The sequence below is a fragment of the Lentibacillus halophilus genome, assembly GCF_055395055.1.
Window position 1 is genome coordinate 403,701 of the sequence record NZ_AP043750.1, and the last position, 115,343, is coordinate 519,043.

Annotated in this window: 115 protein-coding genes, 3 tRNA genes and 3 pseudogenes (2 of these 121 cut by a window edge); 36 read left to right on the forward strand and 85 right to left on the reverse strand. The window is 43.3% G+C overall.

Annotated features, from left to right (window positions below; all coding sequences use genetic code 11):
- On the reverse strand, positions 1–211 hold the start of the coding sequence (locus tag ACZ5Q7_RS01845) for an S-layer homology domain-containing protein (RefSeq protein WP_343752607.1). The gene continues 1,841 nt to the left of window position 1, outside the view; the window shows 211 of its 2,052 coding nt (coding positions 1–211); it begins with the start codon at positions 209–211; its stop codon lies off the left edge, out of view.
- Positions 212–344: 133 nt separating this feature from the next.
- On the opposite strand from ACZ5Q7_RS01845, the gene ACZ5Q7_RS01850 reads away from it, so the two are divergent.
- Positions 345–1,103, forward strand: coding sequence for a hypothetical protein (locus ACZ5Q7_RS01850; protein WP_343752606.1), 759 nt, complete (start codon positions 345–347; stop codon positions 1,101–1,103).
- 147 nt (positions 1,104–1,250) lie between these two features.
- Here ACZ5Q7_RS01850 and ltrA (ACZ5Q7_RS01855) read toward each other — a convergent pair whose 3' ends face one another.
- Entirely contained in the window at positions 1,251–2,705 is a 1,455-nt protein-coding gene (ltrA, locus tag ACZ5Q7_RS01855) for a group II intron reverse transcriptase/maturase (protein WP_464432767.1), read from the reverse strand.
- A gap of 792 nt (positions 2,706–3,497) precedes the next feature.
- On the opposite strand from ltrA (ACZ5Q7_RS01855), the gene ACZ5Q7_RS01860 reads away from it, so the two are divergent.
- Positions 3,498–4,631 (forward strand): PD-(D/E)XK nuclease family protein, encoded by a 1,134-nt coding sequence (locus ACZ5Q7_RS01860; RefSeq protein WP_343750345.1) that lies wholly within the window; start codon positions 3,498–3,500, stop codon positions 4,629–4,631.
- Between the two features lie 76 nt (positions 4,632–4,707).
- Here ACZ5Q7_RS01860 and ACZ5Q7_RS01865 read toward each other — a convergent pair whose 3' ends face one another.
- The 3 genes from ACZ5Q7_RS01865 to ACZ5Q7_RS01875 are packed head-to-tail and all read right to left on the reverse strand — an operon-like array spanning position 4,708 to position 5,421.
- Positions 4,708–5,160, reverse strand: coding sequence for a VanZ family protein (locus ACZ5Q7_RS01865; RefSeq protein WP_343750344.1), 453 nt, complete (start codon positions 5,158–5,160; stop codon positions 4,708–4,710).
- A 41-nt stretch (positions 5,161–5,201) separates the two neighbouring features.
- On the reverse strand, positions 5,202–5,333 hold the full coding sequence (locus tag ACZ5Q7_RS01870) for a hypothetical protein (RefSeq protein ID WP_343750347.1): 132 nt from the start codon (positions 5,331–5,333) through the stop codon (positions 5,202–5,204).
- Positions 5,281–5,421: an SDR family NAD(P)-dependent oxidoreductase gene (locus tag ACZ5Q7_RS01875; RefSeq protein ID WP_343750342.1), complete on the reverse strand. Its 141-nt coding sequence runs from the start codon at positions 5,419–5,421 to the stop codon at positions 5,281–5,283. The genes ACZ5Q7_RS01870 and ACZ5Q7_RS01875 overlap by 53 nt, the downstream gene beginning before the upstream one ends.
- Before the next feature lie 348 nt (positions 5,422–5,769).
- On the opposite strand from ACZ5Q7_RS01875, the gene ACZ5Q7_RS01880 reads away from it, so the two are divergent.
- Together ACZ5Q7_RS01880 and ACZ5Q7_RS01885 are read left to right on the forward strand one after the other, a co-directional pair.
- Positions 5,770–6,090, forward strand: a complete 321-nt coding sequence (locus tag ACZ5Q7_RS01880) for a transposase (protein WP_343750341.1) — start codon at positions 5,770–5,772, stop codon at positions 6,088–6,090.
- Positions 6,087–6,926: an IS3 family transposase gene (locus ACZ5Q7_RS01885; RefSeq protein ID WP_343750340.1), complete on the forward strand. Its 840-nt coding sequence runs from the start codon at positions 6,087–6,089 to the stop codon at positions 6,924–6,926. Before ACZ5Q7_RS01880 ends, ACZ5Q7_RS01885 begins: the two co-directional genes overlap by 4 nt.
- Positions 6,927–7,132: 206 nt before the next feature.
- On the opposite strand, the gene darG is transcribed toward ACZ5Q7_RS01885, so the two are convergent.
- From darG to ACZ5Q7_RS01910, 5 genes are all read right to left on the reverse strand, one after another.
- Complete coding sequence (gene darG, locus ACZ5Q7_RS01890) at positions 7,133–8,167, reverse strand: type II toxin-antitoxin system antitoxin DNA ADP-ribosyl glycohydrolase DarG (protein WP_343750338.1); 1,035 nt, start codon at positions 8,165–8,167, stop codon at positions 7,133–7,135.
- Positions 8,168–8,183: 16 nt separating this feature from the next.
- A complete protein-coding gene (darT, locus tag ACZ5Q7_RS01895; protein ID WP_343750337.1) occupies positions 8,184–8,804 on the reverse strand; it encodes a type II toxin-antitoxin system toxin DNA ADP-ribosyl transferase DarT in 621 nt (206 codons plus the stop codon).
- 429 nt (positions 8,805–9,233) lie between these two features.
- Positions 9,234–10,688 carry a group II intron reverse transcriptase/maturase gene (gene ltrA, locus ACZ5Q7_RS01900; RefSeq protein ID WP_464432767.1) on the reverse strand — a complete coding sequence of 485 codons (1,455 nt, stop codon included), beginning with the start codon at positions 10,686–10,688 and terminating at the stop codon, positions 9,234–9,236.
- A 399-nt stretch (positions 10,689–11,087) separates the two neighbouring features.
- Positions 11,088–12,335: a DnaD domain-containing protein gene (locus ACZ5Q7_RS01905; RefSeq protein WP_464433037.1), complete on the reverse strand. Its 1,248-nt coding sequence runs from the start codon at positions 12,333–12,335 to the stop codon at positions 11,088–11,090.
- Positions 12,336–12,535: 200 nt separating this feature from the next.
- Positions 12,536–12,895 carry a sigma factor gene (locus ACZ5Q7_RS01910; protein WP_343750526.1) on the reverse strand — a complete coding sequence of 120 codons (360 nt, stop codon included), beginning with the start codon at positions 12,893–12,895 and terminating at the stop codon, positions 12,536–12,538.
- A 376-nt stretch (positions 12,896–13,271) separates the two neighbouring features.
- Here ACZ5Q7_RS01910 and ACZ5Q7_RS01915 point away from each other — a divergent pair, with 376 nt between their 5' ends.
- The 5 genes from ACZ5Q7_RS01915 (at position 13,272) to ACZ5Q7_RS01935 (ending at position 16,787) form a co-directional block, all read left to right on the forward strand.
- Positions 13,272–13,520 (forward strand): helix-turn-helix domain-containing protein, encoded by a 249-nt coding sequence (locus tag ACZ5Q7_RS01915; RefSeq protein WP_343750527.1) that lies wholly within the window; start codon positions 13,272–13,274, stop codon positions 13,518–13,520.
- A gap of 94 nt (positions 13,521–13,614) precedes the next feature.
- A complete protein-coding gene (locus tag ACZ5Q7_RS01920; RefSeq protein WP_343750529.1) occupies positions 13,615–14,088 on the forward strand; it encodes a competence protein ComK in 474 nt (157 codons plus the stop codon).
- Positions 14,089–14,815: 727 nt separating this feature from the next.
- The gene (locus ACZ5Q7_RS01925; protein ID WP_343750530.1) at positions 14,816–15,895 is read left to right on the forward strand and encodes a hypothetical protein; all 1,080 of its coding nucleotides are present in this window, start codon (positions 14,816–14,818) and stop codon (positions 15,893–15,895) included.
- Positions 15,896–15,915: 20 nt separating this feature from the next.
- Entirely contained in the window at positions 15,916–16,320 is a 405-nt protein-coding gene (locus ACZ5Q7_RS01930) for an Rcat domain-containing protein (RefSeq protein WP_343750531.1), read from the forward strand.
- Positions 16,321–16,448: 128 nt separating this feature from the next.
- A complete protein-coding gene (locus tag ACZ5Q7_RS01935; protein WP_343750532.1) occupies positions 16,449–16,787 on the forward strand; it encodes a hypothetical protein in 339 nt (112 codons plus the stop codon).
- 242 nt (positions 16,788–17,029) lie between these two features.
- Here ACZ5Q7_RS01935 and ACZ5Q7_RS01940 read toward each other — a convergent pair whose 3' ends face one another.
- The 18 genes and pseudogenes from ACZ5Q7_RS01940 to ACZ5Q7_RS02025 form a co-directional block, all read right to left on the reverse strand.
- Complete coding sequence (locus tag ACZ5Q7_RS01940) at positions 17,030–18,196, reverse strand: nucleotide sugar dehydrogenase (RefSeq protein WP_343750533.1); 1,167 nt, start codon at positions 18,194–18,196, stop codon at positions 17,030–17,032.
- Positions 18,197–18,370: 174 nt separating this feature from the next.
- Positions 18,371–20,641 carry an nSTAND3 domain-containing NTPase gene (locus ACZ5Q7_RS01945; protein WP_343750534.1) on the reverse strand — a complete coding sequence of 757 codons (2,271 nt, stop codon included), beginning with the start codon at positions 20,639–20,641 and terminating at the stop codon, positions 18,371–18,373.
- A gap of 404 nt (positions 20,642–21,045) precedes the next feature.
- Positions 21,046–21,269 (reverse strand): annotated as a pseudogene (locus tag ACZ5Q7_RS01950) (NAD-dependent epimerase); the annotation flags it as partial.
- A gap of 37 nt (positions 21,270–21,306) precedes the next feature.
- Positions 21,307–22,293 carry a UDP-glucose 4-epimerase GalE gene (gene galE / locus ACZ5Q7_RS01955; protein WP_343750535.1) on the reverse strand — a complete coding sequence of 329 codons (987 nt, stop codon included), beginning with the start codon at positions 22,291–22,293 and terminating at the stop codon, positions 21,307–21,309.
- A gap of 90 nt (positions 22,294–22,383) precedes the next feature.
- Positions 22,384–23,406 (reverse strand): annotated as a pseudogene (locus tag ACZ5Q7_RS01960) (NAD-dependent epimerase/dehydratase family protein).
- A gap of 38 nt (positions 23,407–23,444) precedes the next feature.
- A complete protein-coding gene (locus ACZ5Q7_RS01965; RefSeq protein WP_343750536.1) occupies positions 23,445–24,725 on the reverse strand; it encodes a lipopolysaccharide biosynthesis protein in 1,281 nt (426 codons plus the stop codon).
- A gap of 35 nt (positions 24,726–24,760) precedes the next feature.
- Positions 24,761–24,901, reverse strand: coding sequence for a hypothetical protein (locus ACZ5Q7_RS01970; protein WP_343750537.1), 141 nt, complete (start codon positions 24,899–24,901; stop codon positions 24,761–24,763).
- 43 nt (positions 24,902–24,944) lie between these two features.
- A complete protein-coding gene (locus ACZ5Q7_RS01975) occupies positions 24,945–26,411 on the reverse strand; it encodes a transposase (RefSeq protein WP_464432927.1) in 1,467 nt (488 codons plus the stop codon).
- Between the two features lie 33 nt (positions 26,412–26,444).
- Positions 26,445–27,452: a polysaccharide pyruvyl transferase family protein gene (locus tag ACZ5Q7_RS01980; protein ID WP_343751475.1), complete on the reverse strand. Its 1,008-nt coding sequence runs from the start codon at positions 27,450–27,452 to the stop codon at positions 26,445–26,447.
- A gap of 17 nt (positions 27,453–27,469) precedes the next feature.
- The gene (gene pseI / locus ACZ5Q7_RS01985; RefSeq protein ID WP_343751476.1) at positions 27,470–28,504 is read right to left on the reverse strand and encodes a pseudaminic acid synthase; all 1,035 of its coding nucleotides are present in this window, start codon (positions 28,502–28,504) and stop codon (positions 27,470–27,472) included.
- A complete protein-coding gene (locus ACZ5Q7_RS01990) occupies positions 28,504–28,977 on the reverse strand; it encodes a GNAT family N-acetyltransferase (protein WP_343751478.1) in 474 nt (157 codons plus the stop codon). Before ACZ5Q7_RS01990 ends, pseI begins: the two co-directional genes overlap by 1 nt.
- Positions 28,970–29,965, reverse strand: coding sequence for a PseG/SpsG family protein (locus ACZ5Q7_RS01995; protein ID WP_343751480.1), 996 nt, complete (start codon positions 29,963–29,965; stop codon positions 28,970–28,972). Before ACZ5Q7_RS01995 ends, ACZ5Q7_RS01990 begins: the two co-directional genes overlap by 8 nt.
- 17 nt (positions 29,966–29,982) lie before the next feature.
- The gene (locus tag ACZ5Q7_RS02000; RefSeq protein ID WP_343751481.1) at positions 29,983–30,720 is read right to left on the reverse strand and encodes a glycosyltransferase family protein; all 738 of its coding nucleotides are present in this window, start codon (positions 30,718–30,720) and stop codon (positions 29,983–29,985) included.
- A gap of 8 nt (positions 30,721–30,728) precedes the next feature.
- Positions 30,729–31,901, reverse strand: coding sequence for a UDP-4-amino-4,6-dideoxy-N-acetyl-beta-L-altrosamine transaminase (gene pseC / locus ACZ5Q7_RS02005; RefSeq protein WP_343751482.1), 1,173 nt, complete (start codon positions 31,899–31,901; stop codon positions 30,729–30,731).
- Positions 31,902–31,933: 32 nt separating this feature from the next.
- Entirely contained in the window at positions 31,934–32,905 is a 972-nt protein-coding gene (pseB, locus tag ACZ5Q7_RS02010; protein WP_343751484.1) for a UDP-N-acetylglucosamine 4,6-dehydratase (inverting), read from the reverse strand.
- The gene (locus ACZ5Q7_RS02015) at positions 32,902–34,299 is read right to left on the reverse strand and encodes a hypothetical protein (RefSeq protein ID WP_343751485.1); all 1,398 of its coding nucleotides are present in this window, start codon (positions 34,297–34,299) and stop codon (positions 32,902–32,904) included. Before ACZ5Q7_RS02015 ends, pseB begins: the two co-directional genes overlap by 4 nt.
- A complete protein-coding gene (locus tag ACZ5Q7_RS02020; RefSeq protein ID WP_343751486.1) occupies positions 34,286–35,341 on the reverse strand; it encodes a hypothetical protein in 1,056 nt (351 codons plus the stop codon). The genes ACZ5Q7_RS02015 and ACZ5Q7_RS02020 overlap by 14 nt, the downstream gene beginning before the upstream one ends.
- A 268-nt stretch (positions 35,342–35,609) precedes the next feature.
- Positions 35,610–36,641: a glycosyltransferase family 2 protein gene (locus ACZ5Q7_RS02025; RefSeq protein WP_343751487.1), complete on the reverse strand. Its 1,032-nt coding sequence runs from the start codon at positions 36,639–36,641 to the stop codon at positions 35,610–35,612.
- A 150-nt stretch (positions 36,642–36,791) separates the two neighbouring features.
- On the opposite strand from ACZ5Q7_RS02025, the pseudogene ACZ5Q7_RS02030 reads away from it, so the two are divergent.
- Positions 36,792–38,302, forward strand: a pseudogene (locus ACZ5Q7_RS02030) (IS5 family transposase).
- Between the two features lie 148 nt (positions 38,303–38,450).
- On the opposite strand, the gene ACZ5Q7_RS02035 reads toward ACZ5Q7_RS02030, so the two are convergent.
- The 13 genes from ACZ5Q7_RS02035 to ACZ5Q7_RS02095 form a co-directional block, all read right to left on the reverse strand.
- The gene (locus ACZ5Q7_RS02035) at positions 38,451–39,254 is read right to left on the reverse strand and encodes a glycosyltransferase family A protein (RefSeq protein WP_343751490.1); all 804 of its coding nucleotides are present in this window, start codon (positions 39,252–39,254) and stop codon (positions 38,451–38,453) included.
- A gap of 122 nt (positions 39,255–39,376) precedes the next feature.
- Positions 39,377–40,543, reverse strand: a complete 1,167-nt coding sequence (locus tag ACZ5Q7_RS02040) for a glycosyltransferase family 2 protein (protein WP_343751491.1) — start codon at positions 40,541–40,543, stop codon at positions 39,377–39,379.
- A gap of 91 nt (positions 40,544–40,634) precedes the next feature.
- Positions 40,635–41,723 carry a glycosyltransferase family 4 protein gene (locus ACZ5Q7_RS02045; protein WP_343751492.1) on the reverse strand — a complete coding sequence of 363 codons (1,089 nt, stop codon included), beginning with the start codon at positions 41,721–41,723 and terminating at the stop codon, positions 40,635–40,637.
- The gene (locus ACZ5Q7_RS02050) at positions 41,723–42,406 is read right to left on the reverse strand and encodes an HAD family hydrolase (RefSeq protein ID WP_343751493.1); all 684 of its coding nucleotides are present in this window, start codon (positions 42,404–42,406) and stop codon (positions 41,723–41,725) included. The genes ACZ5Q7_RS02045 and ACZ5Q7_RS02050 overlap by 1 nt, the downstream gene beginning before the upstream one ends.
- A complete protein-coding gene (locus ACZ5Q7_RS02055; RefSeq protein ID WP_343751494.1) occupies positions 42,406–43,383 on the reverse strand; it encodes an ATP-grasp domain-containing protein in 978 nt (325 codons plus the stop codon). The genes ACZ5Q7_RS02050 and ACZ5Q7_RS02055 overlap by 1 nt, the downstream gene beginning before the upstream one ends.
- Complete coding sequence (locus ACZ5Q7_RS02060) at positions 43,376–44,020, reverse strand: sugar transferase (protein WP_343751495.1); 645 nt, start codon at positions 44,018–44,020, stop codon at positions 43,376–43,378. The genes ACZ5Q7_RS02055 and ACZ5Q7_RS02060 overlap by 8 nt, the downstream gene beginning before the upstream one ends.
- Positions 44,020–45,132 carry a DegT/DnrJ/EryC1/StrS family aminotransferase gene (locus ACZ5Q7_RS02065; protein ID WP_343751496.1) on the reverse strand — a complete coding sequence of 371 codons (1,113 nt, stop codon included), beginning with the start codon at positions 45,130–45,132 and terminating at the stop codon, positions 44,020–44,022. The genes ACZ5Q7_RS02060 and ACZ5Q7_RS02065 overlap by 1 nt, the downstream gene beginning before the upstream one ends.
- A 130-nt stretch (positions 45,133–45,262) precedes the next feature.
- A complete protein-coding gene (gene galU, locus ACZ5Q7_RS02070) occupies positions 45,263–46,144 on the reverse strand; it encodes a UTP--glucose-1-phosphate uridylyltransferase GalU (RefSeq protein ID WP_343751497.1) in 882 nt (293 codons plus the stop codon).
- A gap of 102 nt (positions 46,145–46,246) precedes the next feature.
- Positions 46,247–48,079, reverse strand: a complete 1,833-nt coding sequence (locus ACZ5Q7_RS02075; protein WP_343751498.1) for a polysaccharide biosynthesis protein — start codon at positions 48,077–48,079, stop codon at positions 46,247–46,249.
- An 84-nt stretch (positions 48,080–48,163) separates the two neighbouring features.
- A complete protein-coding gene (locus ACZ5Q7_RS02080; RefSeq protein ID WP_343751499.1) occupies positions 48,164–48,928 on the reverse strand; it encodes a tyrosine-protein phosphatase in 765 nt (254 codons plus the stop codon).
- Positions 48,929–49,113: 185 nt separating this feature from the next.
- A complete protein-coding gene (locus tag ACZ5Q7_RS02085) occupies positions 49,114–49,863 on the reverse strand; it encodes a tyrosine-protein phosphatase (RefSeq protein WP_343751500.1) in 750 nt (249 codons plus the stop codon).
- Between the two features lie 196 nt (positions 49,864–50,059).
- Positions 50,060–50,764 carry a CpsD/CapB family tyrosine-protein kinase gene (locus ACZ5Q7_RS02090; RefSeq protein WP_343751501.1) on the reverse strand — a complete coding sequence of 235 codons (705 nt, stop codon included), beginning with the start codon at positions 50,762–50,764 and terminating at the stop codon, positions 50,060–50,062.
- A complete protein-coding gene (locus ACZ5Q7_RS02095) occupies positions 50,730–51,494 on the reverse strand; it encodes a YveK family protein (protein WP_343751502.1) in 765 nt (254 codons plus the stop codon). The genes ACZ5Q7_RS02090 and ACZ5Q7_RS02095 overlap by 35 nt, the downstream gene beginning before the upstream one ends.
- Before the next feature lie 368 nt (positions 51,495–51,862).
- On the opposite strand from ACZ5Q7_RS02095, the gene ACZ5Q7_RS02100 reads away from it, so the two are divergent.
- Complete coding sequence (locus ACZ5Q7_RS02100; protein WP_343751503.1) at positions 51,863–52,120, forward strand: hypothetical protein; 258 nt, start codon at positions 51,863–51,865, stop codon at positions 52,118–52,120.
- Between the two features lie 79 nt (positions 52,121–52,199).
- Here the strand turns inward: ACZ5Q7_RS02100 and ACZ5Q7_RS02105 are convergent, their stop codons facing one another.
- The 3 genes from ACZ5Q7_RS02105 to ACZ5Q7_RS02115 form a co-directional block, all read right to left on the reverse strand.
- Positions 52,200–52,553, reverse strand: a complete 354-nt coding sequence (locus ACZ5Q7_RS02105) for a nucleotidyltransferase domain-containing protein (protein WP_343751504.1) — start codon at positions 52,551–52,553, stop codon at positions 52,200–52,202.
- 1 nt (position 52,554) lies between these two features.
- A complete protein-coding gene (locus ACZ5Q7_RS02110) occupies positions 52,555–52,956 on the reverse strand; it encodes a nucleotidyltransferase substrate binding protein (protein WP_343751505.1) in 402 nt (133 codons plus the stop codon).
- A gap of 298 nt (positions 52,957–53,254) precedes the next feature.
- Entirely contained in the window at positions 53,255–53,887 is a 633-nt protein-coding gene (locus ACZ5Q7_RS02115) for a hypothetical protein (RefSeq protein ID WP_464433044.1), read from the reverse strand.
- A 361-nt stretch (positions 53,888–54,248) separates the two neighbouring features.
- On the opposite strand from ACZ5Q7_RS02115, the gene ACZ5Q7_RS02120 reads away from it, so the two are divergent.
- From ACZ5Q7_RS02120 to ACZ5Q7_RS02140, 5 genes are all read left to right on the forward strand, one after another.
- Positions 54,249–54,614 carry a hypothetical protein gene (locus tag ACZ5Q7_RS02120; RefSeq protein ID WP_343751507.1) on the forward strand — a complete coding sequence of 122 codons (366 nt, stop codon included), beginning with the start codon at positions 54,249–54,251 and terminating at the stop codon, positions 54,612–54,614.
- Positions 54,615–54,986: 372 nt separating this feature from the next.
- Complete coding sequence (locus ACZ5Q7_RS02125; RefSeq protein WP_343751508.1) at positions 54,987–56,117, forward strand: Fic family protein; 1,131 nt, start codon at positions 54,987–54,989, stop codon at positions 56,115–56,117.
- 287 nt (positions 56,118–56,404) lie between these two features.
- A complete protein-coding gene (locus ACZ5Q7_RS02130; RefSeq protein ID WP_343751510.1) occupies positions 56,405–58,108 on the forward strand; it encodes an RNA-binding domain-containing protein in 1,704 nt (567 codons plus the stop codon).
- 878 nt (positions 58,109–58,986) lie between these two features.
- Complete coding sequence (gene cls, locus ACZ5Q7_RS02135) at positions 58,987–60,417, forward strand: cardiolipin synthase (RefSeq protein ID WP_343751511.1); 1,431 nt, start codon at positions 58,987–58,989, stop codon at positions 60,415–60,417.
- A gap of 46 nt (positions 60,418–60,463) precedes the next feature.
- Positions 60,464–60,598, forward strand: a complete 135-nt coding sequence (locus ACZ5Q7_RS02140; protein WP_343751512.1) for a hypothetical protein — start codon at positions 60,464–60,466, stop codon at positions 60,596–60,598.
- Here ACZ5Q7_RS02140 and ACZ5Q7_RS02145 read toward each other — a convergent pair.
- Positions 60,588–60,914 (reverse strand): hypothetical protein, encoded by a 327-nt coding sequence (locus ACZ5Q7_RS02145; RefSeq protein WP_343751514.1) that lies wholly within the window; start codon positions 60,912–60,914, stop codon positions 60,588–60,590. The two genes, ACZ5Q7_RS02140 and ACZ5Q7_RS02145, sit on opposite strands and share 11 nt — an antisense overlap.
- A gap of 199 nt (positions 60,915–61,113) precedes the next feature.
- Here ACZ5Q7_RS02145 and ACZ5Q7_RS02150 point away from each other — a divergent pair, with 199 nt between their 5' ends.
- The 3 genes from ACZ5Q7_RS02150 to ACZ5Q7_RS02160 all read left to right on the forward strand — a co-directional run bounded on the left by ACZ5Q7_RS02150 (position 61,114) and on the right by ACZ5Q7_RS02160 (position 64,276).
- Positions 61,114–62,490, forward strand: a complete 1,377-nt coding sequence (locus tag ACZ5Q7_RS02150) for a TcaA NTF2-like domain-containing protein (RefSeq protein WP_343751515.1) — start codon at positions 61,114–61,116, stop codon at positions 62,488–62,490.
- 18 nt (positions 62,491–62,508) lie between these two features.
- A complete protein-coding gene (locus ACZ5Q7_RS02155) occupies positions 62,509–63,294 on the forward strand; it encodes a zinc ribbon domain-containing protein (RefSeq protein WP_343751516.1) in 786 nt (261 codons plus the stop codon).
- A 415-nt stretch (positions 63,295–63,709) separates the two neighbouring features.
- Positions 63,710–64,276: a biotin transporter BioY gene (locus tag ACZ5Q7_RS02160; RefSeq protein ID WP_343751518.1), complete on the forward strand. Its 567-nt coding sequence runs from the start codon at positions 63,710–63,712 to the stop codon at positions 64,274–64,276.
- A gap of 446 nt (positions 64,277–64,722) precedes the next feature.
- Here ACZ5Q7_RS02160 and ACZ5Q7_RS02165 read toward each other — a convergent pair whose 3' ends face one another.
- Complete coding sequence (locus tag ACZ5Q7_RS02165; protein WP_343751519.1) at positions 64,723–65,655, reverse strand: RpnC/YadD family protein; 933 nt, start codon at positions 65,653–65,655, stop codon at positions 64,723–64,725.
- Positions 65,656–65,887: 232 nt separating this feature from the next.
- On the opposite strand from ACZ5Q7_RS02165, the gene ACZ5Q7_RS02170 reads away from it, so the two are divergent.
- A complete protein-coding gene (locus ACZ5Q7_RS02170; RefSeq protein WP_464433045.1) occupies positions 65,888–66,154 on the forward strand; it encodes a hypothetical protein in 267 nt (88 codons plus the stop codon).
- On the opposite strand, the gene hmpA is transcribed toward ACZ5Q7_RS02170, so the two are convergent.
- The 4 genes from hmpA to ACZ5Q7_RS02190 form a co-directional block, all read right to left on the reverse strand.
- Positions 66,151–67,377, reverse strand: coding sequence for an NO-inducible flavohemoprotein (hmpA, locus tag ACZ5Q7_RS02175; RefSeq protein ID WP_343751521.1), 1,227 nt, complete (start codon positions 67,375–67,377; stop codon positions 66,151–66,153). The two genes, ACZ5Q7_RS02170 and hmpA, sit on opposite strands and share 4 nt — an antisense overlap.
- Before the next feature lie 446 nt (positions 67,378–67,823).
- Positions 67,824–68,696, reverse strand: a complete 873-nt coding sequence (locus tag ACZ5Q7_RS02180; protein ID WP_464433047.1) for an IS3 family transposase — start codon at positions 68,694–68,696, stop codon at positions 67,824–67,826.
- The gene (locus ACZ5Q7_RS02185) at positions 68,693–68,989 is read right to left on the reverse strand and encodes a transposase (protein WP_464433048.1); all 297 of its coding nucleotides are present in this window, start codon (positions 68,987–68,989) and stop codon (positions 68,693–68,695) included. The genes ACZ5Q7_RS02180 and ACZ5Q7_RS02185 overlap by 4 nt, the downstream gene beginning before the upstream one ends.
- A gap of 572 nt (positions 68,990–69,561) precedes the next feature.
- Complete coding sequence (locus ACZ5Q7_RS02190) at positions 69,562–70,971, reverse strand: ISLre2 family transposase (protein ID WP_464433049.1); 1,410 nt, start codon at positions 70,969–70,971, stop codon at positions 69,562–69,564.
- Positions 70,972–71,145: 174 nt separating this feature from the next.
- On the opposite strand from ACZ5Q7_RS02190, the gene ACZ5Q7_RS02195 reads away from it, so the two are divergent.
- The 3 genes from ACZ5Q7_RS02195 to ACZ5Q7_RS02205 all read left to right on the forward strand — a co-directional run bounded on the left by ACZ5Q7_RS02195 (position 71,146) and on the right by ACZ5Q7_RS02205 (position 72,627).
- Positions 71,146–71,469, forward strand: a complete 324-nt coding sequence (locus ACZ5Q7_RS02195) for a hypothetical protein (protein WP_343752085.1) — start codon at positions 71,146–71,148, stop codon at positions 71,467–71,469.
- Positions 71,470–71,514: 45 nt separating this feature from the next.
- On the forward strand, positions 71,515–72,075 hold the full coding sequence (locus tag ACZ5Q7_RS02200; protein WP_464433051.1) for a hypothetical protein: 561 nt from the start codon (positions 71,515–71,517) through the stop codon (positions 72,073–72,075).
- 93 nt (positions 72,076–72,168) lie between these two features.
- Positions 72,169–72,627 (forward strand): CBO0543 family protein, encoded by a 459-nt coding sequence (locus ACZ5Q7_RS02205; protein WP_343752088.1) that lies wholly within the window; start codon positions 72,169–72,171, stop codon positions 72,625–72,627.
- A 174-nt stretch (positions 72,628–72,801) separates the two neighbouring features.
- Here ACZ5Q7_RS02205 and ACZ5Q7_RS02210 read toward each other — a convergent pair whose 3' ends face one another.
- The 8 genes from ACZ5Q7_RS02210 to ACZ5Q7_RS02245 form a co-directional block, all read right to left on the reverse strand.
- Positions 72,802–73,629, reverse strand: a complete 828-nt coding sequence (locus ACZ5Q7_RS02210) for a COG4315 family predicted lipoprotein (protein ID WP_343752090.1) — start codon at positions 73,627–73,629, stop codon at positions 72,802–72,804.
- Between the two features lie 220 nt (positions 73,630–73,849).
- A complete protein-coding gene (locus ACZ5Q7_RS02215) occupies positions 73,850–74,890 on the reverse strand; it encodes a YVTN family beta-propeller repeat protein (RefSeq protein WP_343752091.1) in 1,041 nt (346 codons plus the stop codon).
- Between the two features lie 430 nt (positions 74,891–75,320).
- Positions 75,321–75,773 carry an Hsp20/alpha crystallin family protein gene (locus ACZ5Q7_RS02220; RefSeq protein ID WP_343752092.1) on the reverse strand — a complete coding sequence of 151 codons (453 nt, stop codon included), beginning with the start codon at positions 75,771–75,773 and terminating at the stop codon, positions 75,321–75,323.
- 524 nt (positions 75,774–76,297) lie between these two features.
- Positions 76,298–76,861, reverse strand: coding sequence for an NAD(P)H-dependent oxidoreductase (locus ACZ5Q7_RS02225; RefSeq protein ID WP_464433055.1), 564 nt, complete (start codon positions 76,859–76,861; stop codon positions 76,298–76,300).
- A gap of 144 nt (positions 76,862–77,005) precedes the next feature.
- Positions 77,006–78,118 carry a hypothetical protein gene (locus tag ACZ5Q7_RS02230; protein ID WP_343752094.1) on the reverse strand — a complete coding sequence of 371 codons (1,113 nt, stop codon included), beginning with the start codon at positions 78,116–78,118 and terminating at the stop codon, positions 77,006–77,008.
- A 127-nt stretch (positions 78,119–78,245) separates the two neighbouring features.
- The gene (locus tag ACZ5Q7_RS02235; protein WP_343752095.1) at positions 78,246–78,560 is read right to left on the reverse strand and encodes a hypothetical protein; all 315 of its coding nucleotides are present in this window, start codon (positions 78,558–78,560) and stop codon (positions 78,246–78,248) included.
- Between the two features lie 45 nt (positions 78,561–78,605).
- Complete coding sequence (locus tag ACZ5Q7_RS02240; protein ID WP_464433057.1) at positions 78,606–78,824, reverse strand: hypothetical protein; 219 nt, start codon at positions 78,822–78,824, stop codon at positions 78,606–78,608.
- Positions 78,825–78,828: 4 nt separating this feature from the next.
- On the reverse strand, positions 78,829–79,506 hold the full coding sequence (locus ACZ5Q7_RS02245) for a plasmid pRiA4b ORF-3 family protein (RefSeq protein WP_343752097.1): 678 nt from the start codon (positions 79,504–79,506) through the stop codon (positions 78,829–78,831).
- A 294-nt stretch (positions 79,507–79,800) separates the two neighbouring features.
- Here ACZ5Q7_RS02245 and ACZ5Q7_RS02250 point away from each other — a divergent pair.
- The 3 genes from ACZ5Q7_RS02250 (at position 79,801) to ACZ5Q7_RS02260 (ending at position 80,065) form a co-directional block, all read left to right on the forward strand.
- A tRNA-Gly gene (locus ACZ5Q7_RS02250) sits at positions 79,801–79,876 on the forward strand.
- A 3-nt stretch (positions 79,877–79,879) separates the two neighbouring features.
- Positions 79,880–79,953, forward strand: a tRNA-Pro gene (locus ACZ5Q7_RS02255).
- A gap of 39 nt (positions 79,954–79,992) precedes the next feature.
- Positions 79,993–80,065, forward strand: a tRNA-Ala gene (locus ACZ5Q7_RS02260).
- A gap of 536 nt (positions 80,066–80,601) precedes the next feature.
- Here ACZ5Q7_RS02260 and ACZ5Q7_RS02265 read toward each other — a convergent pair.
- The 9 genes from ACZ5Q7_RS02265 to ACZ5Q7_RS02305 form a co-directional block, all read right to left on the reverse strand.
- Positions 80,602–80,721, reverse strand: a complete 120-nt coding sequence (locus ACZ5Q7_RS02265; RefSeq protein ID WP_425542362.1) for a putative holin-like toxin — start codon at positions 80,719–80,721, stop codon at positions 80,602–80,604.
- A 232-nt stretch (positions 80,722–80,953) separates the two neighbouring features.
- The gene (locus ACZ5Q7_RS02270) at positions 80,954–81,106 is read right to left on the reverse strand and encodes an aspartyl-phosphate phosphatase Spo0E family protein (RefSeq protein WP_343752098.1); all 153 of its coding nucleotides are present in this window, start codon (positions 81,104–81,106) and stop codon (positions 80,954–80,956) included.
- A gap of 35 nt (positions 81,107–81,141) precedes the next feature.
- Positions 81,142–82,518 carry an SLC13 family permease gene (locus tag ACZ5Q7_RS02275; RefSeq protein WP_343752099.1) on the reverse strand — a complete coding sequence of 459 codons (1,377 nt, stop codon included), beginning with the start codon at positions 82,516–82,518 and terminating at the stop codon, positions 81,142–81,144.
- A 14-nt stretch (positions 82,519–82,532) separates the two neighbouring features.
- Positions 82,533–84,044 (reverse strand): tripartite tricarboxylate transporter permease, encoded by a 1,512-nt coding sequence (locus tag ACZ5Q7_RS02280; RefSeq protein WP_343752100.1) that lies wholly within the window; start codon positions 84,042–84,044, stop codon positions 82,533–82,535.
- 15 nt (positions 84,045–84,059) lie between these two features.
- The gene (locus ACZ5Q7_RS02285; RefSeq protein WP_343752101.1) at positions 84,060–84,503 is read right to left on the reverse strand and encodes a tripartite tricarboxylate transporter TctB family protein; all 444 of its coding nucleotides are present in this window, start codon (positions 84,501–84,503) and stop codon (positions 84,060–84,062) included.
- Positions 84,504–84,581: 78 nt separating this feature from the next.
- Positions 84,582–85,595, reverse strand: a complete 1,014-nt coding sequence (locus ACZ5Q7_RS02290; RefSeq protein ID WP_343752102.1) for a tripartite tricarboxylate transporter substrate binding protein — start codon at positions 85,593–85,595, stop codon at positions 84,582–84,584.
- A gap of 113 nt (positions 85,596–85,708) precedes the next feature.
- Complete coding sequence (locus ACZ5Q7_RS02295; RefSeq protein ID WP_343752103.1) at positions 85,709–86,428, reverse strand: response regulator; 720 nt, start codon at positions 86,426–86,428, stop codon at positions 85,709–85,711.
- The gene (locus ACZ5Q7_RS02300) at positions 86,421–88,031 is read right to left on the reverse strand and encodes a sensor histidine kinase (RefSeq protein ID WP_343752104.1); all 1,611 of its coding nucleotides are present in this window, start codon (positions 88,029–88,031) and stop codon (positions 86,421–86,423) included. Before ACZ5Q7_RS02300 ends, ACZ5Q7_RS02295 begins: the two co-directional genes overlap by 8 nt.
- Before the next feature lie 31 nt (positions 88,032–88,062).
- Positions 88,063–88,482 (reverse strand): hypothetical protein, encoded by a 420-nt coding sequence (locus ACZ5Q7_RS02305; RefSeq protein ID WP_464433061.1) that lies wholly within the window; start codon positions 88,480–88,482, stop codon positions 88,063–88,065.
- 51 nt (positions 88,483–88,533) lie between these two features.
- Here ACZ5Q7_RS02305 and ACZ5Q7_RS02310 point away from each other — a divergent pair, with 51 nt between their 5' ends.
- Both ACZ5Q7_RS02310 and ACZ5Q7_RS02315 read left to right on the forward strand, forming a co-directional pair.
- Positions 88,534–88,842 (forward strand): transposase, encoded by a 309-nt coding sequence (locus ACZ5Q7_RS02310; protein ID WP_343752107.1) that lies wholly within the window; start codon positions 88,534–88,536, stop codon positions 88,840–88,842.
- The gene (locus tag ACZ5Q7_RS02315; RefSeq protein ID WP_343752108.1) at positions 88,839–89,750 is read left to right on the forward strand and encodes an IS3 family transposase; all 912 of its coding nucleotides are present in this window, start codon (positions 88,839–88,841) and stop codon (positions 89,748–89,750) included. The genes ACZ5Q7_RS02310 and ACZ5Q7_RS02315 overlap by 4 nt, the downstream gene beginning before the upstream one ends.
- 58 nt (positions 89,751–89,808) lie before the next feature.
- On the opposite strand, the gene ACZ5Q7_RS02320 is transcribed toward ACZ5Q7_RS02315, so the two are convergent.
- The 10 genes from ACZ5Q7_RS02320 to ACZ5Q7_RS02365 form a co-directional block, all read right to left on the reverse strand.
- The gene (locus tag ACZ5Q7_RS02320) at positions 89,809–90,165 is read right to left on the reverse strand and encodes a hypothetical protein (RefSeq protein WP_343752109.1); all 357 of its coding nucleotides are present in this window, start codon (positions 90,163–90,165) and stop codon (positions 89,809–89,811) included.
- On the reverse strand, positions 90,150–91,100 hold the full coding sequence (locus ACZ5Q7_RS02325) for an NERD domain-containing protein (protein ID WP_343752111.1): 951 nt from the start codon (positions 91,098–91,100) through the stop codon (positions 90,150–90,152). Before ACZ5Q7_RS02325 ends, ACZ5Q7_RS02320 begins: the two co-directional genes overlap by 16 nt.
- A gap of 797 nt (positions 91,101–91,897) precedes the next feature.
- Entirely contained in the window at positions 91,898–92,734 is an 837-nt protein-coding gene (locus tag ACZ5Q7_RS02330; protein ID WP_343752166.1) for a MurR/RpiR family transcriptional regulator, read from the reverse strand.
- Between the two features lie 74 nt (positions 92,735–92,808).
- A complete protein-coding gene (locus tag ACZ5Q7_RS02335; protein WP_343752112.1) occupies positions 92,809–93,711 on the reverse strand; it encodes an ROK family protein in 903 nt (300 codons plus the stop codon).
- A gap of 316 nt (positions 93,712–94,027) precedes the next feature.
- Positions 94,028–95,308, reverse strand: coding sequence for a TRAP transporter large permease (locus ACZ5Q7_RS02340; protein ID WP_343752114.1), 1,281 nt, complete (start codon positions 95,306–95,308; stop codon positions 94,028–94,030).
- A complete protein-coding gene (locus ACZ5Q7_RS02345) occupies positions 95,309–95,776 on the reverse strand; it encodes a TRAP transporter small permease (protein ID WP_343752116.1) in 468 nt (155 codons plus the stop codon). It abuts the gene before it with no gap.
- Positions 95,777–95,803: 27 nt separating this feature from the next.
- Entirely contained in the window at positions 95,804–96,844 is a 1,041-nt protein-coding gene (locus tag ACZ5Q7_RS02350) for a sialic acid TRAP transporter substrate-binding protein SiaP (RefSeq protein ID WP_343752118.1), read from the reverse strand.
- Between the two features lie 245 nt (positions 96,845–97,089).
- On the reverse strand, positions 97,090–97,959 hold the full coding sequence (locus ACZ5Q7_RS02355; RefSeq protein WP_343752120.1) for an N-acetylneuraminate lyase: 870 nt from the start codon (positions 97,957–97,959) through the stop codon (positions 97,090–97,092).
- Positions 97,956–98,654 (reverse strand): N-acetylmannosamine-6-phosphate 2-epimerase, encoded by a 699-nt coding sequence (locus tag ACZ5Q7_RS02360; protein WP_343752122.1) that lies wholly within the window; start codon positions 98,652–98,654, stop codon positions 97,956–97,958. The genes ACZ5Q7_RS02355 and ACZ5Q7_RS02360 overlap by 4 nt, the downstream gene beginning before the upstream one ends.
- A 518-nt stretch (positions 98,655–99,172) precedes the next feature.
- On the reverse strand, positions 99,173–99,793 hold the full coding sequence (locus tag ACZ5Q7_RS02365; RefSeq protein ID WP_343752123.1) for a TetR/AcrR family transcriptional regulator: 621 nt from the start codon (positions 99,791–99,793) through the stop codon (positions 99,173–99,175).
- A 132-nt stretch (positions 99,794–99,925) separates the two neighbouring features.
- Between ACZ5Q7_RS02365 and kynU the strand changes: the two genes are divergently transcribed.
- From kynU to ACZ5Q7_RS02385, 4 genes are all read left to right on the forward strand, one after another.
- Positions 99,926–101,200: a kynureninase gene (gene kynU, locus ACZ5Q7_RS02370; protein ID WP_343752125.1), complete on the forward strand. Its 1,275-nt coding sequence runs from the start codon at positions 99,926–99,928 to the stop codon at positions 101,198–101,200.
- Positions 101,194–101,853: an arylformamidase gene (gene kynB, locus ACZ5Q7_RS02375; RefSeq protein WP_343752167.1), complete on the forward strand. Its 660-nt coding sequence runs from the start codon at positions 101,194–101,196 to the stop codon at positions 101,851–101,853. The genes kynU and kynB overlap by 7 nt, the downstream gene beginning before the upstream one ends.
- The gene (gene kynA, locus ACZ5Q7_RS02380) at positions 101,837–102,679 is read left to right on the forward strand and encodes a tryptophan 2,3-dioxygenase (protein WP_343752127.1); all 843 of its coding nucleotides are present in this window, start codon (positions 101,837–101,839) and stop codon (positions 102,677–102,679) included. Before kynB ends, kynA begins: the two co-directional genes overlap by 17 nt.
- A gap of 217 nt (positions 102,680–102,896) precedes the next feature.
- Positions 102,897–104,240: a sodium-dependent transporter gene (locus ACZ5Q7_RS02385; RefSeq protein ID WP_343752128.1), complete on the forward strand. Its 1,344-nt coding sequence runs from the start codon at positions 102,897–102,899 to the stop codon at positions 104,238–104,240.
- Between the two features lie 179 nt (positions 104,241–104,419).
- On the opposite strand, the gene ACZ5Q7_RS02390 is transcribed toward ACZ5Q7_RS02385, so the two are convergent.
- Positions 104,420–104,860 carry a hypothetical protein gene (locus ACZ5Q7_RS02390; protein WP_343752130.1) on the reverse strand — a complete coding sequence of 147 codons (441 nt, stop codon included), beginning with the start codon at positions 104,858–104,860 and terminating at the stop codon, positions 104,420–104,422.
- A gap of 231 nt (positions 104,861–105,091) precedes the next feature.
- Between ACZ5Q7_RS02390 and ACZ5Q7_RS02395 the strand changes: the two genes are divergently transcribed.
- From ACZ5Q7_RS02395 to ACZ5Q7_RS02405, 3 genes are all read left to right on the forward strand, one after another.
- Complete coding sequence (locus ACZ5Q7_RS02395) at positions 105,092–105,586, forward strand: YcxB family protein (RefSeq protein ID WP_343752131.1); 495 nt, start codon at positions 105,092–105,094, stop codon at positions 105,584–105,586.
- Positions 105,587–105,700: 114 nt separating this feature from the next.
- Complete coding sequence (locus ACZ5Q7_RS02400) at positions 105,701–106,174, forward strand: DUF4367 domain-containing protein (RefSeq protein ID WP_343752132.1); 474 nt, start codon at positions 105,701–105,703, stop codon at positions 106,172–106,174.
- Between the two features lie 762 nt (positions 106,175–106,936).
- Entirely contained in the window at positions 106,937–107,902 is a 966-nt protein-coding gene (locus ACZ5Q7_RS02405) for a hypothetical protein (RefSeq protein WP_343752134.1), read from the forward strand.
- A gap of 116 nt (positions 107,903–108,018) precedes the next feature.
- On the opposite strand, the gene ACZ5Q7_RS02410 is transcribed toward ACZ5Q7_RS02405, so the two are convergent.
- The 7 genes from ACZ5Q7_RS02410 to ACZ5Q7_RS02440 form a co-directional block, all read right to left on the reverse strand.
- Complete coding sequence (locus ACZ5Q7_RS02410) at positions 108,019–109,590, reverse strand: FMN-binding glutamate synthase family protein (protein ID WP_343752135.1); 1,572 nt, start codon at positions 109,588–109,590, stop codon at positions 108,019–108,021.
- A 27-nt stretch (positions 109,591–109,617) separates the two neighbouring features.
- Positions 109,618–109,803 carry a hypothetical protein gene (locus tag ACZ5Q7_RS02415; RefSeq protein ID WP_343752137.1) on the reverse strand — a complete coding sequence of 62 codons (186 nt, stop codon included), beginning with the start codon at positions 109,801–109,803 and terminating at the stop codon, positions 109,618–109,620.
- Positions 109,800–110,456, reverse strand: a complete 657-nt coding sequence (locus tag ACZ5Q7_RS02420) for a cyclase family protein (protein ID WP_343752139.1) — start codon at positions 110,454–110,456, stop codon at positions 109,800–109,802. Before ACZ5Q7_RS02420 ends, ACZ5Q7_RS02415 begins: the two co-directional genes overlap by 4 nt.
- 167 nt (positions 110,457–110,623) lie before the next feature.
- Positions 110,624–111,616: an MBL fold metallo-hydrolase gene (locus tag ACZ5Q7_RS02425; protein WP_464433064.1), complete on the reverse strand. Its 993-nt coding sequence runs from the start codon at positions 111,614–111,616 to the stop codon at positions 110,624–110,626.
- A gap of 83 nt (positions 111,617–111,699) precedes the next feature.
- Entirely contained in the window at positions 111,700–112,995 is a 1,296-nt protein-coding gene (locus ACZ5Q7_RS02430) for a TRAP transporter large permease (protein ID WP_343752141.1), read from the reverse strand.
- Between the two features lie 12 nt (positions 112,996–113,007).
- The gene (locus ACZ5Q7_RS02435) at positions 113,008–113,514 is read right to left on the reverse strand and encodes a TRAP transporter small permease (RefSeq protein WP_343752143.1); all 507 of its coding nucleotides are present in this window, start codon (positions 113,512–113,514) and stop codon (positions 113,008–113,010) included.
- A gap of 72 nt (positions 113,515–113,586) precedes the next feature.
- The gene (locus ACZ5Q7_RS02440) at positions 113,587–114,675 is read right to left on the reverse strand and encodes a TRAP transporter substrate-binding protein (RefSeq protein ID WP_343752145.1); all 1,089 of its coding nucleotides are present in this window, start codon (positions 114,673–114,675) and stop codon (positions 113,587–113,589) included.
- 388 nt (positions 114,676–115,063) lie between these two features.
- On the opposite strand from ACZ5Q7_RS02440, the gene ACZ5Q7_RS02445 reads away from it, so the two are divergent.
- Positions 115,064–115,343, forward strand: the 5' end (the start) of a protein-coding gene (locus ACZ5Q7_RS02445) for a haloacid dehalogenase type II (protein WP_343752170.1). Its footprint extends 440 nt past the window's final position; the window shows 280 of its 720 coding nt (coding positions 1–280); it begins with the start codon at positions 115,064–115,066; its stop codon lies off the right edge, out of view.

The following is a 115,343-nucleotide window of genomic DNA, read 5'->3' on the forward strand; positions in this document are numbered from 1 at the left end:
ACAGCTTTCCTGTGGCCTCTCTAGCTGCTTCTACATCGTCCTTTTCCGTTTCGGTCATGTGATTGTATATGTCCTTGACGCGTTTAACCAGTGTATCTGTTGTTTCGTCTGCTTTTACTGTTAAAGGATTCACTGGTAGGATGGTAGACATAAGTATCAATAATACCGACATAAAGCTAACCATTATTTTTTTATTAACATTCTTTTTCATTAAATCGATCTCCTCCCCATAAGTTAATTTTACTGAAATATATTATTAATTATATTAAACCGTTTGTCTTATGGCAACCTAATTGGAAAAATTATGATAAAATTACTCTAACACTTTTTACTGGAGGACTTAGATGAAAAGGGCAATAAAATATGGGTTGTTAGGTGTTTTACTAGTTTTGATACTTGTTAGCGGATGGGTATATTATTTGTTTAACATTAAAACATATGACACGCAAGATGACAGGGTTAGTGAGATTACAGATTCAACCTATGCACTTGACATTCCTACGTTTACAAAGCAACAACCGGATACAACAAAGAGCCAAGATGCCACTGCCAATAATAATGAGGTCTCTTCACAGGTTAATAATGATAAAAATAATGAAGATCCTGAAATAAACGCTTCTAATGACCAAGAGAAAGCAAATGATCAAACTAATACGCCATCTACACCACAATCGAGTAAGGAGGATTCAGCCAATACGTCCGATTCAAACACAACGAAATCAACTTCAAATCATGGATCAGACAAACCTACACAAAAAGAAATAAAGCAGGGTTATCGTCCCGCCTTTAAAGGCCTTCAGGACCAGGCAACGGAGAAGCTGAATCGTTTATTATCGTTAGCATATAACGAGTATAAAGATAAGAAAAGTAATAATAGTGACATATCCTATTCCTATTTTTATCAAAAATACAAAACGGCCGGAGAAAAGTTAGAAGCTAATACAACGGAGGCTTTCCAACAATTGTACAGCGCGCTACAAGCAGATCTTAAGGCCCATGGTTATAGTGCAAGTGCCGCTTCTGAATTCAAAGAAGATTACGAGGAAGCAAAGGAAGCCCGCAAGAATGCAATTATTCAGAAAGCCAAAAGTATATTAAAATAGATATGAGCGACTACTGGCGAAATCCTCGAAATTCATTAACAAAGGGTCAAGTAGGAGTGAACCTCTCAGCCTAACGGCTGATTGTGTATCACTCCCCTCTCAGAACCATGCGAGCGGTTTTCCCGCACACGGCTCCACCTATCATCTTCACAGAATGTAACTAATATGATCTCTAAGTTGGTATATATTCACTTTCACAGTTGGTCTTGGAAGTGGAAATTTCTTTAGAAATAAAACGAATTTCTCCCATGTAAAAGACTTCTTCTGGCTTCTTCGATTGAGCCATTTAAAGAGTAACGTTCTTATATTGTCACGAAACAAATCAACCGTTGGCGAATTGTCTGTAATACAATAATAATTATAGTATCCTATAAGTGACTTTCGAATTCTATCCATGATAAATTCGGCACCTTCGGTTCTGTTTTCTTTTAGCCATTTCTTAGTTTGACGCAACTTCGCTCTCATCTTCTTGTTGTCAGTTTTCCGTTTAACTCTGAACTTGCCTTTCTGACTTTGGCTGCAGTAATGCGTGAAACCCAGAAAATTAAACGTCGGGGGTTTCCTATTTCCATTCCGCCTACTGTTCTTTTCCGCAAATCTGCCAAAGGGAATAATGTTCGTCTTGTCCTCTGCAACTTCAAGGTTAAATTTCGCCAATCTCTGTTTGAGGCCTTCAAAGAACTTATACGCGTCCTGCTGATATTGAAAACAGCACACAAAATCGTCCGCATAGCGGACGAGGTACGCTTGTCCTTTACATTCTTTACGTACTTTACGCTCAAACCATAAGTCCAGGACATAATGGAGATAAACATTTGCCAGAATAGGCGAGACAACACCACCCTGTGGTGTGCCAAACTCCTCCTTATATCGCTTGGTTTCCTCCATGTATCCGGCCTTTAAGAATCTGGCTACGAGCCTCAGTATACTGGGATCTTTAATTCGATGTTCCAGAAATGCCAGCATCCAATCATGATCCACATTGTCAAAGAATCCTTTAATATCTACATCTACAATGTAGTTCGTGTACCTCTGTTCAATGTAGACATTAAGAATCTTCAAGGCATCATGACAATTTCTTTTGGGTCTAAAGCCAAAGGAGCAGTCGAGGAAATCATTTTCATAGATTGTGTTAAGAATTTTAGCCAACCCCCGCTGCACGATTTTATCCTCGTGCTCCGGTATCCCCAATGGGCGTTTCTTCCTTGAACCAGCTTTATCAATATAGGTTCGTCTGACCGGTTGGGGGCGATAGCTTTTCTTCTTCATTCTATGAACGAGGTTCTCGACATTATCATTCAATTCTTCACCGTAGTCTTCCTTTGTAACCCCCATAATACCTGCAGCTTTATTGCCGGGTAATTCATAGTGGCATTGCTTTAAAGACTCCTCATCCAACAAATGCGCCAGTGATGTGAATTGCATCCTGGGGTGAGATCTAGCTAATTCCGCTATTCTCGATAGTTTTGTTTCCATTATAATTCCACCTCTGTGTGTAGATAATGTGTCCCTAATAAGAAATGATAGGGGGCTTACCTTTCCTCCACCGGAATTACCCGGCTTCAACGGTACTATGTAGCCCTCCGACTTCCTATCAGACATTTGGTTTCCTCACTTTGTATCGCTTGTACGCCATACTCCCTGCTTCCGCAGGAAGACCCGATAGGACCTCCCGGGTTGCCGTAACATATCCATGTCTAGCGTGCCGTGGTCACCGACCCCGGAAAGGTCTTAATAAGCTCGCCTATTTCACTTATCAAGATGTTGCATTCTGGACTGGCAAAACCATCTGCCCTTTCATTGAGTATTTCGGGGCTCAATCCCTTCAACCGTCGTTTACGGCCCACTAGCTAACAGTTTACGCTTAATGATGGAAGTTACCTTCCATCATCCAAAACTTGCTACGAGCGAGTGGCTAACTCTTACTCGGCGGGCATCCCACCCACTATATGTTACGACCTAAGCCCGGTCGCTCTGCCAGGCACTTTAACAATTCGCAATTTTCTCGGTGCCTGGCACTTGTGTTTACTCAAATCAAGTCACTCCAAAGCCATACTGGAGCTCCTCGCTTCTGAAAATCACTCAACTAACGACAACAGTTAGTTGAGTATAAATGATATAAGCAATTTGATTAGAAATACTAGCACCCAACGACACATTGAAGAACAGCTGCTTTCATATTTTTCAACATTACTCCCAGTTAGTTGAGTACATCATTACTGTCACATGGGACTAACAGATGAACACCAACGAGTTGTAAATTTGGCAGGATTTTGCCATGTCATGTCGAAATCGTTAAGTGGTAAGCAGTTCTTGCAATTCTTGAAGATAATCAAAGGAATAAGACAGAAATATCTATCATGATAAGCTGAGGGGGGATCTATAATAAAACAAATGGAAAACTTAGAGCAGCAGGTGGAAGACATAGAGCCTGCACTGCCAGAAATGACCTTCTTAAGCAGTCTGGGGCAAACCTATAATGAAAATCTAATCAGTGACTATCTAGCGTGTCTGCTGGATCCTTATCGGAATGGAAACGGCTGGGAGCCTTTGGAAAGGGTATTTCGAGCTGTCACTTGTGCTGAGATGCCGGACACCCAACATGTGACGATCACGCGGGAATATGGATTACAGGAAGACCGGCGACTGGATATTCTCTTAAGGATGGATGATTGTATCCTGGCGATTGAAAATAAAGTCCAGAGTCATGAATCGTTTAAACAAACTGAGCTCTACTGTCAGGATTTACACCAGCTATTTCGTTACGCGCAGGTTTCGTATTATTTTGCGTTTCTGACTCCTTCTGGTGACAAGGCCGGATGCTCTGCGTTTCAGCCATTGAGCTACCAAAAGCTGATAGATAAGTTGAAACAGGTGGACGTCACGCAAGCGGATATGCGGTCACGGATGCTGTATTTTGATTTTATTGACCATGTGGAGGGCTATATTGTGTCGGAAAAGAAAAAGCAGCAGGAAATGAGTGACATCTACCTGCAGCATTTTGAAACCATTGATGAACTTGAGGCTAAATATACGAAACACTTGGGAAATATTCTGAACCGGCTGGAAGCAAGTCTGCAGACATACTGGCCTAATGATAAGTGGCGTTATAACTTCTCCAGCGGCCGCCATTATCAGCAAATCAGATATAACAAATGGCCAGGCAATCCAGACATTCATATTGAATTCCATTTGCATAGGGAATGGTTAAAAGAGAACAAGATTCCAGTATTCATCGATATTGAAGGCCAAGGTGCACCTGCCATGCGTGAGCGTTGCCGGAGTATGCTTGAGAAACGTGAAGACAAACTGCTAACAGATTGCATGAAATGGCGGGACTTGGACCGCAATCTTGCTTTGCTTAAAAAAGAGTATCGACTGGAGAAAAATATTATGATTAAAGAACAAGAGGTAGCTGAAGAATTTGCAGGAATAGTATGGTCAGATTTTAAAGATGTTGTTTCAGCGGTTTTCGAGACAGCGATGAAGGAAGCACCTGCAGAATCCAGCCCTCTGCGAAATAATTAGTTGTAATATTGGGATTAGTCCCCCGCCTGTTTTGAATTTCCGTCCTAATGGGGACAGTCCCCGAATTTCACAGGATTCACGAAGCACGGGACCGTCGTGAAGTCTTCCTGATTCGGACGGCTAGCAGGTATATTACCAACCCAACACTTGCCCCAGCAGTATCAATCAGTACATCACTAACTTGAGGCCCTCTGCCAGCAACAAATAGCTGATGGATTTCATCGGATGTGGCATATAACACACAAATCGCAAGTGCCAAGGTGATGCTTGACCGTCCGTTTCGCCTCAAGGCATTAAATACAAGCACGGCAAGGATGAAATAAATAAAAAAATGCGCATTCTTTCTAACAATATGATTGAAGCTTGCCAAGTCAATATTTACATTGGAAGTGGTACCTTCCACTGTTTCAGCAATATGCGCCGCTACGCCTGTACTTATTTCGTCTGATACAACTTCTGGCTGATTTGATAAATAAAATATTAATGCCATCCAGAGAATCACAAGTGTCCACGAAATATTTTTATACATAAACAAATTTCCTTTTATTTAACGTTATAACACCCTACATATCAGTCCGCGAACTTCTGCAGACCCTCTTCAATCGGTGTCTCCGGCTTAAATCCGACAGCTTCCCGCAGTAAATCGGAGCTATGGGGACAGTCCCCGAATTTTTGCAGCTGCTTTTTGACCTGCTTCTTCATTTATATCTCCAATCATCACTGTCGCGCCTGCTTGGGCTAATGTTTCAGCAATACCCTTTCCAATTCCATTAGCTCCCCCGGTTACCATTGCAATTCTGGCTCGTTAAATCAAACATAATATCCCCTTTCTGACACGATAGGTCTCAAAAATTTTTAAATACTCCTACAATATTTATTCCCTATGGAATCAAAGAGAAAACATTTGAATATTACGTGTGAACTTGAACGAGTCTTCCACATAGACGATTTTCGGCAACTGCCGAAAATCAACCTTTGGAATCTTGTCCCTATATTTTAAAACGAGGTGCTGGTGCCTGACACCATGACTTCGACACCATTCGACAAAACCCGGGAAGTGACAGTAGTCCGTACCCCTTATACTGGACACAGAAATAATTCGACATTTACGCTGCAAGTATGAGGGGGAGATTTTAGCATGTCTGAATCACAAAAGAAACATCGCTACAGTAAGGAAACAAAATTAGAAGCGATTCGACGTGTCCTGGAAAACAACGAAGCTGTCCAGTCTGTCGTGGATGACCTTGGTATTCGTCATCGGGATAATATCTATGAATGGATCAAGAAATATCAAAAAAATGGTGAAGCTGCCTTTGACCGGTCTTTAGGACGTCCGAAGAAGGGTGAGACTTCTTCCACCACAGAGGAAAAGGTCGATCGCCTCCAAATAGAAGTTGATGCGTTAAAAAAGTATTTAGAAATATCACGCCAAAAGGAGGCGAAACAAAATTTCAAGTGATCGATCAGCTTCGAAGTGAAGCCTATCCTATCAATGCTTTATGCGAGGCATTGGGCGTTTCCCGAAGTGGTTATTATGCTTATCTCAAACGCTCCAACAAGGATGCCAATGCAGAAGAGCTTATTTCTTATATTTATCACCAATATAAAGGTGTTCTGGGCGTACGGGGGATCGAATCAAGGCTTCGCCAGGATTATTGCTGGGATATAAATCATAAAAAGGTACACCGGATCATGAAAAAGCTTGGCTTAACGGCGGTTATTCGCAGGAAAAACCACAAGAAGAAATATCATCAATCACCTACAGGAAGGGTTTACCATAATCTGCTGAACCGGGATTTTGAAGCCCGTAAACCCTTTGAGAAACTGGTGACAGATATCACGGAGTTTAAGGCAGGCAATCAAACGATTTATCTATCGGTCATCATGGACCTGTTTAATAACGAGATTATCGCCCATCAAGCAAGTCAGGAACACGATATTAAACTGGTCGAAAATACGATGAAGAAGGCATTTAAAAAGAAAGGAACGCATACTGATACCATCTTACACAGCGATCAAGGTATGCAGTATCGTTCCAACAGATACCATCAACTAACTAAAACATATAACCTAACACCAAGCATGTCAAGAAAAGGCACATGCCTGGATAACGCATGTGCAGAGGGTTTCTTTTCACATTTTAAATCCGAAGCCTTTATTCTATTTCCGTTCCAGTCCGTTCAGAGCGCTTATAGATCCATTTCCAAGTACATTGCTTATTATAATAAGCAACGCTATCAAAAAAGACTGCACAGGCTGTCTCCCAGTCAATATCTTCAATGGATGGCAGCCTAAAAGCACAAAGCAGATTATCGCATGAAGATTGCCGTTTAAGGTCAATCTGTCGAACACTTTCTTGTCCGAAAAATTGGGTATTGACCACAGGCACTATCCAAAAAAGCGCGGGGACGGTTCCCCTGCTTCCAAGAGGGCTTTGTTGGTAAAAGGGAAGCATGAGAACCGTCCCCATGCTTTCCGCCCATGCTTTGAGTTTCACATAGCTAGGAAGCCATGTTCATTTCATTAACCAAATAGTCTCTCACTTGTTCTATATCCTTGGATGAGAAAATCCTTTTCTTTCGAGGATTCCACGCTTGAACAGACTCAACAACAAAGTCACTGTCTTTTACTTTATCTGGATTCTCTTTAAGAATCCAATCAACCGTCGACAATAGCTCTAAATCGTAAGGTGTTTCAAAACCAAACATTAAATCAGACACTTGATGCAAATAGTCCTTTGCTTCGGCATGCTCATCAAGAAATTGTTTGGCTTCTTCTACCGCTTCATCAAACAGGTATATTTCCGCACCGCTCGTACGATCGCCATAGCCTCGAATAAAGTGACTTTCCATCCTTTGAAGAACATGGTTAAGTCCTTCCGAATATGGGCCATACAAATGTTTTTCGAACGTCATTTTAGGCAGAGCTCCTACTTCATGTAAGAGGTAAGCAATCTTTTGCACCTCCAGAAGAGACATGCGATATCCCAGACCAGCATACTGCTCCATCGCACCAAGCAGCAAAGCCCTTCCCATCGTCATCTCAGGACGACGCGTTCGTACAATCATTTGATCTAACGGTGGTGCTCCTGCGGGTTCGTATAAATGAACATCAATCGAAAACGGTTCAAATGCTTCAATAATAAGGGGACGGACAACTGACCAATCCAGTCCTCCATTCCCGCATCCAAGCGGCGGCATGGCAATCGAATTGACATTTAATCGTTGAATAACTTGAACCAGATCTTTGAGCCCTGTTTTAATATCTGAAAGCTTTGATGGGCTGCTCCAATGTTTTTTAGTAGGGAAATGAATAATATATTTAGGATTGATTAGCCCTTCAACGGGGACAACATGCATTTTTCCTATTTGTACTTGGCCAGCTTTACAATCCTTTGCATACTGCTTAAAAACATCTGGGAAAGCTTGCTTAAACTGCAAGGCAATACCTTTACCCATGACGCCGACTGTATTGACAGTATTCACAAAAACGTCTGCAGTATCTTCTAATAAATTCCCCTTCATGGCATAAATCATGAAAATCACCTCCTGACTAAAAATAAAATCCAGGGCGAACGCCAACTGGTAAGTCTACATCCACATCTGTTAGCATTTGTTCAACTTTTTCTTTCGTTTCTTTATCATATACAGCAAAACCCAGACAAGCTGATAGTGGAACATGACAATACACAAGAAATTCTGCTTGCCTTCTAGCTTTTCGACTCATATCCTCATTGGTATCGTTCCAGTAAGCCGACTTCATGACATCCCAGTCTATCTTATCTAAATTAGATAAATCTGTATAAACATTAGATAACCGCCTAATCGCATGAGCATCTGTAAAGACAAAAGGCAACTCATTATCAACGATGGTTTGAATATTAGTCATGAAGTAAATCATATCGTTTTGATTTACATTTGGTTTATACAACAAGGAATACAGCATCGGTGATCGTGATTCAAAATAAAATGGGATATAGTCATGCAGGCTACCACCCATACCACCTGAAATTTTTGTTTTTTTCCGACGGGATTGAACATCCAGATTCGCAACATCCTCATAGGGTAATTCATGCTGCTGAATGATTAAATGCGACTGTAATCTCCCTTGTTCTAGGATAGAGGGTAAGTTAGCAACATGTGTTATATGATATAGTAAGGGATTATTCTCCATGGTTGCACCCCCATCTTGAACCTACCTATATTAATTTTACCATAATGTTTCATAAACATGCACCGGAATGACTTACCTTGCATTTAAACTCTCAAAACAATGGCAGTCATGGGCATCATCATCTTATATAAAATAAAAGCGCGGGGACGGTTCCCGCGCTTCCGAGAGGGCTTTGCAAAGTCAACTGATAAATTTGAGCTCAAACCCCAAGCTCACATAAACGGGCGAATTGTATCTTGGTAAAAGGGAAACATGAGAACCGTCCCCTTGCTTTCCTGAATCTCGGGTACAAGTGCCTGGCACCGACACAATTCTGAATTGTTTATGGTCAAGTAGGAGTGAACCTCTCAGCCTAACGGCTGATTGTGTATCACTCCCCTCTCAGAACCATGCGAGCGGTTTTCCCGCACACGGCTCCACCTATCATCTTCACAGAATGTAACTAATATGATCTCTAAGTTGGTATATATTCACTTTCACAGTTGGTCTTGGAAGTGGAAATTTCTTTAGAAATAAAACGAATTTCTCCCATGTAAAAGACTTCTTCTGGCTTCTTCGATTGAGCCATTTAAAGAGTAACGTTCTTATATTGTCACGAAACAAATCAACCGTTGGCGAATTGTCTGTAATACAATAATAATTATAGTATCCTATAAGTGACTTTCGAATTCTATCCATGATAAATTCGGCACCTTCGGTTCTGTTTTCTTTTAGCCATTTCTTAGTTTGACGCAACTTCGCTCTCATCTTCTTGTTGTCAGTTTTCCGTTTAACTCTGAACTTGCCTTTCTGACTTTGGCTGCAGTAATGCGTGAAACCCAGAAAATTAAACGTCGGGGGTTTCCTATTTCCATTCCGCCTACTGTTCTTTTCCGCAAATCTGCCAAAGGGAATAATGTTCGTCTTGTCCTCTGCAACTTCAAGGTTAAATTTCGCCAATCTCTGTTTGAGGCCTTCAAAGAACTTATACGCGTCCTGCTGATATTGAAAACAGCACACAAAATCGTCCGCATAGCGGACGAGGTACGCTTGTCCTTTACATTCTTTACGTACTTTACGCTCAAACCATAAGTCCAGGACATAATGGAGATAAACATTTGCCAGAATAGGCGAGACAACACCACCCTGTGGTGTGCCAAACTCCTCCTTATATCGCTTGGTTTCCTCCATGTATCCGGCCTTTAAGAATCTGGCTACGAGCCTCAGTATACTGGGATCTTTAATTCGATGTTCCAGAAATGCCAGCATCCAATCATGATCCACATTGTCAAAGAATCCTTTAATATCTACATCTACAATGTAGTTCGTGTACCTCTGTTCAATGTAGACATTAAGAATCTTCAAGGCATCATGACAATTTCTTTTGGGTCTAAAGCCAAAGGAGCAGTCGAGGAAATCATTTTCATAGATTGTGTTAAGAATTTTAGCCAACCCCCGCTGCACGATTTTATCCTCGTGCTCCGGTATCCCCAATGGGCGTTTCTTCCTTGAACCAGCTTTATCAATATAGGTTCGTCTGACCGGTTGGGGGCGATAGCTTTTCTTCTTCATTCTATGAACGAGGTTCTCGACATTATCATTCAATTCTTCACCGTAGTCTTCCTTTGTAACCCCCATAATACCTGCAGCTTTATTGCCGGGTAATTCATAGTGGCATTGCTTTAAAGACTCCTCATCCAACAAATGCGCCAGTGATGTGAATTGCATCCTGGGGTGAGATCTAGCTAATTCCGCTATTCTCGATAGTTTTGTTTCCATTATAATTCCACCTCTGTGTGTAGATAATGTGTCCCTAATAAGAAATGATAGGGGGCTTACCTTTCCTCCACCGGAATTACCCGGCTTCAACGGTACTATGTAGCCCTCCGACTTCCTATCAGACATTTGGTTTCCTCACTTTGTATCGCTTGTACGCCATACTCCCTGCTTCCGCAGGAAGACCCGATAGGACCTCCCGGGTTGCCGTAACATATCCATGTCTAGCGTGCCGTGGTCACCGACCCCGGAAAGGTCTTAATAAGCTCGCCTATTTCACTTATCAAGATGTTGCATTCTGGACTGGCAAAACCATCTGCCCTTTCATTGAGTATTTCGGGGCTCAATCCCTTCAACCGTCGTTTACGGCCCACTAGCTAACAGTTTACGCTTAATGATGGAAGTTACCTTCCATCATCCAAAACTTGCTACGAGCGAGTGGCTAACTCTTACTCGGCGGGCATCCCACCCACTATATGTTACGACCTAAGCCCGGTCGCTCTGCCAGGCACCATCCAGAAACTGGTGCTATCCGAACTTTGCCAACAGCCGTTCGGTTTCTTCCCATTCGGCGGTTTTATCACGGGATTCGTCTTCTGCCTGGTCCCGCTCTTGATTTCGCTTCTCCTGGCGCTTTTGTTCCCGGAACCAATCCGGTATGACTTCTTCCGTCCGGGCGGCATACGACGGCCCGCCTCGCCCCTGCTGCCTGCGCCGATGAAAGGCCGCTTCTTCCGCCTTGGCGTCTTCAACCGTGGTGATGCCATTCTTCGCCCAGGCTTGCAAAATGGCCTTCACATAGCTCCAGTTGCTCTTGCCGCGTTCCACCGCTCGTTTCATCGCGTCCACGACGAGCGCTTCCCCGACGTCATCTACCCAATTCATCAGGGAATCAGACATAAATGGGCTAATGGGTCCGAAGTTGTTCTGGTAAAATACGAACGCGTCTGCGTCAGCTGCAGTTGTATTAGTTTGTTTGGTCTGGTTTGCTTTCGTTTCATATTGTTTAACTAATGGGGCCGTGTGGTGGTCCGTAGGGTGGTTCATTTCGTGGTCCGGCTGGTGGGTCATCAGGTGGGTCACATTGCGGTTCACGTTGTGGTTCACTTGCTCGTTCGCCAGGTGATCTACTTCCTGGTTTGATTCATGTCGTGTGGCAAAACTCTCCTTCGCTTGGAGCGTGTTGTCTGTTATGTATGAAAAATCGTCGCCCGAGTACACGGCGTTCTCGCTCGATCCGACTGCCCTGTCGCTCGAGTGCAAACCGTCCTCGCTCGAGTTAGCCGCTCTCTCGCTCGAGTGAACCCCACGCTCACTCGCTCCGACCGCCACATCACTCGACGCCACTCCGCTCTCGTTCGAGTTGACTGCCGCGCGACTGCAATCCCGGGACGTATGCGCCTCACCCGAATCAACCACTCCGTTCCCGCCCGAGCCGAGCGCCACGCCTCCCTCACTCAAGCACGCACCTCTCCCATAATCCACATCCCCCGACCAACTCAACCCAATCATCCGATACTCAGCCGCCTGATTCCGCCCGCGCGATTCATACGCCACATACCCCTTCTCGTGCAGCTCAGCGCGCGCCCGTTTGAAGGAACTCTCCTTCAATCCTGACTTCAGCCGCAAGACCGGCGCGGCGACCGTAAACGTCTTCCGCCACATGGCTTTATTATTAATATGCATGAGCGCGTGCCACAACGCCACAGCGGATCCAGATAAAGGATCGCGTTCGATGCAGTCGTAAAAGGCGTTAATCTCTTTTATGTAATTCATCTCAAATCTCCCTCTCAAATTGGCGCGCCTGCTGAAACCCACGCGGCAGGCGCCAGTCATTAGTGGTAAAACGTTTTCAAAACCTCGCCGTTGTCCCGCAGTTTCTGCCTCGCTGCTCGTCCCCAGCCTTTCACGGCATCAAGAGACACCCCTTCCTGCCGGGCTATTTCCGCAAGCGGCAAGCCATCCAAAATGTGAAACTACACCCATTTCCATTGGTTGAAAGTCAGTATGGAACGGACCCGCTCCCAGAATGCGTCATCCGCAGCGTCCTCTTTCAACCACATCACCGGCTGCGTGCGGCCCACGTCAACACTAAGCTGGCGGTTCTGTTTGCGGAGCTTATCCATAAGGCGGTGGCGGATAACATAGTTGAAATACGTGGCGAGCGCACCCTTATTCGGATCATATCGCCTATACGCCATCCACATGGCATAAATCCCTTCCACATAAAATTCCCCCTGCCTGTCGTGAATGCCGAGCTTGTGCATGTGGTAATGGATGCGTCGTTCATTTTGCCGGAAAATCTCCTCAAATGTTGGCTTGTCCGTCTCCTGCATAAAACCCTCCTCATCTATTTTCCTTAGCATAGGGGAAAAGCAGCCAACCGTCACATGCTGTAATTTCGTTTTTTCATCGCAAAATCCCATTTTCCACGACAAAAACCACCCGAAAAATGGCACACCTCCTCGAAAACCCCCTTTTCACCACCCCATTCAAAAATTAGCGGCAAAATCGATAAGGTGCCTGGCACTTTAACTATTCAGAATTGTCTCGGTGCCTGGCACTGAAACGATTCGCAATTGTTTTGGTGCCTGGCACTTGAGCGTGCAAATCCAGTATCAAAACATTTTAAAATTTTTCTCTCAATCTGCCCTTTAGGGCGTGTCCGGATTCGATTGCAAACAGGATAATAGACGTTGAGGGGAGATAGCGTTGGAGGAAATAGATCAATTTAAACAATTACTAGGAAAACAACTAAGGGAAAAAAGAAAACAAAAGGGCTTATCGATACAGAGAGTGGCAGAACATGCTCATACTGGAACCGATCACCTAGGACGAATTGAGCGTGGGGAAAAACAGCCAACCGCATACACGCTATCCAAATTGATCGATTACCTGAACATGGACCCCGGTGTAACCCTGGAAATTATGAACGAGTTGAAAAAACACCGACCTGACTAACAAAGGCTTGCTGACCTCTATCTTCCCATATCAACGACCTGCGACCCAAGATATCCTCCCCACATTACATTCTCACCCAAAAGGAGCTGCATTCATGACAACGATCCGGAACCATTATGTCATTAATGAAAACACCATGGCACTGCTGCCGGCAGCGCACATGGACTATGACACCATTGCCATCGAAAGAGATCAGGAACGATTCGTCCGGGAAACGCCACAACAAATCATCAGCCGTTCCTGCCTGCAGAATGGCTCAACCTACGAAGGACGACGAGCAGCCATCATGCATCATTTCGGGTTCAAGCGAAAAATCCCGATTCCGATCAATCCGAGAAACCGCCTCTTCACCTTCCCAACGAACGCACCAACCGATTTTGCCTGCAACTGGATCTTCTACCGCCATGTTCAGGCCATCCTGCCACCATCCGCATCATCCAATGGAAAAACAAGCCTTCTCTTCCACAATGGCCAACAGCTGCCAGTGGATGTGTCACGCTATGTTCTCGAAAAACAATTGGAAAGGGCCGGAATGTGCGCGGGGATGTTTGGTGGAGAGCGAGCCTAAGGCGCCAGGCACTTCATCAATAAAAAAAGACCCTTAATGAAATTTCTTTCATGCAGAGCCTTTCATTTTCATTACTGGAATTGGCTAAGTGTTTGACTTCAAGTGTACACTTAACACCAAGTATCACTTCATAGTCTTGAATGCGGATCGTTCTGTATGCATTGTTCCACAGCTGAGGCAGACATAATCTGAATGTGCACCATACATGTATTCTTTGCCTATACAAGAATGATTACATTTAGGTCTCCCTTGTTCAATCCACTTTTGGCGGATAGCATTCGTTTGCTCAGGTGTGAGATGTAATCCCATATTTCACCCCCTCATATAGTATATTTAGGCCAACCTTGCAAGGTCGATTTTCTCCTTTGTCAACCGCACAACCGAATCGATTATCAGAGTAGTAATGCAAGCATCAGATACACATTCACCCATTTCAATGTTTCCAATCATTTGTAATATAACATAAAATATTTTTTCATGTTTCTGGATAAAATCGGTGCCTGCTCTCATGTTCTTTAGAAAGGCCACAAGGTAATATCCTCATCATAAAAACAACTACCCCGCATGTCATATTATTGGGAAAGCATCAAAACGTCAGGGCTTCAATAAAGAATACTAAAATAAATTTATTCAAAAACTTTGTTTACTATGCAGGTAAATTATCCCTTTTTGTTGAATTAATACTTAGAACTTTAGAATTTTAAAAAATACAGAAAAGAGGTTTAAAATGAATACTATTTCAGAGATAATTTTTATACAGGATTTAATGAGCTTACCAAAGTCTGATCTTAAAGATATTTGCACAGATCTTAATCTCGAAGATTCTGGTTATAAGGGTGACTTAGCTGGACGGATTTATAGCAGTTTGAATCATAGTAAAAAAACAAAGAATGATGTCTTGGAAAATTATAAAAACAAAATTTTCGCAGGTAAGACTTCGCTCACGTGGTTTAAATTAAATAATATGCTTAGTAAAGAAGAATTTAAAAATTTGATTAGAGAAAATCATTCCTTTGATCCATTTGAAACAACCAGTATACCTCCACTACATGAAATAAGTACTGAACCTTTTCTAATTGGAGGATCTGATGGAAACAATAATAATGACGTTTTTCTAAGATTTATACATAAAAGCGGTGTTAATGAAGAACCTCACGTTACAGAAATTACCACAACTCCAAAAACATCGTTGTCAACAGTATATTACCATTCAGATTCAGGAATTTTAGAATTAAGAGGTGATTCTCGAAAGGGTGAGACCATTGCTAAAATAATTGCTCGTTTATTGAAACAGCAAGTTAGTTTGGAACGTATAGAAACACCTTTTTATCATAAAATAGATGATATAGCCAATAATCTAGGGGGAGCATTAATAGATGCAAAGTCAAAACCGGAAATGTTATTGGAAGATCTAGATGAAGATAAAATAAAAGCTGTTGCTAATGTATTAACGGCTTTGGATAATTACTTTAATACTGAGAATGCCGAGGAATTAGAAACTCAGCTTCAACAAGCCAATAATGCATTTGACGACTATAAATTTACTGTTCCTTTTTCCGCTTTAATTCTTTCAGGAATGGAGGAAGTTGGTTTAAGTGGTGAAAAAGAGATCAGAGGTTTACCACTATTCGATTATCTAAACCCTAACCTACAACATCAAAATGGTTACATTCGTTTTAATTTTGTTGAAGATGGATTCGAAAAGCCGTTTACTATACGGGTAGGTATGAAATCTCAAAGCATTTATTTTAGCACCCGAGCAAGTGAGCAGGTTATTGCATATGTTAGAGAACAAGTTATAATATAAGTACGGAGGAGGTGTTATGTATGGTTGCACAGTTTGAAATACGGGATAAAGTATTGGAATTTGTACAAATGGCGACTTTATCGCCTGTGAAGGGGTTTTATCCAACATCTGCAGCTAAATACGTGAACACTTCCGTACAAACCGTATTCCCTTATTTGATTGATTTGGTAAAAACAGAGGAATTGATTTTGGTTTGGGAACTAAGATGTCCTAATTTTGATTGTAATAAAACCATAAACGATAGTAAATTTGAATCAATTTCAATTGATGATGAAATGGAATGTCCTAAGTGCGGTTATGAATTTGAAGTGAGCAATAAGGACTTTTTTCCAAGATTTGATATAAGTTCTTCATATAAGGAATATTTAAATAAAAAGGACGACAATAGTGGTAAAAAAAAACGAGTTTTTTCACTTCAAACATGACAGGTGGCGATGGAGAAAAATTCAACAAAGATTGGTTTAAGAATTTAGATGAGGAACAAATAGCAGTTTTAACTAAAAATACACCATGCATTATTATAGGACAAATAATTAATCAAGGAGATACTATAATGGCTGATAATGTAAAGAAAACAGGCGATATAAGTGATAATCAATTTGGTTCAAATGTTAATATCCAAGGAGATAATGTGAGCCAAATTAATATAGAAAATGAGCCTGAAATTATGGAAGCTTTAGAAAAGATTAAAAATGAAATCGTACAAATAACTAATGAACATTCCAGAAATGACGCTGACATTTATTATGGATATTTAGAAAAAAGTATTAAAGAAAGAAACACTTCAAAAATTGAAACTTGTATTTCAAAGTTGAGAACATATATAGGTGACATTTCTAGTTTAATGACTATTGCTGAATTTTTTAGTTTAAGTATACCAGGACTTGGTTAATAGTTTTGTATACATAAAAATAGTATACAACCTCCATTTTAATTCCGGATTGGCGCAATAATTTTTTATTTTGGTGTCTATGAAAAAAACTCATTGAAGTATATTATTTGGTTTGGAATTATTAGTTCAAGAAGTTTTACAGTAAATAAGATTCATCCACACGGGTTTTATTTTTATACTGTAAGTGTTAAATAACCCCAAAAGGGCTGGCACCCCTACCGGGGTGCCGCAAAATCCTCCCATCAATCCCGACTAAACAAATCCCGTGTATACACTTTCTCCTCAACATCCTGCAAATCTTCCGTCATTCGGTTCGCCACAACGACATCCGATATCGTCTTGAATTCCTCAAAGTCATTCACGACGCGAGAGTTATAGAATTTCTCTTCCGTCAACGCCGGCTCATACACGATAACCTCAATACCTTTCGCCTTAATGCGCTTCATCACGCCCTGGATGGCCGATTGTCTAAAGTTATCGGAGTCGGTCTTCATCGTCAGGCGATAAATGCCGACGACATCCGGGTTGCGCTCAATGATCATATTCGCGACATGGTCCTTCCTTGTCCGATTCGCATCCACAATTGCCTGCATAATGTTATTCGGTACATCCTCGTAGTTGGCGAGGAGCTGCTTGGTGTCTTTCGGCAGGCAGTAGCCGCCATAGCCAAAGGACGGATTATTGTAATGGCTGCCGATACGGGGATCCAGGGCGACACCGTCGATAATCTGCTTCGTGTTGAGGCCGCGTACTTCTGCATAGGAATCTAGTTCATTGAAGAACGATACACGCATGGCCAGATAGGTATTCGCAAATAATTTAATAGCCTCGGCTTCGGTTGAATTGGTGAACAATACGTCGATATCTTCCTTCACAGCTCCCTGCACGAGCATATCGGCAAATGTTTGCGCGCGTTCGGATTGCTCGCCGACGATGACGCGCGACGGATACAGGTTGTCGTATAATGCCTGTCCTTCCCGTAGAAATTCGGGGGAAAAGATAATGTTGTCGGTGGCGAATGTGACACTGGTCTCTTTCGTATAGCCAACGGGGACGGTCGATTTAATCACCATGATGGCTTCCGGATTGACGTCCAGGACATTGCCGATAACCGTCTCCACGGTTGATGTATCAAAAAAGTTCTGATCCGGGTCATAGTTCGTCGGTGTGGAAATGACGACATAATCGGCGTCCGCAAATGCTTCCTCGCTGTCTGTGGTGGCGGTTAGATTTAAATCCTTATTAGCAAGGAAGTCCTCTATTTCATTATCTGCAATCGGTGACTGCTTCTGATTGATCATGTCCACTTTCTTTTGAACGATGTCGAGTGCAACGACATGATGGTACTGGGCAAGCAAGACGGCATTGGATAAGCCGACATAGCCTGTCCCTGCAACTGCGATTTTCATATGATTCTCCCCCTGTGTTTCCCGGATGACGAGTACATCAAACTCACGATGATAAAGGTGGCATCGATACCCGATGCGGCGGTTAATCTATGTGGTCGTGTTTTCTCAATACTCGACTGAATGATACGTAATTGAAATGATTCACCGGGTGATTGGCACACTTCTGAACTTATATCATTTGTCAACATCTGAAAAAATATCATCTTTCATGTTATGCTCTATCTCGTCATAGACTTCATTAGCATTACTTATATAATTGTCAGAAACTGAATGATCTTCCTTAATGTCCTCTAATTCATTTTCAGCCGTCTCAACTAATATCCGAAAATCATCTGCAATGCTTTCATAACTTGTATCTTCTATTACATCCACTAAATAATTTGCAGTAAAAAACCAGTTTTCAAAATCCTCTTCTACTTCCTCGGGTTTTAATTCATTATCAAGGTTACTTTTTATATGATCAAACTCTTCATAAAAGTAATCGGTTCCTTTAGAAATTAATACATCTATTATCTCATTTTTAGTTTCCTCATCAATTAAACTCATGATAAATTTATTCTTCATAAAGCTAAGATCACGATCAAGAACGGCAATATCTTGAATATCAATCTTTAATGACTTGATCCAGTTATCTTTTAACAGTCCTAATTCTTGCAAACGAAAAGCAAATTCATATGTATAGATAACACTGAATTGATGATATGATGGCTCAGAAACTAGCGCCTCTAATATTGTATGTTCAGACTCCCATAGCCACCTCAAATAATCATCGGTAGCTTCTCGAAGTAAATATCTAGTTATGTTGTTATGGTTATTTAACTTTTTATTTGCCGATAATATTCGTTTTGTAACTTCATGCCACAAATTATATGGGATGAAAATTTTGTCTGATTCTTCTTTAAAAGTCGTATCCCTGACTAAAGTATCAATGTCTACTGTCATTACATATAACTCTAACATTTCTTCTTTTTTTGATAATATAATGTGTAATGAGTCAAGCATACTCGGGTGATATAATGACCAATATTTATGTTTGGATACAACATTTAATTTCACTAGACTATTTTTTAACGTATCCAATGCTTCCTTTATCGATGACAATGAAATATTAAATGCATCAACAAAAACATTGTCTAAATGATCTTCTCGAACCGGGCTGGTTAACTGATTATTATGTATCAATATTAAAATCATAGCAGCTTGTTTATCATTATCCAGGTTGTTTATAACTTCTTCAAAAAAACCAGAGGGGTTCGAAAAGAATTGACTAAGTTCTTTTTTATCTATCATTAATTTCTTATGGAAAAGCCTATTTCCTAATCTTCTCGACAATTCAGGAGAGAAATCACTTCTTTTGGATAAATCATTTAAATAAGGTTTTAATGAGCCTTTTGTCTTCTTTGCCAGATCCCCGCTTTTAACGTGATTATATAAAATTTGCTGCTTTTCATTTAAACTAAGTTCCTCGACATTAATAACTACTTGTGAATTAAATAAAAGAGGGAATGAATTTTCTTTGAATATATTTCTTGCCTCGTTAAATATATAATCTCTGCTTGTAAAAATTACCTTAGCCCCTTTATTAATTGCAGCTCTTAATTTGGGAAAAGTCCTTTGCCATTCACTTACCAAAGAATGATCGAGATTTGTAGCTCCGAATACATCATCAAACCAAAACAACCTATTAGGATTGTGCGGATTCCAATGTTGTTTAAATTGAGTTGGGTTTTCCAGTATGAACGTATCAGTTAACTGGTCTTCAATTATAGAGGTCATCGCAATATTAGTTGCAATTGCTGTTTTTCCGGAAGCTGGTTGTCCCAGCAGCATAACAAATCGACTGTGGTTCACCGCTTCTATGGCCTCTCTATACGATTTCGTTATTACAAATGTGGATACATTTTCTTTTAACTCTTCCACGACACCCAAGGATTGTTGGTATACCCGTTCATCCAGAATTTCTGATAAATCACCTATACCGTATAATCGCGGAACAAGTTTTCTTAAATTTTTGTTTCCATCCAAAGTCATTTCGATCCAGTCATTACCTAGAACCAAACAACTTTGTAGTCCTTCTATATCCATAAATGAATTTTCTATTTTCAAGTGATTTCCTGCTGTTAATTTATAATTGGTAAATATAATATAATGATCTATTTCGTTGTATTCTACTAATCGTTTAACCTTTGGGATTTCCTGCTTCAGGTCGTTTTGAGTTATCAAATGATCCGTTTTCGACGTAAATTTGCATTGAAAAACAAACTTCCCAGAAAGTGATAAATTTTCATCATCCAGGTTACCGCTTCCTTCAAAAAATCCATCTCTTCCGCCATCTTTACCTTCAGAAAAAGGAGTATATGTCGAACCCAATACATTTTGCATTATATGACCGCAAAGGTTTTCGAAATTTTTCCAACCGAGACGATGTAAATTATATTTACTCATAACTATATACCCCACCTGTTACAAACAATCAATTACGTTATGTCCCTTAAATAAAAACCAAAAAATGGGAGGATGCTATTTTGCTAAGTTTATATGTAAGTCTTACACAGAACTTGCGAGAATGCCTAACCCTAATAACCAATTCCAGTCTGACAGAGCCAAAATCCTTAAATCTAGATAGTCAAAAGATTTTTCACTCATAACTTAACATGTTTAGATTTTTCTTGCGAGTACTATATGGTATTGTCAAAGGATAGGCCTAGGCCCTGGGTTAATTCTGTAACAATAACCCAACCGTATCATATGCGAACAATATCTATTATTCTACGGTTGCTTCTATAGTCATCTTGCAAAAACTACAACCAAGCGCCCCTTCGGGCGCTTCTGTATAGAAGAATAGGATATTACTCGACCTCGTAATAATCCACATACCAATCCGCAAACGTCTGCAGCCCTTCTTCAATGGATGTCTCCGGTTTAAACCCTATTTCATTATAAAGCAAATCGGTCGATGCATATGTAGCCGGGACATCCCCAGGCTTAATCGGTTCATAGACTTTATTAAATTCACATTACGGCCCAATGCATTGCTCAACGCTTTTTCCAGCGCATAGATGAACGTCATCAGTGTGCATTCCTAGCGATTTCTTTAGTTCGTAGAGCATCTACTTTATAAACCCGTCCTTATGTTCCTTATGCCAATTCCAAGCGTGCTGCACCATTGTTTCCAACTCCGAATATTGCGGATCCCAACCTAATTCCTGTTTCGCCTTTTCGGAAGAAGCTATCAACACAGCAGGATCACCGGGCCGTCTAGGGGCTTCCCTTGCTGGTATTAACCGGCCAGTCACGTTCCGGCAAGCTTCTAATACCTCGTTAACAGAAAAGCCTTGTCCGTTCCCCAAATTATACACACCACTCTGTTTTGTATCTCTCAGCTTCCGTACAGCCAGATAATGTGCTTGAGCCAAATCCATAACATGAATATAATCCCGAACACAGGTGCCGTCTTCGGTTGCATAATCATGTCCAAATATCTTCATAAACTCACGCTGTCCATTCGCAACTTCTAGTACAATTGGAATCAGATGGGTTTCCGGGTTATGGTCCTCACCTATTCTACTCTCTGGATCCGCACCTGCCGCATTAAAATAGCGTAGTGACACTGACTTTAATCCATATGCATCCTCACACCATTTCAGCATTCGCTCAATCGCCAGTTTTGTTTCACCATACGGGTTGGTTGGGATTGTCGAATCGTCTTCCTTTATCGGTATAGAATCCGGTTCGCCGTAAGTCGCAGCAGTTGATGAAAAGACGATTCTTTTCACACCATGCTCCACTATTTTATTGACTAGATGATGGGTACCCAGAACATTATTTTTATAATAACTCAATGGGTCAGCTACACTTTCTCCAACTAGCGAACTTGCTGCAAAATGAATAACCGAATCAATGGAATGGTTAGTAAAAACCTTATCCAATAGCTCATCGTCATGCAAATTTCCTTCGTAGTAAGTTGTGTTCAATAAAGCATCATAGTGCCCTTTGGTGAAATTATCAAGCACGATGACCTCTTCACCTTTTTCCTGCAAATACAGTACAGTGTGGCTTCCGATATAGCCAGCACCGCCTGTTACAAGTATTGTCATGTATAGCTTCCCCCCTATGATGTATTACATTTTGCAACTTCTCCATAATTGCCTTTTAAAAGCTCGTTATTTGGACTGGTAATCTATCGTTTATGTCACCTGATAATAATCCACGTACCACTCCGCAAATTTCTGCAATCCATCTTCAATGGATGTCTCTGGTTTAAATCCTATTTCATTATAAAGCAAATCGGTCGATGCATATGTAGCCGGCACATCCCCAGGCTTAATCGGTTCATAGACTTTATTAAATGCCACATCACGACCCAATGCATTGCTCAACGCTTTCTCGAGGGCACCAATGAACGTCATCAGCTTCTCCGGACTGTTGTTGCCGATGTTAAACACGCGATGCGGATCACCCTCTTCCTTCGCAGGGGGATGCTCCATCAGCCGTTCCATGCCCATGACGATATCGTCAATGTAGGTGAAATCACGATACAGATCATTGTCAAAATCGCCATTGTTGAAGATCTTAATCGGGTCGCCGGCAAAATACTTATCCGTGAAACCGAAGTAAGCCATATCCGGACGCCCCATTGGCCCGTACACCGTAAAGAAGCGAAGACCGGTGGCCGGGATGTTATACAGATGGCTGTACGTGTGCGCCATTAATTCATTGGACTTCTTCGTTGACGCATACAGCGATACCGGATGGTCGACAAAGTCCGATTCTTCAAACGGCACTTTCTTATTCGCGCCATACACCGAACTGGACGACGCATAGACCAGATGATCAACCGGATAGTATCTGCAGACTTCCAGGATATTGTAGAACCCAAGGAGATTACTCTGAATATAAACATCCGGGTTCTCTATCGAATAACGGACACCAGCCTGTGCAGCCATATTCACAACTATATCAGGCTTATGTACTTCAAACGTCTCCATAATCCTGGATTTGTTTCCTTTGATAAAGGTAAATGACGCATAAGGCTTTAGCTGATCCAGGCGGGCCTGCTTTAAATTAACGTCATAGTAATCATTGAGATTATCTATCCCGACTACCGTTCAGCCTCGGTCCAACAGTTTCTTGGAAAAATAGAATCCGATGAAACCGGCGGCACCGGTGACTAGGAAGGTTTTGTTAACACAGAGAGATCTATGTCCCATTTTCTTTGACTCCTTCCTTTCACCTAAATCTTTAACCTTTAAATCTTACTCGCAAAAGAATTGACTGAACTATAAATTCTACTAGCTCTGGAAATTAACAAATATCTAACTAGTTCTGCCATAATTGTCGAAACTATTGCACCATAAACACCTATATAAGGAATCACAACGAAATTAATTATTATATTCACTACTGCTGCAATAGTACTACTTCTAGCAATAGCGCCTGTCTTTTTGGCATAAACTAATTTAGCCACAGGCATGTAATAAAAGCCCTTAATCATATGACCGATTAATAACGCCGGCAACAAGATTATTGCTCCATAATATTCTTCGGAAGTAATCACTCGTACTGCAAACATAGAAATTGGAATCGACACCAATCCAAATATTAAAATAACCATCAAAAATACCTTTAGCAGTTTATTTCCATCCGTTTCCTGACCTTCCTTTCTCAACCGAGTATATCTTGGGACGAAAGCATTGTTAACACTGGTATAAAATATAGCTAACACCATCGATACTTGTGCAGCTAATGAATAAACACCTAAATTATCTAAACTAATAAATTTTTCTAAAATAACTCTATCTGAGGAACTTATAATCCATCCACTTGCCACATGTGGTATCATTGGCAAACTAAATAAAAGGCTTTCTTTTATGAATGTTTTATTCCAATTTAATTTTATATTTTTTAGTTGGAATATATATACTATAGCCGTTACTATAAAAGAAATTGTTATTTGTGATAATAATGCACTTTCTGCCCCCATCCCTTCTCCTACGATTAAATATCCCGTCAGGAGCATAGTAAAAAAAGCCTTTATAACATTAGCTGAAACAAATGTTCCAGCTTTTTCTTGAGCTCTATATAATGCCATTGGTAATGAAAATAACCCTGAAATCCATGCTAGGATGATTAAATAAAAGTAATATGGTTTTATGGGTATGCTATTGAAAAGTAAACTACCTATAGGTTTATATAAGAATAGTGAAATAAGAGATAGAACGGTAGAAAATAAAAACACAAACATAAAAATTGAACCTAGATACTCTTTTTGCTTTTTCAAGTCTTCTAGGAAATCATAATAAAAACGAGTTAGCGCACTTTTTAAGGATAAGATTATGAATACTTCTAACATTCCTACAAGTGTTTGAACTGTAGTCATTATGGCGTACTCGTCAGGGCTTAAATATTGAGTGTAAATAGGGAGCATAATAAATCCAATAAGCGGAGTCATTAATCCCCCAATAACATATAATATTGAATTTGTTAAAAAAGTATTTCTATTTCTTTTTCTGTTTAAGTTGACCTTCATTTACAAAACGTCTTTCTAAAAATTATTATTTTACTTTAAGGCAATTGCTCTATAAATGGTTTCATCTTGCTTTTCCATAATTCATCTATTTTAGCAAGTGAACTTTTTGTAGTTGGATATCCTTCTTCAACTTCTTTACTAAATATTTTTACAGCTTTATAACTTGGTTCATTCAACCTCCTCATAATGTTAACAAATCTATTAATGTTCTTAGAATCCTTAGAAGACTGGTGAAAAACTACAGTTTTGATCCATCAAAGATGCGAACAAGAACCTGAATTGTTCTTTAATTCTCTTAAAAACAAAAGAAATGAAGATATTACGGTGGTGTCTTTCATCCCATTTGGTTGTTTCAGCGCATGCTGAAACGCCGGTCCTGGGCCTTTTACCTTTGAACCGGCTTAACTTCTTAAGATTTTGAACGATGGCGGTACAGAGTGCTTGTTCCTGCATGCAGTCCAGCCCTCTGCTTTTGGCACGATCCAGCCCGTGCACTGTCTTGGCTTCGGCGAATCCATGTTCACACTGGACACGCTGGTTCTGAATAGCCTGGTATTTGCCGTCAATCTGAATGTGTTTTGCTTGATTTTTGGTCTCAACTTTGTCGACTTTTTCCTGACGCTTTCTTTGCTGCTCAGGCTTGTGGGTTTTCCTTTGCCAAGTCGGGATCTCTTCCAACTCGTGGTCCTGCAAAGAAACCAAAGGGATGATGCCCAGCGAAATGAGATAGGCCAAATACGCCGGTGTCCCATAAGCCTTGTCACCCGACAAGGTCTGAATATGGATTTGTGGATGCTGAAAACGAACAGCTGCCAGCTGTTGTTGGCTTATTTCTCTTTCTGCTGTACCGGAAGCAATGCTTGCATTGGTCTTTAAAATAACGCCTGACTCAACGTCTGCCAGGTTGTGCACAAGGTAACGCGGATAGGCCTCCTGTCCTTTGCTCTTTTTGTACAGACGGGCATCCGGGTCTGTCGTACTCCGGTGGGTTTGATTGGAAAACGTTTTGCCGTGAAAGTCTTCATGGCTGGCATTTTCCTGAAGCTGATCCGATTTATTATTTTCCTTTGATTTCGGAGGCCGAGGGTTTTGGTCATCATCGTCGCTGTTCGGATTACCTGATGGTCTTAAAGACGCTTCATCACGTTGCTTTTTAACTTCCAGGTAAGCTTCAATGGTTTGAACCGGGGCCAGCTCTATTTCTTCCAGACTATGAATGGACGCGTTTGCATGCACTTGTGTGCCATCCACACCGGCATGAACGTCTGGGCGAACGAGGCCGGAAGCAATGCACTGATTAACGACATGCATCATGATATCATCAAAAATACCATGGCGACGCCAAAGCGCTCTTGTTTTAACAAGTGTTGTTCGATCAGGAAGTGACGACTCAAAATCCAGGCCGCAAAACCACAGGTAGCCTGCATGCATGGGGAGCGTTTCAAACAGTTCCCGTTCCGAGTGATTAAATAGATACTCAAGTACAACCAGCCGCACGACCAATTCAGCATTCGTGGATGGTCGGCCTGTCTTTTCGGAATAGAGAGGTTTCACCTGATCGTGGACAGCTGAAAAGTCAATAACATCTTTCACCCTTCTCAGGATATGATGCCTGGGAACGAGATCCTCCATATCAATATATTGAAACATGTTGGGTTGAATGTGATTTTGCTTTGGCGAATGCATAAATGGATCATCCTTCTAGAGTGTTCTGTATGACTATATTCGACATAAAGCTAGGAAATTCCTAGAACAGGTTGACTTTTTCACCGGACTTTTAGGGTATAGATTCTTAAACTTTAGAGATAAATTAGGTGCTGCTGAATAACCCAAACCATTCAAAGTATATAAGTGACCCATACCTCTTCCATCTTCACCAATTAGTAAACTTGGCTTCCTCGTTCTTAAAAACCATATGTGAGCATGTAACCTAAAACCTATGTGTGCATCGATGTCATCGTAAAATGACAAGTTTTCTGCATCCCCTGAAAGGTCTACAAAATTAATTTGTCTTTTGTCCCAATTTGAATTGATTTGCTCTTCAAATATGCCATTATATCCATGATACGTAATATAAACATCACATGAAAATTCATTTTTTAATTTCAGTGCCAACTTGTATGCCATCTCTTGGTGATGTTTAACATGAGGCATAGATACACTTATTTTATTTATTTTTTCGGGCAATAGTGCAGAAGTGTTTAATAAGTTTGTATCAAATAAACCGCAGTCACCAGTTGTCCCGTAACACTTAACACCATTATTGACCAATATATTTTCTGTTGTAATATCTCGACATGAAATTGCTCCAATAGCAGAACTATCTTGTCCCACTTTACCAAAATGTTGAGATAATATCTCTTTCTCAGTTGATGCAAGGTTAAGTTTTTTTGACTGTTTAATAGTACCAGGATACACTCCCCAACCAGCTCCAACACCATATACTGGAACTGACGATTTATATGCTTTATTAAAAAATTTACTTCTGTTTTTTGGAGCCTCATTATACCCTTTGATTGTTGGCCTCATGCCTGGTGCTAAAATAGCTTTGTATTCACTCAAGTCATCCAAATCCTCCGGTTCTTGATCTACAACACTCACAAAATCAAAATTGACATCCTTACCTTTTACACCTTTTACGATATCCAAAAGACTTTTGCCAAGTAAATCATCCCCGGAGTTTCTAGAGCCTTTTTCAGGGTATGTTGATAAAATTAAATATGACATTTCGTTAGTCCCCTTTATTATTCCACAATGTCCCAAGTTAAAGGTTTCCCTCTTGATATATCATCTTTAGCTTTCTTTCCAATTACTGAATCAATATATTTGGGCTTCATACCATGACCCGGTCGTATTGATCTAACATTAGATTCGGTCAAAGTTTCTCCTTTTTCAACATCCTCTACTACAAATAATGATCGAGACAGCTCACGGCTTTTCATCTTTTTTTCATCCAACTCATAATCAACATTACCTAATGCTTTTTCCGCATCTCTCACAGAATCCACTAGCACTTTAAATTCGTCTTTATCCAATGAAAAACTAGAGTCCGGGCCACCTATACTTTTATCTAATATGAAATGTTTTTCAATTATTTTTGCTCCAAGGGAAACAGATATTATTGGTACCGTTGCTCCAAATGTATGATCAGACAAACCAATTTCCACATTAAAGGTCTCTTTTAAATTTTGCATTGTTAACAAATTAGCATCCTCAATTTTGGCTGGATAAGCAGAAGTGCATTTCAACAAGATAATTTGTTCATTGTTCATTCTCCTACAAGCCTGTACAGCATCATCAATTTCTCCAAGAGTTGCAATACCAGTGGATATAATGACAGGTTTGCCTTGTGAAGCAATATATTCAATTAAAGGAATATCCGTTATTTCAAATGACGCTACTTTGTAGGCTGGCACATTTAAGTCTTCTAAAAAGTCTACAGCAGACTTATCAAAAGGGCTCGAAAAACAAATTAAACCAAGTTCTTTGGCATAGTTCATTAATTCTTCATGCCACTCCCATGGCATGTATGCTTCTTTATAAAGGTCATATAAATAATTGTCATCCCATATTGTTTCGCTTTGGATTTTAAAATAGTCATTTTTGCAATCGATCGTTATTGTATCAGGAGTATATGTTTGGAGTTTAATAGCATTAGCCCCAGACTCCTTGGCAGCTTTAATGGTCTCTTTGGCGACGTTTATATCGTTTCCGTGATTAGCTGAAAGTTCCGCAATAATTAGTGCTTGTTTTGAAATATTAAAATCGCTTATATACATTATGATCCCCTTCTTAACGGAAGAATATATTCAAGCATCTTATCATTTTGCTTTTGCAATGAGAAATTTGCGTTCTCAAATAACTTTTTAGAAGCAGTATTTATGTCAGAGACAACTGCTAAAATATATTGGACTTCTTTTCTTTCGCCTTTTAGTCGTTTTATACTTTCTTCCAAAAATTCAATACTCAAACCTCGACCTTTAAGGTCTTTAGATAAACTTATACTTACTATTGCTGTATCATTATCAAGTTTATACCTTATTTGCCCTAGAAAATTATTATTATCATCTGATATAACATAGATAATATGGTTACTTGATTTTATAACTTTTTCGAACCATCTTACATGCTCTTCCCAATCAATCTTTTGTGGATTAATGGAATGCTTTCTAACATAGTCCGCGTTTGATAGTTGGTAGATGTCATAAATATCATCTTCTTGGATGGAGCGTAAATAATAAGTATTATTCATAACTCTTCCCCCCTACCAAATTATCAACGATTCGTTTGGCTCCCATTCCATCGACTACCCCAGCATATTGCTGCACTAGTGAACATCTTAACGAAAAGGAGTTCAGTTTATGAAATTCATCTCTTAACTTTTCAGTCGTTATCAAATCCTGATAATCCAGAACAGCTTCAACAAGATTAAACCTTTTAAGACTCTCTATATTGTTCTTCTGATTTTCGGCGACTTTCACAGGGATAAATGGAGTTTTTGTAGATAATAACTCGTAAACCGTTTGCCCAGCTGCAGTTATTGCCAAATCTGAATCTAACATGATTTTTTTCATTTTATAAGCAGTTATATTTTGGTGCATCTCTATTTTTGTACCAATTTCATTGATGATTTTCTCTCTGCTCCCAGAATCCTTACCAACTATAACGTGAAAAGTAAGGTACGGATTTCTGCTGCTAATTTGGTTTAATACAGATAGTGTTAGATTGTTTAAGCCCGATCCGCCCATAGTAATCAGAACAGTGTTCACATGTTTATTTATCTTTTGTCGATCCTGATTTATAAACGGTCTTCGCAAAATAATGTATTTATGACCCAACAGAAACCCATTGTTTCTATCGTCACTATAAACAAGTCCGTCAGTACTGAGAGATGGGTTAACAATCACGCCAGGGGGATAATTAATCCGTGCATTATCATCTATATATAAGCACTTTTTCGCTCTATCCGAGATTAATTGATAAATATTCTCATCCGCCAAGTAAGAATCTATTATACAATAAACGTCTTTGTTAACGTACTTCTTAAGAAAGTCTTTTGACAGCCAATTAACTATTTTGTAGTTCTTACCTTGAAGCATATCCAAATCTTTATTGTTCCCGTTTATAATCATTTCAACCGCAATACCACGAGACTCTATTTCGTCATATAATGAGCTACACCTTGAAATATGTCCTAAGCCAGTCTGACTTCCACCTTCAGTAAAAATCAATACTTTCACTTTTGTCATCCTCTTAATTATTTAACTTTCTTTTGTTCAATATGTGCATTTATATCATAAAGTTTTGGTTCCTTTTTTAATAAGTTGACAATGTCATTTAGATAAAAATCATGATTCCCAGTATACAGTTTGTTATATATTTCAGTTATTAGTTGGAAATCTTCCTCCGTGTCCAATGTCAAACGATAGTCCGAAAAATCTCTATCATTTTTAAAGTAGTGGATACTGTTGCCTTCCTGCTCATATATATAAGGTGTAACATGTTCGCGCTGATATTCTTTTTCACCATTTACATAAGCATCTTCAAGAACTTCGAAGGAAAACACTTCTGTATCCATCCCTCTTGGGAATGTTCTCTGTTGATATTCAGCTCCAGCATTTGTCACAAGACTATAATCATTCTCTAAATAAAATTTAATCATCTCGTCAACAATAAAAGGGTCAATTAATGGACAGTCAGAAGTGATTCTAACGATAACGTCAGTATTATTCCCCTTTGCTGCATTATAATAACGTTCAAGAACATCTTGCTCACTTCCTCTAGTTACCCGGACACCATTTTGTTCAGCTTCTCTCTCGATAACGTTGTCGCTAGAGTGTTCTGTTGTTGCTATAATTATATCATCTATTAGTTTAGCCTGTTTTAACCTTTGTATAACATGGGAAAGTATAGTATTCCCCTTTAATTCTTTCATAACTTTGCCTGAAAGCCTGGTAGACCCCATTCTAGCTTGAACAATGGCTGTTATTTTCATAAATATACCTACTTCCGATAATGTTGAATCACCTTTTTAACGGCTTTTATGACATCATTTACATCCTTCTCCGTCATAGCCGGAAAAAGCGGCAAAGTGATAATTTCTTCATATAAAAGCTCTGCTATTGGACACAATCCTCGTTTATAACCGAGTTGCTGATAATATGGCTGTAGGTGAACGGGGATGTAGTGTACGTTAACGCCAATATTTTCTTTGAGTAAAGCTTCAAATATTTGCTTTCTATCAACTGTTAGTTCTTCTAAATTTAAACGAATCACATATAAATGCCAACTCGATGATCCCTTTGAATCCTGATATGGAGTTTCAATTTCTCCTATATCATTAAATGCCTTATTATACATAGAAACATATTCTTTTCGCTTCTCGACAAAACTATCAATTTTATTAAGTTGACTGGCTCCGAGTGCAGCTTGTATATCTGTCATTCTATAATTGTAGCCCAATGATTGCATTTCATAGTACCAAGGACCGTCTTGTTTATTTAAATCTTTCGGATCCTTTGTAATCCCATGTGTTCTAAATTCAAGTAATTTATGGTAGTATTCTTCATTATTTGTCGTGATAATACCACCTTCACCTGAGGTAATATGTTTAACAGGGTGTAAGCTGAACATCGTCATATCACTGATAGAACCTATTTTATTTCCATTATAAGTTGCACCTAAAGCGTGAGCTGCGTCCTCTATTACAATAAGGTTGTATTTCTGGGCAATTCGCTTTATCTCGTCCAGTGGCGCCGGTTGTCCAGTATAGTCGACAGGAATAATAGCTTTGGTATTATCAGTAATTAATTCCTCTATTTTTTTGGGGTCGATATTATACGTTTCAGAATCAATATCAGCAAAAACTGGAGTTCCACCTTGATAAAGCACGCAATTAGCACTCGCAACAAATGTCATTGGAGTTGTGATTACTTCGTCCCCTTGACCTATACCTGCTGCATAACTAGAAGCATGCAGAGCAGCTGTCCCGTTCGAAAAAGATACAGCATACTTGGATTCGACATATGATGAAACAGCATTTTCAAATTCACTAACCGCTGGTCCCGTGGTTAAATAATTACTGTTCAACACGTCAACGACAGCGTGGATATCGTCTTCATCAAGCGATTGTCGTCCATATGGTAAAAACTCATCCCTGATTGGTTGATTATCCAAACAAAAACCTCCTGTAGTAAGTGAATTTAACGTTATTCCTTTACCAAGTTTTTTAAGTCTTCAACAGTTAGCCATTCATCGTTTACATTGCTCACATAACTAAATCCATCAGACAATGGTTTACCACCATTACTAAATTCATCCCTCCACCAAGGAAATTCAGGCTGGATAACGTAATAAGAATCATACTCCAAAGTTCGCCGGGCATCGTCTTCCGTGATCATGACTTCATGCAACTTTTCACCGGGACGGATTCCGACGATGTTGATATCACATTCCGGCGCAATAGCCTTTGCTAAATCAGTCACCATCATACTTGGTATTTTAGGAACAAATATCTCTCCACCATGTATTCTTTCTAAACTATCAATTACGAATTGCACACCTTGGTCAAGCGTAATCCAAAAACGTGTCATACGTTCGTCCGTGATTGGTATTTCTGTGGCACCTTGATCCCTCAATTTCTTGAAGAATGGTACAACACTTCCTCGACTTCCAACAACATTACCATACCGTACCACTGCAAACCTTGTATCCTTATCACCAACATACGAGTTAGCAGCTACAAACAACTTGTCAGAGGCCAACTTAGTAGCCCCATATAAATTAATTGGACTTGCCGCTTTATCCGTACTTAAAGCTATCACTTTTTGAACACCACGATCGATTGCAGCTTCAACAATATTCTGTGCACTGTGTATATTAGTCTTAACAGCTTCAAATGGATTATATTCACAAGCACCGACATGTTTTAAAGCGGCTGCATGAATTACAATATCAACCCCATCGAATGCCCTATATAGACGGTCCCTATCCCGTACATCTCCTATAAAAAATCGAATTCTTGGATCTGTGAATTCCTGTGCCATTTCATGTTGCTTTAATTCGTCTCTGCTAAACACTATGACCTTTTTAACATCCTGTTCCAATACCTTTGTGATAAATTTCTTCCCGAAAGATCCAGTTCCACCTGTAACTAAAATCGTTTTGTTATTTAAATTCATTGTTTCATATCCTTTCTGCTTTTGAAAAAGTACTCTTTATCAAATTCCTCTACTTTAAAATCTTTTATCGCTTTGATACAACTTGATGAATTATCAGCTAACATTACAATATTTTCATTAATAAGATCATCCATATATTCAATACCCTGTAAATTAACTAAAATTGTTTTACAACCTAAAGTCATGCCCTCAAAAATGGCTGTGGAATTTACACCTATTTGAAACTCCGATTCCGCAAAGTAGCTATAAAGACTTTTTTCATTGTGATCAATAACCTCAAGGTTTTCAAACGTACTAGCTTCAACCAAATCGGGATACTCGCTCTTCCATCGGTCGTACTCTCCTGGATGCAGTTTATAGATGAAATAGTAATCAGGCATCTCTTGAGCAATTTCTTTAGCTTTCACTGACAATTTTTTGCCAATCGTTCCCTGGGATAAGATTAATACTTGATTGTTTCTCTTTGGTGTACCCTTATACATCTCCAGTTGTTGTTCTAAATATGGAAAACCATATACCTCAATTTTTGTTTGTTCTGGAAAGCCTTTTGTGTGTCCCCAATAGTCGCCAAAAGTCAAAATCTTATCAGGAAAATATTCGATAAACTGTGTTGGATCCCCAAAATTGTAACCAAAGTGATAATCCGTGATTACACCGTGTTGAAATTCAATCACTTCGATTCCTAAGTCTTTAGCAGCGGATATTAGAGAAACACTACCATAAGAAACAAGAATATATATTTTAGACGGTCTTCTTTTCTTGAGTAAATTAAAATAATAATGATATTGATGCTTGAAAAAGAAGGCATTACTTTTGATAAAATTAACTAAATAAAGATTAGTATTAAATGTTTTATTGATAATAGTTTCCAAATGTTTAATTCTATTTTCTTCTCTAGTTGAAATTTTAAGTGATGAAATATGCTTACTAAGGAATACTTTAAGCTTTATAGCATCTGAGTAACGTCTGTTTTTGCTAGAAAAGTTCTTAAGATGTTTGTATAAGTAGGGTGCTTCAACAACGTCATATTGTTCATCCTCTAATGTCTTAATAAAATAATGTGTATAAATATCAAAAGAATAATTATTCAATTTCATTTTTCGAGGATGATCAAAAATTATATAATCCCTAGTATATCGCCCTTGCATAGGATTTTTAAAAATTGAATTGAAGATCATCCTTGGAAAATACTTTAATTTATCGACAAAATTATTCTTTTGTGTATGTGCTTGCCCGTAAATTTGAAGTTCTTCAGTTATTTTGGTAAATAATTGGAATCGAATTAATTGCCAAATTTTTATACCGCAAATATCTAAATTTATTAGATCGTTATCCCTTTCAAGTTGCCACAGATGTTGACAAACTTTCCTTATTGTAAATTCACTTTTTGGCATTTAACCACCCTATTCCATTATTACTGTTCTTCACCCATTTTCCCTTATAGTATTCAAACTTCTCTACAGGCATAATTCTGTGGTTTTTTTTCATCAAATCTTCAACACAAACCAATATTAAAAAAAGTAATATATAATCATAATCACCTACCAGCATAACTGTATCAGTAGCACCCCTGAGCAGCAAACAGGTCAACAAGATGAAGTACAAAAACTGCTTAGTTAGCAAGAAAAAGATTAAAATGATAAAAACTATTCCTATTACTAACATCCCACCTAACCCGAATTTTGAATGGAAATCCAAAAAACTATTATGTAAATTATTAAAACCTGCAAAGTAAAATTCATAATAGTCCAAGCCAAATAATACTTTTCGGGTATTCAATTCACTAAAATAAGCCTTAATAATTTCACTTCTAGGACTTTCCTCTATAAAGCTTGACCTTTCACCAAATTTGTAGATAATGCTCTGACTTAACTTCAACATAAACTTATAAACACTATAGCCAAAAAAAGATGTGGCGAGTAACATTAAACTAAAAGTAAATTTATTTAAATTACGCATATACTTAATAATTAAAACACCTAGTATTAATATAATTGACACAATTATTCCGGATCTACCTAAAGTCCAAAATGAGATTAACAAAGAAAATATAGCAGGAAAAACTATTACTTTATTATAGTTTCTGTAATAAAGGCCAATAATCAAAATACTAAAGGATAAAACAATGTAGTTGACTATATTACCACTTGATTTTTCTGCAATATCATGTGGGCTAGTGCCGACTAAACTAAAGTAGGCTAGATAAAAAACTATTATTGTATATATATATTTAGATATTATATATCCATTTTTCTTTTCTATTAGATAAATACCAAACCCAACATGAGATATAATTAGCATAAATAAACTTAAATCACCAGTGCTTTGATAGTATAAATATTTGACCGAAAGTATCAGCGTAAACAAAAATAAAAAAAGCCATACATAACTATACCTTTTTAAGTTTGTAACAAAAAAATAAACTGTTAATACCAAACCACATATAATCAATATATAAAGTAACAAATTTTCCCTGTACACAAAGTGTATTAACGATATTAAAATACCAATCAAAAAGAAAAAGTCTAATACTCTTGTTATAGTGATCACCACCCTATACGTCAAAGTCTTTGAAACGTACATCATTTTGTTTATACATTGAATTTTATGTTATTTAGACAGGTTTCTAGCATATTACTTTTATTTCAATAATTTCTTTTCAAGAATACTTCCTATAAAACCACTCAAAGATTTGTTTTATATTCTAATTCAATTTAAAATAATAATGTTTAATAATTATTCTCAAAAGTTCTTTTATATTGATGAACTTAGTTCTATTCAAGAGAGCAAAATATATAAATATCTTTTGCATTAAAGGAATGTTTAAATTACCAATCTTAATTGAAAAACTGTAAAATAGAACACGTTTAAATTTATCTTTCGCAAAAACATTGTTATTTTCATTTATACGAATCATTTTACTTGCTAATTCAGATATATCAATTTTATAGTTATTTATATTGTTATTATCATCAAAAAAGAAAAGAAATTCTCTATAGGCTTTTTCATCTAGTTTGAAACCATAATAATTTAACTTTTTAGTATGAATTTCTTGTATTACTTTCCTTCGAGCTAAGGCTTTATTTTTTCTAGTCTGATTTGAAATATTGTTATGGTCAACTCTATACTTCATTAAAAATTTAGGTACAATCGCAAAATTCCCAACCTTAGAAATCTTAAACCAAAAGTCATAATCCTGGGCCACGAAATAATTTTCATCATATTTAATATTATTATATTTAATTGTGGACATTCTTATCATAGAACTAGGATTAGCAATGGGGCTTGCAAATAACAGCCTAATCTTTAATTCTTCGGGATCATAAAATTTACTTTTCTTTTTATAAAAAAGTTTCTTTCCTAATTCTATAAAATTGCAACCTACTACATCTATATTTTTATATATTTCCATAAATGAAACTTGTTCTTTTATTCTATCAGTGAACGCTATGTCATCTGCATCCATAACAGCTAGGTATTCACCCTTGGCATTATTTAATCCACGATTACGTGTATAAGGTATGCCTTTATTATTTTCATTTTCTAGGATTCTAATTCTGTTGTCTTGAGAGCGAAATGCTTTTAATATCTCTAATGTATTATCACTAGAACCATCATCTATGACTAAAATATCCAGTTTTTTATATGATTGATTAATAATACTATTCAAAGATGATTCAATATAATTCTGTGCATTGTAAACGGGTATAAAGACAGTCACTAATGGTGTAGACAAAACCTCATCTCCAATTCCCAATAGATTAATTAGGGGCTACTGAATAATTCATAAACCCTGTCCACAAAGTGTTTGTGGGTCTTACTCCCGAAATAACGTGCAATCTCATTTAAAATGGAACGTAACTTACTTTTGTACGGAGGTCATCCCATGTACGAACATAATGCCAAACAAATGATCCTGCCTGATGAGTTTTTTCTACCCTTTGGAGGCCGTCTGAATCCCGACAACCGTTGGGTTGTGATGGCCTCGCTCATACCGTGGGCTGATATTGAGGACGAATATGTTAAACGCCTGGGAGATACCAGTCAGGGAAGCAGAGCCTACCCGGTCCGCCTTGCACTTGGGTCGCTGATTATCAAGGAAAAACTGGGCTTGAGCGATGAAGAAACCGTTCAGGCTATTACGGAAAATCCCTATCTGCAGTATTTTCTTGGATTGCACGAATTTCAGGAAGAAGCGCCCTTCGATGCGTCGTCCATGACCTATTTTCGCAAACGCTTTGACGCTGATTTGATCAACGATCTCAATGAGCGCATTGTCCAGGGTCAACAGACAAAATCAACGCAAAAGCCATCAAAACAGGATTCGTCAGATGATGACCACGATGACAACCCGCCTTCTGCTCCTGGCAGTGGAACAGAGAAACCGAAAAACAGACGGGAAAAACCGTCATCCAATCAGGGCAAGCTCCTGCTGGATGCCACGTGCGCTCCTTCCGACATTGCCTATCCAACGGATATCAATCTATTGAATGAAGCCCGTGAAAAGCTGGAAGGGATTATTGATACCCTCCATGCCCCCTTGGCGGGGCAACAACGCAAGCCCCGCACGTATCGAATGAAGGCCCGCAAGCAGTATCTGTCTCTGTCGAAGCAGCGCAAACCGAGCAAGGGAAAACGCGATCAGGCCATTCATCAGCAATTAGGGTATGTCCACCGTAACCTGAAGCATGTCACAACTTTGGCGACAACCGCCGGGCTTTCATTATTAAGCAGAAAGCAATACCGCGACCTTCTGGTCATTCAGGAACTCTATCGCCAGCAGGCCACTATGTTCAGAGACCAACGGTCTCACATCGATGATCGGATTGTCAGTATCAGTCAGCCACATGTACGTCCGATTGTACGCGGCAAGACAAACGCACGAGTGGAATTTGGCGCCAAGCTGTCGGTTAGCGTCGTCGGCGGTTATACCTTTTTGGATTTCCTGTCATGGGATGCCTATCACGAAGGAAAGCGGCTGAAAGAATCAATCGAGCAGTATAAAGCCCGTTATGGCTACTATCCGGAGCTGTTTTAGCTGACACCATTTATCGGACACGGGAAAATCGTAGTTACTGTCAGGAACGCGGCATCCGCCTGAGTGGCCCCAAACTGGGACGACCATCCAAAGACGAACAACTTAACGCGATGCATAAGCAGGTAGAGCGACAAGATGCTTCCGAGCGAAATACGATCGAAGGCAAATTCTGAGAAGGCAAGCGCCGGTATGGGCTGGGCCTTATTTCAGCATGTCTTCAGAAAACCAGTGAGACCGCCATTTCGCTCAGTCTGCTTCTAATGAATATCGGAAAGATCCTCCGGGGTTCTTTTTTGACTTTTTTATTGCTTATACTGCCAGGTTTTTCGAAAGAAAATCTTCAAGCACTCCGTATATAAGTGATTTAAACTTGCTTATATTGCATGTTCAGTAGACCCTAATTAGGTGTGACAATAAAGTAATATCGCTTCATGGTTATAATCATCCACTAACTAAAGGTAATCACAATTTGATATTTAATTTATTTTACTTTCATCCATATGAATATTACGTAGCTTTGCCTTTCTTTATAAAATCTTTACGCCCCTTAATCATCTCCTTGAATACTTCTTTAGTTCTCAGTTCATTCACATATAATTTTCTTTTACGTAGTAAAAACTGAGTTATTAAAAAAAGTGAGAAAGCATTTCCACCTATTGCTTGAAATAAAGCCCCACGATCAAAGAAATAATTTTCATTGTAGCCTTCAAACCAAGTTGAACCATTTTCCTCAATTTCAGCAATTACATCTTTACAAGAGTAGATCTTCAAACCTTTTTTAATAGATTCTACAATAAAGATACTATCCTCACCGGATCCGTAACATGCGCCACCTCCGAATAATAGGCTAAAAAAAAGATTATTTTTAGTAACACTTTCTCTTCTGAACGCAATATTAACTGTTCCATACTTCAATACATTGTAGAACCTAACACGACCATCTTTTTCTACTTTTTCAATAGTATGACCATCTTTTTTGTGAATTGGAACATTAAACATAATTATATCTGCTTTAGGATTTCTTTTAAAAGCATTAATTACTTTCTCTTTATAATTATCGACATAAATCATATCCTCATCAGCCATTAAACATATATCTCCAGTTGATCTCATCAAAGCATTATTACGGCTAAGGCCTACGCCTCGTTCAGCAAAAGATAGGAATTTTATTGGATTGCCATTATAATAAAACTCCTCATGCTTATTTTCGTCACACTGATTAATTATTATTGCTTTAGATTGTATATTCATTTTTTCAAGTATACTATAGTCATTCAGATGCATAGTAGATATTAATAATTCCAAGTCCATATTAAGCCACCGCAATTCGTTAAGTTTATCTTTTATTTGTTCCAATTTATTTAAATAGGCTTAAAATTAACATTAATTCTATTTATTTTTCTCTACAGAGGGGTGAAAGGTAATTCTTAATATTATCTTGTACTTTCCGCCTTCTCCCAGACAGACTTTGCCTTTCCAGTAATAATGTTATAAACACCAACCCATTGTGCAGCTATCGTGACACAATAATAGTATACCAAAGATAAATATTTATTATCTGATTTGGTAATTAATTTAACCAATCCCAAAATATAAAACAATATTTGTCCCATAAATACCACTGTAAACAGCCATGATTCTGGTATTAATAAAGCATTAGAAATAAATAGAAAAAAATGAGATATCCATAATAAATATCTACATGTCCTATGTCCAAAATAAAAATATGAGAACCACCTATATTTAAATACGTTCAGTATCCTTAAATCCGGTAGGATATGTTTGAGAATAAGTCTATTCATCCTTACCTTACGGCTAAATTCATCTCCGATGCTTTCCCCAGCTTTCTCATAAGCTATTGCATCGTGGTTGGCAATTGCTCTTTTCCCTTGCAATGCATAAAATTGTGGCATTGCAGTATCGTGACTTTGAATTGGATCAAATGCATAGTAATCTTTAGTCCTGCAGGCATATAATGCACCGTTACCTGCCGTAATAGTTTGTATTCTTCCTTCTATTTCTCTAATAGACATATCATTATCCCAATAGCTCGCTTCTGCACCACTAATATCACTTGATTCCTGATTTATTATTGATAGTCTTCCTGAAACATATGAAATATCTTCTGATGTGAAAGCAGCCATGAGTTCTCTAACGGAATCTTTCTCCATTATAGAATTAGCATCGGTCATTACCAAATACTCAGTTGTAACATTTTTTTTTGCTTCATTTTGAGCATTTGTTTTTCCTTTACGATCCTTCGTTTCAAAAAGTCGAATATTTTTACACTGATGCTTTTTTATAAATTGCCTAACTATATTATTGGTTTTATCGGTACTATTATCAGAAGCAATTAAGTATTCAATTTTTTCTTGAGGATAATTTAACTTTAAAATATTTTGAAGTTTATCCAATATCACTTTTTCTTCATTATGTGCAACTACCATTACTGTTACTTCAGGGTAATGGGAATAGTCCTTTTTTAAAGTTCTACTTTTGTATAAAACCCCAATTAACTTCAAAGATATTGGATACCCTATCATTGCCCAAAATATAATAAATCCACTTAAATAAAATAACACTTTATAGAATAACTCCATATACTTTCCTCCATAGTGCTTCAATCTATGAGTAACTTTGTAAAATTCCATTATTCTGTATTAGTTCAAGTAGGTTTTAGAAGCTAGATAACTATTCATTATAAATTTTAATTACTTTCTCTGTCATTTTTTCAGACGTCAAATTTTCTTTATAAAAACAATAGGCTTCATTCACCATTTCCGCAACCTTGCTTTCATTAGTCAGGATATCATAAATCGATTCACTAAGTGCTTTAGAGTCACCATAATCTATACCAATACAATAATCTTTCATATCAGAATACCCACCAGTTTTTGATCGAATCACGGGTACTTTCATAGCAAAAGCTTCTACACAGACAATAGGAAAGCCTTCATTTTGACTTGGCAAAACCATTAAATCAGAAATGTTTAAAATATCCACAGGGTTCACATAACCGGTAAAAACTATATTTTCTATTAACCCCAGTGATTTAGCTTTTTGAATAATTTCATTTTTATATTCACCTGGACCATCACCAGTAAATAATACTTTGAACTGTGATATATCGATATCTGAATTTTTAATCATATTTCCTAAAGATTCTAATAGATATAAATGGCCTTTCACCCTTGATAGTCGGCCAAGTAGACAAATGACTTTATGATCTTTAATCTTATATAGTTCTTTTATTTCATACTTTCTTTCAACTGAATACTGAATATACTGCTCCGAATTAACACCATTAAAAACTACATGTGAATTGCTCCTTGGAATTTTTAATCTTTCATGTAGCATAGGTAACATGTCACTTGAAACCGTTAATGCGCCTTTTCCGCTAAATGTAAAAATTCTATATAACCAGCTAGATGGAATTTGATTTAAGTGATTAGACCATACAAAGTCAATACCTGTAAGAATCGATGATAATTTAATGTAAAGACCTGTTGAACGCCAATGAGTATGTGCTATATCTATGCCTTCTCTACGTATTATCCTAATAAGGTTAAATAAATTTTTTAGTGCAATAATAGGGTTCTTTGTTATAAAAGGTATATGAATATGCCTGATTCCGTTACTTTCCAACTCTTTTACATGTGGGCCTCCCGACGATACAACTATCACATTATGTTCTTTCAAGGTCAGTATGCGCGATAATTGAATAATATGCGAATTAACACCTGAATCTTTCATATGCTTCGATAATTGTAAAATATTCACTATTTTTCTCCTATCAAATGGGTGTTCAAATCGGATAAGGAATTAATTTTAAATGATGCTTGTACGGCTTTATAATATGATGCATTTTTATAAACAGAATCATTTCTAATAATCCTAACAGCCTTAATAGGATATATATTGCTTATATAAAAATCTTTTTCCGGATTATCACCAATATATACCATCTCATCAAATGATACATTTAGTTTTTCCTTCATTATCTCAAACGGCATAGGATGTGGTTTCCAATAGTTCTTTCCTAAGTCATCAGTTACAATTATTTCATCAAAATGATTATTGGCCTGTACAGCTTTTAATTTTTGGTGTTGAGCATTTGCGTAGCCATCAGTGATAATACCGGTTTTAATATATCTTTTTTTTAACAAATTAATGAATGGTAATACATCACTATAAAAGCTTATTCTTGGAGAATGATTCCGATATTCATTCACCATCTCCAGTATATCACTTTTGGTATATGCAATTCCCAATTTGTCAAATAGTCTATTAAAAATATAACGGGGATTATCATTAAAAAGTTCACTTAATAGATTATATAGTTTTTCTTCATCTTCGTTATATCTATTACTTAATAGTCTAGCTATGTGGTAATACCCACTTTTTATATATCCTCGTTCGGAAATCAGAGTATCGTCCAAATCAAATATGATTGCTTTAACCATTAGACTAATTCCATATCATCGTTTAAACAAATACTACTATCATATCTTAAAAACGTTAAATCGTCCTTGAAATTTTCGTTATACCCTAGTTTTTCACCCATTAGCAACCTAAAAAGATTTTCACAAGAGTCTGCACCGCTCTTAATGCTCATTGGTGCCCCGCCACCAAATCTAGGGTTAATTTCAATATATTCTATTCCTTTTTTTGTCTTCATTAATTGAACAGTTATATGTCCTATAGGCTTTAACACTCCCATTAATTTAATAACATCATCGATAATCTCCCTATCCTTGACAATCTTGCCTTTAGAAATCTCACCACTACGAGTGGCTATCCTCAACCTGGGAACAATCGTAATAATATTACTATCAAAGTCTAAAAACGCATCAATTGTATATTCTTTGCCTTCCATAAAATCCTGAACTACAGGCTCTTCTATAACATCCTTATAAATATTTAAGTCTTCATTATTATTCACTTTAAATGTGTTAATACTGGAACTTCCGGACTTGGGTTTAATAAAAAGCGGGAACTGGAGATCACCGTTTTTAACTTCTTCATCTGTATACATTTTTGGAATCCCAAAGTTATTTTCCTCCAAAAACTTCTGCGTGTTGATTTTATTTCTGCATATCTCAACAGTTTTATAATCAGATATCATTACTTTTGCTTTTATTTTCTCTTCTATATAATTTTTATTCTTCGCTAGTAATAATAATTCCGTATCTATGGTAGGAACAATTAAAGAAATGTTTTCTTGATTACATGCATCTATAATTGAACTAATATAATTATCCTCATTAATACGAGGCAACTTATACGTTCTGTCGGCAAAGTATAATGCTGGGGCAGTATCAGAGCAATCGCCAGCCACTATATTACTTTTAACATCAAGTTTTCTTGTAGCATGTTGAAAACATTGCACCAGTTCTACACGTCTTCCGGCACTTAAGATAAATACATTTATTTCACTCATCATTGTCCCCTACCTTATTACCTTTAAAATACTCCATGGTTGCTGCTGTTTCCGAATTAATTCCTTCTTTAACAAAAACCTTTTTTAGAGTAGAAAAGATGATTTTCCAATCATCAAGAAAACTTACATTTTCCACGTACTGCACGTCTAGATCGAACTTATCTTCCCAATGGATTGCATTTCTACCACTAACCTGCGCCAACCCCGATAAACCCGGTCTTACTTCATGACGCCGTTTTTGATATTGGTTGTAAAGCGGTAAATACTGTACCAGTAAGGGTCTTGGGCCAACAATAGACATATCCCCTTTAAGAATGTTAAAGAGTTCCGGGAGTTCATCAAGAGATGTAGAACGCAACGTTTTACCGAATCTCGTCAGTCTAACATCATCGGGAAGCAAGTTGCCATCCTTATCTTTTTCATCTGTCATTGTTTTAAATTTATACATGGTGAAAAGTCCCTCATTCAGCCCTGGGCGGTCTTGTTTAAATAAAATTGGACTTCCAAGTTTAACTCTAACTAACAATGCAACAATGAAAAAAAACGGGCTAAGGATTATAATTGCAATTAATGATAATATGAAATCCATTGACCTCTTTATAAACTTTCTGTAGAAACCAGCCTTTGAATTGCTCATTATGACCACAATCCTTTTATGGTTTTGATCACCTTACCCAAATCCTCTTCGGTCATTTTCGTATCTGAAGGAAGACATAACCCATTTTCAAAGAGTCTTTCAGCCACGCCGTCACCGATGAAATCATAATCATTAAAGAATGGCTGCAAGTGCATTGGCTTCCAAATCGGTCTGGAGTCGATATTTTCTTTTTCCAGTGCTTCGATCACATCGAGTGGCCTTATCTGACCATGTAATGTGAGGGCACTCAGCCAGCGATTGGGTTCATCCCATTTATTGGCTGGCATAAATTGGACACCATCCAAGCTTCCTAGCTCCTGTCTATAGGTTTCGTATATAAGTCGCTTTTGTGCCACGCGTTTCTCAAGGACTTTGAGCTGTCCTCTGCCGATTCCAGCGACGACATTGCTCATACGGTAATTATAACCTAATTCACTATGCTGATAGTGTCTAGCTTTATCTCGGGACTGAGTTGCCCAAAATCTAGCTTTTTCTACTCGTTCATCATTAGCAGAAACGAGCATGCCACCACCGGACGTCGTGATAATTTTATTTCCATTAAATGAGAAAACGCCATAATCTCCAAATGTCCCAGTATGCTGTCCTTTGTAATACGTTCCCAACGATTCAGCAGCATCCTCTATTAATACAACGTTGTGTTTGTTACACACGTCTACTATTTTATCAAGGTCAGCAGATAACCCATACAGATGAACGACGATAACTGCTTTTACGTCAGGATATTTTTCAAAGGCTTCCTCTAATGCCTCAGGACTCATATTCCAAGTTTCATAATCACTATCAATGAAAACCGGCGTGGCATTTTGATAAATAATCGGGTTAGCCGTTGCTGAGAATGTAAGACTTGGACAAAATACAATATCTCCTTCGCCTACTCCCGCTGCTTTTAAGGCTAAATGAATAGCTGCTGTACCCGAAGACAGGGCGGCGGCAGATTTTGCACCAACTTTTGCAGCGAGTTCGTTTTCAAACTCATTAACGTTTTCACCGAGAGGGGCAATCCAATTCTTATCAAAGGCTTCCTGTACATATTGCATTTCATAGCCTTCATCACTCATATGTGGCGATGAAAGAAGTATTTTTTCTGTCATGTCCAAGTACTCCTTTTCCTTTGAAGCTTATTCTTCAGTAGCTTAGGTGCTGATTGGATGTCCGTTAACATCCAATCAACTGCTAAACTACTAAACGATTGGATGAAATGATGGGCTTACTTGGTCTGTCCTAGTTCTTCACACGCTGCCGAGCCGCCAACTCTTCAACCAGTGCTTTCACGCCTTCCCCAATATCCGCATCTTTCATCGCATACTCCAGCGTTGTTTTGATAAACCCGAATTTCTCCCCAACATCAAACCGTGTACCTTCAAAATCATACGCATACACGTCCTGTTCCTTGTTCAGGTTTTGAATCGCGTCGGTGAGCTGGATTTCGCCGCCGGCACCGATTTCGTGTTTATCGAGATGGTTGAAGACTTCCGGTGTGAGCACGTAACGGCCCATGATGGCCAGGTTCGATGGTGCGGTTCCTTGTTCGGGCTTTTCGACAAAGTGATCGACTTTGTACCGGCGGTCTTCCTGGGCACTTGGGTCGACGATGCCGTAGCGATGGGTGGCATCATCTGGTACTTGCTGCACGCCGATAACGGATCGTTCGGTTTGTTCGTATTGCTGAATTAATTGTTTTAGACCGGGGGTGTCGGATTCAACGATGTCGTCGCCCAACAGAACGGCAAATGGGTCATCGCCTATAAATTTGCGGGCGCACCAGACGGCGTGCCCCAGTCCTTGTGGGTCTTTTTGCCGGATATAGTGAATATCGACATTGGATGCGTGATTCACTTTTTCGAGCAGCTCGAACTTTTCTTTTTTCATTAAGTTGTCTTCGAGTTCGAAGTTATTATCAAAGTGATCCTCGATGGCGCGTTTATGCTTCCCTGTCACGATGATAATGTCTTCAATACCAGATTCGATGGCTTCCTCGACGATGTATTGAATCGTCGGTTTATCGACAATCGGAAGCATTTCTTTCGGCATGGCTTTCGTTGCCGGCAGGAAGCGTGTTCCGAGGCCGGCTGCTGGAATAATCGCTTTTTTAACGGTTTTCATATTTCGTTTAACCCCCTCTGTTTGATTTGGCACTTTCCCCGGGTGTCTGGCACTTGACGACAAAAGAGATTTAGTAAAGTGCTTGGCACCTTTTTAACGTGCTTAAGACCCTTTTGCTGTCATCGGTGTTTGTTCCATGTAGACAATATCCATAATGCCGTCTTTCAATTGCTCTGGGTTCGTCTCGGGCAGTGTGTCGATCAAGTTGGTAATGAGCGTTGCATCCACTTGCCCAGTCCGCCCAACGTAAATCTTCTCATACACTTCCCCAGGCAGGACTTCCTCGTCACTAAGCAGTTCTTCATACATCTTTTCACCTGGCCGCTTGCCGCTGAATTGGATGCCGATGTCGTCTTCGGTGTAGCCGGATAGTTTAATCAGGTTGCGGGCGAGGTCAACAATTCTGACCGGTTCGCCCATGTCGAGGACGAAGATTTCGCCGCCTCTGGCGAGTGTCCCGGCCTGAATGACGAGCCGGGATGCTTCCGGTATCGTCATGAAGTAGCGCGTCATTTCCGGGTCGGTGACGGTGATCGGGCCACCGCTGGCGATTTGTTTTTTGAAGAGCGGGATGACACTGCCGCGGCTGCCGAGGACGTTGCCGAAGCGGACGGCGGCGAATGTCGTCCGGCTGCGCTGACTCACGTCCTGGATGATCATTTCGGCCAGGCGTTTAGTGGCGCCCATGACGTTCGTCGGGCGGACCGCTTTATCGGTTGAGACGAGGACGAACTTGTCAGCGCCAAACGTATCGGCTGCTTCGGCCACATTTTTCGTGCCGACGATGTTGTTCTTGACCGCTTCGTGCGGGTTGTATTCCATCAGTGGCACGTGCTTGTGTGCGGCGGCGTGATAGACAATCGCCGGCTGGTGCTCTTCTAAGACGGCAAACATGTGGTGGCGGTCCTGCACATCGCCGATCACTGGGACAATGTCGATGTCGGTGTCACGGTATGTGTCTTTCAGTTCCATATTAATGTTATAAATGCTGAATTCGCCGTGCCCGACAAGGACAATTTTGCCCGGTGTGAACGCCATCAGCTGGCGGCACAGCTCTGAGCCGATCGATCCGCCGGCACCGGTGACCATGACGGTTTGCCCCGTTACATATTCCGATATCGTATCAATGTCCAACTCCACCGGGTCGCGTCCGAGTAAGTCCTCCACCTCGACATTTTTCAGGTTGCTGACCGAGACACGTCCGGTCATCAGGTCTTCGATTTTCGGAATCATTTGCACTTTGGCGCTCGTCTGGTTGCAGTAGTCGAGTATCGCATTCAGATCGCCATTGGCAAGCGACGGGATGGCGATGACGACGTGGTCAATCCGGTGCTCCTCCACGAGCTCGGGGATATGCCTCATCCGTCCAAGGACGGGCACACCGTAAATTTCCATGCGCTGTTTCGTCAAGTCATCATCGACGAATACAACCGGCAGCAAGTCATTGTCGCCGTCATGGCTGTTGTGCAGCTGGCGGACAATCATCGAGCCGGCTGCCCCCGCGCCGACGATGAGCGTGCGTTTTTTACCCTTGTCCCCGGCGATGTAGCGATCGCGGTAGATGCGCCAGGCGAAGCGGGAGCCGCCAATCAGGATGATATGTAAGAACCATGTAACCAGTAACGCACGGCTATACAGTGAAAAATCGTTGACGAGAAACTGCACGATGCCAGCAGCGATTATCGACAGGGTAACGGCTTGAACGATAGCGAGCAGTTCACCAACGCTCGCGTAGGCCCATACTTTGTTGTACAACTTATACAGCGCCGCGAATAGATGATGAAAGAATAAAAGCGATAACGAACTGATGACTATAGCGTCAAGTTGCCATATGGATATTTGCGGGTAGACGACCCAGGCAGCGATGAAAATAGCGGTGCTGACGATAACTGAATCAAGCAGTACGAGCAAGGTCAGGCGTGTTCGGTAGGTCACATAAAGGCCTCCTTCCATGGGTTGATGGGTTATAGATGGTTTGGCCGGTCATGAGTCTGGTGGCCGTGCTGGTCGGCACACGCGTCAAAATAGGCCGAGAAATTTTTTCTTTTTAATCGGTTCCGGTTCGTCTTTGTGGACGGTTTCTCCGTCGATGAGCAGCTGGGCGTTTCCCATGAACGTATACACTGCCTCGCGTCCGTGCTGCTGGCCGAGTTCGTGATACGCTTCATTCATGACGAAGCCGCGCGTTGTCGTGTTGTGGGCGTCGGATGCGATGAAATGCGTCAAGTTGGCTTCAACCAAGTCATGCGCGAATGTTTGCAGCTTTTTGCCGAATGTGCCGGCGATACTTGCGGCTGTGAGCTGGGTCAGGGCGCCTTTGTCCACGAGGTCGTATAGGATGGACGGGTCCTCGTTGATGGCGGTGTTCCGCTCGGGATGGACGATGACCGGGATGTAGCCGGCGAGCTGGATGTCGAACAGCATCCGCTCGGCGTAGCGCGGCACATGGTTGGACGGGAATTCGACGAATACGTATTTGGTGCCGTTAAGTGTTGCGACGTCGCCGCCCGCGAGCTCGGTTAGCATATCGCCGTTGATGCGTGTCTCCTGTCCTGGGAGGACGGTGAGCGGTATGCCTTCGTGCCGGATGGCGTCGTTCACGTCGTCGGTATAGCGGATGATGTCGGGCCCCGCGTTGTGGTGATAGCCGTTGCGGTGGTGTGGGGTGGCGATGATGGCCGTTATCCCCTGACGGACCGCCTCCCGCGCCATGGCGAGACTGTCGGTGAGCGTGTCCGCGCCGTCGTCGATGCCCGGCAATATGTGCGAATGGATATCGATCACGACGATCCCTCCCTTCTGGCTTGGCTCGGTTCGTTGGGGTGACGCTTGCGCTGGTTCGAACCTGTTGTGTCTACGTGCGTCTTATCAGTGCGAGTGAACGTCTCCTCTATCGAACCGGTTGGCGTGCGTGAAATCGTGTTGTTAATAGGTTTTAGTATAACAGAATCCGAGTTTACTAGACAAGACTATCGGAAAAGTTTACCAATTCCGCGTGTCTCGATCCGGGATGGTGCGTCTTTGGCAATCGGCCGGTTATGGACGAGCTGCTCGCTGTTGTCGCGGAGCATGGCGGCGGTTGATTCGTCCAGCGTTTGATAGACTTTCGCGAGTTGATCGGTTGTCGCGGACACGGTGTTGGATGCGAGCAGGTGTACGAGATGGGCGTTCAGCATGCGGCGGGTGAACGTTTTAATGCGTTTGCCGTTGTTTCCGCTCAGACTGGCGGCATCGGTCTGGATGAGCGCGCCGTTTTTGACCATGTCGTAAAGAAAACCGGGCTGCTCGCGGATGCCGGGGTGTGTTTCTGGATGGGCGATAACCGGGACGTAGCCGCTCATCTGCACGTCGAACAGACGTTGCAGGGCAAACGGTGGCAGGTGATCCGCGGGTAGTTCCAGCAAGACGTATTTTGTTTCGTTGAGCCCCAGCAACAAGCCGTGTTCAAGATCAGCGGGCACATCCGTGTCCATAAGGATGTGCTGTCCCGGCCGGATGTCCAGTGCGATGCCCTGTTGGTGAATGTGGTTGGTCAAGAATTCGGTCACACCGAGGATGTCCTCCGATTCGTTGCGGTCGGTGCCTCGGGTGACATGCGGTGCGGCGATGATGGTGTCGATGCCATGATCGGCTGCGGTTTGAGCAATTTGGATCGTTTCCTCGATCGTCTGCGGCCCATCAGCGAACCCGGGCAGAATATGCGTTTGAATATCCATCATGGTTTCCACCCCTTTGTCTGTGTTCATTCAGGCGTGGTTCATTCTATTCAGTCGCGCACTCCATCATGCGACGAGCTGGGTGTTGCTGGGCGTGCTGGTGCGTGCAACACGACGAGCAGCGCAGCGGTCGAGAACGTGCGAGCGGTTTGGCCATGGGTCGTCTGTCGATAGGATGGGTGTCGTTTTTCCCGGCCGCTTAATGGTTATCGTAGTAATAATAGTAGTTCGCTTTCTTTTTATCGACGTCGTTCACGATGGCGCCGAGAAATTTGGCCGTAGCGTTTTTCAGCACGTCCACGGACTTTTCCGCTGCGTCGGTGATGGTTTTTTTGCTGCGGACGACGAGCATTGAGCCGTCACACATATTGGCAAGAATCTGGGCGTCGGTCACCGCGAGCACCGGTGGCGTGTCAAACAGGACGATATCGTACGCTTGCTTGGCGTCCTCGATGAACGTTTCCATTTTTTGCGAGCCAAGCAGTTCGGACGGATTGGGCGGAATCGGGCCGCACGTTAAAACGTCCAGATGCTCGACGCCGGCATCCGATACGGCGTCCTCGAGTGGTGTGTCCCCGACGAGCACATTGCTGAGACCGGTCAAGTTATCGAGACGGAACATGTAGTGTGTCATCGGTTTGCGCATGTCGGCATCGACGAGCAGCACCTTTTTCCCTTGCTGCGCGTAAACGACTGCCAGATTGCCGGCGCTGTATGTTTTGCCTTCAGCCGGACCGGGTGAGGTGATGAGAAAACTTTTTAACTCCGTGTCGATGGAGGAGAACTCAAGGTTTGTCCGGACGGTCCGGTATTGCTCGGTAATGGGTGATTTCGGCCTTTCCTTGGCTATGAGTTGTCTCGACTTGCGTTTATTGGCTTGACCGTTTTTGCGTTTGCGTGCCATGGTTTGCACCTCGCTTTGCTGTTGACGTGGTTTCGACCGCTCGGGTGTCGGCGTCGCTCATGTGGCTGATCACACCGAGTACCGGGACGCCCAGTGTGTTTTCGATATCGGATTCGTTTTTGATCGTATTGTCCAGATACTCGAGCAGAAACGCCACACCGACGCCGACCATGCCGCCGAGTACGATCGCTATCGCAATGTTGAGTGCTGGTTTCGGACTGACGGGCGACGGGTCGGGACCCACTTCCGCTTGTGACAGGACGCTGACGTTATCGACGTTCATGATGCCGGGAATTTCTTGCTGGAACGTCGTCACGGTCGTGTTGGCGATGTCGCGCGCTTGTTCAGGATCCGGGTCGGTTGCGGTGACGGTCACCACTTGGGAGTTCTCCGCGCTCTGGACGTTTAATTTGTTGGAAAGCTGCGATGTGGACAGATTCGAGCCCAAGTCGTTGACCACGCTTTCCAGAATGTTGGGGCTTTTGATAATAACATTATATGTGTTAATGAGCTGCACATTCGTCTGGATATCGTTGCGGGTAAATTCGGATGTCGGTTCCTGCTGTTTTTGGTTGACGATGAACTGTGAGCTCGCTTCGTATTCGGGCGTTAATACGAAAAATGTAATGATAGCACTAATCAGCGCTGCCCCGATGACGAGCGAGATGATGAGCAGAAGGCGCTTTTTCAGCACCTCAAATATTTCTTTGAGGGAGATCGTTTCTTCCATGGTCGTGTACCTCCTGTGGTAAGTGACGCTATTCGACAGTTACAAGCGGTATTATAACATAGAATCATAGGATTGGCGGCGGTCGATTGAAATTTTTTGTGTTGGGGGGTGTGTAGTCGCGCGAGTTTGGGTGGTTGTTGCGCGAGTTGGGCGATTACTGCGCAACTTTTGGGTGGAGTTGCGCGAGTTTGGGGCGGAGCTGCGCGAGATCGGGCTTGAGTTGCGCAACTTTTGGGTGGAACTGCGCGAGTTGAGGGGCGAGTCGCGCGAGGTCGGGTGGTTGTCGCGCGAGTTGAGCGATTACTGCGCAACTTTCGGGCAGAGCTGCGCGACCTTAGCCTATTATCGCGCGAGTGGTGGGTTTTAGAATGGTAGATTTTCGGCCGCCGCCGAAAATCATCGGTATGGGTGCGGTGGGCGATTTGGTGGGAGGTGAGTCGCACGAGTTTAGGGCGGAGCTGCGCGAGTTGGGCGCTGAGTTGCGCAACTTTTGGGTGGAGTTGCGCGAGTTGAGGGGCGAGTCGCGCGAGGTCGGGCGGTTGTTGCGCGAGTTGAGCGATTACTGCGCAACTTTTGGGTGGAGTTGCGCGACCTTAGTCAATTATCGCGCGAGTGGTGGGTTTTAGAATGGTAGATTTTCGGCGGCCGCCGAAAATCATCGGAAAAGAGTCATTCGAAAAGGTGACATACCTCGTACCATGGGGGTTAATCGTCGGAAGCAGAATGATACGTTGGCGAGTTTTCATGCAATAAGGTGTCTTTTTTATAAATTTCAATACCGTTATGATCGATGTGGTGTCGAAGTCGTTCATTGGTCATACTCTCATAATGCACAACATCAAAAAAATAGGGGAGCGGGGACTCGTGATTTAATCGTTCACTTAAACCAGCCGCCGTATTTCGGGTCACCTCGCCCCCTTTAACGGCGATGTCGACGTCTGAACCTTTTTTATAATTGCCTAAAGCGCGGCTTCCGAAAATCAGGGCACATTCTATTGTCTCAAAGCGTGTGATCGTTTGAGTAATGAGTGCCATATCCTGTTCCCGTAGGCCAAACATACTACCATTCCTCCGATAATGTGCGGTATAATGTTCTCACCGCTGGCAAAAAAGACGTTACAATGTCCTCTGTCAGTTCTTTTGCCGTCTCTTCGTCATATGTGTGTACGGTCATATTGCGTTTTTCCAATGCCTCCATCCATATATGGTCGTCGTCAATCAAGCCCATTTGAAAGGCCTGTTTAATGGCTTGGCGTGGACTGTCCACAATAAATCCTTCTTTTTCCAAGTAATCCTTAAGTACTTTCCATGCGAGTTCGAACGTCATCTCAAAAAAATGGATGATGCCCGCCCGTTCAAGTTCATTAGTTATGCTGCCACTGGCATATTTATTTAAACGTTTATATGATCGTTCAAAGTTTTCAAAGCGCTGTTTCCAACGTATATCCTTAGAAGACGTCATTCGTATACCTCCCTCTCAGGGCCTTTGCTGTCATTATAAAGTACCATTACCCATTTTTCTATGTTTGGAAGCCGTCTTTGATCGACTTATTTAATGATGTTCCTGTCGCTCGAGTCGGGGTGTTTTTTCTAATAGTGGATTTTCGGCGGCGGCCGAAAATCGTCGGAATGGTGCGGTGGGATCGAGTTGAGGTGCTCCCGATCGGGGAATGATTCTCATGGAGACCAACATCTAGGAATGGATGCATGGTTGCCATATGAAAAGAGGCCTCTTCCAGGCGATGGAGAGGCCTCTTTTTTTAGTAAAAGGATGGTGAAAGTATACTACTTATTGCGTAGAACGGGAACTGGTAACGTCTGAAGCGGCGAAATTGTCTCGGGTAACCGTAGCCGCCATAGCCGCCATAATTTCCGTAACCGCCATAGCCACCGAATCCGTCATAGCCTCCAAAGCCACCATAGCCAAAGCCGTATTGCCGCTCCATATCGTCTTCTCTTTCCATATCGCCATATGGCATGAGCAGTATGACACAGTTTTCATCGAAGTCTTCAATAATGCCGTCGCACATCATGCCATCCATTGTTTGCAATTGCACAAAATACAGGTGGCATTTTTTGCTCATGTCATACATTTGCTGGTTGTGGCTCATCTGATTCATATATTGGGGATCCATGTACTGGTGGTGAGAGCCCATGTATTGCGGGTTGCAGGAATCCATGTACTGGTGGTCGGCGTGCGTGTGACCGCTCATGTGTTGCGGGTTGACGTTTGCGTAAGGATCCATTTGTTGGTGATGAGAGCCCATGTGGTGCGGGTTGGCGTTTGTATAGGGATCCATATACTGGTGATGAGGATTGGTGTTTGCGTAAGGGTCCATATACTGGTGGTCGCTTCCCCAATTGTCAGGCATTCCGTATTGATTGTTGTGCATGGTATCATTCCTTTCGTTATGACTCACTCCTAAGGTATTCACCCAGTAGGCAAATGTGACACGGGATGGATGGTCCATTTTCGGTGGTGAGGGTTGTCAGAAAGGATGATACCCCCTCCCATAAATCGAACCTCACATAGAAAACGTGTCATATGCGGTTGCCTATGACACGTTTTTCCTGCCGGGAGTCGATTGTAGGAGTGAACGATTAGGAGTTATTGCCGCCAGCCAAGATATAGGATGGTGGATGGTAGATGGTGGATTTTCGGCGGTGGCCGAAAATCATCGGAATGGGTGCGGAGGGGTTAATCGGGTTGAGGGGCGTCGCTTGAGTTGGGGGGTGCTACTCGGGTGAAAATAGTTGCTCGAGGTTAGTCCGAATGGGAAGCTCGCGTCGATCGATTTGGCCTCGTCCTCGATCGATTTGCCCGCGCTCTCGATCGATTTTGCCTCGTTTCCGATCGATTTTCCTTCGCTCCCGATCGATTTGCTCGCGTTCTCGATCGATTTTGTCTCGCTCCCGATCGATTTTCCCTCGCTCCCGATCGATTTGCCCGCGCTCTCGATCGATTTTCCTTCGCCCTCGATCGATTTTGCCTCGTTTCCGATCGATTTTTCTTCGCCCTCGATCGATTTTGCCTCGCTCCCGATCGATTTTCCCTCGCTCTCGATCGATTCCACCTCATTCTCGATCGATTTTCCTTCGCCCTCGATCGATTTGTTCTAGTTCCCGATCGATTTTGGGGCTGTGCATCGCGCGAGTGGTGGTGTTTTAGAATGGTGGATTTTCGGCCGCTGCCGAAAATCATCAGAAAGGATTGTTGTGCCCTGTAATCGAACTTCACATAACAAAAGTGTCACATACAGCTGCACATGACACTTTGTTTTTCCAGAAATAGATTATAGAAGGGGGCACTTTTTTGCTTGTAGGTTCGGTTCAAGAAGTCGAACGATAAGTTGCTCTTGATGTGAAGAAGCGAGGTGTAATTCAGATGACGGTTCAATCGTCTCACGTTGTTAACTCATTTTTTTATTATTTTTGCGTTATTGGGGTATAATATGTATGATTAAAGCAATATATCATAAAAGGATGTTTATTATGGCGAAGCATGGATTACAGAAGCTCCCGGTCGGTGTCAGTCATGCCGAGGCGTTACCCATCATGGAAGTTCTGGCACGGGTGAATAACAAGATTGGTCGGCTCGAGGAAAAGTTTAACCATTCCGTTGTCAGCGAGGCATTGGTACAGGTTCTTTCCTTAAGCGAATCGGTTGAATCAACACGAATAGAGGGGACTCAGGTAACCTTTACGGATATGGTGGAAAGACAGCATGATCAGCAGCCACAGTGGGAAATTCAGGAAGTCAGCAACTACCAGAAGGCATTGCACCAAGGATATGAGAAAATTTTAATGGGGTATCCGATCACATCACGATTCGTCAAGGAACTTCATGAAACGTTAATGGAAGGCGCACGTGGTTCCACTCAAACGTCCGGAAACTATCGCAAAGTCCAGAATTTTATCGGGCCCACGAAAAAAATGGAGGACGCCACGTACATTCCAATCGCCGCTCATAACATTGATGATTATATGGAAAATCTGGAATACTTTATCAATCACCATCCTTATAACAAGCCGCTGCCGGTTGATCATCTTTCAACAGACGATTACGTGTTTGACGAGGATGCTGATCCATTGATTAAAACAGCCATTATTCATGCGCAATTTGAATCCATTCACCCATTTTTGGATGGGAATGGACGGCTGGGCAGGATTTTAATTGTCTTATATTTGATTCAATCGAACGTCATCACCAGTCCAATCTTTTTCGTTAGTGAGGAATTGGAAAAGGAACGGCCGCGGTACTACGATATGCTCAATGGCGTGCGTGGGGACAATCCGCGATGGGGGGACTGGCTGTTATTCTTCTTGCGCGCCTGTGACCGGATGGCCGATCGGATTAATGCCAAATTGGAAGCCGCTGAAAGTCTGGCCAAAGAAGGGCTTGCAGCTTGCGGAACCGCATCCGAGAAAAAGATTTGGCTGAATACGTTCTCGCGGCCATTTATCGATGTAAAAACAGCCGCCAACAAAGCAGGAGTGGCCCCCAACACCGCCAGAAATGCTTTGAATGCGCTCGTGGAGAAGGATAGGCTGTTTGTCGATAAAGACGTGAAGAGAAACAAAAAATACCGCAACTATGATTTAATGCGGATACTGCGGGATTAGGATGGTGGATGGTAGATGGTGGATTTTCGGCGGCGGCCGAAAATCATCGGAATGGGTTGTATCCAGCATTTGTGTTCGGGCAGATAGAGGAGCCCGCTTTTTTAAGGATTCTGGTTGCAGTTCCCCTTTTGGGCATAAAGGAACGATTATTGTAGTACCTAGTTCCTTCTTAATATTTGTCAATGAAGCTGGAACCAATTCTTGGGTATTTTTATTTTAAGTAAATCCTGTTAAATGTATAATAAGGAAAAGGTTTATTTAAAATGAGGAATAAAGGGGGGAAATTTATGAGGTCTGTCGAGGACATTGAAGAACTACTTGAGCAACTTGAAAAATATACTGCAGATGAACTAGAAGCTCAAGATTTGGATTTTAAAGAATGGATAAGTCGCAGTTTTAATGATAATGTAAAGGTTATTATCAAAATGGCTGTATGTATGGCTAATGGCGGCGGTGGGCATATTGTTTTCGGAATAGCTGATAAGGTTCAAAAACGTAAGAATGCCATACGTGGTGTCCCAAATGATTTAGACTTTTATGATTTACAAAATAAAGTCTATACAAAAACGGATCCACATCTATTACCTTCTTTTAAAGAAATTGCGGTGCCAGAGGGGACAGGAACTCTTCTTGTAATTAGTGTGACAGGAGAAATGGCTCCATATACTGCAACAGATGGTTCCGGGACAGTCCGAAAAGGAAAAGAATGCCTCCCTCTTACTGGTTCCTTACGAAAAGAAATGGCTTCATCTTCATTAAATACTGATATGACTGCCGAACTAGTCAAAGAAAACTGGGAAACAGTCGTCTCGGCAACTGCCATGGAAAAAGTAAGAGAATCAATGGCTTCAAATAATGCTCCTACTGAATTAAGAGAACTAAATGATTTTGATTTACTACAGTCAATTGGTGCGCTAAAAGATAATTTTCTAACTAAAGGCGGATTATTGGTTTTTGGGAAAAGCGAAATTATTGAAAGAGTTATCCCTGAATATCGATGGTCCTATCGAAAAATGCAAAGTGATACCGATTATGTTCTAAGAGATGACGGTCATCAACCAATTCCCATTGCTTTATACGAGTTAGAACGCTATTTAGCTACAGATAACCGTATTGTTACAGTAGAGTCCGGATTGTTTCATCATGAATATAGTACGTACCCTAATATTGCTATAAGAGAAGCACTACTTAATGCTTTTGGTCATCGCGATTATCGAATTCATGGTTCCGTTATGCTTAAGCAATATAATGAGAAGCTTATTTTGACAAACCCAGGGGCCTTTATGGGAGGAATTAATTCAGAAAACATTCTCCATCATCCTTCTGTTACCCGTAATAATCATTTAATGGATTTATTAGACCGATTGAAGTTAGTCAATCGATCAAATTTAGGAGTCCCAAGAATTTATAGTGCACTTTTAATTGAGGGAAAAGAACCTCCAATATATAGCGAAATTGGAAACAGTATTGAACTAACATTGATTTCGTCACCTTTGTATCCAAATTTCAGAACCTTTATCACAAATTTGCAAAAGCAACATATTCAGCTCGATGTAGATGAACTAATTATTCTGCAATATTTAATTCGTCATGAACAGATAGATACATCAACTGCTGCACATATTGCCCAACGTAAATTAGATCATGCACGCGAATTATTGAGTAAATTAGCTAATCATTATCGGTTAATCGAGCCTGTGGGAAGAGGCAAAGGCAGGTATTATATATTATCAAAAGCAACCTCGGATGCTTTAAAACAAGAAATGAGTTACGAACGGCAGGTTGCTCTTGATGATGAAGCAGCCAAAATGAGAATATTAACGCTTTTGAAAGATCAAGACCTTTCCAACCATGACATCCGTCAAATGACCGGATGGAACCGCAAAAAAGTCCATAAAATAATAAAAGACCTTGAACCGTCCGGGGTTAGAATTGCTGGTAAGGGACGAGGAACCAAATACACATTACACTCAAATATAGAAAATGATTAAATTAGTTCATAAAAAGGGACATTTAATTGTCCCTAATTGCCCTTTTTATTGTCCTTTCTCGCTTATTATCCCCTATATTTCCTTGATTCACTTCCATTACGGGACAATTTTGAGTATGAAAGGGACATTTAATTGTCCCTAATTGTCCTTTTTATTGTCCTTTCTCGCTTATTATCCCTATATTTCCTTGATTCACTTCCATTATGGGACAATTTTGAGTAAGAAAAGGACATTTAATTGTCCCTTTCTTAACGTGGCTTTTCGCACGAATTCTGGTGCCGTTCGATTTTGGGGGGGCTGTTGCTCGAGTTGAGGTGCGTGTCGTTCGAGTCCAGCCCGCTCTGCGCGAGTTTTGCCCTGAACTGCGCGAGCAGCGGTTATTTAAAGGGTGGATTTTCGGCGGCCGCCGAAAATCGTCTTCTTGATATGAGTGGGGTCGCTCAAGCTGGATGATTACTGCGCGAGTTGCGGGACGAGCTGCGCGACCTGAGTCATTTATTTCGCGAGGTGACTCTATTACTGCGCGAGGTTGGACGGTTGTTGCGCGATCTCGCGCAGAGTTGCGCGAGCTGAGGCAATTACTGCGCAACTTTCGAATGGAGCTGCGCGACCTTAGCCAATTACCGCGCGACCCTCACCCTGAACTGCGCGACCTCACCCCATTGCCGCGCGAGTTTCGCTCGAATGGCGCGAGGTTATTCTATTATGGCACGACCTCATCCGATTGTCGCGCGAGCAAGTTAGATGGTAGATTTTCGGCGGCGGCTGAAAATCGTCTCTTCACGGGTGCTCTTAAGCGACAAGAATCGGTTGCTCTGTCGGTGTTTTTTACGGTACGCTGTTATCAGTATTAAGACACGGCATTTGAGGGGGTTACGATGAGTATTGTATCGGGTATATTAGGGGTATTATTTTTCGTGAATATCGCATTCGCTCTTGTGATCATTTTTTTCGAGCGGCAAAATCCGACGACGACGTGGGCGTGGTTGATGGTTTTGGTGTTTATTCCGGTAATTGGTTTTGTGCTCTATCTTATTTTCAATCAGAATTTTACGCGGAAGAAAATGTTTCGGTGGGCGGATCAAGAGAAGTTCAATATTAAAGAAAGCGTTACTGAACAGATTGAGTCGATCAAACATGGGACGTTCCCGTTTAAACATGCGAATAGCGCTGCGTATAACGATCATATTTATATGCATCTAGTCAACAGTGAAGCTATGTTTACCCAGAATAATGAGGTAGCGATTTATACGGATGGACGGGAAAAATTTGACGCGCTTATGCAGGATATTGAGCACGCGAGCGATCATATACATATTCAATATTATATCATTCATGAGGATAACCTGGGAAAGCGATTGGTCAATGCCTTAACCGAAAAAGCGAGGCAGGGCGTGCACGTGCGGGTTCTTTATGATTATATGGGGTCGCGTGGGATATCCGCCCATTTTTACAAAGAGTTAAAGCAGGCGGGTGGTCTCGTGGACGTCTTTTTCCCGCATTTTCATCTGAATTATCGCAATCACCGTAAATTGGCGATTATTGATGGTGCCATCGGCTATGTCGGTGGGTTTAATGTTGGTGATGAGTATCTTGGGCTGAATCAAACATTTGGGTATTGGCGTGATACGCATCTGCGAACAGAGGGTGAGGTGGTCCATGCTTTGCAGACGCGGTTTATTCTGGATTGGAATCAAGCATCGAAGCGGCATAAGATTGCGTATGAGGAGCGGCTTTATCCGGCGCTTCCTGAAGCAGGGACTGTCGGGGCGCAGATCGTCTCGAGCGGTCCTGATACGGAATGGCAGCAAATCAAGAATGGCTACATGAAAATGATTACGTCTGCCAAAGATTATATTTACATGCAGACGCCGTACTTCATTCCTGATGACAGCCTTTTGGATGCATTGAAAATCGCTTCTCTGTCCGGCGTGGATGTCCGGCTGATGGTTCCGGATAAGCCGGATCACATGTTTGTTTACTGGGCGACGTTGTTCCATGTTGGGGAATTGTTAAAATCCGGCGCAAACGTTTATATTTACCATAATGGGTTTATCCATGCGAAAACGCTCGTTGTCGATGACACCATCGCTTCGGTGGGGACGGCGAACATTGATCATCGAAGTTTTCGATTGAATTTCGAAGTGAATGCGTTTCTGTATGATCAACAAACAACGGTCGACCTGCGTCAAGCGTTTGAAAACGATATGCAATTGGCTAAAAACCTGACATGGGACGATTACCAGAAGCGCTCCGTAACGATCAAAGTAAAGGAGTCGGTGTCTCGGTTGATATCACCAGTTTTATAGATTACGAGTTTTGGTGGGTGTTGCTCGAGTTGAGGCGGTTTTTGGAATGGACGATTTTCGGCGGCGGCCGAAAATCATCGGAATGGGTGCGGCGGGGTTGATCGGGTTGGGGTGGGTCGCTTGGTTGGGGGTTGCTATTCGGGTGAAAATAGTTGCTCAAGGTGGGTCCGCTATCGATTGAATGGGAGCGCGCGTCGATCGATTTGCTCGCGCCTCCGATCGATTTCGCCTCGCCCTCGATCGATTTTGCCTCGCTCCCGATCGATTTCTTCGCGCTCCCGATCGATTCTCCTTCGCTCCCGATCGATTTTGCCTCGCTCCCGATCGATTTTCCCTTGTCCTCGATCGATTTCACCTCGCTCCCGATCGATTCTCCCTCGCTCCCGATCGATTTCGCCTCGCTCCCGATCGATTTCTTCGCGCTCTCGATCGATTTCGCCGCGCCCCCGATCGATTTTGCCTCGCTCTCGATCGATTTTCCGTCCGTCCCGCGTCAACGATCTTCTCAAGTTAGCGGGGGTCTTTTTAGATGGATGATTTTCGGCTGCGGCCGAAAATCGTTCGCTTGAGTTGGCGATCCGATCACGACCTTATTATTCTTCTGAAATATCTTTCCATTTCTTATACCTTTTGTTACAATATTAAATTATGTGTCTTTTTTCACATTTTTACATTTAACCAGAAAGGAGCGAGTGTATGAGCTATTGTACAGAATGCGGTCATCCATTGGAAGAGAACCAGCAATTTTGTACGAATTGCGGTGCAAAGCTGGGCCAGCCGGAAACGCGTCGTGCAGCCAGTTCGAGGCAACCCGAGGCGAGCGCTCCGGCACCGCGTCAGCCGATGACGAAACGGACCAAAATCCTGATGGCAGCTGCCGCTATCGTCGTCGCTGCTCTGTTCGGAACGCATTTGACATTATCTTCCTATTTCGATCCGATGAGCGATTTGCAGGCGATGGATGAGGCAATGGCGGATGGGGACACGGATGCGTTTATGTCCTACATTGATGTTAATGAGGATGCGTTGTTGCAGGAGGCCTCCTACACGAACTACATACGAAAAAACCAGTGGGAGTCGGTCAAGACGCAGTATCAGGAATTGATAAAGGATGAGACGTCGCTGTCGGACCCGATCCGTGATCAGGACGGAAATAAGTTGTTTACGGTGCAGCCTGAGGACCATGTGCTTGGTCTGTATACCACTTATTCGCTCAAGGCTGAGCCAGTCACGCTGACGGTTCAAACGCCGATGGATGAGACGAAAGTGGCCATTGCAGATGCGACAAAGACCATCGGCACGGGTGAGTCGACCGACTTTTCCATGTATCCGGGCGATTACACCATCAAGGGAACAGCCAGCAATTCGTATGGAGAGTTTAGCTACGAGAATTCGATCAGCATCGATTCGCAGCAGGAAAGTAGGTTGAAACCGGACTTTTCCGGCGAAACGTATTCCTTCCACACGAATCAAAAAGAAGCGACGTTATTTGTTGACGGCGACGATACAGGTATGAAGTTGAAGGATATCGACACCCTCGGCCCTTTCCCAGCGGATCAAGAGGTAACGATGCACGCGGAGTGGGAAGATCCAAACGGTAATGTGCTTCAATCGGAAACGGTGACCCAAGCGGATGCGAGTGAGTTCGGGAGCATTTCGTTTCAATTTGATGAAAAAGCCATCCGTGAAGCCAATGCCGATCCCGACGATGCGGGCGATATCGTTCTGAACTTCCGCGATGCGTATGAGAATGCCCTCAACGCGAAAAATTACAGCGCAATTGAATCGTATGTGTTGAGCGGCAGCAAAGCGGAAGACGATTTGCAGGAGTATATCGGTGATTTGAAGGATAAAGATTACGACTATGACTTTACATCGAATGAGGTGGTTAAGGTGAACGAAGCGGATGATAATACCGTGCATGTCACCACGAATGAACAATTCACCTTTACGAATCATCGCGATGAGCAAACCGATTACGACCGGACGAAGACATACACGATGGAGCCCGACGGTGATCAATACAAAATCAGCGAGATTACTTACAACGAAACCGAACGGGACGAACGATAAAAATGAGGAGGTTTTCACATGTTGACATGTCCCCAATGTGGTCATGAGCAGGAATCCGGAAAATTTTGCGGCGTTTGCGGTACGCCGTTTGAAACAACCGCGGGCGAGCCACAGCAGGCGGCAACCAACGCGGCCGGGGCGGCTGGCGGAAACGCGGCATCGCAAACCGCCACAGACCATTTGAACCAATACGGCCATTATTGTTTGGCGTTATTAAAAAACCCGGGAGCTGCCTTCCAGAAAACAGAAGACGCATTTGTACACGGGTTAATGAGCCTTGTGTTGTATGCCATCACGTTTGCACTCAGTATTTATACGTTAATGAACACTTTAGCCCAACAATCCTTTGGCAATTTGGCTGTCGGGGATGATGTTTCCCTCCCATTTTTCCTGATTAATTCGCGTTTAGTCCTTTTTACAGCGGTCTTTATCGCTGTTTCCTTCGTCGGACTATTGGTGATGAGCAAAGCTGATCAAAATCAGGATACAGCCAAACGACTGACCACTCATTACGGTGGCCTGTCCGTACCGTTCAGTGCTGTCAATGTGTTGGCAATCCTAACCGGCTTGATGACGTCCATCAAGCTAACCATTGTGCTGTACGTGGTATCCTTGCTGTCATTTTTGTTATTCATCCCATCTTTAGTCGTTTATGAGAAAGCAACCCAGGTCAATCGAAATGGAAAAACCATTTACGCCGCCCTTGCCGTGGTACTGATTATTGTGATTGCTGATTACGTAGTTGGCAAATCGTTTATGTTGGAGTATTTGGAACGACTCGATCGTTTAACAGCAAAATTTTAACGATGCTTAATCAGGAAAAAGGAGCCTATTGTAATGATAGAGCTCCTTTTTTTGATGAGGCGCGGAGGCGGGTGCGTGGTGCTTGAGTGCGGGTGCTCGGCGTTCGGGTGGGGGCTGTCGAATTGGGGCGCCGCTCGATCGATTTCGAGTGCGTCCCGATCGAATCGGGGCGCCGCTCGATCGAATTGGAGAGCGTGCCGATCGATTTGCTCTCGCTCCCGATCGATTCTCCCTCACCCTCGATCGATTCTCCCTCGCTCCCGATCGATTTGAAGTGCCTTTTTAGTCAACCTAAATAAAATTTGGTTGACATATGGTTTTCAGTACCTTACAATTCAGACAATACAAAAATGAAGACATACACCATGATTGTCCTCATCTATTTTTGATATTTTATTAAGGAGCGATGATACATATGAACCAAAGTGAGAAACTGCGATCCCTGATCAACTGTTCTATTTTTGCTGCCATTACAGCGATTTTGGCGCAATTGGAAATTCCGTTGCCATTGGTCCCTATAAGTGGACAAACGTTGGCAGTCGGGATGACGGCTATTGTGTTAGGCAGCAGGCTGGGTGCGTTGTCGATGGTTTGCTACGCGGCCATTGGGGCGGCCGGTCTTCCGGTTTTCGCAGCTTTCAGAGGCGGGATGCAAGTCCTTGTTGGACCGACCGGCGGCTATATTATTGGTTTTATCGCGACCGCTTATGTAACGGGACTTATTTTAGAAAAAACAAGATTCACCATTCCAATGGCACTCGTGGCGAATACGGTGGGCATGTTGATAACGCTACTTTTTGGCACGATACAGCTGAAATTCGTCATGGATTTGGAATGGGGAGCTGCGCTGGCATCCGGCGTTTATCCATTTGTTATTGTAGGATTGATAAAAGCATTTCTGGCTAGCTGGATTGGAATAACGGTGCGAAAACGGCTCGTGCAAGCAAACCTTATCGCGGATTCGGAAAAGGGAGCTGCCTGATTGGTCTATTGGTAAGGAAATAGGTCGGGGTGGTCGTTATGGTAAGGGTTGGATCGAGCGGAGTTGCGGGAGGCTGCGCGCGTTCCAGCTTGATCGAAGCAACCTCCTCGATGATCGCTCGAATCCGGGCAATAACCACGCGAGTTTGGTCCTGAACCTGCGCGCATTGAACGATGATTGCGCGACTTTTGGATGGAACTGTGCGACCTTACCGATTGTTGCGCGACTTTTGGCCGAAACCGCGCGACCTCGCTGATTATCGCGCGAGTTACAGCCGGAACTGCGCGACCTTTGGCCAGAGCTACGCGACCTCGCCGTTTATTGCGCGACTTTCAGCCGGAGCTGCGCGACCTCATCGATTATTGCGCGAGTTGCGGTTTTTTAGAAGGACGATTTTCGGCGGTGGCCGAAAATCATCTCCTATGGTACAGCGCATGACGCTGGTGTTACAAGTCAGACGTTAATGCGGTCACTTCCTTTTTGGAAATGCCCGTTAATTCAGCAACAGTCTCCACCGTGTACCCTTTTTGAAGCATAGTCAAAGCTACTTCTTTTTTTCCTTTTTCTTTCGCTTTCTCCCTAATTTTATCATAAATAGGTTTTAATGTCGGTGGGTCAGGATACGTTGTTTTATCCACCTGTTTCCCCTCCTCTTCCATCATTGGTTCCATTTCCTTTTGTAATTTCTCAGTCACTTCACTTGGCACGTCTAACAAATAATCAATGAAGTATAATAACGCACCAGAATACGTAATGTCCTCTGATCTTTGGCTCTTGATTAACAATTCGAACAATCGCCGTTTGAATTGATACCGTTTACTGGCGTTATTCCTGCTTTTTATCATATATAAACCGGCTAACACAGCATAAGCGAAAGGATTATCGGACTGCAATAGTATATGTTCATCTTGTTCAGCAATTTTGTAGGTGTTATAGGTGTAGTTTAATTCCGTACCATAGAATTGATACGTATATTGAGTGGGGCGGAAGGATTTATCATCATCGGTAAAAATAGCTAATGCGTATATTTTTCGATGGTACTTATCGAAAATCCGGTAAAAATACTGAAACATGCGCTCTGCAAAATCCAGATCCTTATACCCTTGGACCTCGATGTGAATGAGCATCCATCGTTCCTGACCGTTTTTCAAGTGTACCTTCATCAATTTATCTGTAAATTTCAGGCCTTTTTTTTCCGGAAATACTCGATGGAATTCCTGCTCCAAGGAGTCGGGTGGTATGTTCCAGTTGATTGTTTGATATAAGTCCGGCGCAAAGAATCGGACGAACGGCTCAAACAGGTCGGTAATAATGGTTTTCCAAAGTCCATCATAATCGAGGTAGTGAGGCTTTTCTTCAAGAATTAGAGAGGAATCCACAATACGTTCACATCCTTTGGTGAATAACTATATGGTTTTTTGAAGATTGAGGTTATTAATAGTATAACAGTGAGTCGAAAAAAATGCGACTATTTTGTGAAGAAATGAGGTGATCCTGTTGCATGAGGTAGGCATTTTTTAGAAGGACGATTTTCGGCGGCGGCCGAAAATCATCGCTTGGATTAGGTCGTGTAATGGTGCGGTAACTGTTGATCGAAATGGAGCGCGGCGCGTGTCGATCGATTTGGGGTGGCTCCCGATCGATTTTCGCTCGCTCTCGATCGATTTCGCCTCGTTCTCGGTCGACTTTGTCTCGCTCTCGATCGATTTCCTCTCGCTCTCGATCGATTTTCCCTCGCTCTCGATCGATTTTGCCTCGCTCCCGATCGATTTTGCCTCGCTCCCGATCGACTTTCCACCGCTCTCGATCGATTTCACCGTTCACCCCCGCTCGATCGACAACTCACGAGCGGGCTTGAGCGGCTATCCATTTCGTTAAGCTTCTTGTAGGATGCTTACCGGGTTGAAGATTTCAAAATGTCGGTTCTCCTCAGAAACGCCCCATTCTTTCAGTCCTTTGTCGACGGCTTTCATGAATGGTGCGGGGCCGCAGCAATAGAAGTCGGCTTGGTTGCCGCAGTCCAATATTGATTGCAGCCACGAAAGGTTGACGAAGCCTTCTTTATCGTGATTTTGATTGGCTTTATCGGTTATGCTTGGGCTGTCATAGCAGACGAACGAAGAGATATTTGGATTCTCGGCAGCGAGCTGTTCCACGTCGTCTCTCATCGCATGCGCATCGCTGTTTTGCGTTGCATGGATGAAGGTGACCGGGCGCCCGGGCTCTTTTTCCGCCAATGAATTCAACATGCCAACGACTGGGGTCACGCCAATGCCGCCACTCAGCAGCACAATCGGAGCCTTTTCGCTTTTGACGGTGAATTCGCCGGCTGGAGCGGAAAATTCGAGTGTGTCCCCTTCTGCCACGTCATCGTGCAAATAGCTGGAGACGACGCCATCCGGGTGAATTCCATTGCCTTTTTCATGCTTCAAACTTATTTTATAGTAATTTTCACCAGATACTCCGGACAGACTGTACTGCCGCATGTGCGTATACGGCTCGCCTGGGATATCGGCTTTAATCGTTATATACTGCCCCGCTTCGTATCGGGCGAGTGGTTTTCCGTCTTTCGGCTTCAAAATAAGCGAGATCACGTCGTCGGTTTCCTGAATTTTTTCATCCACGACAAACTCGCGAAATCCTGTCCAGCCGCCTTCCTGCTCTTCCATTTCGTTGTATTTCTTCTGTTCAAGCTCGATGAACAAATTAGCGATATAATCATACGCCTCACGCCACGCATCAAGCACGTCCTCGGTTGCCGCATCGCCTAGAATTTCCTGAACCGCCTGCAAAAGAGCCTCGCCGACGATAGGGTATTGTTCCGGTTTTACGCCGAGGGAGACGTGTTTTTCCGCGATCCGCTCGACCAGCTCGTGAATATTTTCCAAGCTATCGATGTTCTCGCCGGCCGCATAAACGGAATAAACGAGCGCTTCCTGTTGCAGACCCCGCTTCTGATTCGTCTGATTGAAAATGTTGCGCAATTCCGGTACTTTTTCAAATAACAATTGATAAAAGCGTTTCCCAATGGCTGTGCTATGTTCTTTTAAAACCGGTGCCGTCGACTTCACAATTTGCAGTTTATTTGAATTAAGTGTCAATTCAATTCCCTCCAAATGAATGGTGATGGTTATTAAGTTTCCCTGTATGTATTATGCTAACCTTGTATCACGATTCAGAGAGTGATCCAAATCACACTTAGTGGTGACAGTTGTGTGAACGGGGTTGGCGGGCGTTGTGGGGTGGTTTTGGAGGGAGTGGCGGGGCGAGTTTCGGGTAGGAGTTGCACGAGATTCGGGGGGAGTTGCGCGAGTTGATCCTGAACTGCGCGACTGTCACCCATAACGGCGCGGCGTCCACCAGAACGACCTCCGCCCAGAGCTGTACAAGTTGGTCACCAAGATGCGTGCGTTTGATCGATATTGCGCGCGTTTGACCACCGAGTTGTGCGAGTTGCCGCCGGGGCCGCGCGATCTCGTTCCTTCACTGCGCGAATTCCACCTTTGCTCATGACCCTGTCAAGTAGACACCATAAAAATCGTGCAAATTATGCTGTTTTCAACCGATAATCAACCGGACTCATTTTTAGTTGGTTTTGTAATCGTTCATTGTTAAAATAGCGCATATAGGCGTCTATTGCGTTTTTAATGTCAGCCAACGTTTCCATCTTATAGAAACAAGGTGCTTCTGTCTTGAAGTGGCTGAAGAAATTTTCAACGCAAGCATTGTCCCAGCAATTACCTCGACGGGACATGGATTGGGTGATGCCCATTTCCTTTAGACGCAGCCTATATCCGGGATTTGTGAATTGGATGCCCTGGTCGCTATGCAGGATGGCACCTTTCTCAAATCCCTTTTTCTGTAATGTATTCAAGGCGTCATAGACCAGTTCTGTTGATTGATTGGTATCCATGGAATACGCTACGATTTCACGGTTAAATAAATCCTTTATGGCGCATACATAAAGCCAGGGATGATGGCTTCCATGGACCGGAACATATGTGATATCCACTCCCATTTTAATGCCGGGTCTTAAAGCTTTGAAATCACGATCCAGAACATTCGGTATGTCCCCATAAGGCTGACGCACGCCCTTTTTACGCTTTCGTCGGATTTGGCAACGCAAACCATATTTTTTCATGACGCGTGAGATGCGCTTTTCGTTAACAATCATGTGATAGGAATGGTCCAGTTCCGTTTTGATTCGCTCACGTCCGTACGTCCCCCCGTGTTTTCGATAAATCTCTAATATCTTCTGGTAAAGCCTCTCATCTGTCTTATCCTGTTCATAGCTTTCTTTACGGGATTTCCATCTGTAATAGCCCGAACGGGAAACAGAGGTGACGTCAACTAATTTAGCTATCGAATACACGCCCTCATATTCTCGTATGAATTCAAATTCAGCCTGTTTACGTCTCACCTCCTTTGAAGATCCAATAACTTTTTTAAATACATCACCTCTAATTTCAAGGACTCATTCTCTTCTTCAAGAGACCGTTCCCGGGCATGATGACGATCTTTCTTTTTGGAACCACGTTGGTCCTTTAAGGCTTCATAGCCGCCCTTAAGAACTTGATCACGCCATTCATAAATGCGGTTACGATGCGTTAGGTCATATTCCTTCACCAATCGGCTGGAGGGGTACCCCTCCATGTACTTCTTAACAACCTCCACCTTTTCGTCATATGAATACTTTTTTAGTTTCTTCCCCATAAATAATCGCCTCCCCATCAACAAACTAACATACATGGTTGCACGATTTTAATGTTGTCTATTTTATGGGGACAATATCACTTTAGCTACGCGACATGTTCCATCATTGCGTGAGTTTCACCTCAAACTGCGCGCGTTTTTCGGTTATCGCGCGACTGTCCCGGAGAGTTGAGCGAGGTGGTCCCTTTACTGCGCGACGTCCACCAGAATGGCGCGCGTTTATGCTTAAAGGCAGTTGATTTTCGGCGGCGGCCGAAAATCTTCCACTTAGAATCAAATCAGCACATTCAGGAAAACATACGGAAAACAGCTGCTTTGTCAGCCAAGCAGAAAGGGGCCAAATGGTGATTAACGTTGTACTGTGGGGCATGTTTATTTTACCACTAGCGTCGTTGTTTGTGTTAAACCGCGATACGATCGTATGTGTCAATCTTTTCTCGATGTGGTTGTCACACCAATATATCGAGCACTCTATTTTTGTACACTTCTTCCGGCTACCGCGCTGTCGCTTGGTGGCCTGCATATTTTCGTCACGTTCCAAAACCCGGAACCTGACAAAAACATGCAGGATATTACCTAAAACTCTTCATCAAGTTTCCTATCGCTGATGAATGGGCTGTATATAAACTGATGGATCCTTCTTTTGCGCCAATCGATGGGCGTGTTGGCTGATTCAAGTATTCCGTCATACGAATGGTCTTTTCAACGTCTCGCTGCTTGCGTGCGCTTCGTTTTTGGGATGTGAGATAAACATCTCGCAACGTGTTATTGAGGATACCCTGTTTTACTTTCACCATAGCTTCACTGCCGTCGGCGCTCCAATGCATCCCACGTCTTTTCATCCGGAAAGAAACGCGGCGCTGATTGGATTCCATAGCCCCTAAGCCTCGTGCGTCTTCTGGCGGGTCTTCCACTTTCTCACGCCAGTCAAATAGACGATTCCAATTGTGCTGAATGTAAGTTCGAAAACCGTTTACCTTTTCCAGCTGTTTCGCGTCTTCCAGGGTACTTTCGTATGTATCCAGCCAAAGTATGACCTGTTGCCAATCGTGTTGTTCTAACGCTTTCCTTATCCCATCCTTAAATTCACTCTTTTCACCGCCTAATGCCCGATTTAACGCCTGGGCTATATGATACGTGTCAAGTTGATTCAATACGGGGTAACGGGACTGGGAAAAGGCTTCTTGAAATCGTTCAGCTGTATAGCCCTGCCCGCCATCACTATTGGTCACAACCTGCGTATTCTCCAGCGAATAACCATGGGCTGCATATGACTGTACCTCTTTCCAAAAGTCATCAGCCGGTTTGGTTGTCATGATCACATGTTGATTGCTGAGTGATACTCGTTTGCCATTTTTGACCCAGCCTTCATGCATCATCGCATGCCGGATCTCATGGCTTTTCTTCTTTTTCGTTGAACGTACAAATACACCGTCAGCCTCTGCATACAAAAAGTCTACTTCTCTTGCCTCCGGAAGGGACGCTGCTTCCTCCAGTTCAGCCGCCATTTCCATATCAGCCTGGGACTGCGCCTCTCCAACACGCTTTACGATACTCCCGACTGTTTGATGACTCATCGTTACGGGTGTCCATTCCTTCAAAGTTTGGGCTGATGCACGATACGTGCTCTCACTAGCCAATTCAGCCACTTTTACCTCCGTCAGGGGACTGTACCGTTGACTTTTCCGAAGACCAGCCCACTCATCAAAGGGATAGTGAGAATCACCTTTCAGGTCATGCATTAATGTATGCCGAAAACGAACCGCCCCAAACGTAAATTGAACCGTTTTCCAATCGTCACGCTCGACAGTCCAGCCCAACTTCTGTTTCTCAGCTTTAATCACCTTATTAATCTGTGTGAACACTTCCCCCATCTGGGAAGCGAACACTTCATACATATAAAGTCGAATGCTTTCTTCTAAATCAACTAAGTTGTTTGTTTGCTTTATTAATTCGTATAATCTTGATATAATGGTTTCCATGAGAAGGCCTCTTTCGAAATGTATTTGCCCGTCAAAGCATACATTTATGATAGAGTGCCTTCTCTTTTTTGACTAGAAAATTGCCTCAGATGGCCCCGAGGATTATTTTACACATATGATACGATCAAACGATATCTCCCCGCCGCACTGTTTGTAACCGTCTTAAACTCGATCTTGTATGAGATTGCTTGGGAAGAAAATTGGTGGCGATACCAAATCACCCTCTTCGACTGGGACAAAATCACGCCCGTCCATATCGTTTACAGTTCGTATTGGGTCGTCACCATCTGGGTGTTTTATTTCACGTTTCAAAAATTTTGGCTGTACCTCGTCGTGAATGTTATCGCCGACGTCCTGTTTGTCTTTACCGTTTCGGCGTGGATGAAACATGTTGGCATTTTTACCGGTGATCTATCGATGGTCATGACCGCATTGCTATTTATATTAATGGCCGTACTTATTTATATCTTTCAACGCTGGTACGAGAAGGAGACGTAGCAGAAGCGCTCGAGTTGGAGCCGCTGTCGCTTAAGTGTGGGTTTTTTGGAACGAAAGATTTGCGACGGCAAGCGAAAATCACCACATGCGGGTGCGGGGTGGTTGAACGATTGGCGGCTGTTCCCGATCGATTTGAGCTCGTTCTCGATCGATTTCGCCTCGCCCTCGATCGATTTCGTCGCGCTCCCGATCGATTTTCCCTCGCCCTCGATCGATTTCCTCGCGCTCTCGATCGATTTCGCCTCGCCCCCGATCGATTTCCTCGCGCTCTCGATCGATTTCGCCTCGCCCTCGATCGATTTTCTCCCGTCCCCGATCGATTTCCTCTCGCCCTCGATCGATTTTCTCCCGTCCCCGATCGATTTCCTCTCGCTCCCGATCGATTTTCCCTCGCCCTCGATCGATTTCCTCTCGCTCCCGATCGAATCTCCGCCGCTCTCGATCGATTTTCCCTCGCTCCCGATCGATTTGCCCGCGCTCTCGATCGATTCTCCGACGCCCCCGATCGATTTCCTCGCGCTCTCGATCGATTTCGCCTCGCCCCCGATCGATTGCGCGCGTTCGCAAGGCCGCCGCAAATCGCCCTATCCCTATCCGTTCCTGTGAATTTCCTAATAGTGATGGGCTATACAGAGCGTCACTTGGCTATAATGGATAGTGACCGGCAAGCCAAATAGAAAAAGGGAGCCGAATGTTACTATGGAACACATCATATTGTGGCTATCTTTCGTGATCGGCATGGTATTATTATGGTTCAGCTTAAGAAAGTTATCTTTTAACGAATGGATTTTAGTTTACTTAGTGTCCTCTTATTTTTCAATCTTTCTCGGCACCATTGTCGTAGAGGAAAATATGCTGCATTACCCTGAAAAACTTTTGGGTATACATTTCGAATCCAGCATCCTTTTTGAATACGTGATACTTCCTGTGATTAATCTTTATTTTTATCAAACCACTTATCGGTCGCGATATTCCGGCATCCTTATACAAGGTGTCCTCTATGCGTCTGTTTTAACGACGATGGAAGTCCTCTTAGAAAAATATACCGATGTCATTGAGTATCATACGTGGACTTGGATGCACACGTTTGCAAGCGTCTTATTATTTATGATGGTTATCCGGATAGCGATGAGACTATACTGGCGTTGGAATGCGTAATGGTGACCATGGCTATCCAACCGTTCGTCCGGGGGCAATGAATGACATGAACAAGCTAATAGCATGAAAAAGGACGCTCCCGCAACGTCAGAAACTGTCGCGGAAGCGTCCTTTATATTTCATTTTTGTGGGGTTCTCACTTTTTACAACCTAATGAGAAGAAAAGATGCTGATTTAGGATGATGAACCAAGCTTCTCCTGAAATTCTGTGAGTTTACGTTTGGTCTCCTCTGTCAGCTTTTTTACTTTCTCAATATCAGGCTTATCCTTTTGTGCTTCATCTATGAGTGGGTACAAGCTTTCTTCAATGGTTTCATAGGCTTCTGCATCACGTTTTTCAACTTTTTTCTCAATGGGCTCCCAACTTTCCGAGAGGTCTTTCCCTTTGCTGTTCACTTTGTCTACATCGTTAGCTGAAGCTTCAGATGTGTTATTTAACGCTTCAAGTGAGGCCAGCACGTCATCAATACCTTTTTTCAGTGAAGTTGATTGGTCTTGGAAATGATCCTTAATGGACGTTTTATTAGCAACATACCATACATCTTTCACACCTTGACCGTTCACATCACCTTTTTCTTTATCTTTCACAAAATAATAAAGTGGATAGCCCTTATAGGTCACTTGTTTTTTACCAGTGTCTTCACGTGTTATCGTGCCAAAATTATCTTTGTCATAACCTTCAGGGACTTCGAAATCCTTTCCTGTGAATGCCGGCCAGTTTTCCAGACAATCGTCGGTGCAGTTGCTGGTACCTTTTTCATCTTTTGTGAAGAGGTAGAGCGTCATACCTTCACCATCTGCCAGATAGTTACCTGCATCAGCATCTTCCAGTAATTGTAGGCCTTTTGCTTTGCTTTTTCCTTCATCATTTGTTTCTTCCGTAGTATCCGGGTCGCCTTGGCTGCTGTTGTCATCTTTGGATGATGAGTCTGAGTCACCCCCACATGCACTCAGTAAAAGAATGACCGCAACGATGGTTATGGAAAATATCCATTTTTTCATTTTGATCCCTCCCAATAACTTGCTTTCACATAAGGTAACGATGAGAATCCGGGAACGGTTTGATTAAAAATAAAAAAATATTACTAACTTCTTTTATATTAGAAGGTTGTTCATAATTTTCGAACAATGACCGCGGAAACACCATTATCTATCGGTGTTGCCATTACACCAACAAATAATGGCGTTTCATCTCCATTCTTTTAGTTTTTCGTATCACTTTTTAAGAGCGATTTTCCAAGGTACTAATGAAAAACGGAAATGAATCAACATCGATTCGTTTAACAACTTCATTTTTCTCACTGTCGATAACAGCAACCTGGTCTTTGCTGGTAACTGCTGCATAGATGTTTTTACCATCTTTTGAAACGGTAACACCATGTGGCCCTTGTCCAACGTTAATTTGTTTCATTTCCTTTTGTTTGGCAATATCCACAACAGATACGAAATCTGACCCTATATTTGCGACATACGCATATTTTCCATCTGCGGTGACATCTACCACATGATGGCCTGTACCGACAGTTACGGTTGAGATCATTTTGTCTTTATTCAAATCGACTATTCCCAGTTCACCTTCTGTTGTTAAGGTTACAAGCAATGTATTCCCATCAGGGGTAATGTTTAAATTATGCGGTGCTCCTTCAACACCGTCGATTGTATTGGTCACTTTTTTGGAAGCAACATCAATAACCGATACGGAATTGGATCCGGTATTGGTTACATAGAACGTGCTGTTGTCGGGACTGGCTACCCCATTATGTGGATCTTTTCCAACGTCAATGGTGGCTTTCTTTTCCATTGATTCGGTTTCAATTGCTGTGACGGTTCCTTCGCCTTCATTGATGACAAACACCCATTTTCCATTAGGGGTGAAATTAATTCCTTTTGGCGTTTTGCCAACCGGAATGGTCTTTACAACTTTATTTTTGCTAGTGTTGATAATCGATACATCTTCGGTCTTGCTGTTGGCTACATAGACATAATCCCCATTGGGACCTACTTCATTATAAGTGGGTTTCTCACCAACTTGAATCGTATCCAGAACCTCATTGGTATCCGAATCAATAACTTGAACGTCTCCTGCATCACGGTTATTGACATAGACTTTGGTGCCAGTTGTGCCCTTTTCTGATACGTTCGTTTCCTCGTTTTTGGGTTTGTTTTCCGGTTTTCCCGAGCTGTCCTCATTATTACCGGAACATGCAGAAAGGGCAGCAAGTAGGATTAGCAGCATGGCTGATAGCATATATTTCTTTGTCATAATGAACCCTCCTTGACAAACGTTTATCCTGTATCCTAGGAAACGATTAAAAATAGAAAACGGTTTGCCACACGATGAAATTTTTAAAAAGGTCATCATTCGTTCAAAAGCGAATGGATAATTAATATCAGCTAGTGCGGGGTCCAATTTGAGAACGTGCTTCAGTGTCATTAAAGGGGGGATCGTTTTCATAAAACAGCTTAATCCCCCTTGATCTGGATTCCATGTCACTTGAAACCAACATAAAAGCCATAAATTAATCAATCAGGTGCAGTCAATATATGTAAAAATAGCGCAAGCGTTATGCCTTTCTTGTGCTCATTTGCTTTATGAAAATATAAAAAAAGACCCACCTAAAATGGTGGGCATTTGAAACAATCAATGGCTATCCAATCATTCGTCCGGGAATACGTGTAGGGGGATAGCAGCATTATTGAATGTCGATTTTGCGGGTATTGTCAACCGATTGGTCTTGTTTGCCTATGGTGACGTTGAGCAATCCATTGTCCATCTTTGCACTGACACTATCAGGTTTAGCATGGGCTAAATACAAGGTGCGTTGCATTGATTCATAATGTCTTTCTCGGTGAATATAGTTGTCGTCCTCATCGTTTTTATCATTATTGTCAGTTCGATGGACGGCAATGGTTAGTTTGCCATCATCATTCAAACTCAAGTCTATATCCTCTTTATTGACGCCTGGAAGTTCTGCCTCAACCAAATATTCATTGTCCGTTTCTTTGACGTCAACTTTAAACGGATCCGTAACAAGGTTTCGTTTGAGCGTAGGGAAATCATTAAAGAAGTCATCGATCATGTTAAATGGGTTGCTAGGGAACTTTGGATGTCTTTCGTTGAATGGAATTAATCCTGCTATAATCAACCACTCCTTTTGATTTAATTTTTATTTACCCTTTGCTTGCACACAAAATCAACGTCACTTGCTGATGAACTGGCTAGAGGTTCTTGCTTGGGAAAAGCAAACCATTCAAGAAGTCGTCAAAAATACTTGAAAAATCACCTAACAGGTTCCCACGAACAGTGGAATCTCTCCTGTTGAAAGGGAGTTTAACAACCATCGTGACCACCTCTCTTATTTAAGTTTTGCTTTTAGCTTTTTAGCAAAGCTAGGAACCAACCAATGGCTCGTTGCCCAAGTACCACAAGCCATTGAAGAAGTTATCAATCATGTTCAAAGATATCCATCTAAGCATCATTGATCAACTCCTTTGAATCGGGGTTTTAGCACTCGGTTAAGCGGAGTGCTAATTTCTATTTTTAATGTACCACATACACAGATTTTTATTCAAGGGGATTACTTAAAAAAATGACGATGACAAGACATTCGTTTTAGCAATACTGGATGCCGCATCATCACATCACAGTCTTATCCCCTATGCATGTAGCTTATGTATGAATCGTAAAATAACGACTCAAATGATGTTCGAGCGAATCGAGATAGGCATTGATATCGGTATTCTTTTTAACATCAAAGCACGAAAAGGTGTCCAATCCTTCCATACCGGCGTATTTATGGCTTAAATACAGGTGGAACAGCACATCGTCCACATTGCGTCCTTCAAAAAATTTGCTTGGGTCATTAAACGCCGTCGAAGGGGCATTCCATGTTGTTGAAAACATATATTTTTTATCGGTCAGGAACCCGCCGCCAATACCGTAGTCCTCTGTGTTTCCCCGAAAGTAGACGCCATGTTCGTGAGTCTCGTCAAAGTATTTTTTAAATATAGCAGGGACACTGTAATTGTAAACGGGGGTCTGATAGATAATATAATCCGCCCATTTAACTTTCTCCTGCTCCTCCTCTTTATCAAAACCGTTCTGCAGGAATGTTGTTTTAATCTCGTAATTGTCCGATAACGTCTCGACGATCTTATCAAAAAGAATTCTATTCAGATCGCCCCTGGAGTGACCGTAATATTCGTGGCCATTGATAACTAGGATATGTTGCATCGTTGTCTCCCCTTTGACTCATTTTTATTTTTATATCGTGCGTTTGTGTAAGTGCGCCTTTTTCTACATGTGTCGGTTTGAAATCGACGTCACCCCGCATGCGGAGGTTCATCGCTTGCAAATAAAACAAACCGTCTTCTGTGTCTATTGATAATTAATAACTGCTGGTGCTGGATCCAGTTTGAGGACTTGCTTCGGTGTCATCACGGGGGTGTCGTTTTCATAAAACAGCTTGAATCCCCCGTACTGCATGCCTTGTTTTCGGACCAGTTTGCCATAAGCCGCCATTTTCACGGCCGGGTCGCCGAATCCGTCGTAGTTGAGCGGGACCTCGACATGCTCCGTCGGCTTAATCTTGTCTTTATGTTTAATAATGCTGTTGCCGAACTGGTGAACAAGCACCATTTTATCCGGCAAATCATGGGTTTCGACGAGATCATTCACATACGTGACGGCTTTTTGAATCTCGGCACCATCAATCTGGCCAAGATCTTTCCCCGGAATGTCGCCATTTTCCACACTGTACTCTGTATCAATGGCCAAATGGACAAACGGTAATTTCAAATAGGGCTTCAGCTTCTTAACCTCTTCCATGACCGACGCTTGTCCCAGTTGAACGTCCAGAAGCAACAAGGCATCATTTTCTTTGGCCAATTTGACATAGCGTTGAATATCTTCCTCAGGTGTATCTGTTATGTAATCACCGCTCGGACCCGGCTTTCGCTGCGCCACCGTTGCAATCAGTTCGATCATTGGAACCGCCGGATGGGATGGATCGGCTTGCGAATAAGCTTTTGCCTTTTTCTTCAGCTCATTCATCATTTGTTCCGGAGGCATTTCACCCAGAATGCCCATGTTTTCAGAATTTGGCGTGCCATAGTAAGCTACCAATCTATGCTTTTTCAACGGGCCATTCGTTTTATCCTGTTTGCCTTGAATCAGGGTTTGCCCGAGAGGCACGGTCCGCTTTGGATCGTCGCCATGTGCTTCAGCACGCGGCATACGTTGCTTTACCTTTTTTGAATACCGTTCGTTAAAAGGCTTCGCATCATTAGGCGGTTGAATGGGCTGATAATGCGCTGTCACCCGTTTCTCTTTCAGCGCTGTCTTTCGTTCCATGGTTTTCGCATGTGATTCTGATGTTTTCTCAGATGAATCGTCGTCGTTTGTTGGGCTCGTCGTTGTTGTTTGATCGGCACATCCTGCTATCAGCGCAATCATAAGCAAGAGTACCAATCCGCTTAGAAACGGTTTCAACCTATTTTTCCCCCATATGTACTAAAAATAGTCTATCAAACAAAAAAACTGTATTCTTTCACATTGCCTTAGCAAGTGTTTTCTGAATGAATGAAGAAGTGGTCTCAAATTGGGCCTTTGTAATGCGTTAAAATGGCAGATCTTCATCCAAAACGCGGTCCCGATGATCATCCGAAAACACATGCTGCTTATGAGCCGGATGATTGTTTGGTTGGTTAGCTTTGTGCGGTTCGTTTCCAAGCACCATGCCAAATTTATTCTCATATAAATCCCTGATCCATGTTTTGACCGGTGCTTTCCATTGCTGTTGCGGGGACGGAATGTTTTTAATCAGGCTTTTCGGCGTCATGCCGAGTTCTTTGGCCATCCGTATATCCGCCTGATTGAGCCGGCACTTCTTTTTCGCTTCGGCCCAGCCTGTGTTTTTCTTGCTTTTTCCCATTAAGGCAACCTCCATTATATTCCGAATGGTTTAACAGCCACACGGTCATTGATCAGCTGGGCGATTTTTGGAATCCGTTTTTATGGATAGGACAAAAAGGAAACCAAATACCAACATGGACCCCGTCGCAAGTGATTGGGCCACAACCGAATCGTTTCGAATCAATAACACGACATCAAACATCATAAATCCTAGAATAATGATGCGGGACGTCAGTAAGCTTATGCGGTTCATCCTTCTGTTTAATGGATTGGTCTCTTTCATTTTTTCATCCGTTCAATTTGTCCCATTCGGTTTTCTTGTACATGACAAACTTTAACATGGAGTTGATAAAATCCGGATTATATTCCCGAAACAATTGCTCCTGCGCCCACGCGGTCACATCGTCGTGGTCGGGATGTGTTGTATCATAATACGTCGTCAAAAATTCATAAAAGCCGGGTAGGCCGCCTACATCCTCTGGTGGCGCGGTTTCGGCACCATCGATCAGAACGGGGTAGACATAATAATGATCGTCGCGTTCGTCCTCGAGGATTATTGAAAATGTCCATCCATCCCCATAGTCATACGTATAAGCAATGGTTCCATATTTTTCCAAATAGGAGTCGACCTTGATCCCGGACGGTTTGCGAATGACCGTGCGCAATTGTTGCAGCTGCATCCGCTGCATTTCTGCAAATTCCGAACCGGCCTCCTCCATTTTTTGCTCAATCTCTTTCCAATGTTTTTTGTAATGCAAACGCTCCTCGTACGCTTCCTCATCGTTGGTTACACGAAGGTTGTCGTCCGGCAATTCAAATGCAAATAGATGGCACTCCCGAAAATTGGTGACCGTCTGAATCACTTGATGCAGTCGGTAAAACGTCGCCCCGGCCGGCATGACAACCCTTCGCCAAATAAGCGGATCCGAGTCAGCCAACTCAATTCTAATTTGATAGGCTTTCATCATCATCCATCCTTTAACGAGCTGTTAGGCGTATTAATTTTAGTATAAGAAATTTGCAGGCAATGAGCAATGAATTCGGTTTGTGGAGTGGATTCATGAGGGGGATGGGCGAGTTTCGGGTGAGGTGTACGGGGTGGGGGGCGACCGCGCGAGTTTCCTCCCAAACTGCGCGATCTCCACCCTAAACCGCATTAGATAGTTGATCTTCGGCAGCCGCCGAAAATCGCCCACTCCCTATTGACATTTTTCATCATGAGGCGTACTATGACAACTGTCGTTAAAAAAACCCCCGATGCGGGAGTAGTTCAGTTGGTAGAACACCACCTTCCCAAGGTGGGGGTCGCGGGTTCGAGTCCCGTCTTCCGCTCCAGTACGGGAAGTAGCTTAGTTTGGTAGAGCGCCACGTTCGGGACGTGGAGGTCGCAGGTTCAAATCCTGTCTTCCCGATCGCGCAGCACGTCCGCGTAGCGATTCTAATAGCTATACGGGGCCTTAGCTCAGCCGGGAGAGCGCCTGCTTTGCACGCAGGAGGTCAGCGGTTCGATCCCGCTAGGCTCCATATCTATCATTAACATTGAAAGAGCAGGAATGACTAAGCGTCGTTCCTGCTTTTTTTTAGTTTCCCTTTTATTTCAAAAACGACTACTATATGCAATTGCTTTTTGTAATTTTTTCTTAACAAACACCGTTGCACCTTTACTGTGTATGCATTCCGGAACCTATGGCGTCTTTTTGGCCACATTTCCATGCAACTCATGCCGTATCATTTTCTGTTCCCCCACCATGTTTCTTAATTTTTTTGTTCAAATTGAATAATCGGAAAAGTTGTTCTCACCCGATTATGCCAACCTTGGCTGGCGATCGCATCCAATGCAGGTGCCAACATTCTCTGTGATATGCCGAAAACTTGTATCATTTTATAGTTTTCATTTCGCCTGATATTGGGTATAATAAAATTAGAAGATCCATAAAATAAAAGAGACCGCTAGTGTAGATACACTAACGGTCATGTACAACAGCCCTTCAAGGGGGCGGCTCACATTACAGGTGTTTTAAAAAATAACTACCCATTATGCTTACCAGGCCTATGGGTGGTTATTTTTTCTGGTTTGACAGTATGGCTACGATTAATGTTCCAAAGGAAATCATCAAAAATAGTGTTTCAAATACTGTCATCGGCATCACCCCCTTTCCTAAAAACGTGCAAAGGGGCATGAGCCACCACCCATGAAAGCCTTATTGTACAAGCTCTATTGTAACAAAAATCAATCTTTTCTGACAGAACATACTTTCCTGTTTGAGAGGAAAATAACCTCTTTTTTTATTCATAGTGGCCACAGCATAAATCGAATTTGCCTCGCTCCCGATCGATTCTCCTCCCCCCCTTCCAATCAAAAAAAAGCAGGTGCGACCAAGCGTCGTTCCTGCTCTTTTAATATGATGATGGTTACCTCAAATATCGATTGAACTCATTTAATAGCTCATCTAATGTTCGGGATAAGGCGAGCATGTCAGGAGATGTCGGATCATTTTTGTATGCTCGATACATTTGTTCACGTGTGGTTTCTATATCCTGCAATAGCTTTTCGATATAACGCATTTGAATGGCCTCATTCCATAACGTTTTCCCCGGGTTTATACCACCCATTGCCAGTATCCAAACACACTTAAGAAGATAACGACCAGCCACATGAGCATTGATACGGACCCGACACGCAGCAGATCCCGGTCGGTATAATGGCCGTACGAGTAAGTGATTAAATGAACGGGGGACTGAGTGACGAGCAAAAAGCCCGGCACACACGCAAGATAGACACCCATACCAATGATCAGCGGCGATAGCCCGTCAATCTGTTCGCCAGCAGTAATCGCGAGCGGCAGCATGATCGTCATGAAGCCAAGAACATTGACAAACACAACCCGGAGAATGGCTATGACGCCAATCAAGCCGATGACAATGACATAAGCCGGCCAGTCATTGCCGCGCGCGACCATGAATCCGGAAACCGTATCCAACACACCGGTGTTGAGCAATAAATGGGCGAGCATTAACGTCGATGCAAAAAAAATCATCATATCCCAATTGATGCCTTTTTTCGCTTCATCCCATGACATAACACCGATATAGGGCAGAACGGTTAGCACTGCGCCAAACAGGCCAACTTGCGGAATCGAGAATCCATGCAGCGACTGACTCAACCATAGCGCCAGTGTGAAGCCGATAATACCGGCCATTTTCATTTCCTGCGTTGACCACGATCCCATCTCCTGCTTTTTCGTTTGGATCAAATCAGCGATGACAGCGCGGTCCACATGTTCAGCCGGAAAGACCTTCATAAACAACAGCCATAACCCACCGACAAACAGCCCAACCGGGAATACGAACAACAGCAACCACGTAACATACGTCATATCAGCGGAGACGTCCGACAGCATCCCAAACGCGTAGATGGTCGAGCTGGCGCCGGTAGGCACAAACGCAGCAGCAATAGAGCTGACATAAGCGGTGCCAATAAACAACGATTTGCCGATGTTGGACGTTTCCTGAATGCGTTGCAAATGCGACAACAAATCATCCAGTGTCGAGCTGATTAAACTTCCTTTGCCGATATTGGACGGGATGAATACCGTCAACACGAACATCATGACAAACGATACAGCGAGCAGCAGCCGGACGGATCCTTTGGCCAAATCGAGAATCCCCAACGAAATCCGGTTGGCGAGCCCGGTCTGGATAAAAGCATGGGACAGGATAAACGTGGCAAACAGAAGCCAGACCAGGCTTGATCCGAATTCGTCCAGCACCGCATCGTAATCGAGAAAATGAATGGACAACAGGACGATAAGCATGAGCGAACTGACCGCCAGCGGAAATACCCGTCCAATCCAAAGAATCTGGATGATAAGCAGAACGGCAAACGCCTGCACCTGTACGTTCCAGTCCCATAGCGACGTGAAAAAAACCGCATAGATAGCGCAAACAATGGTGAGCAGGGTTATTTGCTTTGACATAGGACCACCGCCTTTTAGGACGTTGGTGTGTCCGTTTTGGCTTTACGTTTCTTGATCCACGATACAATAAACGGATACGACACGGATAATACCGTCATAATGGCCAGCACGATCGTAACAGACGATGCCGTCAGCATGTTCCAAATACTGTCATGCGCGACGAGGCTTTTACGGAAATTCTGTTCCATATCCGCTCCGACAATTAATGCCAGAATGAGCGGGGCAATCGGAATATCCAGCAGTTTCATCATAAGACCGATCAAGCCGAAGATCACTAGAATATAAAAGTCGACAATGCTGTAACTGAGCGTATACGTACCGATAAATGCCAGCACGAGAATTAATGGATACAAAATTTTCGGCGGCGTATTCAAAATGCGCACTAGTAAACCAACGAGCAGGATGTTGAGCACGACAAGGAATAAATTACCGATGAACATACTATTGACCATGGTCCAGACCATATCGGGATTGTTTTCGAATAGTAACGGTCCGGGACGCAACCCGAGCATGATGACAGCACCGAGAATCACCGCTGTCGTGCCAGATCCGGGAATGCCCATCGTCAATAGCGGAATAAACGCACCAACCGAAGCGGCGTTGTTCGCGGATTCCGGCGCGGCGACCCCTTCAATCGCGCCTTTGCCAAATCGCTCCGGCTTTTTGGATAGTTGCCGCTCGGTCGTGTAACTGAGCATTGACGCGATCGAACCGCCCGCACCCGGCAGCACGCCGATCAAAAAGCCGATCGGACCATTCCGGATCATCGGCCATTTCGATTGTTTCCACTGATCCTTGGAAATGCCTTTTTTACCGACTTTGTTTTTCTTTGTACTCAATCGGTCGAGATGCAAGTAATTGTACAGCACTTCCCCGACCGCATAGACCCCAATAATAACGATCAGAAAGTCCACACCCTCGCTTAACTGCGGGATATCAAAGGTGAAACGGTACACACCGGTTTGCAAATCGACGCCAATGGTACTCAACATCAAGCCGAGCGACATGGCGATAAAGCCTTTGACCATTTTGCCGACTGACAAGGACACGATCGCTGATAATGTAAATAAAAACAGCAAAAAGTATTCCGCCGGTCCAAACTTCAAGGCAAACGACGCGAGCGGTTTGGCCAGCAATATAAATCCGGCGATTGCGAACAGACCGCCAATGAGCGACGCAATCGCCGATATGGTTAAGGCTTGCCCCGCTCGTCCCTGCTTCGTCATGGGATAGCCGTCAAACGTTGCCGCAATCGCGGATCCATCCCCAGGCGTGTTCAACAAAATCGAACTGCGCGACCCGCCGTACATGGCTCCGTAGTAAATCGCCGCCATTAAAATTAGCGCACTGGTTGAGTCCATTCCAAACGTAATCGGAATGAGCACCGCCACCGCGGTCGCCGGACCCAGACCAGGGAGCATGCCAACGACGGTTCCGAGGAAAGCGCCGATCACCACCCATAGCAAGTTGGCCGGCTGCAGCGATACCATTAATCCTTCCATGACATTTTGAAAATCCACACCCATTGTTTCAGCTCCCTTCTAGGGCAGACTTACGTTCAATAATTCCGCAAATGAATACCATGATAGAAATGAAAACACGACCGCAACAATAATATTTTGAAGCCAATGTTTCCGGCCGTTCACCAAAAACAGCAGCGCACCCAAAAATAGGGTCGTCGAATAGAGAAACCCGATCCGTTCAAAAAGAAAGGTATATATAAAGATGAGGACAACCGTTACACCGATTAATACTGGTGTTCGGCCAGAAACCAATTCTTTCACCTCTTCAATGATCTCGCCGCGCTTTTTCCATTCCTGCACAAGATAAATGATGCTTATGATTAACAAAAAGAAACCGATCATGGCAGGAAAATACATTGGCGCATTCGGATTTCCTACTTTGGCTTGATCCATATTAAAGGTCAGAATCAAATAGCCAATGCTTAATACTATTAAAAACACTGGCATAATCAATCGGAACATGCTCTCAACCTCCCATTTCCTTAGCCAAGAGAATGAATCCACTGGCTGCGTTTGCCCCAGTGGATTCATGTCGAGGCTTTATTCGTCTGTCAAGCCGGCATCATTCAACAGTGTTTCATACTTTTCCGTTTCTTTCTTGAGGAACTTTTTCGTTTCTTCGCTGTCTTTATAATAGGCTTCCCATTCATTATTTTTCAGGACGTCTTTCCAGGCGTCAGTTTCTACGAGTTTGCTAATCTTTTTATTCCAGTAGTCAACCGCTTCCTGGGACATGTCCGGTGGTCCCATAACGCCGCGCCAGTGCGGAAAGACCATGTCCACGCCTTGCTCTTTCCACGTCTTCACATTATCCAGACCGTCCAATCGCTCATCTGAGGAAACGGCTACCATATTAATCTTTCCGGCCTTATGCTGTTCCTTCGCCTCGGATACCGACATGGTCGCAGCATCCACATGGCCACCGAGAAGGGCCGTTACCACATTGCCACCGCTTTCATAAACTTGGAAATCAATTTTCGTTACATCAACGCCGAATTCTTTCGCTGCTTGGATAAAGGAGAGATGGTCGTCATTGCCAAGACTTGGTGCAACACCAATCTTCAGTGACTTCGGATCGTCTTTCAGTTTCTGCATAACCTGTTTTCCGGATGTCATATCCGAGTCCGGTGCTACGGATAGTGCGACCCACTCAGTCGTCAGTGTCGCCAGTGGTGTGAAATCCTTGTACGTCAATTCGCTTTGACCCAATACGTTATTCGTAATGACGAGACTTGAGTTGATGGCAAATGTATGGCCGTCCTTGCCTTTGATGTATTGCCAACCAACTTCACCGCCACCACCAGGCTTGTTGACCACGTTCATATTTTGATCGACAATGCCTTCATCGGACAAAATCTTTTGCATGGCGCGGGCCGTTCCATCCCAGCCACCGCCAGGCGATGCCGGAGCAACGATTTCAATGTTTTTCGTTGGAAAATCGGAACCGCCCGATGCGTCGCCTTTCTTGTCGTCCTTTTCTCCGTTCGATGATGACGAACAGCCCGCAACAGCTAGGACTGTCAGCAACAATAAAACCCCTATGAATTTACGCATAAAACCAACCTCTCTTTAAAGTGTTATCTGTATAATAAATGTAAAATTCCTTCTTGTAATCGTTTTCAAAATTAATGACAAAAGAAACATTATGGCTTTTTTGTTCATTTTGTTCACGGGGATTGGTTCGGCACATACTTTCGTTCCGGCCGACCGACGATGCCATAGTCCTGTTCGACGAAAACGGCGTTGATGGACACTAAGTACTCGAGATAGCGCCGGGCTGTAGTCCGCGACGAGCCGATCTTCTCCCCCATTTCTTCTGCCGTTATTGGGGCGGGATGACGGGTAATATACGTTTGAATTTTCTTTAGCGTGACCGAATCAATACCTTTGGGAAGGTTGGTGATATCCGCCTCTGTATCTGTCGGATTGGCTGATTTAGCCGACTTGGATGACTCGGCTGACGGCGTGAACAATTCATCGAGCATATTCTGATCAATGGTGTCTTGTTGCTGCAATAGCGACTGTCGCGCTTTATACTGTTCGATAACGTCCGTGAAATGTTCCAGGGAAATAGGTTTGATTAAATAATTGACCACCCCTTTGCGCAAACCTTTCTCCAGCAGATGTTTTTCGTTGGCTGCGGTGATGATAATGATATCCAGATACGGCTGCACGTCGCGGGCGTCTCTGATCAAATCGATCCCCATCTTATCGGGGAGATAGATATCCAACAGAAGCAAATCCACGGCCTGCTCACTCAGCAATTGCAACGTTTCTTTGCCGTTCATGGCTTGTCCCACCACGGTGACGCCGTCTATTTTTTCCAAAAACCCTTCGTGAATATTGGCGATGCGAAAATCATCCTCCGCAATAGCGACGTTAATCATCTGATCTCCCTCCTCTACGTTCTTTTGGAATGTAAACGGTTATTGTCATCCCGTGTTCATTCGAATCCATCTCAATACTGCCGTGCAACGCATCAACAGCCTGTTTCACGTTGTATAATCCGTATCCGCGGTGGGCGTCATCGTCTTCTGCCTTCGTGGAATAACTCCGCGTGAACACGTCCGGAATCGCATCGTCCTTAATGCCGCTTCCATTATCGCTCACTTCAAAAATAATATCATGACCGATATCCAGAGCCGAAAACATCACGTATCGATTGGTTTGTTTCAGTACTTCGTCAAACGCATTATCAATCAAGTTACCAATGATCGTAATAATATCCGATGACTTAATATGCTCCGGCAAACGGTCCAGCTGACTGCCTTCATCCACTTGAAAGTCGATTTTCTTTTCTGAGGCTTTGTTCATTTTGCCGAGCAGCACCGCTTGCACTTTCGCGTCCTGTATCTGATCAAAAATCAATTTATTTGTTTGCTGATCATCGCTTACCTCGTCGCGTATCATCTCCAGCGCCTCGTCGTACTTTTCCAGCTGAATCAGACCGGAAATAACGTACAATTTATTGGAAAACTCATGCGTCTGGGCACGCAAATCATCCGAATAGCGTTTGACCTCTGACAGTGTGTCCAGCATTTCGGTTACATCCGTTTTATCCCGAAACGTCATAACCGTCCCCATATAGGCGCCTTCTTTCCTGATCGGAGCCAGATTGACAATAATCGTTCGCTCATTAATGTGCATTTCTTTATTGACAATCGGTGCCTGATCGGTAAGACGGTCGGGATGGACGTGTGTGAGAACTTGATCAATCGTTTGATTAACATTGCGTTCGTTGAGTCGTAGCAGGTGTTTAGCCGTTTCATTAATGAGGGTGATTTTTCCGTCCTTGTCTGTGGCAATCACACCTTCATTAATCGATGATAAAATAGCCGCACGGTCTCTGTATAGCGTCGAAATTTCGCGTGGTTCCAGCCCTAACGTGTCCTTCCTGATATGTCTGGCGAGCAAAAAGCTAGCGATAAAACCGATTAAAACAGCCAAGAGTGACAAATAGATGTTCCGCTTGAGACGATCGAACACCACATTATTAATATTCTTTTTCAAATACCCCACCGTCACCACACCGAGCACATCACCTGCCTCGGTCATGATCGGCGCTTTCCCCGTGACAGCCGGGCCCAGAAGCTCATCTGAATCGATATTATAATAACCACCAAACACCGCCGCCTTATATCCGTCGTTAAAAGGGAGGTGGTTGCCCACTTCGGCCTCGTCCGGATGCGATAAAATCACGCCTTTGCGGTTCTGAATCACAATAAAATCCGCCTGATGCCGAACATCAAGCTGCTGTGTCAACGCCTCAAGCCGCTCTGAGTTGTGATTGTGGACCGCCTCGTTCACCGCTGGCACAAACGAAACCGTCTTAGCGGTTTGCAAACTTAATCGATTTTTATTCGCATAAAGCTGGTTGATTTCGGTATACGTGACGACGCTCAGCAATAGAACGATAATCATCAGGACAATACCGATAACAATCCCCGCTATTTTCGTCTGAATCGTGACATTTAACAAACGCTGTTTCACCAGTGGTCACCTGCTTTACATGAATGAATGCTCAAGATAAGTATAGAAGATTTTCGAACAACGGGCAAAAGGGAGGGGTTGGATGGTTCGCGTCGCTTGGGGGAAGGCGGTCGATCGATTTTGGGGCGCTCTCGATCGAATTTGGGTGGCTCTCGATCGATTCTTCCTCGCTTTCGATCGATTCTTCCTCGCTCCCGATCGATTTTTCCTCGCTCCCGATCGATTCTTCCTCGCTCCCGATCGATTTTTCCTCGCTCCCGATCGATTCTTCCTCGCTTTCGATCGATCTTTCCTCGCTTTCGATCGATTTTCCCTCGCTCTCGATCGATCTCCTCTCGCTCTCGATCGATTCTCCCGCGCTCCCGATCGATTTCGCCCCACTCCCGATCGATTTTCTCTCGCTCTCGATCGATTCTACCTCGCTTTTGGAATTAGTATAGAAAGTGGACATATCAATTGAGCCGTGTTTTAATAAACACAAGCTAGAAAGGACGTGTTCACTTTGACCGAAGCATATAATCATTATAGTGTTGAATTCAGCGAATATGTAACAAAGATGGTTGTACTCGATGGGCACAAAATGACCGACATAAGTCAGAAACTGGATATTCCTTATGGTACTCTGAAGAGGTGGGTACAAAGCTATCGGAGAAAACAAAGGGAAGCAGAGAAAGAAAATCAGAACCAGCTTTTGACCGCAACGGAATACAAGGAACTGTATGAGCAGGAACGTCAGGGCAGGATTGACATGGAAGAGGAGAATGAGATCCTAAAAAAGGCCATGCACATCTTCACGCAGGAAAAGGAATGAAATTTGCTTTTATCCATGATCATCGCATGGAGCACACCGTATTGAAGATGTGCGAAACCCTTGGTGTGTCCCCGTCTGGTTACTATGATTATGTCAAACGTCTGGAACGGGAGGAAACGGATCGGGAAGCGTTTAACCGTTATTTGGACGAACGAATTCTATTTCACTATCATGATAATCACGGTTTTTATGGCAGCCCGCGCATTTACAGGATACTTCGTGACAGGGACTGTGTGATAGTTTCTGAGAAGAAGGTAACAAACCGGATGAGAGAATTGAATCTTTACGCTGCTCCGCCGAAAAAGTTTGTGAGCACGACTGATTCCGAACACACAAGGCCGATATTTTCCAATCAATTGGACCGGGAGTTTGAGCCGGAAGCACCAAACCAGGCGTGGGCAACCGATATTACCTACATTCACACAGGAGAGGGATTCCTGTACTTAAACCCGGTCATGGACCTTTATGCACGACGGATCATTAGTTATCGGGTGGATGATCATATGGAACATAAACTTAGTTTGAATGCTTTAAATGAAGCCGTTGCGCTGCGTCAACCGGAAGAAGGCTGGATTCATCACTCCGACAGGGGGGCGCAATATTGTGCCAACGCCTATTTGAATACGCTGGAGGAAGCTGGTGCGACTATAAGTATGAGCCGGAAAGCAATGCCCTATGACAACGCCTGTGCGGAAAGTTTCTTTGCTTCCCTGAAGAAGGAATTCCTGCATAAACATACGTTTCCCACAAAAGCTGAAGCCGTCTTAGCTATTGAGTTTTATATCAAATTTTATAATAATAAACGCATACATTCATCGAACGGCTATTTGAGCCCGGTAGAAAAAGAAATGGCCTATGAAACGGACCACCAGGAAGAGAGCGAAAAAGGGCAAAAATCCTCTGCGTAAGGGAACGTATCGCTTTTTGATTCGTTCCCTTACGCAGAGGCCTCCAAGCGACTCAAAATCAGAGTCGCGCGGAAGCAAAATATGGCTTAATTCGCGGTTCATTTCTGTCCGCTCTATTGACAGAAGTCCACTTTCGATCGATTTTCTCTCGCTCCCGATCGATTCTTCCTCGCTCCCGATCGATTTTCTCTCGCTCTCGATCGATTTTTCCTCGTTCCCGATCGATCTCCTCTCGCTCTCGATCGATTTTCTCTCGCTCCCGATCGATTTTCTCTCGCTCTCGATCGATTTTCTCTCGTTCCCGATCGATCTCCTCTCGCTCTCGATCGATTTCCTCTCGCTCCCGATCGATTCTCCCGCGCTCCCGATCGATTCTTCCTCGCTCTCGATCGATAAAAATTATCTCCTCCTCCACGATCGATTCTTTGGATAATAAATCAGGGGGCTATTTTTTAAAATGCGCGATGCGGCATGACGTGATTTCAATCCTAAAAACCACATGCATTCGGTATTGGTTATCGTACGCTTGACCAACAGCAAATAATCATTGAGCGCAGTCAAATGGGCGTCCTTGGAATAGCACTTACATTTCCTGCAACACCAGCCGCTATGGACGCGCTGCATTCCCCGCCATCCACATTCGGGACAGATGACACCCGGCAATATGTCCGTTGGCCGCATGTTGTACCTTTTGAACAAATTCATATCAAATTCCCCGCATTCGCCTAAAATCGTCCGGCCCACCTGATAGTCTGAAAGCGTTGTCGCCCCTTTTTGGCCAAATTGCCAGTCTGCGTTCATAATTCGCTGGGGAATCTCAGCGGCGTGAGCAACATAATTCCCAACTTCTTCCTGGTTCCCTTCCGCCTGTATAACCGTTGACGGATCGGCGATGGCAACAAAGCAGTTTATGGGAATATGTCCCAAATGTCGTTGGTTAAGCCAATTTTGTAGATGGAATGTTTGATTTTTGATCTGTGTGACGGGGTATTCAAAGCCTGATTCAATTTGGCCGTCGGATCGAGTGAGCTGCTTAAGGGTCGTGTTAAACGTAATCGTGCCTTTATAATGTTTGGTATCAACAACGGCGATGGAATAGTTAGCAATCACAATCGAGTCAATTTGGAAATTTTTGCTATTTTCATGGAGATAAATATCTTGAAGGATGGTGTACATTGGGGCGAGGTTATCGAGAAAATAGTCGACCTTTATTTCGCCGGAGTATCCTTGCTGCTGCATCTTGGCATCCTCTTTCATCTTAGGGAGACCTGGAAACTGTGGTGATAGTCGCGGAATGGCCGCATCAAGCTTTTTTAGCGGCAGAGGTTTGGTGCGTTGTTTAAGTATCATCGCTTTGCTCCTTTATGTTGTTTTGAGAGGTTACTATTAATATAGCATATTGGCGAATGGATGGATATCAATTTTAATAGAAAACATGTTGAGTTAAGGGGACACTGGCGCTGAGCGAAATAAGCGTATTATAGCGCGAGTTTCGCTGTGAATTGCGCGACCTCACCCAGAACGGCGCGAGTTCCGGGCGGAGCTGCGCGACCCTATTCGATTATTGCGCGACTTGGGCCAGAGCTGCGCGACCTTGGGGGCGAACTGCGCGACACTGGCCGGAGCTGCGCGACCTTGGGGACAAACTGCGCGACACTGGGCCGGAACTGCGCAAGTTTCGTCGCAAACTGCGCGACTTTACCCCGAATTGCGCGACCTTCACCCGGAACTGCACAACTTCCTATTCAAACTGCACGCCCTCACCCCATGATCGCGCGACTTTGGCTTCGAGGCCCACCGAACGTCGCGAGTGTCTCGCTGGATCACGCGACCTCACCCCATTCATGCGCGACGGCACCACGACCATCAAAAAAGGGACTGGGACAAAACGAAACAAATTATTTCTAAACACGAACGATATATTTAAGACGTGGGCACCGCTCCGGAAAAACACTACACTTTCCGCGGGCGCTGCTGAGCCTCCTCGTGCTTATCGCACTGCGGGGTCTCACCTAGGCTTTTCTTCCCGCAGGAGTTTCCGTGTTTTTCCTACGCTAAACTAAAATCCGAACTATGATTCAGGTTATTTATGAATCATAGTTCGGATTTTTCTTTGACTAAACGTTTTTGTCCCAGCCCCTTTTGTGTCAGTATAATTTTCCGGTGGTGTTTTTGCTGATGCCTCGTTTGATCTGTTCGGCCTGGTCGTAGTTTTTGATTGTGAGGCCGGTGCAGACGAGGTCGATGATGAATAATTGGGACACTTTGGCGACGAGCGATCCGCTATCCAATGGGCTTTCTTTGGCCGATGACAAGAGCACATGATCGGCATATTGGGTCAGTGGTGATTTGATATAATTGGTAATCGCGATGACGGTTGCGCCGCGCGACTTGGCAATGTCAACACTATCAATAATGTCTTTCGTGCTGCCGGTGAGGCTGATGGCGATTACAAGGGTGTGCTCGTCCATGGATGAGGCGCGCATGACTTGAAAGTGCGGATCGATCACAGCATGAACATGTTTCCCGATACGCATGAGCCGATTTTGCATATCCGATGCGGCTATACCAGAGGATCCGACGGCAAACAGCACGACGTCATCCGACTGGTCGATCAAATCAATACAATGATTGAGGGATGCCATATCGATGATGTCGTGGGAGTTTTCGATCGCCTGGACCATGTTTTTTTTAATCTTTTCCGTATAGGCTTCATCATCACTTGGTTCATCGGGGTCACCCATTTCCTGCGCGGTTTGAAATTTGAAATCCTGGAAACCCTTGAACCCTAGCTTGCGGAAAAAACGCAGCACAGTTGCTTCGGCGACACCGCTCGCCTCGGACAGCTCCGTTAAAGAATGGTACAGCACTTGCTCCCGATGGGACTCGATGTAATCATGAATTTTTTTCTCCGATTTGGTGAAATAATGTTTGTGCTGTTCCATCACAATCGACGGTTTCATTCCGTTAAATGGGTGTTGCATCACATAATCACATCCCTACGTAAGTCAGTGTGACGGATGCGCGTCACTGCAAAACCAAACACTCCATCCCTACGTCATTGATTCTCGTTTAAAAAATGCTTCGCTGCGCCTAATAGATTCGCCTGGTTGTAAAAGTGGGCCATGGTCACATCAAGGTGACGGGCATAATTCGGCATGACTTTATCCATTAACGCGGACCGAATCGGCTCGAGCAGGAAATCACCCTGCGCGGATATGCCGCCGCCAATGACAATCAGTTCCGGATCCAGCGTGTGCACGAGCGACATAAGGCCGGTTGTGACGTCATCAACCCAGCGGCGAAACAACGTCCAGCCCGTCGCGTCATCTGCGCGCAACCGATCAAAAAAGTCGATAAGGTTCATCGTTTCCCCGTACGTCTCAGCGATCATGTTGCTCAGCGCGGAACTCGATGCATAACGTTCCCAACAGCCGGCACTGCCGCATGGGCAGCTTTTGCCATTCGGATACAGGTTCATATGGCCGATCTCTCCGGCGGAAAAATGAGCCCCCGTATATAGCTCGCCATTAACAAACAAGGCCCCGCCGATTCCGGTGCCCACCGTGACACAAAGGAAGTGCTTGGACTGTTGAGCGGCTCCCATCCAGTATTCGCCGAGAGCCGTGCAGTTGACGTCATTTTCGACGGTCACCGGGAGACCCGTGGCATCCTGAACGACGTCTTTAATCCGAGTGCCGGTATAGCCCGGGATGGTGTCTGTCGCATGGACCACCGTTCCTTCCTTGTTGTCAATCTGTCCGGCGGTACTGATCGAAATGCCATCCATCGGCCACGCATCCTGCAGGTCCTGGCCTGTCCGGATCACGTTGCGAACAATGGTCTCGCCGCCTAAGTGAGCATACGTCGGAAATGAGCGCTCCATCATGATGGTTCCTTTTTCGTCAACTAGGCCATATTTTATGGACGTCCCACCAATATCAAACACTGCTATAACCATACCGTTCCCCTCTTCCTCTTATCAACGAAGGGGCTAGGACATAACTAACTTTCTACACTAAATACGACCAATTTCCGAACAGTTTAGTTTAATGTCGGGATACGTTTTAATGATCGCTGCGGAAAAATACTCCGCTTTCCGGGGGCGGCTGATGAGCCTCCTCGTGCTAAAGCACTCCGGGGTCTCATCTAGGGCCTTTGCTCCCCCAGGAGTCTACGCATTTTTCCTCCGCTAGTTGAGACGAAAGCCCGTTATATAATAGACAGAAAGATCCGAGCTGATTCGAAATCAATATGTTTGTCCCAGCCTCTTATTCTTATGAACCTACCACATTAGGCAAAAACAACACGATTTGCGGTATCAATGTAATGATGATCAACGTTATAATCAATGGAATCCAGAATGGCAGAACCCCTCGTGTGATCACGTGTATCGGGATATTTCCGGCTTTGGAAACGACAAAGAGGGCCATGCCCATCGGTGGTGTGAGAATACCAATCATTAAGTTTAAAATAACGATAATGCCAAAATGAACCGGGTCCACGCCTGCTTCCATAACGACTGGAACAAGTATGGGTACCACGAGAACCAATAAAGCCAATGCATCAATAAATGTGCCGAGAAAGATCAGCAACACATTAATTAACAACAGCAGGATAATAGGACTCTCCGTGACGGAAAGGAAAAAGTTTGCAATGGTAATCGGCACCTGTTCATGGGCGATCATTTGTCCAAAGAATTCCACTGCCATGACCATTAATACCGCCACACCCGTCAGTTTTAACGAGGACACAATATTGTCCCAGAATTTTTTAATCGTTAGTTCGCGATAAATAAAGAATCCTAAGATCATTGCATAAACCGTAGCAACGACAGCCGCTTCCGTTGGGGTAAACAACCCGGTAAAAATGCCGCCAATAATGATAATCGGCGTTAAAAGTGCAAGGAACGACTTTTTAAAATGATACCACCGCTGCCAATTGGTTGATTTCTCCTCTTTTGGAAAGCCGCGTTTTTTGGCAAAAATATAGGCCGTAACCATTAACGCAATGGCCATGACCAGCCCCGGCACAGCACCTGCCAAAAAGAGTTTCGCAATTGACTGGTCGGCCGTTACCCCGTATATAATCAACGGAATGCTGGGGGGAATGATCGGCCCGATAATCGCAGAGGCGGCCGTCAATCCACCCGCATAATCATCGTCGTATTTCCCGTCACGCATGGACTTGATTTCCAGCTGCCCCAATCCACCGGCGTCAGCCAAAGCCGATCCGGACATACCGGAGAACATTAAACTGGCCAATATATTGACATGTCCCAGTCCGCCAGTGAAATGCCCGACAATGGATCTGGCAAATTTAAAAATGCGGTCGGTAATACCGGATGAGTTCATAAGATTCCCGGTTAAAATGAAAAAAGGGACAGCCAATAAGGAAAACACATCAAGACTGTCGACCAATTTCGCCCCGGTGAAATAGACCAGACTCCAATCTTGGGTGATGAAATAAACGAATGTTGCCACCAGCAACGTGAAACCGACTGGCATGCCGAGGAATAGCAATAAGATCCACAGCACGAGTACCAAAAACACATCCATTTATTTCACCCCCTTTGCAGACCGGATGGCCTTCACATTCCGTTCAATCAATCGGTACAGCATAAGGACACCTAATACAGGCAACGCCATGTACATATAAACGTATGAAATATTAAGTGATACGATTTCGACCGGCAGCTTCCGTAGCCCCATTTGATAACCGATATAAATCAATAGTAGTAGCACCGTTGCCATCATGAGTTGGAATAAATAGTAAATAATTGTTCGTAAAGCCGCCGGTAATTTGTTAAAGAAAAAGTCGATTCGGACATGTCCTTCGTCCTTAATTTCCGACGATATGGCGAGATAGGCAATGTATACAAATAAAAATCGTGCCAGTTGCTCGGACCATGTAATCGGGCTATCGAGAACCTGTCTGGAGAATATTTGAATGACCAGAACAACCAGCATTACGATAAATAAAGACCCGCCAATAATCTCCTCCAAATGTTTGAAAACGTTTCGCATCGTCATTCACCTAAATATATACTAGAGTTATCGTGCATCCTCGATTTGCTGCATGTATTTTTCTGCGTCCCCTTCAATATCTTTCATATATTCCGGATACGCGTCGGATACAGCTTCACGGAATGGTTCCAAATCAGGCTTTGTTACCGTCATGCCCTCTTCTTTAAACTTGGAAATCAATTCTTCTTCTTCTTTCTTAAACATGTTTGTATGCTTTTTCACCGCTTTATCGATACCTTCTTGAAGAATCGTTTGCAAGTCATCGGGAAGGGATTCATACATCTTAGCCGATACGACATAGCTATTGTCGTTCACCACGTGATTCGTCATAGCCAAGTAATCCTGGACTTCATAAAATTTCTGTGCATCGATGGTTGAAAGTGGGTTTTCCTCGCCATCAACGGCGTTTGTTTCAAGTGCTGTATATACTTCGGAAAAGGCCATTGGTGTCGGGGACGCTCCTGTATACTCAGCGTAATCGAGCAACGTATCCGCTTCCGGAACACGCAATTTCAGCCCTTCCATGTCATCGAGGGATTTAATCGGACGATTCGATGTTGTTTGCCGGGTCCCATTATAGGCAACTCCCATGACCTTCCAGTTATATTCGTTTTCCAATTCTTTATGAAGGTTCTTGCCGTATTCGGTTTCCTGGATAACGCGTTTCAAATGGTCAAAGTCATCAACAATATATGGCAGTCCAAGCAATTCCGCACGCGGAACCCAAATGCCGAATCGGCCTGTCTCTGCAAGGGTTATGTCCAGTTTGTTACTCTGCACCTGTTCAAGCATGGCCCGGTCATCACCAAGTTGTGCATCCGGGTACAGATCGATGGTTAAACGGCCATCGCTTTCGTTTTTAACATACTCAGCCAGAACTTCAGCTGCTTTATACTCATTTTGTGCTGTGCTTGGCTGCATGCCGAACTTCAATTCATAACTTTCCTTGTCACCGCCACCGTTTCCATTGCCATCGCCATTTCCTTCGTTGCCAGCGGAATCGTTTCCACTGCAAGCGGTCAGTCCCAGGATGAGCACCAGCAACAGACCCAAATAAACTTTCTTCATCCTTGACCCCTCCTCCTAATGATAATGATGTTGAGACAACTAAAACGCCGCAAAGGATTATGTCCTGTTTAAGGGCTGAAGCGTTTTCATTGTGTGCATGAAATATACCATTTTGAATGTTTATTGTCAATTACCTATTTATTTATGAATGATAACTATCATTTTTGAAAATTCTATTGACTGAGATGCCTCGTGACAATGCCCATTCCGTGGAGGATAAAGAGGCTCCCCCACGGAATGACGTGTTACGTAATAAACGTGTTGGCAATGCGTTCGGCTTCTTTGGCGCCGTCAGCGGTGAGTGGCTTCATCGGCTTGCGCAGTGTACCGGCGTCAACGCCCTGCACCTTCAGTATTTCTTTGATGGTTGGATAAAGCCCGTTACTCAGCACATCCGTTATCAAATCATTGGTCACCTTTTGCACGTCTCTGGCTTCGTTCAGTTGTCCGTTCTGGGCAAGTTCGAAAATTTGCCGCGCGCGTTTGCCGTTGATATTGAACGTGCTTCCGATCGCTCCATCGATATTCAGGACACTGGCTGGCAGGAGCATTTCATCAAACCCGGAATAGATCAACTTATCCGGAAATTGATGCCTGATCCGTTCAAGCAGGAAGAAGTCCGGTGCTGTGAATTTCACACCAATAATTCGGTCGTGGGCAAACAGCTCGCCAAACTGCTCGAGATTCATATTGACGCCCGTCAATGCCGGAATGGAGTAAATAATCAAGTCATTGTCGACACTGTCTAAAATGGTGAAATAATAATCTTTTATTTCGTCAAAATCAAACTTATAATAAAACGGAGTCACCGCCGAAATGGCGTTGTACCCCAAGTCGGTCGCATATTGGGCCAGATCGGTCGCTTCGTCGATATTCAGTGAGCCGACTTGCGCAATCAGCTTAGCCTCATCCTCCACTTCGTCTTTGACCACACGGAAAATTTGCTTTTTCTGCTCGGTGGAAATGAGGAAGTTTTCCCCGGTGCTGCCATTGACGTATAACCCATCAACCTGCTGCACATCGAGATTATAGCGTACAATCTCCCGCAATCCTTGTTCATTCACACGTCCATCGTCATGAAACGAGCACATTAGCGCCGTATACAGTCCATTCATTCTATCACCTCTCTGCGATTGACGTTTTCGACAGCGTCATTAAATTGTTTCGTTATGATTTGCGGGCGGGTGATGGCACTTCCGACGACAACGGCATGAGCGCCCGCCTTTATCGCCCCTTGAGCCTTTTCCGGTGTGTCAAAATTCCCTTCTGCAATGACCGGAATCGAGAGCTGCTCGGTCAATTCCTTAACGAGCTGCATCGGTTGAACATCGCTGGAATAAGGCGTGTAACCGGCCAGCGTGGACGCCACGAGATCCACCCCGATACGCTCGGCATTGAGCCCTTCTTCAGCGGTGGAGATATCCGCCATCAGCAACTGATCCGGATAGTTAGCCTTGATGTCAGCAACGAATGACGCAACATCGTTTCCGGAAGGTCTTTTTTGGCTGGTTGCGTCAAACGCGATAATATCAACGCCTTCCTGATATAAGGCATCCACTTCCGTCATCGTTGGGGTGATGAAAACGTTATAATCGGGATGATCGTTTTTAATAATTCCAATAATGGGCAGATCAACTTCGTGTTTAATCGCTTGAATGTCCTTAATCGTGTTGGCGCGAATACCGGCTGCTCCGCCCTGTTTGGCAGCCAGAGCCATTTTTGACATTATGTAGGCGTCATGCAACGGCTCATCCTCCAGCGCCTGGCAGGATACAATTAATTTTCCCTTCATGTTGTCCAATATACGCATACGCATCCCCTTACTCATTCCGTCGTGTTATCGCTTACGTTCACTATATCGCAATGATGGGTAGTTGTCAAACGAATGATCATTTTTGACAGTAAACCGTCATTATTGGGTGGCTCTGGTGGGTTGGTGAGTTGTTGGAAGGCGGATGGTCGGCAGCCGCCGACCATCATCGTTTAGATACGAGCGAACGGCGCAGCGTGCTGCTTCGTCGCGCGAGTTTGGCGTACCGTCGCGCGATTTTCGCTCTGAGTTGCGCGACCTCACCCTATTACTGCGCGACCTCAGTCGATTATTGCGCGACTCACACACTGAACCGCGCGATCCTCTCGATTATTGCGCGAATTCCTCTCCGATCTGCGCGACCTTCTTCATTATTGCGCGACTTTTTCCGAAATGACCAACCTATCCTATATAGTGTTGCACAATAAAACGGTTTATATAAAAGAGTGGGTTTATAAGAGGAACGATGGTCGGCAGCGGCGGACCATCAGCGCCCCTGCTGACTTCAAAAACCCCCCTCAACCATCACCGTCATGACGGTACAATGCTTTCGTGTAAAACATGGCTAATTGGTCAACGATAGGGTCGAGTTCAAACGATTCTGACTCTACAAATTGCCACATGTACATTTCATTCATATAATACCAACTTTTGGCGGTTATAATGGGGTCAAAGCTCGCATCGGCCAGATTTTTGTCCTGGGAATAGGTTATATCAGCCGTAATCCCTTGTATGAATTCATGCCGGATGTTTTCCCATTCCTCCCCAATCTGCTCGCTTGATCCGATGGCATTCTTCACGACGCGCAGCATTGGGCGTTGGTTTATCGCGAGATTCATGTAATCCCTTACTTGCTTTTCAATGAGCGAATGAGCTTCTTCCGCTGTCTCCGGCCGGAATTCCTGCTTAGCCACGTCGAAAAATTGTTCCATGAGCTCCCCCATAATGGTAACGAAAATATCATGTTTGTTTTTAAAATAGACATAAGCTGTTCCATATCCGACCCCGGCATCTTTAATAATTTGCGAAACCGTTGTCTTGTCAAACCCATTGTGCAAAAAAACACGATGAGCCGATTGAATGAGTTTTCGTTTGGTTTCCATTGCTTGTTTATCCCGACTGGTCAGTTGTTTTTTCATGATACTGGTCCTCCAAAATTTAATTGACACGATATCATTGACATTATATCACCCAAAAATTATACTTTAACCATACAATGAAAAATATAATCAATTCAAGCAATCTTATCAACATACAGGAAGGTGACAGACATGACAGAGACGTATACAAGGGCCCATGCGCGGGATATGGACGCTCATGATGATTTACGAATGTACCGTGATGAATTTTATCTTAACCATGAAAGCGTCTACATGGACGGGAATTCATTGGGGCTCATGTCAAAACAAGCAGAGCGGTCAACCCTTAATATACTGGAATCGTGGAAGACGCAAGGAATCAATGGCTGGACAGAAGGCAATCAGCCATGGTATTACTTATCCGAGTCGCTCGGCGAAAAAATGGCTGGGCTCGTTGGTGCTAACCATGAAGAAGTGATTGCAACGGGGTCAACCACCGTTGATTTGCATCATTTAGTGTCAACGTTTTATCAGCCAGAGGGAAAACGAACCAAGATTCTGGCTGACGCTTTAACGTTTCCGAGTGATATTTATGCGTTGAAAGCACAGCTACGGTTAAAAGGATACGATGAATCTCATTTGGTACAGGTGGAAAGCGAGGATGGTCATCTGTTAAACGAAGCCGATATTATTGATGCGATGACGGATGACATTGCGCTGATCGTGCTGCCAAGTGTTTTATACCGCAGTGGTCAAATCCTGGATATGAAACGGTTGACACAAGCCGCCCACGAACGCAACATTCCGATTGGATTTGATTTATGCCATTCCATCGGGGCCATTCCGCATGATTTGCATGATTGGAATGTTGACTTTGCCTTTTGGTGTACGTACAAACATCTTAATGGCGGACCTGGCAGTGTAGCAGGGTTGTTTTTAAATGAGAAACACTTCGGCGTCACACCGGGGCTTGCCGGATGGTTCAGCTCCGCAAAGAATAAGCAGTTTGACATGGAGCATACCTTAACGCCTGCAACGAATGCCGGGGCATTTCAAATCGGAACACCGCATCTGTTAAGTGCGGCACCATTAATCGGGGCGCTTGACTTGTTCAATGACGCTGGCATAGATCGGGTGCGCCGGAAATCGCTCGAACTAACGGACTATATGATGTCTCTAATCGATCATGAACTCGATGGCTATGGCATGGTGATTTGCAACCCGAGAAATCATGACCAGCGCGGTGGGCATGTGTATGTGGAACATCCCGAAGCAGCGCGTATTTGCAAAGCATTAAAAATGAAAAACGTCATTCCGGATTTCAGAACGCCGAGCGGTATTCGCCTGGCACCGGTCGCTTTATACAATTCCTTTGAAGATGTGTATGATTGTGTACACACACTGAAGATGATCATGGACGATGCGTTATATGAACAATTTGAAAATGTAAGGGATGTGGTATCCTGATGAGCTGTTGGATTGATATTTCACAACCAGTAAACAACCAACTCGCCCATTGGCCGGGCGATCAGCCATTTCATTATCATACTGCTTTAACGAAGGAGATGACTGGCTCGGTCAATATTGGACGAATAACAACGAGCGCACACGTTGGCACCCATACCGATGCCCCCTACCATTTTTTAGATGATGGTAAGAAAATACTGGACTTAGAGGTTGACCGTTATATCGGTCCCTGCAAAGTCATCGACATCGGTTCATTCGCTGCCATTAATGAAGAAGCTTTAAAAAGCAAAATCACTCAGCCTACCGAGCGACTCTTAATCCGGACGTCCCTGCCGAATAATCCCGAGCGTTTTCCGGACGATGTACCGCCCATAACGGCTGATGGCGCCGCTTACATGCGTTCCATCGGGGTTCATCTCGTCGGCGTCGATACCCCATCGGTCGACCCCGTTTCAAGCAAAGACATGATTGGGCATCATTCCCTGTTTGCGAATGATATTTACATCCTGGAAAATGTCATGCTCGATCATGTGGACGAGGGTGATTACGAGCTTATTGCATTGCCGTTGCCGCTTCAGGATGCGGATGGAAGTTTAGTGCGGGCAGTGATTAAACCAATAAATGGAGGAAATCGCGATGCAGAATCAACATGACGCGTTTAAAGATGAACGAGACATCCAGACCGATTTTAAAGAAAAAATGACGTATAGCGACTATTTGGGCTTGGATACATTGCTGAACAGTCATCACCCGTTAAGCAATCATCATGACGAAATGCTGTTTATTTCGGTCCATCATGTGAGTGAGATATGGATCAAACAAATATTACATGAAGTGAATTCCGCTATTCAGGATATTCGGGCGCATCGTTTGTCGACGTCGTTTAAAAAGTTAGCCCGGGTATCGGTCATTCAGGATCAACTGAAACAAGTGTGGGACGTCTTGGCGACCTTAACGCCGGCTGAGTACATGGAGTTCCGCGATTCATTGGGCAGCGCGTCGGGATTTCAGTCGTATCAGAATCGGATGCTGGAATTTGCTCTTGGGTACAAAACAGAGCATGTTCTGAAGATTTATGAACACGACCCTGAGCTGCGAGACACGTTACAGCAAGCTCATGACGCTCCGAGTATTTATGACGTTTCGATTCAAGCTCTGGCGAGAGAAGGACTTCCGATTGATGAAGATGTATTGAATCGTGATGTGCGTTTGACACACCAATCCAATGAGAGTGTTAAACAGGCTTGGTTGACGGTATACAGAAATGTTGATCAGTATTGGGAACTGTATGAGCTTGCTGAGGAGCTTATGGATATTGAGGATTTATTCCAGCAATGGCGGTTCCGACATATGAAAACCGTTGAGAGAATCATTGGATTTAAACAGGGAACAGGCGGATCCGGTGGTGTCGCCTATTTGAAAAAAGTGTTGGAACAGTACTTTTTCCCTGAACTGTGGGAACTGCGGACAGAATTATAGAGTAGGCGGCTGGGACAGCTTTAACGACGATCGCTTTGGAAACATACTACGCTTTCCAAAGTGATTGGTCATCTTTCATTACGGACAACCAGTATTTCTGGTTAAAAAATGAACAATTAAACGCGATACACCTTTAGAAGTTGTCCCAGCCACAAATCTACCACTCTATTTTCTAAATCTTTAAAATTAAAGCGGTGACATCGGAGAGGAGTCATTTATGAGTGAATCTAGAGAACAATGGTCGTCCAAATTAGGATTTATTCTATCTTCAGCTGGGGCCGCGATTGGTCTTGGTGCCATATGGAAATTTCCGTATGCTGCAGGTATGTACGGCGGAGGTGCTTTCTTAGTCATCTTTGTGCTTTTTACGTTATTCATTGGATTGCCCATGCTCATATCGGAGTTTATTATTGGTAGATCAGCTCAAAGGGAAGCGGTTTCTGCGTATGATCACCTCGCACCCAAGTCTCCCTGGCGAATCATTGGCCGCCTTGGGGTAGCAGGCTGTTTCTTATTGCTGTCGTTTTATAGTGTTGTCGGTGGCTGGGTTGTTTTGTATTCCGGAATGAGTCTGTCCGGGAATGTGATTTCAGATGGTGCGAATTATGGCCAGCTCTTTCAATCTATTATTGGAACGCCATGGTTGGCGCTTGGTGGTGTGGCATTATTTCTATTGATCAATGTCATCGTTCTTAGCTTTGGCATTAAGAAAGGCATTGAACGATCCAGTAAATATTTAATGCCGCTGCTATTTATTTTCTTCCTCGTATTGGTTGTTCGTTCCTTGACTTTAAATGGAGCGATGGAAGGCATTACCTTCTTTATGAATCCGAACTTTTCCAATATTAGCGGGGAAGGCATATTATACGCGTTGGGGCAATCCTTTTTTGCTTTGGCTGTCGGGTTCTCCTGTATGGTTACGTATAGTTCATATTTGCATAAGAAAGAGAGTATTCCAACGTCGGCGGCAAGCGTTGCCTCACTGAATATTGTTGTATCCGTTCTTGCCGGTCTGGCCATTTTTCCGGTCGTTTTTGCTTTTGGTCTGGAACCGAAAGCTGGTCCAAGTTTGTTGTTCGTCGTCTTGCCGAACGTTTTTAGTCAAATGGCGTTTGGTCCTCTGTTTTTAACACTATTTCTGTTGCTGTTTTTATTCACGACGCTTACGTCCTCATTCAGTTTGCTGGAAATTATTATATCGGCTCTGACAGCCAGTGGAAAGCATTCACGTAAAAAAGTGACGGTCATCGCCGGGATCGTCGTCTTTCTGGCCAGCATTCCGGCAACGTTATCCTTTGGGGTGCTGTCGGATGTGTCTATTGCTGGGAAATCCATTTTTGACGCTACTGATTTTCTCGTCAGTAACATTTTGTTGCCGCTTGGCTGTTTTCTCATTTCGATTTTCATTTCATTTCGAATGGATAAAGCTATCATTATCAAAGAATTTCAGTCAGGGAACAGCCTGGCACTTGGATGGTTCCGAGGATGGCGCTTCCTTATGCGCTGGATTGTGCCACTAACGATTGCCATCGTGTTTATAAATTCACTCGGGCTATTTTAAGATAGCTTATCCCCCATAGCAACGTAAGTGCCTGGCACCCACACAATTCTGAATCGTTCATGTGCCAGGCACCTCATGTATATTTGCGGCAATCAGGACCATTTGTATAAATGTGGCCCAAAATGCCCGCAGCGTTGATGTACGTCAATTTTTCTGAAAATATGGAAGGGATTTGGGGCTTATTTTTTATAATTCCAGAGCACTTTCCATTCGCCTTTCACATCGGTCACAAACACATTTTGCGTTAAAGAGAAATTGCCGTACTTCCCTTTAAAGACTTGTGTGACGGGCACTTGATAAACGGTATCAATGCTGTCTGTATCATTGTCAATGGCCCAGCCCTCGCGTTTCGTCGCTTCCCCAACCGAAAAGGAAAAGGTCTTCACACCAAAATGCCCCATGAATACATGCGCACGGTCCTGTATATAGTCGACTTTAGCAAATTTATCTTTCATCAATGGGTGAAACATCTCCCACGAATCCGAAAAATTCGCATTCTGTTCATACGAATAAAAGGTCGCAACCACTTCAGCTGCTTGTTTTTCGTTTGATTGATGAAAAAACAGAAACAATCCAGCACCGCCGATTAACACGACAAGGATGACAGCTATTTTACGCATCAAACCCCTCCCGCCCATCACTACTATCATCCTATTATTCAAAAAGAAAAATCAGTACTAACATAAGTGCCAGGCACCTTAACAATTCTGAATAGTTTATGTGCCTGGCACCTTATATTTTTATGTTAAAATAAGTGTTAAGCACGATATATCGAATGACACTTTGCACTTATTTATGTGGCTATGGGGACAGTTGTTGAATAATGAGTAATAGCAAGGAGTAGAATCACTTTGAACGACCATCATACAGTAACATACACACTTACAGAACAAGAGTATAAAAAAGCTAGAAAAGTATTTCGTACTCAATCGGAAAAAATATCACGAGTGGCTGTTCTTATTCTTTTTCTTGTAATGCTTTTTTTATTTTCCGTCGAGGACCAAACCGGCAAGATAATAGTTGGTATTTTAATCCTTATTATGTTGTCATATTTAATCTTTGTTTGGCTTAACAACGTCGGGTATATGAGTTATGCTTTACGATCTTCCACTGCGACGATTACCTCGAGAGGCATAAACATTAAAAATAAAGATTCCGAGTTCACAATAGAATGGAAATACATAGAAAAGATTACGAGGAATAAGGATTTCATTCATTTTTTAATACCGAAAAAGAAACCTAGAAAAGACATTATTATTCCGAAACGAGCGTTTACCGATACCTCGGAAGCAGAAGAATTTTTCAATGATGCGACGCAATGGGGACTGTCCCCAACCTCAAAATAATTCTGAATAGTTTATGTGCCTGGCACCTGGGCGCAGCTGTTTAATAAATGCTGTGCCTGAATGGAGCCAGATTGTAAAATAACATTATCATTCTTTATGAAACGGAGGGAGAGTTTGAAGAAAGCTATTTATATAGTAATGATGTTTATATTTATCTTGGTCGGATGTAGTGATGAATCAGGTTCAAAAGACCTTATAGAATATAATAAAGAAAAAGTTATTAGCTCTTTGAGTAAATTGGAGTTCAATCCGAAAATCCCACATTTACTCTCATTTGAACCAACAGAAACGAACGTAGAAGTGAAGGAATTGGGTAGATTGGAAACTAATTATCTCACAGTTACATTTGTAAACGACAATCAAGAAGAGATAACTTTCCGGGCAGGAACAACGGAAAATGCAATTGATTTTACAGAAGAAAAGGTTAACATAACGGATAACTTGGTAGGAAGGTACGGTAAAAAAGATAAAATCAAAATTCTGAAGTGGGATGAAGATAATAGTTATTACGACCTTCTAGTTGATAGCGACTCTACCTCAAAAAAAGAAATACTAAAAATAGCCAAAAGTTTTTATCGAATCAACTAATCTGCCCTTCTTGGCTATGGGGACAGACCCCGACCGCCGTAAATGGAGGTTTCATATATGAAAGGGTTTATAATATTATGTTTAGGAATTCTAACTTTACTAGCTTCTATTATTTTTTTATACATTAGTTACCAACCTAAAGTTGGGCCGATAGGTAATGGACCTAATTATACACAAATATGGATTACATTTAGTGCTATATTTTTAAGTGGACTGCTTGGAATCTTTAGAGCTGTTCAAGAATTTATGAAAAAATAACCAAGACATTGCTAATGCAAGTGCCAGGCACACAAACAATTCAGAATAGTCTATGTGCCTGGCACCTAGCCATACTGTCAAACCAGAAAAAATAACCACCCATAGGCCTGACAAGCATAATGGGTAGTTATTTTTTAAAACACCTGTAATGTGAGCCGCCCCTTGAAGGGCTGTTGTACATGACCGTTAGTGTATCTACACTAGCGGTTTCTTTTATTTTATGAGTCTTCTAATTATATTATACCCAATATCAGGCGAAATGAAAACTGTAAATTGATACAAGTTTTCGGCATACCCCAGATAATGGAAACCCGACGGGACTTAGATCCGATGAGTTCCAAAACTGCTTTGAATATTTCTCATCTATCTTTTCAACGATTACCATCAATGCTTCTTTGAGAACTATATGTATCGTCATGTTATAGGTGCGATTTTACTCAATGGCATGTATAAAATATAAAACATTTCATATTATATATGGATGAATTTCTCAGGAGGGTGTCTATGAAAAAAATTGTATTTGGCATTTCGTTATTGATACTTTTAACGATTGGCTCGGCATTGGTTTTTATACCATCAGCAGCTACTGAAGAGGAAAAAGGTAATATTTTTTCCAGTCAACATATTGATGATGCTGGAGTGAGACAGGCTGTTAAATCAGAAGAAGGGCAAGTGCTTGATCAAAGCTACTACGATAAAGAGCATGACATAAACGTAAAATTTAAGAGAGTCTTAACCGATGATAAAGAAACAAAGCTCCTGTTGACCTATCATAGTGAAGAGACAAATTTAAAGAATTATTCTATTGACCTTTGGGAAGGTGTCAGTAAGCTTCATTTAATTGTCGGTGATGAAAAGAAATCATTAGAAAATGTGGGATGGGGAAGCCGATATTACAGCAAAACAGAAAACAAAGTATATGATGCCTTATCTTTTGAATCAATAGAAGAATATGAGGGACAAAACATTCGTTTAAAGATTGAAGATTTGACTATCTGGAAAAACAAAGGAGATAGCAGTGTACAGACAACTTGGCCGTTAGAATTCAAGCTTAAACCATCTGCCACCTTCGACAGAGAAACAGTCAAAGTCAATAAAGAATTCAGTTTTAAAGGTGAAACATACACCATTAAGCAGGCTGAGTTTTCTGCCTTGGAAACAAGGGTCGTTGTTACTGGGTCCGACATTAAACTATATACGGATGAAAGTGGAATGAAATATGAAAAAAGAAGTAAGCTGGAAAAACGATTCATGAATCCTAGAAATTCAGGTGATGAATATGGATACAGAGCTAATAAGAAAAAAACCGGCGTATTTTTAAGATCAGCTGGGAAGAAGGTTGTGCCAATCTATAGTAAGGAAGAGGTACATGACCCAGATAATTATGTGATGGTTTTTGCCCCAGTAAAAGACCGTCAAAATTGTATGCTCGAAGTCGGTGAGGATATTAAAATTCCTTTAACTAAGTAGAGGGCATGGTTCCCCACCTTGATGCAAGTGCCAGTCACGCAAACAATTCTGAATAGTTTATGTGCCAGGCACCTTATACAACCGGGCTATCCTTGCGCCCGGTTGTTCCTTTATGATTAACTTGGCTGCTTCCCTGATTGGGAGAATTCATTGAATGATGAGCGATAAACGAGATGGTCCCGATTCAGTTTCGTTGGACTGTCCAGCCCCGCGATAGCGGCAAGGTCAAATAGGTCGTGTCGCAGTGTTATCAAGTAATTCGCTACCCGGTATTTCTTTTCATCGATATTCAAGGCTTTCTGCAAGTTTTCATCCGTCGTTGCGACACCGGCTGGGCATGTGTTGGTATGGCATACTTGCGCCATGATGCAGCCGGTTGAGATCATGAAGCCTCGGGCGATGTTGATCAAATCGGCCCCCAGGCAGAGCGCCATCGCTATCTTGTCCGGTGTCAGCAGCTTACCGGACGCGATGATTTTCGTCCGATCCCGCAGTCCGTATTGCTTGAGGGTGTCATCCACTAACGGAATCGCGGAAAACGACGGCAGTCCGACCGAATACGCGAGGGCATAATACGACGCACCGGTTCCGCCTTCCCCGCCGTCAACGGTGATAAAATCAGGAACGATGTCCGTTTCCGCCATAGCTTTGATAAACTGCGCCACCTGCTGTTCGTCACCGGCGACCATTTTGATGCCCACTGGCTTTTGGCCGACATCCCGTAATTGGTCCACAAACGCAAGCAGTTGCTCCGGTCCGTCAATGCCTGGAAACCGATTCGGGCTGTTAATATCTTCCCCCGGTTCGACGTTGCGTATCTCGGCGATTTCTTCGGTCACTTTATTGCCGCTCACGTGCCCGCCCCGTGTTTTCGACCCCTGGGCGAGTTTTAATTCGAAGGCTTTGATGGGCTCGGTATCGGCTTGTTTTTTAAAGGCTTCCCATGAAAAATGGCCCGCTTTATTACGCACGCCGAACAGACCGGGGCTGATTTGCATCATGAGATCGGTATTTCCTTTTAAATGGTACGGCGACACGCTTCCTTCGCCGGTATTCATCCAGGTGCCCCCGGCCATGCCGAGCCCCTGGGACAGCGCTGTTATCGCATGGTCGCCCAACGAGCCATAGCTCATAGCTGATTGGCCGATCAACCCTTTTAACCGAAATGGGTGACGCACGGTATGCTCACCCAAAACCACCTGATCATCCTCGTGAAGGTAGGATGGGTTTATATCGGTAGCCTTGCTTTTTTCTTTACGGCTGAATAGATTTTCCTCATTAATCTCATAAACGCGTGTATTCACTGTCGGGGATTGATCGATCTTTAGTTCTTCCGTTTGGGATGGAAACATATGATTGACTAAATACAAACCGTCTTCGTCAAAGTTCCGTTTCGCTCCATATCCCATGATGCTGCTATTGTACTTCCCCGCTTTGACGACAAACTCAAATTCATCCCGATTAAACGGCTTGCCTTCCTGATCATTTAAAAATAAATACTGCCTGAGTTCCGGCCCCATTTTTTCTAAAATATAGCGCATCCGACCGATAATCGGATAATTTTGCAAGATCGCGTGTTGCTCCCGTGTTTTATCCTGAAAATAAAGCCACACCAACACGGCAGCCGGCACTAGAATGACGAGCGCCAAAAGAAAAATAAATCCAATCACAAACCATTGTCCTACCATATGTATCACACCTCTTCTAACAAACAGCTATCTGGGCGAACAGCTGTTTAGAATCATTCCGTGTTCCCGATCGTTTTGGGCCCAGCTCCCGATCGATTCCGCCTCGCTCTCGATCGATTTGGCAGCCGATATCCCATTAATCGTTATGCTACTTCGCCCGGCATGATGCGTATCGTTTCGGTTTTTGTCTCTTGCCGCTCCGAAACGTCTCAACGACACGATCCTTCCATGGCAACCGCGCGGACGGGTGAGCCATCGCCACCTGGCAGTTTCAGCGGCAACACCGAAATCATCGGGTTGGCAACATCAACGTGCTCCAGGTTGGTCAGATTTTCAATCAGGACGCCTTCGCGCCCCAGTATTTCATCATGGACGGAAAAATCGTCGCTCCCGGTTTGATCCGGATTCAACGCATCGATTCCGATCACGCGGACGCCTTGATCCCGCAGTGCCCGTGCTGTGTCGCGATGGATATAAGGATGGCGCTCATACTTGTCCGTACCGGCGTATTGCGCCCATCCGGTATGAAACAGCGCGATGTCGCCGGGTTTGGCCTTTTCGATATAGGCTTGTGTATCAGCGAGCGTGATCGGCTCTCGTTCGTTTTTCCCCTGTACAGGGATAATCAAACCGGATCCGATGAACAAATGCAGATCGAGCTGATCCATGCGGGCCCCATCCTTGAAAAAGTGGTACGGTGCATCCACATGCGTGCCCGTGTGGGAAGCGATATGGAGATGGTGCACACTGCAGCCATCCTCGTCCAGTGTCGCCGCCGGGTAAATGTGCGGTGTTGGGTCGCCGGGGAAAACGGGCGTTTGATTGGTCAAATCCATGGTTAAGTCAATAATGCGGTTGGGTTGCACATGTCTTACCTCCTTTTGAATGTGGTGGACGGAAACGAGGGGGCACATCCTCTTGATCAAACGTTTGATTAAGTCAACTAAGCGCCAGTCTGACAACAATCCGTGCCATTTGTTCAATATATTTCATGCATCGCTAAAACCCTATTCATAACAGCCAAAACGATGGTTCATGACAGTGAATAAACCCATTCTGCATCGACTTTTCGTTTGGTGACGCGCTGATGCGTTTCCAACCTGTCCAAGTGTCCGGCGATTTCCGAGATCACGAGTGAAAATTCCCGGTCATAAGCTTTTTCATAAAACGCCCGGGCCAGCGTATCGGCCGTACATGGTTGTCGTTTGCCAATCAACGTCCGGATTTTTTCGGATTTTCTGTCTATACCACGCAACCGTCTTTCGATTAAGGCGATCGGGTTTTCCACAACGCCGCCATGACCGGTATAAGCTGTTTGCAGCGCATAGTCGGTGCATTTTTTCAAGGAATGCTCATACTCCAGCAATGCATGCTGTTTATTGCCTGCTGTATCGGGTTCCATCATGGCGTTGCTGGATATGTGACCCAATATGTGATCGCCTGCAAACACATCGCCGCTTTCCCGGTGACATAAGACGATATGGTCCGGCCAATGCCCAGGGGTTTCGATCACTTCAAACCCATCGATCACATCTCCCTCTTGCAGCGGGGAGATATCAGTGTTTAAGGCTTGGGATTCCTTTTCATTCGCTCGTTGCCTCAGGAGGGCCACGTGCTCTCTTCCCCGTTCCCGGCATCCCATTTCTTCATAAAATTGGTCAAAAAAGGCCAGCCGATGATGCAAATAGGCCCATTCCCTGTTCAACCGAGGGGCGGCATTTTTATGGGCATAAACGGGGATGTCGTGTTCACTTAATAAATGATGAACGATGCCTGTGTGATCGTCATGACTATGCGTTAAAATAATTTTATCAATATCTGCCGCTTCAAAGCCATTAGCGTTCATAACCTGATTGAAATGGGCCCAACATGATTTCGAGTTCAAGCCCGCGTCGATTAATATCAATGCCCCGTCGCTTTCAACCACATAAAAATTGAACGATTGCAGGATGGTGGATGTGGGAACGATGACCGGGTGTATCCTTGGTCCTTGATGGGTCATGGCTATCAACAGTCCTTCTTCCATGGATTTGAATTATTTTCATGTGCCCTACTAATACCAGTATAGTAGAAATGATGGTTCCCTTCCACTTTCCTGCAATGGGTCTTTTATCCATGCTCCCCTGTTCCGCCGATCACGTCGGGCAGGAACATAATTAACGGGTCGGCAAATGTAAAGATAAATAATAATAGAATAAGCGTAATGGTAAACGGTAACGTTGATTTGGCCACTTTTTCGAGTGACAGTCCGCTGATGGCACTTGCCACGTTCAAATTATCGCCCACAGGTGGTGTCAAGAAGCCAATCTCCGCTGCTAAAATCATGACGATACCGAAATGGACAGGATGCATGCCGAGTTCCGTTACAACCGGCAGTAAGATCGGTGCCAATAGAATAATAGCCGCTATGGTTTCCATAAACATGCCGATGAATACGAGAAGCAGAACAATAACGCTGAGGATCACCCACGACCCGACCGGCAAGGACACAAGAAATTCCGCTATTTTGGCCGGAATGCGCTCAATCGTGAGAATCCGCCCATACGTGGAGGCAGTCGCAATAATAATCAGGATAATACCGGAAATGAGCGTCGTTCGTTTAAATATATCAATCGTATCTGTCCATTTAATTTCTCGGTAAAATAAACTCAAAATGGCGCTGTACGCCACCGCCACGCCTGCCGCTTCGGTCGGTGTGAAAACGCCTCCATAAATACCGCCGAGAACAACCATCGGCATGATCAACGTCCATTTGGCGTTATTTAAGTAGGTCCATCGGTCGCGCCACGTTACATGTGTCGCTGCCCCGCCATAGTGATTCTTTTTCGAAATGCCATAACTGATCACCCAAAGAGCGATCGCAATCAATAGTCCGGGAACAACACCCGCAATAAACAAATCACCAATGGACGTATTCGTCGTAATGCCGTAGATGATTAACGGGATGCTTGGCGGGATAATAATGCCAAGCGTGCCGGCCGATGCTACAATACCTGCGCTGAAGCCTTTCTCATAATGTTCGTTCACCATGGCGGGCACCATAATGCCCCCAATCGCCGCTACCGTTGCAGGACCGGAGCCGCTTAAGGCAGCGAACACCGTACATGAAAGAATGGTCACACCAGCAAGGCCGCCAACATGATGGCCGACAAATGATTTCGCTAAATCAATCAAACGTCGGGACAGACCGCCATACTCCATAATGATCCCCGCAAATATAAATAATGGCACGGCCATCAAGGCGTAATTATCAACGGTGGTAAACATTCCCTGCGCTATAAAATTAAGAGGGATTTTGTCCGTTGCCACTAACGTCAATACCGATGACAGACCAAGCGCAAATGCCACAGGGACGCTTAAAACCATAAACAAAATAAAACTACCAAATAAAACGAGTGTAGCCACGACATCTCCCCCCTACTTCCTGTTATTTAACGCGACTGTTTTTAGCGCATTCACATCCCGGATAATATGCTGAACAACCCGGAACGTCATTAAAAATGAACCAATGGGAATGCCTATATAGACCATGTACATAGGTAATTGATTCGCCGGTGACACTTGCCCGGTATGGTATTGATTAAGTACCAATTGAATGCTGAAATAATCCAAAAAGATCAAAAAACTGATCCAAATGATTAACGCCAGAATCTTTAACAGTTGACTGAACATGGGTGAGGCTTTGTGGAGCAATGTGACTAAAAAACTGAATTTAACGTGGCGCTGATAACGCACCGCATACGCAGCGCTCGTATAAATAAACCAGACAAACGCGTACCTGGATAATTCCTCCGACCATATCAAAGATTCGTTAAACACGTACCGCATGATAACTTGTACGATACATAATAAGGAAAAGAAAACCAATAACGCCGCCGATAAATAAGTTTCGATATGGTCATCCAGGTGTTTATAAAGTTTCATGTCGGTCACCTCCCACCAATGGAAAACAACGCACCCAAGTTACGAAAGGCATCCTTGGGTGCGACATCGTTTTTATTGTATCGCGTTCAATATCTTGTCATTGCCTGCTGCCTCAAGCAGGTCAATGAGTGTGTCCTTATTCACCTCATCCGCATATTCTTTATAAAATGGAAGGGTTGCATCGATCCAAGCTTGGCGTTCCTCGTCTGATAACTCTCTGATCTTTGTCCCTTCGTCTTTCAATTTCGTGCGCAGCTCTTCATCCAGATCGCTGTTCAAGTCTCGTAAATGCGCAATCGCTTCATCCAATGACGACTGAATGATGTCCTGATCCTTTTCGGAAAGGCTGTTAAAAAACTCTTGGTTGACAATGACAATCTCCGGGTCAAAAATATGCTTGGTTAACGTGATATATGGTGCCGGTTCATAAAAATTACTCGTATACGTTAATTGAAGCGGATTTTCCTGAGCATCCACGACACCTTGGGACAACCCGTTAAACACTTCGGTGAAGGCCATTGGCGTCGGGTTGGCACCCAACTCTTCCCAAAATGCAATATGCATGGGCACTTCCATGGTACGCAGCTTCTTTCCTTCCATTTCTTCCGGCTTAACCACCTGCTCTTCCGTTGTGTTCAAATGGCGCCACCCGTTTTCACTGTAACCGAGTCCCTTGATACCGCTTTCTTCCAAGCCATCCAATAATTGTTGACCGACCTCTCCGTCAAGGACGTCGTATACCGTTTCCCGATCTTTAAAAATAAATGGAAAGTCGAATACTTCCAACGCAGACGAGAAGTTGGCCAATACCCCGACAGATGGGGAAGAAATTTGGATATCGCCAGCCTGTGTACTCTCAACCATTTCCCGTTCGCCGCCCAGTTGCCCATCCGGATAAATTTCCATCGTAATACGGCCGTCGGATTTTTCTTCAACGAGTTCCTTGAATTTCTCATACATATCCTGTTGCGTCGCTTCCGGGGAAACAACGTGCGCCGCTATAATATTGATTTCTTCGCCACCACTGTTGCCATTCCCTTCGCCTTCCGAGCCCCCTGAGCCTTCTGAGCCACCACCGCCAGATGATTCATCACTTCCGCAAGCCGCCAATGCCATCATGAATCCAATGGCTAATAACCCCAACATGTACCGTTTTAACATGTCTCAAACCCCCTTAAATGGAATACCTCATGCCAGAACAAGCGTCGGATCGATGTTCCACACGTCTGGACGCACAGTCAACGTGCGCCGTCTCCTCCCCCCTTTTTTGGTATTAATCGTTCTAAATAGCGTGTATTTGGGATCGACGGTTGCAGAGATGATTGTTCGAACTGTCGATTGTCGACATTATAACGATGACGTATTTTTGCTTCTTATTTGTTGTTAAACTCTATGATTAAAAACGCACGGTTATGCATAAGCACAACCCATTTGCATGGAGGATTTTGCCATTGGGGTGACGGGGGGATCGTTGACATGGGTCATGAAGCCATTCTAAACTGATGGAAAGCTTTTAATCTATGACCAATAAGGAGACGAGACGTCATTGATGACAGAAAAACCGATTCGTGCCGTTTTGTTTGATGTGTTTGGCACCGTTGTGGATTATCGTGAAAGCATTATTCGAGAAGGACACAAGTGGAATAAGCAAAAAGGTGTCACTATCGATTGGCCGTCTCTTGCCGATGATTGGCGCGGTGCCTGTCAACCGACCATCGACCGGATGTTAAATGGGGAAAAGGAATGGAAACCGTTTGATGCATTACACCGTGAAGAATTGAATCGCCTGTCTTCGCGTTATGATTTATCCTGCTTCAGCGAGGACGAAT

Coding starts and splice junctions, on each gene's coding strand:
- darG (WP_343750338.1), bottom strand. CDS start 8,167: ATGATTTATGCCATGAAGGGGAATTTATTAGAAGATACTGCAGACGTT.
- ACZ5Q7_RS02210 (WP_343752090.1), bottom strand. CDS start 73,629: ATGAAAAAATGGATATTTTCCATAACCATCGTTGCGGTCATTCTTTTA.
- ACZ5Q7_RS02100 (WP_343751503.1), top strand. CDS start 51,863: ATGGTAGATTTTCGGCCGCCGCCGAAAATCATCGGTATGGGTGCGGTG.
- ACZ5Q7_RS02055 (WP_343751494.1), bottom strand. CDS start 43,383: ATGAGTGAAATAAATGTATTTATCTTAAGTGCCGGAAGACGTGTAGAA.
- ACZ5Q7_RS02205 (WP_343752088.1), top strand. CDS start 72,169: ATGGAACACATCATATTGTGGCTATCTTTCGTGATCGGCATGGTATTA.
- ACZ5Q7_RS01990 (WP_343751478.1), bottom strand. CDS start 28,977: ATGAATAATACTTATTATTTACGCTCCATCCAAGAAGATGATATTTAT.
- ACZ5Q7_RS02105 (WP_343751504.1), bottom strand. CDS start 52,553: ATGTTTGGCCTACGGGAACAGGATATGGCACTCATTACTCAAACGATC.
- ACZ5Q7_RS01965 (WP_343750536.1), bottom strand. CDS start 24,725: ATGAAGGTCAACTTAAACAGAAAAAGAAATAGAAATACTTTTTTAACA.
- ACZ5Q7_RS02280 (WP_343752100.1), bottom strand. CDS start 84,044: ATGGGTGTGGATTTTCAAAATGTCATGGAAGGATTAATGGTATCGCTG.
- ACZ5Q7_RS01930 (WP_343750531.1), top strand. CDS start 15,916: ATGGTTGCACAGTTTGAAATACGGGATAAAGTATTGGAATTTGTACAA.
- ACZ5Q7_RS02015 (WP_343751485.1), bottom strand. CDS start 34,299: ATGCCAAAAAGTGAATTTACAATAAGGAAAGTTTGTCAACATCTGTGG.
- ACZ5Q7_RS02325 (WP_343752111.1), bottom strand. CDS start 91,100: ATGATACTTAAACAACGCACCAAACCTCTGCCGCTAAAAAAGCTTGAT.
- ACZ5Q7_RS02385 (WP_343752128.1), top strand. CDS start 102,897: ATGAGTGAATCTAGAGAACAATGGTCGTCCAAATTAGGATTTATTCTA.
- ACZ5Q7_RS01920 (WP_343750529.1), top strand. CDS start 13,615: ATGACAACGATCCGGAACCATTATGTCATTAATGAAAACACCATGGCA.
- ACZ5Q7_RS01980 (WP_343751475.1), bottom strand. CDS start 27,452: ATGTCATATTTAATTTTATCAACATACCCTGAAAAAGGCTCTAGAAAC.
- ACZ5Q7_RS01850 (WP_343752606.1), top strand. CDS start 345: ATGAAAAGGGCAATAAAATATGGGTTGTTAGGTGTTTTACTAGTTTTG.
- ACZ5Q7_RS02235 (WP_343752095.1), bottom strand. CDS start 78,560: ATGGGAAAAAGCAAGAAAAACACAGGCTGGGCCGAAGCGAAAAAGAAG.
- ltrA (WP_464432767.1), bottom strand. CDS start 2,705: ATGTCTGATAGGAAGTCGGAGGGCTACATAGTACCGTTGAAGCCGGGT.
- ACZ5Q7_RS02275 (WP_343752099.1), bottom strand. CDS start 82,518: ATGTCAAAGCAAATAACCCTGCTCACCATTGTTTGCGCTATCTATGCG.
- ACZ5Q7_RS02130 (WP_343751510.1), top strand. CDS start 56,405: ATGAGGTCTGTCGAGGACATTGAAGAACTACTTGAGCAACTTGAAAAA.
- ACZ5Q7_RS02295 (WP_343752103.1), bottom strand. CDS start 86,428: ATGATTAACGTCGCTATTGCGGAGGATGATTTTCGCATCGCCAATATT.
- ACZ5Q7_RS02335 (WP_343752112.1), bottom strand. CDS start 93,711: ATGGTTATAGCAGTGTTTGATATTGGTGGGACGTCCATAAAATATGGC.
- ACZ5Q7_RS01935 (WP_343750532.1), top strand. CDS start 16,449: ATGGCTGATAATGTAAAGAAAACAGGCGATATAAGTGATAATCAATTT.
- ACZ5Q7_RS01905 (WP_464433037.1), bottom strand. CDS start 12,335: ATGAATTACATAAAAGAGATTAACGCCTTTTACGACTGCATCGAACGC.
- ACZ5Q7_RS02140 (WP_343751512.1), top strand. CDS start 60,464: ATGGACGATTTTCGGCGGCGGCCGAAAATCATCGGAATGGGTGCGGCG.
- ACZ5Q7_RS01925 (WP_343750530.1), top strand. CDS start 14,816: ATGAATACTATTTCAGAGATAATTTTTATACAGGATTTAATGAGCTTA.
- ACZ5Q7_RS02330 (WP_343752166.1), bottom strand. CDS start 92,734: ATGCAACACCCATTTAACGGAATGAAACCGTCGATTGTGATGGAACAG.
- ACZ5Q7_RS02150 (WP_343751515.1), top strand. CDS start 61,114: ATGAGCTATTGTACAGAATGCGGTCATCCATTGGAAGAGAACCAGCAA.
- kynA (WP_343752127.1), top strand. CDS start 101,837: ATGCAGAATCAACATGACGCGTTTAAAGATGAACGAGACATCCAGACC.
- ACZ5Q7_RS02035 (WP_343751490.1), bottom strand. CDS start 39,254: ATGGACTTGGAATTATTAATATCTACTATGCATCTGAATGACTATAGT.
- ACZ5Q7_RS02390 (WP_343752130.1), bottom strand. CDS start 104,860: ATGCGTAAAATAGCTGTCATCCTTGTCGTGTTAATCGGCGGTGCTGGA.
- ACZ5Q7_RS02110 (WP_343751505.1), bottom strand. CDS start 52,956: ATGACGTCTTCTAAGGATATACGTTGGAAACAGCGCTTTGAAAACTTT.
- pseB (WP_343751484.1), bottom strand. CDS start 32,905: ATGAATTTAAATAACAAAACGATTTTAGTTACAGGTGGAACTGGATCT.
- ACZ5Q7_RS01880 (WP_343750341.1), top strand. CDS start 5,770: ATGTCTGAATCACAAAAGAAACATCGCTACAGTAAGGAAACAAAATTA.
- ACZ5Q7_RS02405 (WP_343752134.1), top strand. CDS start 106,937: ATGAAAAAAATTGTATTTGGCATTTCGTTATTGATACTTTTAACGATT.
- ACZ5Q7_RS01945 (WP_343750534.1), bottom strand. CDS start 20,641: ATGAGTAAATATAATTTACATCGTCTCGGTTGGAAAAATTTCGAAAAC.
- ACZ5Q7_RS02040 (WP_343751491.1), bottom strand. CDS start 40,543: ATGGAGTTATTCTATAAAGTGTTATTTTATTTAAGTGGATTTATTATA.
- ACZ5Q7_RS02115 (WP_464433044.1), bottom strand. CDS start 53,887: ATGCACAACAATCAATACGGAATGCCTGACAATTGGGGAAGCGACCAC.
- ACZ5Q7_RS02365 (WP_343752123.1), bottom strand. CDS start 99,793: ATGAAAAAACAACTGACCAGTCGGGATAAACAAGCAATGGAAACCAAA.
- ACZ5Q7_RS02305 (WP_464433061.1), bottom strand. CDS start 88,482: ATGTCCACTTTCTATACTAATTCCAAAAGCGAGGTAGAATCGATCGAG.
- ACZ5Q7_RS02345 (WP_343752116.1), bottom strand. CDS start 95,776: ATGCGAAACGTTTTCAAACATTTGGAGGAGATTATTGGCGGGTCTTTA.
- ACZ5Q7_RS02155 (WP_343751516.1), top strand. CDS start 62,509: ATGTTGACATGTCCCCAATGTGGTCATGAGCAGGAATCCGGAAAATTT.
- ACZ5Q7_RS02290 (WP_343752102.1), bottom strand. CDS start 85,595: ATGCGTAAATTCATAGGGGTTTTATTGTTGCTGACAGTCCTAGCTGTT.
- ACZ5Q7_RS02315 (WP_343752108.1), top strand. CDS start 88,839: ATGAAATTTGCTTTTATCCATGATCATCGCATGGAGCACACCGTATTG.
- ACZ5Q7_RS02425 (WP_464433064.1), bottom strand. CDS start 111,616: ATGGAAGAAGGACTGTTGATAGCCATGACCCATCAAGGACCAAGGATA.
- galU (WP_343751497.1), bottom strand. CDS start 46,144: ATGAAAACCGTTAAAAAAGCGATTATTCCAGCAGCCGGCCTCGGAACA.
- ltrA (WP_464432767.1), bottom strand. CDS start 10,688: ATGTCTGATAGGAAGTCGGAGGGCTACATAGTACCGTTGAAGCCGGGT.
- ACZ5Q7_RS02160 (WP_343751518.1), top strand. CDS start 63,710: ATGAACCAAAGTGAGAAACTGCGATCCCTGATCAACTGTTCTATTTTT.
- ACZ5Q7_RS02090 (WP_343751501.1), bottom strand. CDS start 50,764: ATGGCACGCAAACGCAAAAACGGTCAAGCCAATAAACGCAAGTCGAGA.
- galE (WP_343750535.1), bottom strand. CDS start 22,293: ATGACAATACTTGTAACAGGCGGTGCTGGCTATATCGGAAGCCACACT.
- ACZ5Q7_RS02085 (WP_343751500.1), bottom strand. CDS start 49,863: ATGATGGATATTCAAACGCATATTCTGCCCGGGTTCGCTGATGGGCCG.
- darT (WP_343750337.1), bottom strand. CDS start 8,804: ATGGAGAATAATCCCTTACTATATCATATAACACATGTTGCTAACTTA.
- ACZ5Q7_RS02350 (WP_343752118.1), bottom strand. CDS start 96,844: ATGAAGAAAGTTTATTTGGGTCTGTTGCTGGTGCTCATCCTGGGACTG.
- ACZ5Q7_RS02060 (WP_343751495.1), bottom strand. CDS start 44,020: ATGAGCAATTCAAAGGCTGGTTTCTACAGAAAGTTTATAAAGAGGTCA.
- ACZ5Q7_RS02050 (WP_343751493.1), bottom strand. CDS start 42,406: ATGGTTAAAGCAATCATATTTGATTTGGACGATACTCTGATTTCCGAA.
- kynU (WP_343752125.1), top strand. CDS start 99,926: ATGACAGAGACGTATACAAGGGCCCATGCGCGGGATATGGACGCTCAT.
- ACZ5Q7_RS02440 (WP_343752145.1), bottom strand. CDS start 114,675: ATGTTAAAACGGTACATGTTGGGGTTATTAGCCATTGGATTCATGATG.
- cls (WP_343751511.1), top strand. CDS start 58,987: ATGAGTATTGTATCGGGTATATTAGGGGTATTATTTTTCGTGAATATC.
- ACZ5Q7_RS02360 (WP_343752122.1), bottom strand. CDS start 98,654: ATGCGTATATTGGACAACATGAAGGGAAAATTAATTGTATCCTGCCAG.
- ACZ5Q7_RS01940 (WP_343750533.1), bottom strand. CDS start 18,196: ATGAAAATCGCAGTTGCAGGGACAGGCTATGTCGGCTTATCCAATGCC.
- ACZ5Q7_RS02190 (WP_464433049.1), bottom strand. CDS start 70,971: ATGGAAACCATTATATCAAGATTATACGAATTAATAAAGCAAACAAAC.
- ACZ5Q7_RS01860 (WP_343750345.1), top strand. CDS start 3,498: ATGGAAAACTTAGAGCAGCAGGTGGAAGACATAGAGCCTGCACTGCCA.
- ACZ5Q7_RS02340 (WP_343752114.1), bottom strand. CDS start 95,308: ATGGATGTGTTTTTGGTACTCGTGCTGTGGATCTTATTGCTATTCCTC.
- ACZ5Q7_RS02225 (WP_464433055.1), bottom strand. CDS start 76,861: ATGCAACATATCCTAGTTATCAATGGCCACGAATATTACGGTCACTCC.
- ACZ5Q7_RS02240 (WP_464433057.1), bottom strand. CDS start 78,824: ATGAAAGAGACCAATCCATTAAACAGAAGGATGAACCGCATAAGCTTA.
- ACZ5Q7_RS02065 (WP_343751496.1), bottom strand. CDS start 45,132: ATGACAGAAAAAATACTTCTTTCATCGCCACATATGAGTGATGAAGGC.
- ACZ5Q7_RS02000 (WP_343751481.1), bottom strand. CDS start 30,720: ATGAAAATAACAGCCATTGTTCAAGCTAGAATGGGGTCTACCAGGCTT.
- pseI (WP_343751476.1), bottom strand. CDS start 28,504: ATGTATATAAGCGATTTTAATATTTCAAAACAAGCACTAATTATTGCG.
- ACZ5Q7_RS02125 (WP_343751508.1), top strand. CDS start 54,987: ATGGCGAAGCATGGATTACAGAAGCTCCCGGTCGGTGTCAGTCATGCC.
- ACZ5Q7_RS02270 (WP_343752098.1), bottom strand. CDS start 81,106: ATGCGTTATATCGAAAAGCTATTGCAGGATATAGAAACCACACGTGAA.
- ACZ5Q7_RS02355 (WP_343752120.1), bottom strand. CDS start 97,959: ATGAATGGACTGTATACGGCGCTAATGTGCTCGTTTCATGACGATGGA.
- ACZ5Q7_RS02285 (WP_343752101.1), bottom strand. CDS start 84,503: ATGTTCCGATTGATTATGCCAGTGTTTTTAATAGTATTAAGCATTGGC.
- ACZ5Q7_RS01975 (WP_464432927.1), bottom strand. CDS start 26,411: ATGCATTCGCCAAAGCAAAATCACATTCAACCCAACATGTTTCAATAT.
- ACZ5Q7_RS02215 (WP_343752091.1), bottom strand. CDS start 74,890: ATGACAAAGAAATATATGCTATCAGCCATGCTGCTAATCCTACTTGCT.
- ACZ5Q7_RS02185 (WP_464433048.1), bottom strand. CDS start 68,989: ATGGGGAAGAAACTAAAAAAGTATTCATATGACGAAAAGGTGGAGGTT.
- ACZ5Q7_RS01875 (WP_343750342.1), bottom strand. CDS start 5,421: ATGGTAACCGGGGGAGCTAATGGAATTGGAAAGGGTATTGCTGAAACA.
- ACZ5Q7_RS01865 (WP_343750344.1), bottom strand. CDS start 5,160: ATGTATAAAAATATTTCGTGGACACTTGTGATTCTCTGGATGGCATTA.
- ACZ5Q7_RS02265 (WP_425542362.1), bottom strand. CDS start 80,721: ATGCCCCTTTGCACGTTTTTAGGAAAGGGGGTGATGCCGATGACAGTA.
- ACZ5Q7_RS02095 (WP_343751502.1), bottom strand. CDS start 51,494: ATGGAAGAAACGATCTCCCTCAAAGAAATATTTGAGGTGCTGAAAAAG.
- ACZ5Q7_RS02410 (WP_343752135.1), bottom strand. CDS start 109,590: ATGGTAGGACAATGGTTTGTGATTGGATTTATTTTTCTTTTGGCGCTC.
- ACZ5Q7_RS02245 (WP_343752097.1), bottom strand. CDS start 79,506: ATGAAAGCCTATCAAATTAGAATTGAGTTGGCTGACTCGGATCCGCTT.
- ACZ5Q7_RS01910 (WP_343750526.1), bottom strand. CDS start 12,895: ATGCAGGAGACGGACAAGCCAACATTTGAGGAGATTTTCCGGCAAAAT.
- ACZ5Q7_RS02435 (WP_343752143.1), bottom strand. CDS start 113,514: ATGAAACTTTATAAACACCTGGATGACCATATCGAAACTTATTTATCG.
- ACZ5Q7_RS01870 (WP_343750347.1), bottom strand. CDS start 5,333: ATGAAGAAGCAGGTCAAAAAGCAGCTGCAAAAATTCGGGGACTGTCCC.